Origin of the sequence: Frondihabitans sp. 4ASC-45 (assembly GCF_049472575.1) — a bacterium.
Lineage (GTDB): Bacteria > Actinomycetota > Actinomycetes > Actinomycetales > Microbacteriaceae > Frondihabitans.
On record NZ_JBCEBN010000001.1, the window covers coordinates 511,046 to 624,056 of the forward strand.

Here is a 113,011-nt window from a genome sequence, read left to right on the forward strand (position 1 = left end):
CGGCGCTGCCGTCGCCCTCAGCGACCCGTACCAGGAACTCGTCCGCTACCTGTCCGTGCATCGCGATCACGCCGAGATGGTGTGGACCACAGCCAGCTACCTCGACGGCGTCAACTTCGCGAAGCGCCTCAGCACCCCCGCGCTGTTCTCGGTCGCGCTGATGGACGAGATCGTTCCGCCCCGAACGACCTTCGCCGCGTACAACGCCCTCGCCTCGACCGATAAAACGATCGAGGTGTTCCCGTACAACGGCCACGAGGGCGGAGCAGGCCACCACTGGCTGACGCAGGTGGCCTATCTCCGCTCTCGGCTCTGATGTGCTTCTGGCTCTGACGAGCTCCCGGCTCTGACTAGCCCTGGCGCTCGACCGTCCAGGTCACGATCCGAGGATCCGCGGCGGTCACCTCGTGCACGTCGCCTGAGATCGTGAGGCGGGCGCGTTCCGTCGCCAGCCCGGCGATCTCGGTGGCGGCGACCCTGCGCTCGTTCACGATCACCCCGCCCGTCGTCTCGTCCACCGCGTCAGCAGCGCCGCCGAGCGTCTCGGTCGCCTCGGCGTGCGAACCCACCCAGATCTCGTTGTCGCCCGGCTCGACGATGCGCACGAGGCGCCGGTCGCTGAAGGCGAAGCGCGCTGACGGCACGGTGAAGACGACTCGCGCAGACTCCCCCGCGGCGAGGTCGACCCGGGCGTAGGCGAGCAGCTGCACGACGGGCCGCGTCACGGAGCCCCGCAGGTCGCGGCCGTAGAGCTGCACGATGTCGGTGCCCGCCTGGGCGCCCGTGTTCGTCACCGTCACGGCGGCATCGAAGAGCCCGCCGGCGGGCACGCTGCCGGGCACCTCGAGGTCGGCGTAGTCGAACGAGGTGTACGACAGGCCGAAACCGAACGGCCGCACCGGTGTCGAGTCGGCGGAGGTCACGTCGGATGCGCCGCCGAGCGGCGGGTGCAGGTACGTCGCCGGTTCCGCCCCGGCTGACCGCGGAAGTGAGATCGGAAGACGGCCCGACGGGTTGACCGCCCCGACGAGAACGTCGGCGAGCGCCAGCCCCCCGCCCTCCCCCGGGAAGAACGCCTGCACGACGGCCGCTGGCCGCGTTGCCGGTTCTCCGTCGAGAGCCCAGCCGATCGCGTAGGGACGACCGGTGATCAGCACGAGCACGACGGGCGTGCCGGTGGCGACGAGGGCTTCGACGAGCTGGCGCTGCACGCCGGGCAGCTCGAGCGACTCGACGTCGTTTCCTTCGCCGACGGTGCCGCGCCCGAATAGTCCCGCCTGGTCGCCGACGACGGCGACGACGACGTCGGCCTCGCGGGCCTGCGCCACAGCTTCGTCGAAGCCCGAGGTGTCGGTTCCCTCGACGTCGCAGCCGCGGGCCGACTTCACGTCGGCCTCCGAAGCCCCGGCCGCGTGAAGGGCACCCGAAAGCGCCTCCAGCAGGGTCGGCACGTCGAACCCCAGGGGCAGGTCGGGGTGGCTGGCCAGCACGTGATTGGCGAACGAATAGCAGCCCTGCAGCGCTTCGGCCCGGTCAGCGTTGGGGCCGACGACGGCGATCCGAGGCGCAGCCGATAAGGCGCCACCGACGAGCGGCAGCGTTCCGTCGTTCGAGAGCAGCACGATCGACTCGGCCGCCAGGCGCCGGGCGAGCTCCTGATGGCGAGGCGAGTCGAGGTCGACGCCGGTCGGCGGCTCGTCGTCGTAGACGTCGGGTTCGAGGAGACCGAGCTCCTCCTTCTGCACGAGCGCCCGGAGCACTGCCCGATCGACGTACGCCTCGTCGAAGGCACCGGAGCGAATCCGGTCGGCGAGGGGGCTGAGGTAGGCGTCGCCCGTCGGCAGTTCGACGTCGATGCCCGCCTCGAGCGCCAGGGCGGCTGCCTCACCACGGTCGGCGGCGACTCGGTGCATGACCTCGAGGAAGGCCACTGCGAAGTAGTCGGCGACCACGACGCCGTCGAAGCCCAGGTGGTCGCGCAGGATCCTGGTCAGGTAGTCGGCGTGAGCCGCCATCGGAACGCCGTCGATCTCGGCGTAGGAGTTCATCACGCTCCGGGCACCCCCGTCGCGCAGCGCCATCTCGAAGGGCGGCAGAAAGACGTCGGCGATCTCGCGCTGTCCAGCGTGGACCGGAGCGTGGTTGCGCCCGGACTGCGATGCCGAGTAGCCGAGGAAGTGCTTGAGCGTCGCGTGCACGCCGCTGCTCTGGAGCCCGCGGACGTAGGCCGTCCCGATCGTGCCGACCAAGTACGGATCTTCGGCGATGCACTCGTCGACGCGACCCCAGCGGGGATCGCGGATGACGTCGAGCACCGGTGCCAGCCCCTGGTGGATGCCGAGCTCGCGCATGGACTCGCCGATGACGGCGCCGACCTGCTCGACGAGCTCGGGGTCGAACGACGCACCCCAGGCCAGAGGCGTGGGGAACGTGGCGGCCTTCCAGGCGGCCAGCCCGGTGAGGCACTCTTCGTGGACGAGAGCCGGGATGCCCAGACGCGTCTCGCGCTTGAGACGCCGCTGCTCGCCCCAGAGCCAGGCGGCGCGCTCCTCGGCGTCGACAGGTCGGGTGCCGTACACCCGGGTGTAGTGCCCGATGCCGTTGCGAGTCACCTCCGCGAGGGAGGCCGCAGGAGCCTGATCGCCCGCCATCTCGCCCTGCATCGGCGCGACGACGCCGTTCTGGTCGAGCCAGTAGCCGACGATCTGCGCCAGCTTCTCTTCGAGCGTCATCGAGGCGAGGAGGTCGGCGACGCGGCTCGAGACCTTGGGCCAGGCGGGCAAGGAGGCGGCCGGGACCGCGCGGAAGTGGTCGGTGGTGGTCATCCCTTCACCGCCCCGGTGAGGCCGCCGACGATGCGGCGCTGGAAGATCGTGAAGAAGATCAGAGCCGGAATCATCGACAGCGACGTGAAGGCGAGCACCTTGGCGGTGTCGACCGAGTACTGCGAGGCGAAGGCCTGCACGCCAAGCGGCAGCGTGTAGCTGCCCTCGTCGTTCAAGATGAACAGCGGCAGGATGTAGCTGTTCCAGCTTCCGATGAAGGCGAGGATCCCGGTGGTCACGACCCCGGGAAGCGACAGCGGCACGATCATGCGGAAGAAGAAGCCGAGACGGCTCGCGCCGTCGATCGACGCCGCCTCTTCTAGTTCGTCGGGGATGGCGCGGAGGAACGGCACCAGGATGATGACGGTCGTCGGCAGCGCGAACGCGATCTGCGGCAGGATCACGCCGGCCAGGCTGTTCGTGAGGCCGAGGTCTTTGATCAGCAGGTAGAGCGGAGTGATGGCTACCGTGATCGGGAACATGAGCCCGGCGGCGAAGAGGGCGTACATCGCCCCTCGCCCGCGGAACCGGTAGCGCGCCAGGACGAAGCTCACCATCAGGCCGAGCACGACGACGCCGATGGTCGTTGCGAAACCGGCGATCGCCGAGTTGCCGAGCTGCCGCCAGAAGATCGAGCTCGACAGCACGTCGACGTAGTTGCCGATCTCCCACGGCCCGGGAAGGCCCGCGGGGTTCGTCGTGATCTGAGCATTGGTGCGGAAACCGCCGAGCACGATGTAGAGCACCGGTGCCAGGCTGACGCTGATGAACAGGAGGGCGATGAAGTAGGTCGCGGGAGTGCCGCGCCCACTCGCCTTCTGTCGACCGCGGGAGCGCTGCGCGCCGGCGCGGTAGGTCAGTGCGGTCATTTCTTCGGCCTTTCGGTGAGCGCGCCCGCCGTGTCACGGCTGAGCACGAACCGCTGGTAGATGAGGGCGATGGCGAGCGAGATCACGAACATGACGACGGCGACGGCGTTGCCGAAGCCGTAGTTGCCCGAATTGCGGCCGTTCGCGACCATGTAGGTCGCCATCGTGGAGGTGCCCGCCGTCGAGGCGATGTACTGGCCCCAGATGATGTAGACGAGGTCGAAGAGCTGCAGTGAGCCGATCACCGACAGGAAGGCCCAGATGCGGATCGTCGGCCCGAGCAGCGGGAGCGTGATGCTCCGCTGGATCTGCCAGTAGGTCGCCCCGTCGATCATGGCGGCCTCGGAGAGCTCTTCGGGAATGCTCTGTAGCCCGGCGAGGAAGAGGATCACGGCGAAGCCGATGTACTTCCACGAGATGATCACCAGGAGGCTCCAAATGGCGATCTTCGGGTCGGAGAGCCAGTCGCTCTTGAGCGCACCGAGCCCGATGTCGGCGAGAAGGTCGTTGACGGCCCCGTTCGTCTGGAGCATCAGGCTCCAGCCGGTGCCGACGATGACCTCCGAGATCACGTACGGAACGAAGATGAGCACGCGGATCAGCCCGCGACCGCGGATCTTCTGGTTCAGCAGGAGAGCCAGCACGATGGCGACCGGACCCTGCACGATCAGCGACAGAACCACGATGAAGCCGTTGTGCGACAGCACCTCGTGGAACGCGCTGTCGGTGAAGATGATCTTGTAGTTGTCGAGGCCCACGAAGTCGGTCGGCGGCCCGTAGCCCTGCCATTTGTAGAAACCGTAGAAGGCGGCCATGCCGACCGGAACGATCACGAAGGCGACGAAGACGACGATGGCCGGGCCGGAGAGGACTGCGATCTCGAAGCGTTGGCGCCAGTCGGCCGCCTTCCGCGCCCCGCGCCTCCCGGCGGGGRGCGGCGCGCGTCGCGCACCGCTCCCCGCCGTCGTCGCCTCGGCCGAGGTGGCCGGGGACGGTGTCTTGACGGTGGTGTTCATAGTGGGAGCTATCCCTTGGCCGCAGCCTGGTTGGTGTTGTCGATGATGTCCGACACCGAACCCTGACCGGCGAGCAGATCGACGACGCCGGTGTTCAGGGCGTTGCCGACGTTCTGGCCGTAGAGGGTGTCGAGGTACTGCGACACGTAGGGCGCCTTTGTGTAAGCCGCGAGAACCGACTTCAGGTAGGGCTCGGTGATGACCGACTGGGCGTCTTTGTTCACGGGAATCGTGCTGAACGCCTTGTAGTAGGCCTCCTGCGCGTCCTTGGTGACGATGTAGTTCAAGAACTCGGCGCAGGGGCCCTTGGGGGCCTTCGTCGCGCACGAGAACCCATCGAGACCACCCATGAGGGCCGCCGGGTCGCCCTGGCCACCCGAGATCGTCGGGAACGGGAAGAAGCCGAGGTCGGAGAGGGGCTTCTGGTCGGGAGTCAGCGACGAGATGACTCCGGGATCCCACGAACCCATGAGTTCCATCGCGGCCTTGTGGTTTGCCACGAGGCCGGCCGAGCTGCCCGCACCCTGCTGCGCAGCGGTGGTCAAGAAGCCATCGTTGAAAGGCTTGGTGTCGTTGAAGGCCTTGACGTCGTCACCCGCCTTGGTCCAGCACTCGTCGTCGAACTTCAGCGACTTGGCCGTCGCGTTCAGGGTGTCTTCGCTGCATTCGCGAAGGGCGAAGTTGTAGTACCAGTGCGCGGCGGGCCAGGCGTCTTTGGCGCCGACGGCGACCGGAGCGACGCCCGAGGCCTTGAGCTTCGTGATGTCGTCGTTCAACTCGTCGAGGGTGGTCGGCGTGTCGGTGATTCCCGCTGCCTTGAAGAGGTCCTGGCTGTACCAGATGCCCTCGGGGAGCACGTCGACCGGCATCGCGTAGGTCTTGCCGTCGACCTCGTAGCCCTTGAAGGTTCCGGCACTGACGGCCGCCTTGGTAGCCGAGTCGATGGATCCTGAGATGTCTTGGATCTGACCGGCCTGGATCATCGCGTTCATCTTGCCGCCGCCGCGCTGGAGGAAGACGTCGGGCCCGCCACCCGAGTTGAGGGCGGTCTGCAGCTTGCCGTCGAGGTCTTCGTTCTGAATGGCCTGGACGTTGATGGTGATCTTCGGGTGGGAAGCCTCGAAGTCTTTGACCGTCTTCTCCCAGTAGGCCTTGCCGGGGCCGGTGGTCGAGTTGTGCCAGAAGGTCATCGTGACGTTGCCGTTCGCGTCGCCCGAGCCACCGGCTCCGGACGAGCAGGCGGTGGCGAGTAGTGCTGTTCCGAGAGCGAGTCCGATCGCGCTCGCAACCCTGATTCGGTTTTTCCTCGTCATTGCGGAAGCTCCTTGGTGGTCGTCGTTGACTGGCGGCTTGGAGTGCCGCCGAAAGGAGGATGCCACTTTCGCGACGAGCTTGTCAATCGATTTCGATATCGATTTCTATCTCATTCAATCGATCCTCCGAGGGCCTGCAAACCACTACCGTGAGCAGTGTGGAAAACGATGTCGAATTCGTCGCCCCGCCGGGCCGCGTCACGATCAAAGACGTGGCACGCGCGTCGGGGGTCTCGGTGCCGACGGTCTCCAAGGTCGTCAACGGCCGCGACGGGGTGGCGTCGGCCACCTCCCAGCGCGTCCTGGCGATCATCGACGAACTCGGCTACGAGACCTCGCTCGTCGCGAGCAGCCTCCGCCGGAGCCGGACGAACGTCATCGGCATCCTGGTCACCGAGTTCGAGCCGTTCTCGGCGGAACTGCTCCAGGGCATCTCGTCGGCCGCGACCGGCACCGGCTATGAGCTCCTCGCCTACGCCGGACTCGTCGGAGCCGAGACTCAGCCCGGCTGGGAGCGCCGCTCGCTGTCACGCCTCGGCGGCACCCTGATCGACGGCGCGATCGTCGTCACGCCCACGACCCTGATGTCGAAGCTGTCGATCCCGGTCATCTCGATCGACCCGCACACCGGCCCCGAGGGCCACGCCGCCATCGACTCCGACAACGTCGGCGGCGCCAGTGCCGCGACGGAGCACCTCATCGGGCTCGGGCACCGACGGATCGCCCACGTCCGGGGCCGCACCGGCCTCGCGTCGGCCGAACTGCGCGAACGCGGCTACCGCCAGGCTCTCGACGAGGCGGGCATCCCGTTCGACCCCGCACTGGTGCAGGTCGGTGGCTACCAGACCGCCCTCACGACCGATGCCGCCTTCCGCCTGCTCACGACACGCGACCGCCCCACGGCCGTCTTCGCCGCCAACGACAGCTCGGCCATCGGGGTGCTCGAGGTGGCGCACCGGCTCGGACTGCGCGTGCCCGACGATCTCTCGATCGTGGGTTTCGACGACATCCCCCAGGCGGCGAACGCGAAGCCGCCTCTGACCACGGTGGCCCAGCCCCTGCACGACCTGGGGGCTCGGGCTCTCGAGCTGCTGCTTCAGCTGCTCGACGGCAAGGCGATTCCGCAGCACGTGCAGCTTCCGGCCTCGCTCGTCGTGCGGGCGAGCACCGGGCCGGTGCCGACGTCGCCGTCGGCGGCCGCGGCCTCGCCCGCGCGTCAGCCCAGTACCGGCGCCGGAGCGTCGTAGGTCAGGGGCCCGTCGACTCGGGGCACGTCGTGCCAGGCGCCGTCGGCGAGCGACGCCTCGGCCGCCTCCACGATGGTCGCCGTCGCCAGCCCGTCAGCCACCGAGGGCGAGAGCTGCTCAACGGTCAGCACACTCTTCACGAACTGCGCCGCCTCGATGGTCTTGAGGTCGTCGAACCCCATGCCAGTGCCGCCGCCCGGCTGGAACCGGCCGAATTCACCCTGGCCCGGCGAGAGGTAGATCGTCGTGTAGCCGTACTCGGGCGCGTCGTCGAGGCAGACCTCGAGCTCGTTCAGGCGCTGGAAGTCCCACCGGATCGACCCGGTGGTGCCGTAGACCTCGAGGGCGTACTCGGCGCGCGGACCCCGCATGATGCGGCTCGAATCCATCGTTCCGACAGCACCAGAGTCGAAGCGGAACAGCAGGGCCGCGTAGTCCTCGTTCTCGACGGCCTTCAGCGCACCCGTACCAGCGGCAGAGCGGTCGACGACGCCGGCGCCGGGGGCCGGCCGGTCGGTGATGAAGGTCTCGGCGAGCGCGGTCACGCTCGAGATGCGACCGGCGACGTACTGCGCGAGATCGAGGCCGTGCGACAACAGATCGCCGAGCACCCCGGATCCTGCTCTCTCGCGCTCGAACCGCCAGGTGAGTGGCGCCAGCGGATTCGACGAATAGTCGGCGAGCAGCGTGCCCCGCACGTTCGTGACCCGCCCGATACGGCCGTCGCGCACCAGCGCGCGCATGTGCTCGACGGCGGGGGCGTGCCGGTAGTTGAAGCCGACCGCGGTGACCACGCCTGCTGCGGTGACGGCCTCGGCGATCTCCCGCGAGTCGGAGGCGTAGCGCCCCATCGGCTTCTCAATCCAGAACGGCTTGCCCGCTTTCGCGGCGGCGACGGCCATCTCGCGGTGCAAAAAGTTGGGCGAGCAGATCGAGACGACATCGACCTCAGGATCCGCGAGCACCTCGTGGTAATCGGCGACCGCGCGCTCGAACCCCAGCCGCGACACCGCCTCGCCGCGAGCCTCGGCCACGGGGTCGGCTGCGACCACGAAGCGGGGCGCGACGTCGAGCTCGGGGAAGTGGTCGGGGAGCGCCCGATACGCCCGGGAGTGGAGGCGGCCCATCCACCCCACGCTGATGAGGCCGACGCCGAGGGTCGTGGTCATGGAGCTCCTTCGCTTGTGTGTCGACGGTATCGAGTCGGCCATGTAATAACAACCTGACACACTCTCGCCCCGCTTCTGCACCACCCACACACCGCCTTTCGGAACGGACACCGCCTTTCGACGGTGCCCCGCCCGAAACCCGGTGTCAGGATCCGCCGACACCTGCGGTTCACCTCCGCGTCACGAACCATTTTGTTCGGTCAGCGACGATGGCCGCTCCCCCACTGAAACGGACCACCATGCGCCCGCCTCTTCTCCGCGCCGGAGCCCTGACGCTCACCGGCACGCTGGCCCTCAGCGGCCTCTTCCTCCTCACGGCAGCTCCCGCCTCCGCCGCGACGAGCGACATCGTGATCAACGAGATCGAATCGTCCGGCGGCTCTCCCGACGACTGGATCGAGCTCGGCAACCCGACCGCCAGCGCGATCGACGCGAGCGGCATGATCTTGCGCGACAACAAGGACACCGACACCTTCGTGCTGCCGACGGGTTCGCTCATCGCGGCCGGCGGCTACCTCACGGTCGACACTGTGACCGCCACGACGCCCGACGGCTTCGACTTCGGGCTCGGCGGCGCCGACTCGGTGCGCCTGTTCCAGGCGGACGGCACGACGCTCGTCGACTCGTACGCCTGGACGACGGCCGCAGCGACGACCTACGGGCGCTCCCCCGACCTCACGGGCGGCTTCGCGGTGACCTCGGCGTCGACGAAGAACGCGGCGAATGCCTTCGGGACGGCCGTGCCGGATCCTGAGCCGACCGACCCCGCCGACCCAACACCCGCCGACCCCACCGACCCCGCCCCGGCCGACCCCGCCGCGAACGCCGACGGCCTCTCGATCAACGAGGTCGAGTCGAACGGCGACGACACCGACTGGGTCGAGGTCACCAACACCTCCGACACGGCGCTCGACCTCTCGGGCTACGGCTTCGTCGACAGCGATGCCAGCCACGCGAAGTACCGTCTTCCGGCCGGATCGATCGTCGACCCCGGCGACTACTTCGTGATCGACCAGGCGACGACGACCGACCCCGAGGGCTTCGACTTCGGCCTCGGAGCGGCCGACTCGGTCAGCCTGTACGACCGGGCCGACGCCCTGGCTGCGACGTATTCGTGGACCACGCACAGCCTCGTCACCTACGGCCGCTGCCCCGACGGCACCGGCGACTTCACCACCACGACGACCTCGACCAAGGGCGATGCGAACGACTGCTCGTCGCCGGTGCGCATCAACGAGGTCGAGTCGAACGGCGGCACGCCCGGCGACTGGGTCGAGCTGACGAACATCGGTGCGACGAGCGTCGACGTGTCGGGCTACGTGTTCCGCGACAACAAAGACACCGACTCGTACGCCGTCCCGGCGGGCACGAGCATCGCTCCTGGCGCTTTCGTCGTGTTCGACGAGAAGACCGACAGCACGCCGAACGGCTTCGACTTCGGTCTCGGGGGTGCCGACTCGGCGCGCCTCTTCCTCGCCGACGGCACGACCCTCGTCGACTCGTACGACTGGACCGAGCACGCCGCGACCACCTACGGCCGGAGCCCCGACGGCACGGGTGACTTCGATACCACCTCCGAGCCCAGCAAGGGCAGCGCGAACCTCTTCGACGGCGTGGCCGTGGCCGAGCAGTGGCCCGGCAGCCCCGACGAGACACCCCTCGACGACGAGTCGACCTACACCGGCGACCTGTCCGGCCTCGACTACGAGCCGTCCGGCTCGGCGGCCGACGGCACCATCTGGGGTGTCGAAAACGGCACCGGCCGGCTCTACAAGATCGTCTCGGACGGCGCCGGAGGCTGGGCTCCGGCCACGACCGCGGGCTGGGCGGGCGGCAAGGTGCTGCACTACGGCGACGGCACCGGCACGGTCGACGCCGAGGGCGTCACGGTGGCCGACGACTCCTCCGCCGGCGGCATCTATGTCTCGTCCGAGCGCAACAACGACGTCTCGGGCACCAGTCGCCCGTCGGTGCTCCGCTACGACCCGTCGACCTCGGCGACCGTGCTGAACGCGACCGCCGAGTGGAACCTCGCCGCCGACTTCCCGACGATCGGCGCGAACGCCGGGCTCGAGGGTGTCACCTGGATTCCCGACTCGTTCCTCACCGATGCAGGCTTCGCCGACGAGAGCACCGGCGCCGAGTACGACCCGGCCGACTACGCCGGTCACGGCGACGGACTCTTCTTCGTCGGCGTCGAAGGCACCGCGAGCGTCTACGCCTACGCACTGATGTCGGACGGCTCGTTCCAGCGCATCGCCTCGATCCCCACGACGTTCGGGGTCGTCGCCGACGTGCAGTTCGACGCCGATCTCGGGCAGCTGTGGGTCGTGTGCGACGACGCGTGTGCGGGCCAGACGGCGTTGTTCTCGATCGACTCCGCCGGATCCTTCGTCCAGGACACCCTCTACAACGCCCCCGCCAACGCCGACCCGGCACTCGCGAACGAGGGGTTCGCGATCGCCCCGGCAGCTACCACCGTCGACGGCGCCCGACTGACCTTCTACGCCGATGACAACGACACCGACGGGTTCTCGTTCCGCGTGGGGTCGTTCCCTTCGGAGGCGCCGACCACGCCGGGTGACGGCGCGGGCGACGGCGGCGACGGCGGGTCGGGTGACGGTTCGGGTGACGGCGACGTCGCCTCAGGGTCGGGCGGAACCGCAGGATCCGGCGGCACCGCCACTGACCCCGGCGCCGCGGCCGCAGCACCGACCGCCCTCGCCTACACCGGCTCCGAACCGGCGCCACTCGCGGCTCTCGGCGGCCTGCTGCTCGCACTCGGTGCCGCGTCGCTCGTCGCGGTGCGCCGCCGACGGGCCGCGTAGCCGCTGCCGCTGTCGCTTGCAGACTTCGTGCGGACTGTCCGACTCGCCGCGGCGAGTCCGGAAGTCCGCATGACGTCTGCCAGCCGGGCCTGGTGCGACGATAACCGCATGGACAACAGCGAACGCATGCAGCAGGGCCTCGTTTACGACCCCAACGAACCCGGGCTCACCAGTGATCAGGAAGCGGCGCTCGAGCTGCTCTACGACTTCAACGCCACGAGGCCGTCGCAGTCCGCCGAGCGTTCCGAGCTGCTGCAGCGCATGTTCGGCGCCATCGGCGACGACTGCTACATCGAGCCGCCGTTGCACGCGAACTGGGCCGGTCGCAACGCCTACTTCGGCCGCGGCATCTACGCCAACTTCAATCTCACCCTCGTCGACGACGGCGACATCCACGTCGGCGACAACGTCATGTTCGGGCCCAACGTGGTGGTGGCGACGGCCGGGCACCCGATCCTGCCCGAGCTCCGTGCCAAGGGTCTGCAGTTCAACCTCCCGGTCCGCATCGGTCGCAACGTCTGGATCGGCGGCGGCGCCCAGATCATGCCGGGCGTGACCATCGGCGACGACACCGTGATCGGTGCCGGCAGCGTCGTCACCCGCGACATCCCCTCGGGCGTCGTGGCGGTCGGCGTGCCCTGCCGCGTCGTGCGCGAGATCAACGACCACGATCGCGAGTTCTACTGGCACGATCGACGGCTCGACCTGTAGCTCGAGCGACACCGCGCAGGGCGTGACACCCCCAGGGTGTGACACCACTTTCCGCTCAAGACACCGCCGATGGGTGGTGTCCTGAGCGGAAGATGGCGTTGCGCGGAACTACGCCTCGTTCAGCTTCGCGAGCAGGCGAATCAGGTCGCTCAGCTCGCTGGCCTCCCACTGCGAGAGGCGGTCGCGGAACTCATCGCGCTCGAGCGTCTTAAGGGCCTCGACCCGGGCGACGGCGACCGGCGTTGCATGGATGATGACTGCGCGGCGGTCCGCCGGATCCTGCTCTCGGGTGACGAGCTCGAGCAATTCGAGCTGGTGCAATTGCCGGCTGAGCACGCTCTTGTCGAACCCGAGGGCGTCGGCGAGGTGCGTGGCTCCGGTCGGGCCGAGATTGATGAGCGTCACGATGGTGCGGTACCCGGACGGCTGGAGCGACGGGTCGATCTCGGTCGCCCGCTGACGCAGGCGCTGACGGTACGCGTCGAACAGAAGACCGAACTGCTGCTCGAGGCGGTCGGCCTCGGCTCCGGCCGCGCCACCCACCGGCGAACCGGCGGGCGACGGGCGATCGAGAGTCATGTCAGGAGTGTGACGCACGGGCCCCGACACGCTCCTGGGAATCCGCGCTGACCGAACCGTCGTCGGTGGTCTCGGCGGCGTGCGCCCCGTGACTCCGGTCGACGTCGTCGACGCCGGCCGACCCCTGGGCCGAGGCCCCGAGAGTGCCGCCGTCGGTGTCGCCGTCGGCATCGCGCTCGGCGACCGTCTTCGAGGTGAGCTCTTTGTTGGGCATGAAGACCACGGCGAGAACGAGCAGGATCGCGATCGGTGCGGCGATCAGGAACACATTCGCCACGGCCTGGCCGTAGGCCGACTCGATGATCTGACGCACTCCGTCGGGGAGGCTGCTGACCGCGGGAATGGTGCCGCTGGACAGCTCTTTCGCGACGGCCGCTCCCTTGTCGCCGAGGCCGGCGATGGCCTTGCCGAGCTCGGCCTGCTTGCCATCGAGGAGGGTGGTGACGCGGTTGCCGAGCACGGTGCCGAGGATCGAGACGCCGAGCGCACCACCGAGCGAGCGGAAGAACGCGACGCCGGCCGAGGCCGCACCGATGTTCTTCGGCTCGGTCGTGTTCTGCACGACGAGCACGAGGTTCTGCATGACCATTCCGACGCCGGCACCGGTGATGAACATGAAGACGGCGACCAGCGGGTAGAAGGTGTCGTACTGGATCGTGCCCATGAGGGCGAGGCCGACCACGAGTGCGATCGATCCGACGACCATGAACGGCTTCCACTTGCCGAAGCGGGTGATGAGGTTTCCGGCGACGGTCGACGAGATCAGCAGACCGCCGATCATGGGGATAGTCAGCAGACCCGACTGGGTCGGCGTTGCACCGCGAGCGAGCTGCATGTACTGCGCGAGGTAGACGGTGGCGCCGAACATCGCGATGCCGACGGCGATCGAGCCGATCACGGCGAGCGAGAAGGTGCGGTTCTGGAACAGCGTCATCGGCAGGATCGGCTCGACGGCGCGACGTTCGATGAGCACCGCGGCGACCAGGAGGATGACGGCGCCGATCACCATGACGAACGATGTCACCGAGATCCAGTCGAAGTTCTTGCCGGCGAGAGTGACCCAGATGAGCAGCAGCGAGACACCGCCGGCGATCGTGATGATGCCGGGGTAGTCGATCGAGACCTTGCGCTTCGGCATAACACGGAGCTTCAGCGTGAGCTGCAGCACGATGATCGCGGCGACGGCGAAGGGCACGCCGACGAAGAAGTTCCAGCGCCACCCGAGGGTGTCGGTGAGCACACCGCCGATGAGCGGGCCACCGACCGTGCCGACCGCGAGGACGGCCCCGAAGTAGCCCATGTAGCGGCCACGCTCACGCGGGCTGATGATGTCGGCCAGGATGATCTGGCTGAGGGCCGTGAGGCCACCGGCGCCGAGACCCTGCAGCACGCGGAACGTGATGAGCGTGCCGGGGTTCTGCGAGAAGCCGGCGAGGGCCGAGCCGAGCACGAAGACGACCAGTGCGAGCTGGATCAGCAGCTTGCGGTTGACGAGGTCGGCGAGCTTTCCCCAGACCGGGGTCGAGACCGTTGTGGCCAGCAGGGTCGAGGTGACGACCCAGGTGTAGGCGCTCTCGCCGCCCTTGAGGTCGGAGATGATCTTGGGCAGCGACGTGCTGACGACGGTCGACGCGAGGATGGCGACGAACATGCCGAGGAGGAGGCCCGAGAGGGCCTCCATCACCTGGCGGTGAGACATGGCGGCGGGTGAGTCGGAGCTGAGCGCTTCGGCCTTTTCGCTCGGTGCGTGTGACATTCGGTAACTCCAGTGGTGAGTGCGGGGGCGCGACACTGAGCCCAAATGGTTGACTTGCGTCAATCATCCGCTTGTCGTTGACCGTTGTCAACTAATCACTGCAGACCGTGCACGAATTCTCGGAGCCACGGGAGACCAGGATCCTCGGCTACCCGATCACGGGATCAGGCGCTCGGCCCGGTACCGCTCGAAGAGCTCGGCGAACGCCCGCTCGGTGCGCTTGAACGAGAGGAATCCGGCCTCGCGGCTCTTGCCCATGTCAGTGACGACCTCCATGGCGCGGCCGAGATCGGCGTCGGTGTGCCACCACGACGCGAGGCGCGAGATGTCGGCCTCGGCGAGGTCGTACTTCTCGGCAATCGCGGGCCAGGCGGACTCGTGCTCGCGCATCTGCTCCTCGAGGGGACGGGCCTCCCCCTCGAAGCCGACGACGCGCGCCGGGTCGACGCCGAGGCGAGCGGCGAGGCGCGGCCACATCCAGCGCCAGCGGAACACGTCGCCGTTGACGATGTTGAAAGCCTCATCGGCGCCGTTCGGCGAGGTGGACGCCCACACCATCTGCTCGGCGAGAACGCCCGCGTCGGTCATGTCGGTGAGGCCGTTCCACTGCGCCTCGCTGCCGGGGAACACGAAGTCGAGGCCGAGCTCGTTCGCCAGCGTCGCCTGGACGGCGATCGTCGATCCCATGTTCATGGCGTTGCCGACGGCGTAGCCGATCACGGTGTGCGAGCGGTGCACCGACCAGGTGAAGCCCTGCGTCGCGGCAGCGGCGAACAGCTCGTCCTCCTGGGCGTAGTAGAAGTTGGGGGTGTCGAGGCGAGGCTCCTCCTCATGGAAGGGAGTGTCGGGCATCTCGCCCGCGGCGTAGGCCTCGAACGGTCCGAGGTAGTGCTTGAGACCGGTGACGAGCGCGACGTGCTGCAGCGGTGCGTGCGCGAGAGCCGCCAACAGGTCGCGCACCATGCCGCCGTTGACCGCGATGTTCTCGGCCTCGGTCGCCTGGCGCTGCCACGCCGTGAAGTAGACGTGGGTGGGGCGTTCGGCGGCGAGGGCGGCGGCGAGGCTCGCGGGGTCGCGGAGGTCGGCGGCGATCCCCCGGACGCCGGGCGCGGAGGACGCGCGGCGCGACAGCGCCAGCACCTCCCAGCCCTCGGCGACGAGCTGCTCGACGAGCGCAGATCCGGTGATGCCGGAGGCGCCGACGACGAGCGCGGTGCGGGTGGACGGGACGGTCGGAGCGTTTTCGTTCGAGGCCATGCTGGTCCCAACGGCGGGCTCGCTGACGTATTCCGACGCATGTCGTCGAGGGCCGCCAAATGCAGCATTAGCGGGGCCGCGGGCGACAATCGGCGGCACTCGCGGACCGGCGCACGCATGCAGGCCCGGCGCCGGGTGCCGAGTGCCGCCTATTGCCGCGCCGCCGGGCCCGCGGCCGGCATTCGGCGGCACTCGGCAACCCGGGAGGGAGACGGGAGGGGGCGAGTGACGCCTAATGCCGCGGCGGCGCAGGGCGCGGCGGCATTTGGCGGCACTCGGCACCAGCAGCGCAGCGGTCAGGCCGGCAGCACCCGCTCGGCGATCCGCGTCGCCACCACCCGCATCTCGGGCACGGCGACCGTCTCCCACAGCGCGCCCTTCAGCCCGGCACCCACCGCGAACAACCGCGACGACACCGCACCCGCCGTCGACACCAGCGCGCCCGCCTCGTCGGCGTCGAACCCCAGACCCGTAGGATCCGGCACGATCGACCCGGCCGACAGCAACGCATCGACGAGCGGGCTCCAGCCGCGAGCCGCCACCGAGTTCGGCCCCGTGCAATTCACGGCCACGTCGAATTCCTGGCCCGACACGTCGGACACCAGGGTCAGCGTGCCGGCGTCGATCAGCCCCGAGAGCTCGACCCAGACCGACTGCGCCATCCGGTGCCGGTGCACATCCCAGCGGCGCGCGACGTGCGCGACGAACCGTTTGCGGTCGGCGACGCCGAGGCCGCGCCAAAGCGTGTGGATCTGCGGCCGCACTCCGTCGAGCACCGGCTGCCAGGGCTCACCGGCCGCCGAGGCCGCGCGCAGCTGGCGGCCGAAGTCGCGCAGGAGCTCCGGAAGCGGAGGGGTCGCGTCGCCCGCCAGCAGCGAGTCGCCCGACACCAGACCGGGCCCCGGCGGCACCGGAGCAGCGAGATGCACAGCCGGCAGCAGCAGCCGCCGACTCGTCGCCGTCATAACGATGCCCGGATGCCGCCGCGCAAGCGACGTCGCGATGTCGATCGTCGTGAGCCCGGTGCCGATCAGCAGCACGCTATCGGTCTCGCGGATGCCGTCCAGAGCGTCGCGAGCCCAGGGGTCGTCGATCGTTCGCGCGACACCGGCCGTCGGCACCGTGACGCGACCCGGGGGCGGGTTGCCGAGCGCCAGCACGACGACATCGGCGCTGAGCTCCGTGGCGTCGGCCAGAGTGACGGTCGAACGCCCCTCCGCCTCGACCACGGCGACGACGTCTCCGCGCACGAACGAGACGCCCGACGCGGAGTCGTCGAGCAACGCCTGGAACGCACTCGCCAGGTAGTGGCCGAAGACTTGTCGGGGAACAAAGGATCCTGCGCTCGCCGCTGAACCGTCGCCATCGCGCCACCCGACGTCGTCGAGGTAGGCCAGGAATCCGCCGGGCTCCGCGGGCGACAGGCTCATGGCCGAGGCGGGGCTGTTGAGCCGGTGATGCGGCTCGGCGCGACCGTAGGCGAGCCCGAGGCCGACGACGGCATCATTGCCCACCACGGTGATGGCGGGCGTCGGCAGCCCGAGGGCCGCAGCGCGCTCGCGGACGGCCACAGTCACGAAGACGGAGGCCGCCCCGCCTCCGACGACGATCACAGAGGGGGTGGAGTGCGGCACGGTGGAGCCTTTCGGTGGAGGGGCTCCCCCACGCTAAACCCCGGCCCCCAGGAGACCGCCCTGACTCGGGCGACGCGCTACGGTTCGGGGGTGACCGGCGCAGACCTTCTCTCTCTCGACCAGCTCGTGGCGCGTGCCCGGCGGCTCATCACGAACGGCGAGCGCAGGATCCTGGGCCTCACCGGCAGCCCCGGCGCCGGTAAATCGACGCTCAGCGCCGCGCTCCTCGACGCGCTCGGGCCAGACGCGGTGCTCGTCGGCATGGACGGCTTCCACCTCGGCGGCTCCGAGCTCGTGCGCCTGGGCCGGGCCGATCGGAAGGGCGCCCCCGACACCTTCGACACCGACGGCTACTGCGCTCTGCTTCGCCGCCTGAGCGAGCAACGGCCGGGCGACGCCGACATCTACGCCCCCGTCTTCGATCGCGCCCTCGAGGAGCCGATCGGATCGAGCGTCGCCGTGCCGGCCGACGCTCCGCTCGTCATCACGGAGGGCAACTACCTGCTGCTCGGCACGCACGGCTGGGCCGGCGTCCGCCCTCTGCTCGACGAGACGTGGTTCGTTGACGTCGGGGCCGACGAGCGTCATCGACGCCTCCTGGCACGGCGCCTGTCGTTCGGTCACGAGGCGACCGCCGCCGAGGCCTGGGTGACCACGGTCGACAAAGCGAACGCCGACGTCGTCGAGTCGACGCGCGATGCGGCCGACCTGATCCTCCGCCTCAATGCGCCTGCGCCCCTGCCTCGTTGACCCGCGCCGCGGCTCCGGTGACTGCCGGGCCGGCGAATGCCGGGCCCTCCACGAACGAAATCGCCCGAAAACGCCACTCGCGTGGCATTTCCGGGCGAAATCGTAGGCCGACGGCCCGCTCCACAGAGGAGAGGGTCAGCGCACGGTGACCTTCTGCTTCAGGTCGTTGACGCCGGCGCGCGCGTTCCACGTACCGACGTTCGCCGTCTGGATCGCGTAGTTCGGGTTGCCGTCGATCGTCTTCTCGGGCGCCGGCAGGGCGAGGGCGACCTGGTAGGTGCCGCGCGGCACGTGCTTCAGCGCGGCCGAAACCGTCACGGTCTTTCCGGGCTGCCAGGTGTCGGCGTCGGCCGTGATCGGCACCGTGATCGTCCGGTTCTTCGAGGTCAACACGAGCTTTACGGGTCGCGAGTTGTACGGCGCGCTCCAGCCCTCGTTCGCGACCTTCACCGAGACCTTCGGGGTGTGACCCTTGGTCGCGGCGGTGACGGTGCTCGACTTCATCACGAACCGGTAGCCGAGCTTCTTGGAGGTCTCGGTGAGACCGGCCTCACCCCAGGATGCGAGGACGTCCGGGTGGTAATCCCGGTTGAGGTAGCTGTAGTGGTACTTCGCCATCTCGGCGGCGGCGGACGGGAACTCCGAGCGCGGGGCATCGACGTTGCAGGTCTCGCCACCGACGGCGACGTACCGCGAGTCGGCCGCGAGGTAGTCCTGGTCGAGCGACAGGGGGTCGGTGAGGAAGGTGCCCCAGTCATCGGGAGCGGCCAGCAAGCAGTCGTTGTGGTGCCCGATGCGCGACTTCGCGGAACCGTCGTGCGCCTCGGCGGGCGTGAGGGCCCCCTCGGTGCCGCTCGGCACGCGCACGACCTTCTGCTTCATCTGCATGGTCCGGACCTGGATCCCACGGCTCGTCGGCAGTGCCTTCAACTCGGCCGCAGCTACCCGGTTGCGGTTGGCCCAGTCGGCGTCGGTCAGCACACCGGGGTTCGCCGGGTCGGCGGCGAAATGGTCGGTGTAGTAGCCCTCGCCCCAGAGGCCGATGAAGCCCTCCTGGAGCACCGGCAGCACGTCGGCGTTCTTGCGGAGGATCGGCGTGAGCTGCTTGATGTGGGCGAGCACGGTGTCGACGTCGGCGTCACCGTAGGGCGGGTTGTAGGGGAAGTCGCCGCCCTGCACGTACGCGAACCGGGTGATGACGGAGACTCCGGCCTTGCGGGCGGTGTCGTAATCCTTCTGCACCAGCTTCAGCCACTTCGGGTCGAGCTTCTTCTGGTCGACGAACTTCTCCATCCAGAACTCGCGAAGGATCTGTGTGACGCCCTCCTTGCGGAACGCCCGCAGCGACGCGAGGTCGAGCGGCTCGTAACCGGAGCCGTCTTTCAGATAGTGGGTCTCGGTCGAGTGGTAGAACCCGCGGGCCGGGTTCGGGATGACCGCGTCGCTGGCCGCGTAGGTGACGGTGCGACTCGTGACCGACGCCGGATGCGCGGCGGCCTGGTGAGCCGACGCCGTGGCGGGAATCGCCAGTGCGAGAGCGGCCGCGATTGCGGTCGTCGTGATGATGCGTTTCTTCATTGGAACACCCCTGTGATCGATTGGTGGAACGAGAAGCGGAACCGCAGAACTACTTGAGTCCGGAGAAGGCGAGCCCGTCGATGACCCGGCGCTGCAGCACGATGAACATGATCAGCACCGGCGCCATCGCGAGCAGACTGGCGGCCATCACGACCGGGTAATCGGTCGTCTTGTCGCCGATGAGCGTCGCGAGGCCGGCCGACAGCGGCATCGACCTCGAGTTGGTCGAGACGACGAGCGGCCACAGCAGCTCGTTCCACGACCACAGCACGGTCGTGATCGCCAGCACGTTGATCGACGGCTTCGCGAGCGGGAGCATGACCTTCCAGAACACCTGGAACGGATTGGCGCCGTCGAGCCGGGCGGCCTCCTCGAGCTCCTGCGGCATGTTGAGGAACGCGGTGCGCATGAGGAACGTTCCGAATGCGCTGAAGAGCCCCGGAAGCATCAGGCCCACGATCGTGTTCAGCAGCCCGAAGCCCTGCACGAGCTGGTACTGCGAGATCAGGTAGACCTGCGAGGGCACCATGAGGATCGACAGCACCAGGGCCAGCATGATGGCGCGGCCCTTGAAGGCCATCCGCGCGAAGGCGTAGCCCGCGAGCGTGCACAGCAGGATCTGCGCGACCGTGCGGATGACGGTGATCAGGATGCTCGTGCGCAGCTGGTCGAGAAAGGGAAGCGTCTCGAAGACGGTGGCGTAGTTCGACCACTGCAACTCTGCCGGCCAGAAGTGCGGCGTGACGCTCTGCACCTCGGCGTTCGTCGACAGCGACATGATGATCTGCCAGAGGAACGGGAAGGCCATGATGAAGCCGCCGACGCCGAGGACGACGTGGGCCACGGCGTGCGAGCCGTGACGAGCTCGACCGCGCCGTTTCGCGCGAAGGCGGGCGGCGGATCCTTCTCTTCGGCCCTTCTTGGGGCCGGTCGGAGGCGACACGGGAGCCGGCATCGACGGGTCGAGCTCGGGATCGCTGAGGGCGGCCGAGGTGCGGGCTGCGGCGACGTTGTTAGTCATTGGAGACCCACCTTTTCTGCAGACGGAACTGCACGAGAGTGACGATGCCGATCACGACGAAGATGATCATCGCGATGGCGGCGGCATACCCCTTGTCGTTCGACACGAAGCCCTGCTGGTAGAAGAAGTAGACGAGCGACATGCTGCGCGGGATGACCGGGTTGGTCGCGGGCGAGCCGAGGATCGCGTACTGCAGGTCGAACAGCTGGAAGCTGCCGATGATCGTGATGATCAGCACGAAGAAGATGCTCGGCGTGAGCAACGGCACCGTTACCGAGCGGAACTGGCGCCACGGCTTGGCACCGTCGAGTTCGGCGGCCTCGTACAGCTCGGCCGGGATGTTCTTCAGGCCCGCGCCGAGGATGATCATCGAGAAGCCGAGCGACGACCAGAGGCCGACGATCGCGACCGCGACCATCGCGAAGCCCGGCGTCGAGATCCAATAGGGGCCCTGAACGCCGATCCCCTTGAGCAGGTAGTTCAGGATCCCGAAGTCGCCGTTGAAGATGATCCGCCAGACCATGGCGATGGCTGTCGGCATCGCCACATAGGGCAGAAAGAACAGCACGCGGTAGAACGACGCGAACCGGAGCCCCGGCGTGTTCAGCAGGCTGGCGAACCAGACCGCGAGCGGAACGCCCAGCAGCACGATGGCCGTGTAGAGCAGGGTGTTGCCGAGGGCCAGGTAGAGCTGGGGGTCGGCGAACAGCCGGATGTAGTTCGCCACCCCCGTGAAGGTCGAGCCACCGAAGACGCCCCACGTCGTCAGCGAGAAGTACGCGGTCTGGATGATCGGCCACAGGAAGAACACGGCGATGCCGAGCAGCAGGGGGGACACGAACAGCCAGGGCCACGCGCCATCGCGCTTCAGGAGCTTGGGGCGGCCGGATGCGGCGGCCTTCGGCGGGTGGAGCGTCTCGGTGGTCACGGCTTATTTCTCCTTCGCGAGCAGCGCGTTCATCTGGGTGGCGAGGTCGTCCGCCACGGCCGAGACCGGCTTCGACCCGGAGAAGGCGACGGGCAGGTCGCTTCCCTCGAGCGCGTTCCACGCCGCGGTGTTCTTCGAGACGGGGAACGGCACGGCGTAGTCGACGGCGTCGAGGAAGACCTGGAGGTCCATGCCCGGCTGCGAGTCGACGAACGCCGTCTGGGTACCCGTGTAGGCGGGGATCACGGCGCCCATGTCGCCCTGCTGGGTCTGGGCTTCCTTCGAGGCGAGATACACCTGCAAGGCCTGCGCGGCGGCCTTGTTGTCGCTGCCTGCGGCGACCACGTTCGAGACGCCGTGGATGACCGTGGCCTGCTTCTCGCCGATCGGGAGCGGGTAGGCCTGGACGTCGTCGGCGATCGAGGAGTCGCCGATCTCGGTGCGGGCCCAGCTGCCACCCCAGAACATCGCGACCTTGCCGGAGGTGAACCACTGGTCGGCGGAGGTGTCGGTGAGCTGCTGGATCGAGGGCGAGGAGCCGTTGGCGATGAGGTCGCTCCAGAAGGTGAGGCCCTTCTTGGCAGCGGCCGAGTCGTAGCCCGACTTGGTGCCGTCGGCGTTGATGACGTCGCCGCCGGACTGCGCGATCGTGTTGTAGTACGTCGTCTGGCCGTCCATGCCGCCGGCCACCCCGTAGATGCCCTTGCTCTTCAGCGCGGTCGAGATGGTCTTGGCCGCCGTCTGGAAGTCGGACCAGGTCCAGTCGGCCTTCGGCAGGTCGACTCCGGCGTCTTTGAAGAGCGCCTTGTTGACCCAGACGCCGATGGTGTCGAAGTCTTTCGGCACCCCGTACTGGACGCCGTCGACCGAGTAGAGGTCGTCGAGGGCCGCCGGGTAGTTGCTCAGCGTGATGTCTTTCGACTTGACCTCGCCCGTGATGGGCTCGACCTTGCCGTTGGCGGCATAGAGCTGGAAGTTGGGGCCGTTCAGCCAGAAGAGGTCGGGCAGGGTGTTGCTCGACGCCTCGGTCTGGAGCTTCGTGAAGTAGCTGTCGTAGGGCGTGACGTTCACGTTGACCTTGATGTTCGGGTACTCCTTGTTGAAGCCCGCGAGGTTGGCCTTGATCGCCTTGACCTGCGTCTGATCCCAGACGCCGTAGGTGAGTTCGGCCTTCGTGTCTTTCGACGGGGCCTCGTAGGTACTGGAGCTGCCGGTGTTCGACGACGACGCGCTGCAGCCGGTGGCGAGCAGAGCAACACCGACCGCGGCTGCGACGCCGAGCGTGAGCCGGCGTCGAGCCGACCCGGGCCGTGAGGAGATGGGCATGACGTGTCCTTCTGTGAGGCCGTCGCTAGAGCGCGGCGGCGGGTGCAGGGGTGGTGGTGCGGGCGAAGTGGTCGAGCAGCTCGGGCGAGAGCGCGGGAACGTCGAAGGGCTGCGAGCCGGAGCGGAGAGAGCGGGCGGCCAAGGATCCTGCGGCCACGGCTGCGCGCGCAGCCACCGGTGACAGCGTGACCGGCTCGTCACGCCCGACGAACGCCAGGAACTCGTGCATCGTGAGCACGTCGGCGTCTTGGTGGCCCGTGGCCACACCCTCGATGGGGTACTCGACGTCGCCGTCGGTCTTCCACTCCGCTTCGTGGCGGCGGTTCCAGACCTTGACGACTCCGCCGGCCGTGTCGCCGACGTTCTCGAGACGACCCTCGGTGCCGATCACGGTGTAGTTGCGCCAGTAGTCGGGCGTGAAGTGGCACTGCTCGTAGCTGGCGAGCACGCCGTTCGAGAGCGTCATCATCATCATCGACACGTCTTCGACGTCGACGACCGGGTTGAGGCGGGTCTGAGTCAGGGGCGGCCAGCTGTCGTACGAGAACCAGTCGTGCACGGTCTCGCCCTCGTGGGTGTCGCGGTCGACGACGTCGCCGTAGACCACGAGGTCGCCCATGCCCACGACTCGGGTCGTGTAGGCGCCCGCGAGCAGGTGCACCACGTCGATGTCGTGGCTGGCTTTCTGCAGCAACAGGGTGTTCGTCTTGCTCCGGTCGGCGTGCCAGTCTTTGAAGTAGTAGTCGCCGCCGTTGCCGACGAAGTGCCGCACCCAGACGGTCTTGACCTCGCCGATCTCGCCGCGGGCGATGATGTCGTGCATGAGCCGGACGACGGCCGCGTGGCGGAAGTTGTGGCCCACGTAGAGCTTCGTGCCGGTCTCGTGAGCTGTACGAAGCACCTCATCGGCGTCTTCGACCGTGATGGCGAGGGGCTTCTCCAGATAGACCGCGATGCCCGCCTGGAGGAAGTCGATGGCGATCTCGGCATGCGTCCAGTCGGGCGTCGTCACGATCACGGCGTCGAGTTCAGCGTGCTCGATGAGGGCCGTGTGCGAGTCGAAGACCTCGACTTCCTGCCCGAACTCGGCCGCGATGCGGCCACGACCCTCGGGAGTCGTGTCGGCCGCCGCGACCAGGACGGCGTTCTCATCGGACGAAGCGACGTGGTGGGCGATGTAGGCGCGCTGGCCGACGCCGACGAGGCCGACGCGCAGGGCGCCGAGGCCACACGGGGCGCCCCCTGGGGCGGCCGACTCGCGACTGGTGGTTTCGTGATTGGAAGTCACATTTTCTCCGCGTCTTTGCGTGAACATGATTCAAACATAGCCAAAACGATCATGAATTGACAATAAATGTTCTCGCGACTGCACGAAAGCGAGAATTCCGTTTGATCGCGGTTGTTTACGAGACCGAAACACTCACGGGCCGGACTGCGCGCTTCTGCGGCCGTGGTTGTGGTGCTGGTGCTGGTGCTGAGCCGCTGCCAATGAGGAGCTGCCGGTCGCTGAGCCGACGCCGGTGCCGTCCGGAGGGCACATCACCCTGACGACTTTTTGCGCGGCGTCAAATTTGACCGCGCGCAAAACACCTCTCGGGAGATGCCCCGCCCGGCGCGCTCGACCTCGCGCGGATCGGCCGGGGGCCGGACGCCCGGCGAGAGTGCCCAAGTCGGGGTCGGCAATCGATTCGGGCCCCCACTTGGGCACTCTCGGCGGCCCGGGCAGGCTGGCAAGCAGGGAGACGGGCAGGGCGGCAGGCAGCCGACCTACGAGGCGATGACGATCTCGACGCCCGCCGCACCGAGACCCCGCTCGAGCTCGGCGGGCACAGGCCGGTCGGTGACCAGCACGTCGATCTGGTCGAGCGGACAGATACGCGCGAAAGTCGTCTTCTCCATCTTCGTCGAGTCGGCGACGACGACGACCTTTTTCGCGACCTTGGCGAACTGCTGGCTCACATCGGCCTCGCCCTCGTGCAGGGTCGTCGCACCGAAGCGCACACTCAGCCCGTCGACGCCGAGGATCGCCACGTCGAGCGCCATCTCGGCCAGCGAGTTCGAGACCAGCGGGCCCACGAGCTCATACGACTGGCGTCGAGACACCCCGCCGGTGACGACGATCTTGACGTGCGATCGCACCGACAGCTCGTAGGCGATGTTGAGCGCATTCGTCACGATGGTGACGCCGAAGTCGCCGTCGGAGCGGACGAGCCGATCGCTCCGGCCGAGCTCGCGGGCGACCTCGCTCGTCGTGGTGCCACCGTTCAGCCCCACCGAGTCGCTCACCGACACGAGCGCAGCAGCGGCCCGGGCAATCGTCATCTTCGCCTCGGCCTGCCGGGCGATCTTGTATTGGAGCGGCAGCTCGTAGCCACTGCCGAGCGACGACGCGCCGCCGTGGGTCCGCGTGACGAGCCGCTGCTCGGCGAGCGTCGCAAGGTCGCGTCGCGCCGTCGCGGCCGAGATGCCGAGCGCCTCGCCGATCTGGGCGATCGTCACATTGCCGCGTTCCGAGACCAGTTCGAGGAGCTCGTTCAAGCGCTGCTGCTGCGTCATGGGGCAATCCTAGGGTGGTGACGACTCGGATCCTTGATCGAATTTGACGTTTTTCTCTTGAATCACTCACAACCGATCTTCTAGGATGCTCATCAGCGCATGCCGCCGCTCAGCGTGATCGAAAGGACCCTCCATGACCGACACCTTCGTGGCCGAAGAACTGGCCTCCCAGCCCGAGACCTGGCGGAGGGCGGCCGCACTCGCCCCCGAGTTCGCCGACGCGCTGCCCCAGCCCGGAGAACGCGTCGCGGTCGTCGGCTGCGGCACGAGCTGGTTCATCGCGATGACGTATGCCGTGCTCCGGGAGCGCGCCGGCCTCGGTCTGACCGACGCCTTCGCCGGATCCGAGTATCCCGTCGGTCGCGAGTACGACCGCGTCGTCGCCATCTCGCGCTCGGGCACGACGACCGAGATCGTGCAGCTTCTCGCCGGGCTCACCACCCAGAAGACCGTGCTGCTGACCGCGGTCGGAGACTCCCCCGCCGCCGCCGAGGCCGACCAGGTCATCGCGCTGCCTTTCGCCGACGAGCGGTCGGTCGTGCAGACGCGCTTCGCCACCACCGGGCTGGCGCTCCTCCGCGCCGGGCTCGGCGACGACATCGAGATGCTGGCGCGCCAGGCCGAGATCGCGCTCGACCTGCCCATCGACGATCTGCTCTCGGCCGAGCAGGTCACCTTCATCGGCACCGGGCCGGCGGTCGGCCTCACCTTCGAGGCGGCGCTCAAGACCCGCGAGGCGGCGCAGTTCTGGGCCGAGTCGTATCCGTCGATGGACTACCGTCACGGCCCGATCGCCATCGCTCAGCCCGGCCGTCTCGTCTGGTCGCTCGACGAGGCTCCCGAGGGGCTCGTCGACGACGTCGATGCCACCGGCGCCACCTTCGTGCATCACGATCTCGACCCGCAGGCGGCCCTCGTCGTGGTGCACCGCTTCGCCGTCGCCCTCGCCGTGGCGCGCGGTCTCGACCCCGATCACCCCCGCTCGCTGACGCGCTCCGTCATACTCGCCTCGTGACTTCTGCCGACCTCGACCGCGACGCCGCCCCCGCGGTCGTCGGCGTCGACGTCGGCGGCACCACGATCAAGGCGCGCCTGTTCGACGGCTCCGCCGAGGTCGTCGGCGAGTGGCGCGTCGCCACTCCGTCGGGTGATCTCGACGCGTCGGGCACCATCCGTGCCGTGGCCGAGATCGTCGACGCCGCCCGTCGGCTCCGGCCGGTGGCGGCCGTGGGGCTCGCCGTTCCCGGCGTGGTCGACGACGAATCGGGCGTCGCGGTCGCCAGCGTCAATCTGGGCTGGCGCGACCTGCCGCTCCGCGACCTGCTCTCCTCCCAGATCGGGCTCCCGGTCGGATTCGGCCAAGACGTCCGGGCGGGGGCTCTCGCCGAGAGCACGACCGGCGCCGCCCGCGACATCCCCGGCGGTATGGCGTTCGTGGCGATCGGCACCGGGCTCGCCAGCGCGTTCGTGCAGGGCGGCACCGCCCTCGTCTCGGGCGGATGGGCCGGCGAGATCGGCCAGGTCGTGCTTCGGCACGGTGCCCTCGCGGGGCTGCGCGTCGAAGAGGTGGCCTCGGCGGGTGGCCTGGCGCGGCGGCTGGGGGCGGCGAACGCGCGCGAGGCGGCGGAGAGAGTGCGGGCCGCGGATCCTCGGGCTGTCGCGTTCTGGAACGACGCCGTCGAGGTGCTCGCCGACACTCTTTCATGGATCGCGGCCGTCGCGGCTCCCGAGATGATCGTCGTGGGTGGCGGACTCGCCGAGGCGGGCGATCTGCTGTTCGATCCGCTGCGGAGAGCGCTCGAAGAACGCCTGGCGTTCTCGCGCCGGCCGACCCTCGCGCGTGCCGCCCACGGTGACGCCGCAGCTATCGTCGGGGCCGGCGTGCTCGCGCGGACGGCGCTGCTCCCATGAGCGCCGGTCGCCTGCCCGGCGCCTCCCTCGACAGGCGGGAGCGCAGGATCCTGCGGCTCGACCGGGTCGTCACACCCACCTCGGTCTTCGCCCCCGGCTTCGTCGTCGTACTAGACGGCCTGATCGACTTCGTCGGCGCCGTCCTTCCGCCCGGGCTCGACGCCGCGGAGGTGGAGCACGTCACCGGAACCGCCCTGCCGGGCTTCGTCGACCAGCACGTGCACGGCGCCCTCGGCATCGACTTCGGCTCGGCGACCGCGGCCGAGGCGCTTCGCGTCGTCGACTATCACGCCGCCCGGGGCTCGACGAGTCTCGTGGCCTCGGTGGCCACCGCCCCGCTGCCGGCTCTGGAGCAGGCGCTCGACACGCTGGCGCCGCTCGTCGGGTTCGGCCACCTCGCCGGCATCCACCTCGAGGGGCCCTTCCTGTCAGCCGCTCGCCGTGGAGCGCACGATGCGTCGCTGCTGGTTCCGCCGACGGCCGATGCGCTTTCCCGCCTGGTCGACGCGGCGGCCGGGTCGCTCCGCATGGTCACGCTCGCGCCCGAGCTGCCCGGTGGCCTCGACGCGGTCTCGTGGCTCGTCGAGCGCGGCATCACCGTCGCCCTCGGCCACTCCGACTGCGACGCCGCGACCGCGACCGCGGCCTTCGATCGGGGTGCGACCGTCGTCACCCACCTCTTCAACGGCATGCGGCCGCTGCACCACCGTGAGCCGGGGCTCGTGGGCGCAGCTCTCGACGACGACCGGGTCAGTGTCGAGCTGATTCTCGACGGCCACCACGTCGCGGGATCGGTGGCCGCGCTGGTGCGGCGCCTCGCTCCCGATCGCCTCGTGCTGGTCTCGGACGCGATGAGTGCGACCGGTCTGGGCGACGGATCCTATGCGATTGCCGGATCAGCGGTCACGGTGACCGACGGCGTCGCCATGCTTGCCGACGGGTCGTCGCTCGCGGGGAGCACCGCCACGGTCGGCGATGCGCTGGTCCGGCTGGCCGAGCTCAGCACCGCACGCTCGGCGGTGGCAGCGTCGGCGCCATCGATCGCAGTCGAGGCTGCAGCCGTGACGTCGGGTTCAGCATCGAGGGGCCTCGGCCTGGTGCCGCCTCTCTCGCCCGGCGCTCCCGCCGACCTCGTGATCGTGGACGACCAGACGTTCGGAGTCGAGAGGGTCTTGCGCCGAGGCACCTGGCTCTCCGTGAGCTGAATGTTAATGATCTGCTGACGTCACCGGTGCCACGACGTCGTCCCGAGGAAAACCCGAGGCGGGATCAGGCCGCCTCGGGTGCTCGATTCTGAAACCACTGCACCAGCTGCCGAACAGCGGGCTGGTCGGCAGCACCGAGGGCGCCCCGACCGATGTCGTCGAAGGTCGAACGGTAGCCGGGAATCGACTCGGCGAGCTCGTCGGTCACGGCCTCGTAGCCCATCGACCACGACGGGAAGCGACGTTCGGCCACCTCGTCTTCGACGAGCACTGCCACGTCGCCGTGTCGGGGATCGGCGGTGATGATCGCCAGGCGATCCCGCACGACCTCGTCGGGCCCCTCGAGGACCTGCAGGAACAGGCCGTCGCGGTAGAGCAGAAAACCGGTTAGACCGAGCCGGCGGTTGTTCGACCGGCTGTTCATCAGCAGCGTCGCCAGATCGGAATCGTCGAAGGACCCCTTGGCGGCACTCGTGTAGACCACTGACAACATGACAGCTCCTGTTCGTTACGACCAGCCTGGACGAACCGGGCAGGGCCGGCCAGCCCCAGGACAGGGGGCGACCAGACGGGAATAGAGAGACCGGACCGGCAGGATCCCGCGCTCCCGTCAGCCCACGGGAAGCCGAGTGGCGAGATACGGCGCCGTCCGGCTCGCCGATACCGACGCGACGTCGGCGGGCGTGCCCGACGCCACGACGAGACCACCCTCGTCGCCTCCCGCGGGGCCCATGTCGATCACGTGGTCGGCCGCCGCGACGACGCCCATGGCGTGCTCGACCAGCACGACGGTGTTGCCCGCGTCGACCAGTCGGTTCAGCTGGACGACGAGCAACTCGACGTCGGCCGGGTGCAGGCCGGTGGTCGGCTCGTCGAGCAGGTACAGCGTGTGGCCGGGCCGGGCGCGCTGCAGCTCGGTCGCGAGCTTGATGCGCTGCGCCTCACCACCCGACAGCTGCGGTGCCGGCTGCCCCAGCCGGAGGTAGCCGAGCCCGACCTGGCGGAGCGTCTCGAGCCCGCGGTGGGCTGCGGGAATCGCGCTGAGAAACGGCGCCGCCTCCTCGACCGTCATCGCGAGCACGTCGGCGATCGAGGCTCCGTTCCAGAGCACCTCCAGGGTCTCGGGCGCGTAGCGGGTGCCGTGGCACTCGGGGCATGGAGCCCAGCTCCCCGGCAGGAAGAGCAGCTCGACCGAGACCGAGCCCTCACCCTGGCAGACCTCGCAGCGGCCGCCCGCCACGTTGAACGAGAAGCGCCCGGCCGACCAGCCACGCGCTCTCGCCTGGTCGGTGTCGGCGAAGGCGCCGCGCACGGCGTCGAAGAGGCCGGTGTAGGTGGCGAGGTTCGAGCGGGGCGTGCGGCCGATCGGCTTCTGGTCGACCTGCACGACGCGGTCGACGAGAGGATGCTCGGTCGCGTGCTCGGCCAGGACGTGCCCGACGAGCGTGGACTTGCCGGATCCTGAGACTCCTGTCACTGCCGTCATCACGCCGAGCGGCACGTCGACGTCGAGACCCCGCAGGTTGTTGCGCGTGACCCCGCGGAGTTCGAGTGTCGCCGCCGGCCGCCGGGTCTCGGTGTCTGCGGCCACGGGCGAAGGATCCAGGAACCGCCGCGTGACCGACGTCTCGATGCCCGCAAGCCCCTCGACCGGCCCGCTGTAGAGCACCTCGCCGCCGCCCGCCCCCGCTCCGGGGCCGACGTCGACGATCCAGTCGGCGCGGCGCACGATGTCCATGTCGTGCTCGACGACGAACACGCTGTTGCCGCTCGCGCGTAAGCCGTCCAAGACCTCGATGAGCGACTCGGAGTCGGCGGGGTGCAGCCCGGCGCTCGGCTCGTCGAGTACGTAGACGACACCGAACAGGCCGGAGCGCAGCTGGGTGGCGATGCGGAGTCGCTGCATCTCGCCCGGAGACAGGGTGGGTGTCGCCCGGTCGAGACTGAGGTAGCCGAGGCCCAGGTCGGTGAGCACCTCGACGCGGGCGAGCAGGTCGCGCGAGATCGTGACGGCCACCTCGGTGCGTTCTCCGGAGGACGCACGGGACGTGGCGGCACCGGCGTGCTCCAGCGTCGCGATGGGTCGGAGAACGTCGGCGAGAGCGGCGAGCGGAAGCCGGTTGAGCTCGGCGATCGTGGTTCCGCCGACCGTGACGAGCAGGGCGGCCCGGGTTAGGCCGCTCCCTCCGCAGAGCGAGCAGGGCCCCGACTCGACGAACTGCAGCATCTTGGTGCGCTGGGTTTCGCTCTGCGAGTCGGCGAGGGTGTGCATCACGAACTGTCGCGCGCTCCAGAAACGCCCCTTGTAGGGCTTGGCGACGCGGTCGCGCTGGGGCTGAACCTCGACGACGGGCTGCTCGTCGGTCAAGAGCAGCCAGTCGCGGTCGGCGCGGGAGAGCTCGCGCCAGGGCCGGTCAATGTCGTAGCCGAGCACGGCCGTGACATCGCGGAGGTTCTTGCCCTGCCAGGCTCCAGGCCAGGCGGCGATCGCTCCGTCGCGGATGCTGAGCGTGTCGTCGCGCACGGCCGACGCCTCGGTGACCTCGTGCGCGATGCCGAGACCGTGACAGCGGGGGCATGCACCGGCGACGGTATTGGGCGAGAACGAGTCGGACTCGAGGCGGGTCGCCCCGTCGGGGTAGCTTCCGGCGCGCGAGTAGAGCATCCGCACCGAGTTGGAGAGCGTCGTCAGAGTGCCGACGGTCGAGCGCGAACTCGGCGCGCCCCGCCGCTGCTGCAGGGCGACGGCCGGCGGCAGTCCGGTGATCGAGTCGACGTGCGGGGTCGACCCCTGCGCGATGAGCCGGCGCGCGTACGGCGCCACCGACTCGAGGAATCGGCGTTGGGCTTCGGCGAAGATCGTGCCGAATGCGAGCGACGACTTGCCGGATCCTGACACCCCCGTGAAGGCAACGAGACGGTCGCGCGGCACATCGACGTCCACGTCACGGAGGTTGTTCTCGCGGGCGCCGCGGACCCGGATGAATCCGTCGCGGGCGGATTCGTCGGGCAGGCGGGTCAGACGAGGATCCGGCGCGGCCCCGCTCGAAGTCGGGTGAGGGGCGCTGGGAGGGAGTGCAGGCATCCAGTCGATGGTAGACGCCGTGGTTCGCCTCTGCGCAGGGAGGCCCGTCGCCGCTAGTCGCGGGCTGCTGCGGCGTCGATCGCGGTGGCCGCGTGGCGGAGGCAGTCGATGAGGCCCTGGTCGAACACGCAGGGGGACGTCTTGACGACGTCTTCGATGGCCGCGTTGTAGGTGCCTGCAATCGACTCGAACGCCTCTTCGCCCCGGAAGGTGAGGGTCAGCAGCTGGCTGCGGCGATCGGTCGGGTGGGCGATTCGCTCGACGTGGCCGGCGCGGTCGAGCCGGTCAACGAGAGCAGTGATGGCGCCGGTGGAGAGGTCGAGCTCGGCGCTCAGGGCCTTGGGCGTGCACTCTTCGGTGCTGCCGATGAGGAAGATGGCCGTGAGCTCGCTCGTCGAGAACCCGAGGTCGTGGGCGAGACGGTGGCGGATGCGCCGGTGGGCCCCGTCGATCTCGGTGAGGGCGGCAGAGAGTGCTGTCACTGCCTCGACGATCTCGGCCGGATCGGTCGGAGCAGGTTTCGGTGTCTTGGCGATGGTGCTGGTGGTGCTGGTGTGTGAGGTCATCCGTGGTCTCTTTGTTGTCGTGATGGGCCATCCATGGCCGCACCTCAGGGTATGGATCCGAGTGGGTCAGACGTAAGACCCCCTAAGAGGGGACTTGGCTCACTCATCAAACTATCTCATAGTTGAGCTAACGCACCGGTGAATGTCCTGGCAATTGACTAACCAACTCTTCGAGATTGCCACTCATCGTGCAGGTGCCTCATTTTTCTACTCAGTGTCCCACCCACTTTCAGGAGCAAGCCAGTGTCGAACCCCACCCCCGTCAAAGCCAAGCGCATTCGCTTCGCCCCCATCGCCATCGCGACCGGCGTCCTCGCCGCCGTCCTCCTCTCGGTCACCATGACGGGCACCCTGTCGGGCTTCGCCGCGCAGATCACCAACTCGAACAACACCGCCGCCACCGGCGCCCTGACCATGCAGGAGCAGAACTCCGGCGCGACGGTCACCTGCACCTCCACCGACGGCGGCTCGGTCTCGAACAACACCGCCACCTGCGCCACGATCAACAAGTTCGGCGGATCGACCACGATGATCCCCGGCCAGACGGTCACCACGCCCGTCACCATCAAGAACACCGGCACCGTCGCCGCGAGCACCTTCACCCTCACCCCCGGCGCCACCTGCGCCCAGTCGAACTCGGGCGCCGCCAACGGCACCGCCACCGACCTCTGCGCGAAGCTCTCCGTCGTCATCACCAACACCACCGCCAACACGGTCGTCTACTCGGGCACGCTCGCCGCTCTCGCCGGCTCGTCGGCCTACACCCTCCCCGCCGTCGCCGCCGGTGGCACCACCGGGTTCAGCTTCGCCGTGACCCTCGCCTCCTCCGCCGGCAACACGTACCAGGGCCTGCAGGCATCGCTGCCCCTCGTCTGGAACTACGCCAGCTAGTCACACCCCCACCGAATACCGGGGGCCGCCGAATCGACCCCCACCCCGCCGCCGGGCGGGAACCCCAGCCCCCGCTGGAGTTCCCGCCCACAGCCCTGGAGATCATCGTGACCGACACCCGCGACACCACCCCGACCGAGACGCCCCTCGCGCCGGCCGCGGTCCGTGCCGACGACGTCGTCACCCTCGACGCTCAGCACATCGAGCTCGCCAGCCTCACACCGCGCCCCGGACGCACCGTGATCGCGAGCATCGCTCTGATCGTCGTCACCGCGCTCGGCGTGGCACTGATCGCAGCAGCGCTGCTGTTCCACCTCCAGGGCGGCAGCTGGTTCATCGTCAAGACCCCGTCGATGGGAACCGCGGCTCCGGTCGGCACCCTCGTCCTCACCACCCCGACGACCGCCGACGACCTCCACGTCGGCGACGTCATCGCGTTCCACCCGCCGACCTCACCCACCGAGACCTACACGCACCGCGTGATCGGGATCGGCACGACCGGGCTCATCTCGACCCGGGGCGACATCAACGGCGCCACGGATCCTTGGCAGCTGACCGACTCGAACCTCGTCGGCAAAGCGACCACCGTGCTGCCCGGGCTCGGCTGGCTCATCCGCGGGCTGCCCATCGTGCTCCTCGGCCTCATCACCGTGTGGCTGCTCACCGCCCGGGTGAAGATCGCAACCCGCAAGGTCTCGTACCGCATCACCGGCGTCTCGCTCGTCGTCTCGGTCACCGCGTTCATCCTGAAGCCGTTCACCGGAGTGGTCGTCGAGCAGGTCACCACGACCGGCGGTCACCCGGGTGCGATCGTCGTGTCGACCGGCCTGCTGCCGATCCGCGTCCAGGCAGTTCACGGCACCCATGCCGACCTAGCCACCGGCCAGGTGGGGCACCTCACCGTTCCGGCCTCGGCCCACCAAGACTTCTACAGCCTCTCGACAGCCCTGCACCTCGGCTTCTGGGGGTGGGTCGTCTTCGGTTTCATCTGCCTGCTGCCGTTACTCTGGACCATGATCGTCGGACTCCCCCCGAAGCAGGACGAGGTCGTCGCGTGACGAACCGCATCGCCCGCCGCCTTCGGGCCCTCCGGCGCATCCACGTTCTGGCCGGACTCGCAGTCATCGCCCTCGCCGCCGTCTGCATCACCGCCGAGAGCGTGCCCTCCTCGACCGCCGGGTACTTCGCCAAGGTCACGAACAGCACGAACACCTCCGCGACGGCCCCGTACTTCAAGTGCACCGACGCCGAATCGGCCGACAAGGCGAACGCGCTGTTCCAGTACTACCTCAACGAGGCATCAGGGTCGACGACCGCTGTCGACAGCGACGGCAAGGCGGCCAACGGCACTTACCAGGGGTCCATGACCTCAAGCACCGCGACGCCGATCGCGTGCTCGCGCGACACCGGCGGCGCGTACGTGCTGAACGGCACATCGAGCTTCGTCTCGACCGCCTCGTCGGTCGCCAACCCGACCACCTTCAGCGAAGAGGTCTGGTTCAAGACGACCGTCGCCGGTGGGCTCCTCATCGGATTCGGCAGCAACCAGGTCACGGCCTCCGGCCAGCACGATCGCCAGATCTACCTGAATACCTCGGGGCAGCTCGTCTTCGGCGCCTACAACAACGCCACCCAGGTCGTCACCTCGACCAAGGCCTACAACGACGGCAAGTGGCACCACGTCGCCGCGACCCTGTCAGCCGCGACCGGAATGCGCCTCTACGCCGACGGTGGGCTCGTCGCCTCGAACGCCTCGTACACCGCCGCCGAGAACTACACCGGCTACTTCCGTGTCGGCTACGACACGACAAGCGGCTGGCCGGGCTCGGCGACCAACTACTATTTCACCGGATCCATGCGTTACGCGGCCGTGTACAGCACGGTCCTCACCGCCCAGCAGGTCTCCAACCACTACGCCGCCGGTCAATAACCTCCCGTCGCGGCAGAATCCGGATCAGGACGACATGACCGACTCCGCTCCCTCCCCCACTCCCGAATCTGTCGACCCAGACCAAGCGGGGCTCATCGGGCTTCTCGGTGCCTTCCAGCACCTGCAGTCGCAGAACCTCCGAATGAGCTCGCATCTGTCTCAGGTGCTCTCGCTCGGCTCGACCGATCTGCGCGTGCTCGTCTACCTATTCAGTACCGAGAACGTCTCTCCACGCGACCTGGCGGCAGTGCTCGGCCACACCACCGGCTCGATCACAGCCCTCATCGATCGCCTCGAGAAAGCCAGCGACGTCGAGCGCCGCCCGCATCCCACGGATCGCCGGAGTCAGCTCCTTCACCTCACCGACAAGGGCCGCGCCGCCGTCAGTCAAGTGATTGACGTCTACAGCACGGCATTCGACGGCGTCTTCTCGGGCGCCGAGCTCCGCGCCGCCACACGTACGCTCACCGCTCTCGGCGACGCCCTCGTGCAGTCGCTTCCGGAGCCCACGGAGTAGCTCACCGAAGCGGGAGCGTCACCACCATCGTCAGGCCTCCTCCCGGGGTGTCCTCGACCTCGAGGGTGCCGCCCATGCCCTCGGTGAAGCCCTTCGACAGGGCCAGCCCCAGCCCGAGACCCGTCGTGTTGTCGGTGTCGCCGAGCCGCTGGAACGGCACGAAGATGTCTTCGCGGCGATCGGGGCTGACTCCGGGCCCGCGGTCGGCGATGCGGATCTGCAGGGTGCCGGCGAAGCTGCTGGCCGAGACGTGCACCCTCCCGCCCGGCGCGTCGTAGCGCAGGGCGTTGTCGAGCAGGTTGACGACGACGCGCTGCAACAGGACGGGATCGGCCACGACCGGCGGCAGGTTCTGCTCGATGCCCAGATCGACCTCGTCGGGGCCGATGCCGAGCTCGTCGAAGGCCCCGAGAATCACGTCGTCGACGTCGACGTCGACGAGCGACACCGCGAGGGCTCCGGCCTGGACCCGGCTCACGTCGAGCAGGTTCGTCACGAGGGTCGCGAGAGAGTCGAGGCTCTCCGCCGCGGTGGCGAGCAACTCTTGTCGATCGACGTCGCTGAGGGTGACGCCGGGCGTCTGCAGCCCGCCGATGGCCGCCGTCGCCGAGGCGAGCGGTCGGCGGAGGTCGTGGCCGACCGCGGCCAGGAGGGCGGAACGCACCTGGTCGACCTGGGCGAGCGGCTTGACGGCGTCGGCCGTCGCGCTGAGGGCGTTGTGCTCGAGTGCCGCGTCGACCTGGGCGGCGATCACCTTGAGCAGGCGGCGCTCGCTGGCGGCCAGGTCGGGCCCGCGCAGTTCGAGTGTGCCGTGCTCGCCGACCTCGATGCGGGTGACGTGGTCGCCGTCTTTCGGATCGCCGGTGCAGTAGAGGGTCTCGGCGCCCGAGGTGACCTGCACGCTCGTGAGGTGGAACACCTCCCGCGTGCGGGTGATCAGGGCCTGCAGGGCATCCTGTCCGCGGAGCACGCTTCCGGCGATCGTGGCGAGGAGCTCCGACTCGGCGAGCGCGCGGGCCGCCGATCGGGAGCGGCGCGCGGCCTGGTCGACGACGTAGCTGACCAGCAGGGCGTTGATCACGTAGAGGGCGAGGGCGAGCAGATGGAAAGGCCGTGCGATCGTGACGCTGTGGAACGGTTCGACGAAGAAAAAGTCGAGAGTGAAGCCCGAGAGGACGGCGGCGAAGAGCGCCGGCCAGATGCCGCCGACCAGCGCGACGACGACGACCAGCAGTTGGAAGACGAGCACGTCGCTGGTGAGGGTCTCGTCGGTGCGGAACGTGACGAGGATCCAGGTGACGAGCGGTCCGAGGGCCAGCGCCAGGGCACTGCCCACGAGGCGGCGCTTCAGCGTCAGCGCGCCGCCGACCCGGGGCAGCGTGAAGTGGCCGCCCGCCTTCGAATGGGTGACGATGTGCACGTCGATCACGCCGGATTCGCGGATGACGGTCGCGCCGATTCCGGGCCCGGTCAGGGCGGCCGCGATCCGCGAGCGGCGGCTCACGCCGAGCACCAGTTGCGTGGCATTCATCGCCTTCGCGAAGTCGACCAGGGCCCGGGGCACGTCGTCGCCGACCACCTGGTGGTAGCTGCCGCCGAGCTTCTCCGTCAGCGAGCGCTGGCTGGCGAGGGCGCCGGGGAACGTCTCGGCCAGGCCGTCCTGTCGGCTGACGTGCACCACGAGCAGGTCACCGCCGGCGGCGCGAGCGGCGATCCGAGCCCCCCTCCGAATGAGCGTCTCGCCCTCCGGCCCGCCCGTCAGAGCGACGACGACCCGCTCGCGGGCCTCCCACTTGCTGTCGATGCCGTGCTCGGACCGGTAGGCCTTCAGTGCGGAATCGACCTCGTCGGCGAGCCAGAGGAGGGCCAGTTCGCGGAGCGCGGTCAGGTTGCCGAGCCGGAAGTAGTTCGACAGCGCGGCGTCGATCCGTGCCGCCGGGTAGACGTTGCCCTCGGCCAGGCGGTCTCGGAGCGCCTGCGGGGCCAGGTCGACGACCTCGATCTGGTCGGCACCTCGGAGCACCTGGTCGGGGATCGTCTCGCGCTGCGGCGCCCCGGTGATCTGCTCCACGACGTCGCTGAGCGACTCGATGTGCTGCACGTTCACGGTGGAGATGACGTCGATGCCCGCCTCGAGGAGGGCGTCGACGTCTTGCCAGCGCTTCTCGTTGCGGCTTCCCGGAGCATTGGTGTGGGCGAGCTCATCGACGAGGGCGACCTGCGGGTGCCGCTCGAGCACGGCGTCGAGGTCCATCTCGGTCAGCTCGACACCCCGGTGCTCGGTGATGGTGCGCGGGATCACCGGCAGCCCCTCGAGCTGGGCGGCGGTGGCGGTGCGGCCGTGGGTCTCGACGACCGCCACCTCCACCGTCTTGCCCTCGTCGCGGAGGCGCGCGCCCTCTTCGAGCATCGTGTAGGTTTTGCCGACGCCGGGGGCGGCGCCGAGCAGCACTCGGAGCCGCCCGCGTTTCATCTGATCTAGCCTTTCAGCCCGGCGAGCGCGACGTTCAGCCGAAGCACGTTGACCGTCTTCTCGCCGAGGTAGCCGGCGTCGCGGTCCTGGATCATCGACTCGACAAGGGCGCGGACCTTCGTGACCGGGAGGTCACGCACCGCGGCGATCCGGTCGACCTGCAGTAGCGCGTAGGCCGGGCTGATGTGCGGGTCGAGCCCCGATCCGGAGGCCGTCACCGCGTCGGCGGGCACGCTCGAGGCGGGCACGTCGTTCTCTGTGGCGATGGCGGCCTTGCGCTCCTTGACAGCGGCGATGAGGTCGTCGTTCTCGGGGCCGTAGTTGCTGAAGCTCGACGCGGTGGCGTCGTAGCCGTCGCCGGCGGCTGAGGGGCGCGACTGGAACCACTCCGGCAGAGCGTTCCCCTTCTTATCGGTGAAGCTCTGGCCGATGAGAGCGGAGCCGACGACATCGCCGTCGACCTTCACGACGGAGCCGCCTGCCTGAGCGGGAGCGACGAGCTGCCCCACGCCGGTGATGACTGCGGTGTAGGCGACTCCGAGCACGATCGTGAAGACGATCATCGCGCGGATGGCCACCCAGTACTGGCGGGCGAGTGTGCGGGTGTTCATGATTCTTCCTTTCCAGTACGAGGGCTAGAAGCCCGGGAGGAGCGAGACGACGAGGTCGATGATCTTGATGCCGATGAACGGCGCGATGATGCCGCCGACCCCGTAGACCAGGATGTTGCGGTTCAGGATCGCCGAGGCCGAGGCGGCCCGGTACTTGACGCCGCGCAGGGCCAGGGGGATCAGGATCACGATGATGATCGCGTTGAAGACGATCGCCGACAGGATGGCCGACGCCGGCGAGTGCAGCTGCATGATGTTGAGCAGCCCGAGCCCCGGGAAGATCCCGGCGAACATCGCGGGGATGATCGCGAAGTACTTCGCGACGTCGTTCGCGATCGAGAACGTCGTGAGCGCGCCCCGCGTGATGAGCAGCTGCTTGCCGATGCGCACGATGTCGATGAGCTTCGTCGGGTCGGAGTCGAGGTCGACCATGTTGCCGGCCTCCTTCGCGGCCGAAGTGCCCGTGTTCATCGCCACTCCGACATCGGCCTGAGCGAGCGCGGGGGCGTCGTTGGTGCCGTCACCCGTCATCGCGACGAGGTTGCCGCCCTCCTGCTCGCGACGGATCAAGGCGAGCTTGTCTTCGGGCGTGGCCTCGGCGAGGAAGTCGTCGACCCCGGCCTCGGCGGCGATCGCCTTGGCGGTCAGCGGGTTGTCGCCGGTGATCATCACGGTGCGGATTCCCATGGTGCGGAGCTCGGCGAACCGCTCCGCCAGACCCGTTTTGACGACGTCCTTCAGGTAGACGACCCCGAGGATCCTTCCGCTCCCGTTCGCGGCGCGGGTCGCGACGACGAGGGGCGTGCCTCCGGCGTTGGACACGGCCTCGATCGAGGTGTCGAGTGCGTGGCGCTCCCCCACCGCGAGCGACGTGCCGTCTTCGATCCAGGCGATCACCATGCCGCCGGCGCCCTTGCGGATCTGCGAGCCGTCGGGCAGGTCGAGCCCCGACATGCGGGTCTGGGCGGTGAAGGGCACGATGTCGCCGGCGACGCTCTCGGCACGGACGTAGCCGAGCGTGACGGCGAGGTCGACGATCGACTTGCCCTCGGGTGTCGGGTCGCTGAGCGACGACGTCGCAGCGGCCTCGACCAGCTCGTTCACGGCGACGCCGTCCATCGGCAGGAACTCGGCCGCCTGGCGGTTGCCGTAGGTGATCGTTCCGGTCTTGTCGAGCAGCAGCGTCGTCACGTCGCCGGCCGCTTCGACCGCGCGCCCCGACATGGCGAGCACGTTGCGCTGCACCAGGCGGTCCATGCCGGCGATGCCGATGGCGCTCAGCAGCGCGCCGATGGTGGTCGGGATGAGGCAGACGAGCAGGGCGATCAGCACCGGGATCGACACGGCCGCGTTCGAGTACGACGCGATCGGATTGAGAGCCAGGCAGACGACGACGAAGACGATCGAGAGCGACGCAAGCAGAATGTTCAGCGCGATCTCGTTCGGGGTCTTCTGACGCGACGCGCCCTCGACAAGGCGGATCATCCGGTCGACGAAGGTCTCGCCGGGCTTCGACGTGATGGTCACGACGATGCGGTCCGACAGCACCCGGGTGCCGCCGGTGACGGCGCTGCGGTCGCCGCCCGACTCGCGGATAACGGGGGCCGACTCGCCGGTGATCGCCGACTCGTCGACGCTCGCGATCCCCCAGACGATGTCTCCGTCGCCGGGGATCAGCTCGCCGGCCGTGACCACGACGGTGTCGCCGAGCGTGAGATCGGCTGACGACACCGACGAGAGCGTCGCGCTCTCGGCTGCGGCGTCCGCGGCCGCATCGTACGAGTCGACACGGTTCGCCGTCGTGCTGGTGCGCGTCTTGCGCAGGCTCTCGGCCTGCGCCTTGCCACGGCCCTCGGCGACCGACTCGGCGAGGTTCGCGAAGACGACCGTGAGCCAGAGCCACACGGCGATGGCCCAGGTGAAGGATCCGGGCACGGTCGATCCGCCGGACGTGCCGGCCCCGCCCGTGAACGGCTGCGCGATCGCCAGGATCGTCGTGTAGGCCGCGCCGATCTCGACGAGGAACATGACCGGGTTGTGCCACATCTCGCGCGGGTCGAGCTTCTTGAAGGCGCCGGGAAGAGCCTCGACGAGTTGCGCGCCGGAGAAGGCGCCCTTCTTCGTCGCGGTGGGCGCGGGATCCTCGTCCGTGCGGTGTTCGGTGATGGTGGACATGCGTTACTTCAGCCCTTCAGCGAGCGGGCCCAGTGCAAGCACCGGGAAGTAGGTGAGTGCGGTCACGATGACGGACACCCCGATCAGGAGGCCGACGAACTGCGGCCGGTGCGTGGGCAAGGTGCCGGCGGTGGCGGGCACCTTGTCTTGGGCGGCGAGCGAGCCGGCGAGTGCCAGCACGAACACCATCGGCAAGAAGCGGCCGAGCAGCATGGCAATGCCGAGGGCCGTGTTCATCCACGGGGTGTTCGCCGTGATGCCGGCGAAGGCGGAGCCGTTGTTGTTGGCCGCGCTGGTGAAGGCGTAGAGCACCTCGGTGAAGCCGTGCAGGCCGGGGTTCCAGATCGAGACCTTCTCGACGTTGTCTCGGATCGCGGGGATCGCGAAGCTCAGGGCCGTTCCGGTGAGAACCAGGGCCGGGGTGATCAGGATGTAGATCGAGGCGAGCTTGATCTCGCGCGGCCCGATCTTCTTGCCGAGGTACTCGGGGGTGCGGCCGACCAGCAGGCCGGCGATGAACACCGTAATGATCGCGAGCACGAGCATGCCGTAGAGGCCCGACCCGGTTCCACCGGGCGAGATCTCGCCGAGCATCATGTTGAGGAGCGCCATCATGCCGCCGAGCGAGGTGAACGAGTCGTGGGCCGAGTTGACGGCTCCCGTCGAGGTCGACGTCGACGTGGTGGCGAACAGGGTGGAACCCCAGATGCCGAAGCGGTCCTCTTTGCCCTCCATCGCGCCTCCGGCGAGACGGGTCGCGGTGCCGGCGCCGTTCAGCTCGAACCAGGTCATGGCGACGAGCGAGGCGGCGAAGATCGCACCCATCACGGCGGCGATCGCGTAGCCCTGGCGGACGTCGCCGACCATCTTGCCGAAGGTGCGCGGGAGCGAGAACGGGATGATGAGCATCAGCACGATCTCGAACAGGTTGGTCCAGGCCGTCGGGTTCTCGAACGGGTGCGCCGAGTTGACGTTGTAGAAGCCGCCGCCATTCGTGCCGAGCTCCTTGATCGCCTCCTGCGAGGCGACCGGTCCTCCCGGGATTGACGCCGAACCGCCGGTGAGAGTCGTGATGCTCTCGAAGCCGTTGAAGTTCTGAATGACGCCGCCGATGATCAACACGACTGCGGCGAAGATCGCGCCGGGCAGCAGGAGGCGGGTGATACCGCGCGTCAGGTCGACCCAGAAGTTGCCGAGCGTGCCGCTCTTGATGCGGGCGAGACCGCGGATCAGGGCGACCGCGACCGCGATGCCGACGGCCGCCGACACGAAGTTCTGCACGACGAGGCCGCCGAGCTGGACGGCGTACCCGAGGGTGACGTCGGGGCTGTACGACTGCCAGTTCGTGTTCGTGACGAACGAGACGGCCGTGTTGAAGGCGAGGCCCTGCGGCACGGCGGGGAAGCCCAGCGAATAGGGCAGGATCTCTTGGATCCGCTGGATGACGTAGACGAAGAAGACGCCGACGACAGAGAAGATCAGGACCCCGCGGAGGTAGGCCCGCCACGTCTGCTCGGACGCCGAGTCGACGCCGATGAGGCGGTAGAAGCCGCGCTCGATCTTCCAGTTGTTCTTGGTCGTGTAGATCCAGGCCATGTAGTCACCGACCGGACGGTGGAGCACCGCAAGGATCACGACGAGCGTCAGGATGGTGAGGAGCCCCGAAACGGTGCTGGTCATCAGAAGCGCTCCGGTTTCACGAGCGCGTAGACCAGGTACACGAGAGCGGCCACGGCCAGGACGGCCGCAATGACGTTGAAGACGATCACAGCTTCTCCACACCCCTCGCAACGAGGGCGACGACCGCGAAGACGGCAATCACGACGGCAATGTAGACGATGTCGAGCACTACAACTCCAACCGGAGACGAACGGGCGAGACCCCGATCGGGGCCCGATGCCCCCGAGGGGCACAGCAGGTCAGTAGATACCCGCCGCGCGCTCCCGCCGGCCGTCCTAACGACATCCCTACGCCGGGGCCTCGTTCCCTAACGGACTCCTAACGCCCGCGTCGTTTCGTGCCTCACGACGCGCGAGACTCCAGTGGATGCTGATCGCGGCGCGGCGGATCAGCATCTACTGGCGTTTCGCCGGCGAGCCCGCGGTCTGCTGGCTGTAACCGCAACGGCACCGGGCGACTGCCGCGGAGGAGTCGTCAACCTCGTGACGGGCGCAGGCCACCCGAAGGGCAGCAGAGGAGAAAAGTTCGGCGCGAAATAAGGGAGCTTACGACTGCGTGCCGAAGTTCTCGGAGGAGCCGCCGGCTTGCCGCTTGCGCGGAGCCCGGACCTCCGTACGTTGCCGAAGGCTTCACGGTAAAAACACGAGGCTCCGGCAGGGGCCGACACAGCGCCGGCGCTCCGTCGCCGGCTCCCCGTTCTGGGCCTGGCTACGATCAAGCTCATGCAGTGGTTAAGGCCCGGCCCTCTCCCCCTCGGGGAGCTTTTGACCGGCGCATTCTTTGCCTTGATCGGCGTCGTCACGGGATTTCTTGCCCCGACTCCAATCCATGGAGCGCTGGACTTCGTTCCGCCCTGGGTCCCTGGCGGATTTCTACTCGTTCTGGGAGCGGTCCTCATCGTCCGCGGCCTCCGGGGCCTCATGAGCCGCAACAAGCTCTGACCGCAGAGTGCCGGCGCTCCGTCGCCGGCTCCACTAGCAATGGTGTGGGCCATTCCGGTCGGGCCATACTGTGAGGGTGACTCGAAACCAGGCCAAGTCCTACGTCGTCTGCGCACTCGTGATGCTGGCCGGAGGCCTTGGAATCGTCACCACAGGTCACCCTTCCGGCTGGGTTCTCGCCGTACTCGGAGCGGTGAACACCACCCTTGGACTCCTGAATCTTCGTAAGTCCAAGCGGCCGTTGTCGTAGCCCCGGGAGGAGCGCGAGGGGCTCCCCATCATCCCTTCACCGCCGCTGCACGCTGTCTCGACAGAACTGCAGATTTTCGATCCTTCCGACCTGCCGGTTCTGAAACGCGATGCGTCAAGAGTGCAAGCAGGCTCAGGAAGCAGCTGAATAGGGAGCGCCTGGGGCCGATACCCTCCCTGAATGAGCTTCCAGAATTGGGTCGAACTCGCCGGCCGTTGTATCGACGCTGCCGGTGTAGCCGCCGTCGTCGTAGGCACCTTTGCCGCAACCGTGTACGCGATCGTCCGCTTCATTCGTCGGCAGCGCCCCATTTACAGGCCCTACCGACAGTTTTTGGGCCGATCCATCCTCCTCGGATTAGAGCTCCTCGTGGCCGCGGACATCATCCGAACCGTCGCGGTCACCCCCACTCTGGAATCTGTTGCAGTACTAGCCGTTATCGTCCTCATCCGGACCTTCCTCAGCTTCTCCCTCGAGCTGGAAATAACCGGACGATGGCCCTGGCAGAAGCAATCTGCGGCGTCTGCCGGGGAGACCGAGCCAACTGACTCCTAGCGAGGCTGGCCGCCGATACCGCGCTGCACCCGATCCAGTTGCTCGACAATGGCGGGGAGCAGCACCGCAACGGCGGCATCCGTGACCTCGTCCACTTGGTCGGGAGCGAGTCGGCCGGTGCTGGCAAGTGAGCTGATCCCCTCGAGCGTGCCGGCGAGCAGGAACGGAAGTGGGCCAGGACGGCCCTCGCCATCTTCACCGAGCATGCCGGCGCCCCGCGCGAAGAACCTGCTTGCCGCACTAGCCGCAGGCGAGTCGGCCGCGCGTGGGCTGCCTGCGAACATCAGCTCCATCAGAGGGCCGTTGTCTAGTGCGAAGTGAACATGTGCGTGCGCATAATCGCGCAACTGAGCGGCAAAGTCGTCTTGCCCTTCCGCGGCGCTGAGTGCCACCGAGAGTTCCTCGAACCCTTCGGCCGCGATCGCGTCCAACAGTGCGTCGCGGTCAGCGAAGTGTCGAAGGGGTGCGCTGTGGCTGACCCCGGCTCGCTTGGCAAGCCCTCGGATCGTGACCGCGTTGGGCCCCTCCTCCATCAACAGCTGCCGGCCCTCAGCAAGGAGGACCTCGCGAAGCGAACCGTGGTGATAAGGCGTGGACACAGCTCGATCTTACCTCGATGTAGACGTTGACAACAATGTGTGCGGCGTCTACATTGACGGTTATGACGAACTCACCTTCCGCCGCCGATTTGGCTGGCCGCACCATCCTCATCACCGGGGCAACCAGCGGCATCGGACGAGCCACGGCGTCGGCCGTCGCCGCCCGAGGCGCCCGAGTGATCCTCGCCGTCCGGAACACCGACAAGGGTCGCCGGGTCGCAGCAGACCTTCCCGGCGTCGATGGCTCCCACCTCGTGCGCGAACTCGATCTGGCCGACCTGGCCTCGGTGCGCCGCTTCGCTGACGAGACGAGCGAGCAGCTCGACGTGCTGGTCAACAACGCCGGCGTGTCCGAATCGACGCTGCACCGCACCAAGGACGGCTTCGAAAGCCAATTCGGCACCAACCACCTCTGGCACTTCCTTCTGACCACCCGGCTCCTCCCCCAGATCACCTCCCGCGTCGTGACCGTGTCGTCCCAAGCGGAGCGAATGGGCAAGCTCAACCTGGACGACCTCAACTGGCGCCGCCGTCCGTATGCCGGCGGCCGTGCCTACGCCGATTCGAAGTTGGCCAACCTGACGTTCACCCTCGAGCTCGATCGCCAACTGCGCGCAGCCGACTCAGCCGTCAGGGCTCTAGCAGCGCACCCCGGGCTCGTCGTGACACCGATTTACGACGGCCCGGCCGACAAGAAACCGGGATTGTGGGATCGCCTGCTGCCCATTCTCGGCCAAGGCCCCGAGCAGGGCGCCCTCCCGGTGCTCTATGCCATCACAGAGGAACTGCCGGGTGGCACCTTCACCGGGCCGGAGCACCTGTTCCACATGCGCGGCGGCGCCCAGGTGATCAAGGCCTCCGCTGCCGCGAGGAGCACGACCCTTCAGGCCGGCCTGTGGTCAGCCTCCGAAGACCTGACCCGGATGGCACCAACACGATGACCGCGGGCGCCCTCCACCAGTTCACAACCTTCGCCCCGGTACTCCTTCGACTGCGGGAACAACGCTGATGCCGTCCTCCGCCTGGACGAGCGTCCTTATCCTCGACCCCGAACATGATTATGTCGCCATGGCCACGCGCTTTGAGGTGCGCAGCCGGCGCCACCTGGTCGCCATCATCGGCTCGACGCAGGAGCTCTGGCAGGCGCTGCCAACGACGGTCGGGCTGGCCGGCTACCGATTCGCGGTCTCACCGCTGCAGGGGACGCTTTCCACCCTGACAGCCTGGCGCGACCGGTCGACCCTGGAAATGTTCGTGCGAGGGCCACTGCACGCTGCCCTCGTCACTGGCACCCGCGATCTCATGAAAGCAAGTTCGTTCGCTGGCTGGGTCTCCCCTGGCGCTCATCTGCCTCCAACGTGGAAAACCGCAAATGAGCGACTCGACGCCAAGTGAAGGGCCCGCGAACCGCCACACATGCGGATCCTTCCCATTTCCGGCGAATCCTCCGAAGGGCGGCGCAACTGCGCCGGCCACACCGCATGCCCTGCCATTGAGGACAAGGATCTCGCCGAAGCGGCCGTGGGCACTGGTCACCGGAAGCAGGATGAACACGTACCCGCTGAGGCACAGGAATCGCACTCTATTTTCGGCATGCTGATGGCGACTACGTCGCTCTCCGCCTCGAGCTCACGGCAGGCCAACGAGAACGCGTTGAGGCGCCCCTACTCTCGCCGGGCTTTAGGCGCTATGTGGGCACTGCGCGTTGCGGTCTTCCGGACTCTCTACCTTGTCGAGATGGACGATAATGCGGCCTCGGGGCGATAGTCCAGGACTCTGCTGGACTATCGGCTCATCGTCCCGCCACGCCTGCGCCAAAGAACGCATGGAGAACAGGTTCGATGTCGAGAACCCCGTTATGGCGGGGATCAGAGCGGTGACTAGCGACACGAGCACAAGACATGACGTCAACACCGTTGCAACGATCGTCGTCGAACGCGGCCGGTCCGGGTGATCTCCCTGAACAGGTGCCCGTGACCGGCCGCCCCCTGGCTGGCGGCATAGATGAGCCCACTGCCCAGCAGCGCGGCCACCCCCAGCACCGCGCCGATCAATGCTGCCGTAAGCCCCGTCGCGGCGACGACGATGCCTGAAACTGCCCACGCAGAGCCACGGCGTCGACTCGACAAAGCCGACTGCTCACCCCATGCCGGGACCCGGCCCTCGCTCCCCCACGCCTGCATGAAGCATGCCCTGCCATGTGTCGCGCTCCCGGCGGAGTTGGTCGCTGTCAGGCTCCCCCGATCAGGGCCGCTATGTCGTCTTCGTGGAGGGGCGTGCGCCAGGGTGCGCGCCGATCAGCGGGAGGAGGGCGGCGATGGTCGGGGCCATGTCGTCCCGATCGTCGTGCTCGAAGATCTCGTCCAGCTGTTCGTCGAGGTCTGCGGTGCTCATCGGGCGAGTGTGGCACGGTGGGAGCGGATCCTGTGGACGCCGCCGAGAGGGAGATGCGATGAGCCAGCAGTTCGTGTTCTGGAGAACGAGCGAGCAGCTCGACGCTCGCGCCGTGTACGAGGCCCTGATGGAGGGCGAGCCGGTCGCGGGGCTCGATCTGCTCGACCTCGCCGCGGCGGAGCAGGCGCTTATCGGGGCGTTCTCGGACTGGACGGTCGAGGCCCGTCGCGCCGACGGAGGCGAACAGACCATACTCTTCTCGCCGGACCAGCGCGCCAGCATCGATGCCGGCTACTCGCCCGAGAGCGTCACCGTGAGCTGCTCATGGATGTCTGGAGAGCAGTACAACCTGGTCATCCAGGCGATGGCGACGCTGCAGCTCCCGCTCTACGACCCGCAGATCGACGAGCGGTTCGACTCCGTGCCGATCTGACCACGGCTGCCTTACAGTGACGGCATGTTCCTAGGTCTGGCCTAAATCGAGTACGACAACGACGTCCACGAGTGGCGGTTGTTCTCGCCGAACCGGGACAAGATGGCCCCTCTGCCGCGCGGGTGGCAAAGCGTTCACAACGACAAGGACGCCGAGCACGTCAACATGACGTTGATGTCGTGGGGCTATGTCCTCACTGCTGCGGACTGGGAGCAGGACCGCGCTCAGTGGGTCATGCCCGTCCAGCGGCGCGAGCGCGACTAGCTCCAAGCCGATCAGCAGTCGCGCTAGCTCACTCGATGGCGGCGTCGTCGTCCTCGCGCAGGACTTCGCGGTTCGAACTTCAGCACTCGCGCCGCCAGCTAAGTTGCCGCCGACCCCTTAGCCGGGGTCCCGTCCGGTCAGCCAAGTCAGTTGGTACGACGGCCCGCACACCAGCAAGAGCCCGACTCCGATGCACGCTACGTCGCTTCGGGCCGGGGGCGTCGCACTTGCCATATGAGGGAAACCTCGCCCGGGAATGGACCGGGCGGCGCCACGGTCAGGTCGATTCAGGGCGCCACCCAGCACCCTCATGGTGCCCAAAAACACCTGCCTAGCCCCAAGCTGGGCAGGCAGGTGTTCCGGTCAGCTAACGCGACGGCGGCGAGAGCCGATGACCACGAGCGCAGCGCCGAGGACGACGACGCCGGCAGCGATACCGACGGCGGGAGCCGAGTTCGTGCCGGTATAGGCGAGCTCGGTGTCGAGCAAACCGGAGTCAGCGGCGGCTACGGCGACAGGAGTCGCCGAGCCAGCGGCGGCGCTAACGCCGGCGACAGGAGCCGACGAGCCAGCGGGGCTGGTCTGCGGGGCGGGAGACGCCGACGGGGCCGAAGCAGCTGGAGAAACCGGGACGGCCGTGCCGGATCCTGCGCCTCCCGCGGAGGACTGCATATTTGATGCCGAGGCCGCTTTATTCGACGAGACGGAGCCGACGACCGTTGTGATGTTCGCGAGATTTTTGAACGTGGCCGGCTCGGAGGCGGATCCAGTCGCTGCAGCGAGGCTGACGGAGACGAACGCTTCAAAGTGATGGAGGTCGACCTGCGGGCCCCAGCGGACGGTCAAACTGGTCGGGGTGCAATTCTGTGAGGTCGGCGTCGCGGGAGTCTCCGAGAGGTAGTTATACGACGCGTCGGTGGCGACGTTCGCGAACCGGAGCGTCGCGCAGTCGAACGTCCACTTCTCGGCTGCGGGGACCACGTCGGTGACGACCGAGGAATCGAACGGGCCGTCGGCGGTTTTAATGTGATAGGTCAAGAAATCGGTCGGATTGGTGCGACCCTCGTCCGAGCGGGTAAAGATGCCGTACTTGTTAGCGTTCGCGCGGTTGCCAATGGCACCAGTGGGGGTGACCTCCGAGGTGAACGACCTACCGAAGCTCGTGGTCGAGGTGAAGGGCACTGTCGTACCCGCCGGCACCTCGGAGTTGTTGAAGTTTGACTTGACGAACGCGGTGCCGCAGATGTCGAGGTGCGTCGCGGCATATGAGGTCATGGTGAAGGTGATGACGGCAGGAGTTGTCTCCGACAACGCCGCGGTCGCGACGACCGCATTCGTCTTCGGATCATTGAGACTAAAGCCGGTCGGGAGGTCAGTCAGGTACTGGCTGAGCGCGAGAGTGAACTTGTCGCCATCCTGGGTTGAGTTAGGAACACAGAAGTCGATGGTGGTGGTCAGCTGGCTGTACTGAACAGGGTCAGCCGGAGTGACCGTGACATTAGTGATCGGATCAGAAACGATGGCGGCCTGAGCAGCCTGTGTTGCACCGAAAGTCAGCATTGCGGCAGCGGCGACGGTGGCGAAAATCGAAAGACTCTTTCGCCACCCGAGCACCGACGAAGACGCTCTCTTAGCGCTAGGGCGGAACGACAAAGAAGACCGAATGGCCATAGATGTTTCCATTTCAGAAAGGTGAGAATGCGACACCGGTTTCGGGTCGGTGCGGCGATACTCGAGTCTCCATTGCCAGGAGTGACAGCTTTCGGGACGGCCGGCTGGTGGGAAGATTTCGGTTTTTCCCCACCTCGGGTAATTCAGCGGCGACGCTCAACCTCAAGATAAATAAAGCCTACGCGTCCGCCATATTGCCGACACCCAAACAGGGGACACGCGTCGGCATTTGGTCTCACTTTTCTCAGATTGCCCAGCGACTAGAGGTGGTGGAGGAGATCTCGCATTTAGGTATTCCGAACATGTCCGGGTCAATCCCACGGGTGCCGGTGCCGATGTCGATGTCGATGTCGATGAGGGATCGTTTATCGAGATGGGGCAGCCGTGAGTAAGTGGGTACGCTTCGCGGGTGACGACCTTGACTGGAAGCCGTATCCTCTTGCATCCTTGGACGGCCGACGATGCTGAGTTCGTGTTTGACCTGTACTCACGGTGGGATGTTCAGCGCTACCTCGGGCACGAGCCCAAAGTCATGGAGAACATCGACGCGGCTCACGCCCTGATCGGTCGTCTCCGCGCACGGAGCGGCCCGGTACTGGGCTATTGGGCGGTCGAAGCCACTGCAACGGGTATTCCCGTGGGCACGGTTATGTTGCAACACATCAGGCTCTCCGGAACGAGCGAACCATCCGCCGAGGTCGAGATCGGCTGGCACTTCCATCCGGATGCGTGGGGCCACGGATACGCAACCGAGGCGGCACAGCTGCTGCTGCGGCACGCTTCAGCAGCCGGGCTCAACCGGATCATCGCGGTTGCCCATGTCGAGAACGCTGCGTCGCGCCGAGTCTGTCTGCGTCTCGGGATGACACACCAGGGACGAACGACTCGTTACTACGACGCGGAATACGAACTGTTCGAATCGGGCTTCATTCGCACTGACCTATCGCACTGACTGATCGGCTGGTGGGGCCGGTGGTGAGCGCAAACGAAGACGAGAAATTTCAACTCTTTGTCATCGACGGATAACCCGCCAACGACTTCGGCACTACCTTCAGGCTATGTCGAGAGAGAAGGATCCGCCCCGGTCTTACTGGCGGTCTCACCCCTGGTGGAGGCTCTCTGGAGCAGGTCTCGGCTTGGCCCTGTTCGTCGTGGCCGGCGTCATGTTTCTTCTTCACGCCCACGGCGCACACAAGGTCTTCGACGTCGGGGCCATTCTTGTTTCCGCCACATCGATCGCGTGGTTACTGTTTCGTGACCGCTACGAAGTGAGCGGCGAAGACACGGGTGAAGCGAAAGCGTCTATCGCAGACGACCGCTAAGCCCCCCTGCCACTCTCCCTTTGAACGATGGTCTACCGGGTCGTTGTGGCGGACGTTGCGTCCAACGAGGCGAGATAGTCAGCATTACCTCGCAGGGCCGGCTTGTACCTCTCAAGCTCTGCCGCATCCACGTGATCGGCCAACAGTTTGAGGAGACTTGCAAGTGCGGTGTTCGTCTTACCCGCAGCGTGGAAGGTGAGGGATTCGAAGGCTCCTAGAGCCACGGAGTCGGGGAACTCGCCACGCGCCCGAGCAAATACGTGCAGGGACTCTTCGATCCTCCCCAGATTCCGGAGCGTGCTGCCGTATTGGAGGTAGCAGCGGCGGCGAATGTCCCCCGCCAATCCCTTCTGCATGGACCGCTCGTAGAAGCCGAGCGCCGTCGCCTCCTCTCCCGCCGTGTCGTAAGCACCGCCGAGCTCGTAAAGGACTCTGGGATTCTCTGGGTGCTTCTCGTAGAGGGGCAGAAGGGCATCGATGGTTGGGCGCATGTTGTCCCGGTCCCGGGAGGCCAAGATGCTGTCGAGCTGCGTATCGAGAGTGTCAGTCATGGCATTTTCTGCTCAGGGGATCGGGCAGGCCGTGGCGGCTGCCGCCAGGATATCGACCGTGTCGATTGCCGATCGGCCACCGAACGCTGCAGCACCTCGACCACTCCCCCGGGGCTGCGCTGGTCTGGCCGTCTCGATAGAACAGTCCGAAAGGCATCCCGGTCAAGGATTCCCTGTCGCACGCTCCATTGCTCAGGAAAGCGGGCTAAGAACAATGTCGCCTGTACCCGAGTCGATGTGGAGGACCGGTGGGCCGCCTTGATCCCCCTCGGCTCGGACGATGACATCCTTGCCCAAGGCTGAACTCACTAGCCGGAATAGTCGAAGAAGCCCGTTGACGGCCTCATCGTCGACTATCTCCCGGAGGTCGAAGTCAAACTCGATGGGCGCTCCCCAGCCGAAGAAGAAGTTGACCTGGACGCCATCGATCGGCCAGACAACGAATCGTTCGGCTTCGTCACCTGCGCGTTGCTCCTCAACCCGAGTCCAGAGCGCGCCCCTGAGAGCGTCGCGCAGCGTGTCAATGTCAGCCTCGAGGGAATCGATCACTTCAACATCAGGAAGAACCAGCGGCTCCAGCCCGTTAGCTTCCTGGAAGGCCCACCGAAAGGCCGCCGCCGAGATCTCGTGGTTCACGGCTCGAACCTCTCACCTCTGCCCGCTGGGCGCAACATACCTGTGGAGGATGGCCAATCGGGATAGGTCAGGTAACGGTTTCTGCCTCATGACCGAAGTGTGTGATTGCGCCGAGGAATTCGGTGGGTTCGTCATCGTCGACGAACTCGACTACAAAGCGAGGATCGAATGGGATGCTACCGAAAGCACCCGCGTCAGTCCTGAACCGGACGACTGGAACAGGGTGCTCACCTTTTCGGACCGCGTCGATGGCGGCAGCCGAAAGATCGGGCCACGCAGCCTCTTGACTCGGAGAGACACCTAGAGAGATCCCTCCGCTAGTTCTTAAGACTCGCATCGTCCGATCTTCCTCTCACTCGCCCGCTTGTCTCCAAGGTGACGAACCCCTCTCGATAGACGATGGGCTGTCGGGTCAGGTGCCGAGCGCAGTGACAAAGCAAGAAGGAACGTGGCCTCATTACTTTCGACGTCGCCTACGGAGGATCGATCTGACGACCAGGGCTACGGCTAACGCGGGAAGAAAAACGAGCAGAAAGAACTCGATCGTCCCTAGCGCGTATTGATTGTAGAGATAGTCCTCTCGAACGGAGAGGGACAGGAATGCCATTCGATGAATGTAACCCCGAGCGTCCCGAGCACGCGATCAGCTCACACCTTCTCGATGCGCGCTCGACACCGACTCGATAGCCGATCCTCTTCCGGGCCTCTCGATTTTCGGTCACTCGCCAGCACCGAGCAGTTGCCGCCGCGGAACGATGCTCGCCGTGACGATGGCGAGCAGCCCGACGAGGGCGAGTGGGACAGCGACGTCGGCGTGGTCGATGAGGACCCCGGCCGCAGCGGAGGCGAGCGCAGCTCCGAGGTTGAGCGCGGTGTTCACCCACGTCGAAGCCTCGGTCCGTGCTGCTTCGGGCACGACGGCGTCAGCGACGAGGTAGCCGGTCACGAGGGATGGCGCGAGGAACAGGCCGAGCAGCGCGAGCCCGATACCGAACCAGACCAGGCCGTCGATCTGCGAGACGCCGGTGGCGACGACACCCATGCCGACAGAGAGCAGCAGCAGCTTCGTGCCGAGCGTCGCACGCCAGCGGACGTGCCCGTAGAGCGCACCGCCGATCGCGCTCCCGGCCGCGAACGCGGCGAGGAGCCATCCCGAGCTCGCGACGGAGCCGTGTTCTTCTGCGACTGCCGGCGCCGCGATCTCGGCGACCCCGAGCACGCACCCGACGCCGACGAGCACGAGGAGCACGCGAGGGAACCCGGGCTGTCTCAGGGGTCGCTCTGCTCGGGTGGTGTCGCTGCTGTTCGGCGTCTGTGCTCGTGACGCGGTGCTGGTGGTGATCCCGACGGTTCCGACGAGGACGACGACGGCCGTCAGCACCAGGCCGACGGGTGCCGTCGTCGTGGTGATGACGCCCGCGATAACGACCGGGCCGATCACGAAGAGCAGTTCCTCAGCCACCGCATCGAGGCTGAACGCCTGTTTGCGCTGTTCGCCCTGGTCGGTGAGCGATGCCCAGATGACGCGCATGGCAGCCCCAAGCGGCGGAGCACACACGCCGATCACGATGCTGCCGGCGAGGAGCACGGCGAGGGGAGCGTGCGCAGCGACGGCGGCGGCGAGCACGGCGAGGCCGACGGCCTGACCGGCGCCGAGTACGGTGAGGGAACGCCGTTGCCCCCATCGGTCCACTCCTCGGGCACGCCAGGGAGCAGCCACGACGTTGGCGAGGCCGAAGACGGCGGCCGCGACACCTGCGGCAGCGAACGAGCCGGTGCTCTCCTGGACTGCGAGGACGAGGCCGAGACTGGCCATCGCGAGAGCGGAACGGCCGATGAGAGCGGGGATGAAGGCGCGAAGCGCGCCGGGGACACGAAGCACGGTGAGCATAGGGAACCTCTGGTGATGCGCCTCAGCTCGCGGCTGAAGCGGTACTAACGGATAGAAGCCCAGGCGCGATCAATGCACCCTGGGGGTCAGGTTCCTGCGCGGGTGAGACGCAGGGCCGTTAGATGTAGCTCACTTCATGCACGGTGCGACGCTAGCACGGGCAGTGCGCTGTCTCAGTCGCCGATCCCCTATCGGACGATCTTGGCCCGGTGGTCCCGGCGCCAGCAGCACCATGCTGGGACATCCCGCCGCGTGCGCTTCAGCTTCCCCTGGGGACGCCGATAACCTGCGGCCATGACTACACCCCGGAAGATGACGCCACGCGAGATCGGCCTCGTGGAGGCTCTTCTCGCGGACCACCCCGACCATGCATTGTCCCGCGAACATCTCCGGGCCCTGGATGTCGAGGAGATGAACGACGGCGGCATGGGATCTCTGAGGTTCCTCAGCAGTCGACCAACGCACATGGCTCAGCAGCTGTCTGAAGTGACTTTCCACGACACCGACGGAGTGTGGGTCTCAGCAACACTGAACCTCGATCCCGAAGGCCTATTCTTCGAGCTCGACATCTTCAAAGGCGACTTTTCGCCTCTGATAGAGATTCCAGACCGCTCAGTCCTCGCCCAACCTCGAGCTGGGTCTGAGTAGACGATCGTCTTGTGAGACACCTTGGCTGCTATCGACGAGTGCCGGCGTCATCGCTACGGTCGAGGTGTGGAAACGCCCAACCTCAGCTCGATTGTCATTCGTCCCGCAAAGGCAGCCGACGTGGAAGGCATTGCTGCCGTCCATGCCACCTCCTGGCGAGAGACGTACGGGCGGTTCGTCGCGGATCCCGAGACCGATCCGTGGTTCGACGTCGATCGGCGCATCGACATGTGGCGGGCGAACCTGGAGCAAGACGCTTTCGTGATCGTCGTCGCCGAGGATGCTTCGGGCATCATCGGGTTCGCCGCGGCCCAGGAGACGTCCGAGCCTGACGCCGTCCGTCCAGAGGAACTCACGATGCTGTACGTGCTCGCGCGCGCTCATGGTGACGGGGTGGGACAAGGACTTTTGAACGCAGTGCTCGGCCAGCGCCCGGCATCTCTGTGGGTCGCTGCCGACAATCCTCGCGCGCACTCGTTTTACCGGCGGAACGGATTCAACGCCGACGGAACCACGTCGAGCTTCGGGCCGATCGAGACCACGGTGCGATTGATCCGGTGAGGGATGGGCAATGGGACGAGTCGCCGGGAGGTTTTCGTACCAGCACGGAAGCGCTCGAGGGGCTGTGGTCGGGAGCCGGGCTTCAGCAGAGGCGGGGATGCCTGGGTGAGGACCGCGCATCCCCGGCTGATGTGGCTGGGTTACTTGCGTGTCGGCTGCGCCGGCGGGTCTGCGGGCATCGGGTGCTCCGTTTGCCACAGGTTGTCGACGGCTTGGAACTCGCGTGGGTAGCACTGGGTGTCGAATGTCTCGAGGCCGTCGGACGGTGTCGAGTACAGGTACCACGGCCCAGTTCCGCCGGGCTTCCCCGTCCACACACCGCCCGAGAACCAGGAGAGCGGGACGTTCGACATGGGGTGCCCGGCTTGCGCTGAACACGCCTCGAGCCGGTTGAACGCGGCGGTGTATTCCGTAAGGGTGACGACCCCGTCCGCGGTTTCGTCCTGTTGCTGCGCGGACGGGGTGGCGATGCTGGCAGCTTTCGCCCACGACGCCCACACCGCATACCGTGCCGAGCCCTCGCTAGAAACCTCGATGGACGCCTTCCCTGAGCTCACCGGTCGCATGTTCCACTGCGAACCCGTCGAATCGGTCTGCTCACCAGACGACGGTGTGCACGAGACGGGGTCGCTGTCGGTTGTGCCGTTCACGGTCACAGTGATGGTGCCGGAATCGAGGCACTGCCAGGTGTAGGCCACCCGGTCAGCGCCCGCAGGTCGGGTTCCGAGCGAAAGCGTCGATTGCCCCTGAGTCACTTCGAAGGCCGGTATGCCAAGAAGAGCGCCGTGATTGCCGACTTCCACCTGATACCGGGTCGACGTCGCCAACGAGGTCTCGAGGAGAGTATTCGTGTCGGGGCCGGCGAACGCTGCCGCTGTCAACCCACCGGTCAGCGCTGACCCGAGAAGGAAAGCCCCAGCGACCGCAGCCGCGGTACTTCGGGATGGTTTCCGGAGACGTCGCCGGGGTGTTTCCGCAGTCCCGACAGAATCAACTTCTCCCATCAGGGCATCTCGCATCGAGGCCAGACGGGGGGAAACGGGGTTGTCGTTCATAGTGTGCCTCCTAGGGTTTCTGCGGTTGTGTAGCGCTGGTGCAGTCGCGCTTTAGCGCGGTGAAGTCGTGATTTGACGGTGCCCGGTGGCACTCCAAGGGCCACCGCGGCTTCTCGCTCACTGAGGCCCTCCAAGACGCACAACGTCAAGACCTGTTGATCGGTTCGCGAGAGAGACCGGAGAGCCGCAGAGGCGGCCCCCTCGGTGAACCGGTCAGCCGGGTCGGGTGCGGGGTCATCGACCGGGAACCGGGAAAGGAATTGCCGGTGTCGCCGCGCTGACCGAGTGAGGTTGTGGGCGGTGTTCGTCGCCGTGACCAATAACCACGGCAACAACGAGTCGTCGACAAACCGGACGCGATCGCGGTGACGCCACGCTTCCATAAAAACGATGGCGACAGCATCGTCCGCATCGGCGGACGCCGGGACAAGACCTGCGACGTGGCGCACCAGACGCGGCGCGTGACGGTCGAAGACACGACCAAACGCACGACCATCACCCGCTACGGCTAGAAGCCAATCCGCCCGGTCCCCAGTGACTTGATCCATACCCGTATTGTCCGATCACCCCAGAAAGGTTCCACAACACCAGCACGGCACGTAGACATTCGTCCGACACCACCTCAGCAGCCCCGGTTCAGGCCGATCCGTCCCATGCGACTTGGATAGATGGTTCGTCGGGCGATCTTGCCCCGAGGTCGAGACGTGGGCGTATCCGATCAGCATCCGATGACTGGAGCGTTTAAACCCCCATTACCGGGCACTTTTGCGGGACAGGCATACGCGAATCCGCAGATCAGGCGCTTCGTGATCCGCGTTCGCCGACACCAGCTCGAGCTGGTGTCCCGATGAACGACCGTCTTACGGGCGGACAGGGGTGACCGGGACTAGATTTCCGGAACGGGTACTGCAAGGTGCGTGTCGGAAACCTACAGATTGCCAGTCGTCTCACCGATTCGTAGAGCGACCATCGCTGACCCCGGTCCCCCGGAATAACCCGTGTTGACGAAAACAGGCTTGCAGCCCTTTCGTCGGTTAGAGGTGCACGAGGATCAAGGATCAACATGCGTCATCCGATGACACGTCTCATTGGACTGTAATTGGGGCCGATCAGTCCGAATCAGAGGGTGTGTACGGGTCGCTCGCCATTGTCGTTGCCGTGAGGCGGATCGTGTCCGACGGGAGTTCAGAGAATCGCCGTGAGTAAGCGGCGGCGAATCGCCCGAGGTGCACGAAGCCCCACTTGTTCGCCACGCCGGTGATCGTGACAGTGCTCGAAGGCGCGCTGAGGAGGTCCTCGCGAGCTCTCTCCAGTCGGATCCGCTGCAGATATCTCATCGGCGTGGTGTCGAGACTGTTGCGGAAGGCCAGGTGAAGGCTTCGCGCGCTCGTGGCCGCCTCGTGCGCGAGCTCGTTGATCGTCCACGAGCGGGCCGGGTCGTTCTGGAGCAGCTCGACCGCGCGGGCCACGTCTCTGTGACCCGAGCTCGGCACCGGCGCATGCAAGGCGTCGAAATAGTTGTGGGGTTGTGCGAAAAGGAGGACGTCGAGAAGGACTTGTTCCAGGTGGTGCACGGACAGTGGATGGGACAACAGGCCGCGGGTTCGTCGGGAAGCGTCGTCGATGAGCCGAAGCGTCTGAAGGAGCGTCTGGCCACCGGCCGTCTCGAGGCTCAGTTCCGTCTCGAATACGAGAGGAGGGAGATCGTGCACGTCCAGTAACTGTTCTGTCTGGCGCTGGAGTTCTCCGCGCGGAACCATGAGGGCGACTTGAGCGAAGCCTTGGTCGCAGTCCAATTCGACGGGGCGGCCCGGCATGAAGACACCGGCCGCCTTCTCTGTTCCGTACACTTGCGGGCCGTGGACGGCGCCCATGACGGTTCGCGACTGGGTGGGAATGTCGATGTGGTAGTTCTCAGGTTCTGCCGTGTGGATCCGGACGGCGTCCTGGAAGCTCATGAACCCGACGGTGACTCGCCCGACAGGCAGCGCGTTCAGATGCAGGCCGACGATTGAGGCCGCACCGGCGGACGGGAACTCCACGGGAAGGTAGACGCGTTTGAGGGCCTCGCGTGACTCGTCGACACCGCGGGCCGATACGACCCTGTGGTCGGCAAACATCTCTGTGCTTGCTCTCATGGATGGATTCTACTCAGGTCGGTGGAGCCACGACGGTCATCGCATTCGGCACCAAGCGGCTTCGCCGGTGCAGGATGCGGATAGTGCCTTGACCCCTGTCCTTCTTAGCGTGAGAGTCCGCCACAGCTAGGTGACGAGACGGTGGGCTGAGGTCCATCACGTCGCGGCGACTTTGGCGTCATCGTTGCGATTCCCCACCGGAGACCCCATGATCAGCACCAGCCTCGTTCCTGCCGTCCGCAACGTGATGCGCAAAAAGTACCGGTTTCTGTCGTCGCGAGCCGGCTCAGTGGCACGACCCGACGATTCGCCCTCGGCGAGTGTCCCGGCTCCGGTCGGCCACCGGATCCTGGTCGTGGGAAACGAGTACGCAATCTCATGGGGAGTACGCCTGCACGCTCTCGCCTTACCCGGCCAACTCGCCCGGGAGCTAGCGCTCCGGACGGGCCTCGGCGCCGATGTGGACGTCGTCGCCACCCCCGGAATGTCGATCACCGATGCGCTGACGTCTTTCGAAGGGCACGACCTCAGCGTCTATGACGCCGTGGTCGTGCTGACCGGTGTCGGAGACGCCTTTCAACTCATGCCGCCCCGCGTGTGGCGGGAACGCGTCGACCAGCTCTCGTCTACCCTCCTCGAGACCTCACCGCCCACGACAACGATCACCGTCGTGGGAATCCAGCCAGCGAGTTCGATCAACATCACGCGGACGAAGGAAAACGGCCTCGTCGATCAGTGGGCCGAGACGCTGAACGAGGTCACCAAGGCTGCCCTCTTCGGGCAGGACCGACTGCACTACCTCCCTGCACCGGCCGTCCCGGACAGCGCCCTCGACGCGGTCGACCGGCTGCGTTTCAAGAGCCCGGCCGTGTATAAGGCATGGGCGGTGACCGTGGCCCGGCACCTCGTTCCTCTTCTCGACACCGCACACGACGACCCGACGCCCAACGACCCGGACCGGAAGAAGCTGACGGGCCCTCTCGCGCTTCGCAGGCGGCTCGCGGCACTCGAAGGCCTCGCCATCATCGACAGTTCCCCGGAAGCTCGCTACACCTCGATCGTTCGCCGGGCACGTGACATCTTCGGCACGGAAGGAGCTGTGTTCTCTCTCATCACCGACACTCGCCAATGGAACAAAGCCATAATCGGCTCTGCTCCCACCGAGGTTCCGATCGAGGAATCGTTCTGCGCAACAACAATCCGATCCATCGGAGCGTTTGTGGTGGAGGACGCGTGGAAGGATTCCCGGATCAGCTTCGACACCGAGATTCGCTTCTATGCCGGCTACCCGGTCAGCGCACCCGACGGCACCCCCATCGGCGCTCTCTGCATCTTCGACGGCAAGCCCAGAGACGCCTCCACCCTCGAGACGACGTACTTGCGAGAACTCGCGCTCATGATCACCGACCAACTGGCATATCCCACTTCAGCCTAACCCCGTCGCACAGCGGTTAAAGTACGCCGCTATCTGGGGACTAACTCGACACCCCTATCGTCTCAATCACGTCAGGATCGTGATTTTCTCGACATTGCTGTAGTGAAGGGGGAACGATGACGGATCCGGAAGACAGAGACGACGACGCCAGGCTGCTCGTTCGGTTGGCACTGGGCGACAAAGCGGCGTTAGCGGTCGCCTTCGACAGATTTGCGCCGACGGTGACGAGGTACGCCTGGGCGATCGCTCCCAGCCGCATGGACGTGGAAGAGCTCGTGCAAGACACGCTCCTCACGCTCTGGCAGAAAGCGGACGCCATCGAGTTACCAACGGAGTCACTCCTGCCGTGGCTTCTCGTCGTCTGCCGTAACCATGCCCGAAACCTCCGACGCCGTCAGGCCCGGGCGGAGAGCGATTCCCTGCCGGACGATCTCGAAGCACCACCAGCGGCCGAGGAAGCTCGAGAACACCTCCGCTGGGTACGCGCCGAGATCGACGCCCTCCCGACGCTGGATCGCCGCATCTGCGAGCTGTGCCTCCTCGAGGGCCGCTCCTATTCCGAAGCTGCCACGATTCTCGGATTGAGCGTTGGCGCCGTCACCAAGCGCGTCTCCCGATCGCGGACTCGACTCAAGAAGGCTGTGATGCACGATGAACACTGAACCTCCTCTCGGCGACGACTTCCAGCGTCTGCTCGTCGGCATGAAGCGGAGCGTCCTCGACCGAGCCGACGACGTCCGCCCCCGTCCTGTTCGACACCGACACGTGTGGCCGGTCGTTGGCCTGGTCGCGCTTCTGGCCATTGGCAGCGTCAGCGGCGCCTACGCCGTCGGCCTCGTTCCCCATGATCTCTTCGAGGCGCCGACTGCGGCCCCGTCGCCGACAGTCTCCGAACCGTCGAGCCCATCGACGCCCGCAGCCGAGACCCCACCGGCAAGCTCCACCGCGACACAGTCAGCCACCCCGACGTCGACAGCCAAGCCGTTTTCGATCGACGATCCCGGCACCTGGACGACCTCCTTCTCCGAGGTCGGACCCATCGCCCTCGGAGCACCCTATGCCGGCGAAATCGACGATCTCACCTCCGCGTACACCCGCGACAACGAGTCCTGCCCCAACCCGAACGTGTCGTTCTGGCACCGCACGGGCTCAGTGGAGCTCGTCGTCGAAAACACGGACGGAGTCGTCTCCGGCGTCTCGATTGGGCTCGTGTCACCCACCGACCCGTCGTACCGCACCACCGCCCCGACGACCCCCGAAGGCGCCGGTATCGGCTCGACCCTGGCCCAGCTCAAAACCTTGTACCCGGACATCGAGAACACGGGAAACTACGGCGGCAGCGGCGCAGACGGCGGATTCGAATACTGGAGCATCCACTCCGCCGACGGCTACATCACCTTCGTACTCGGCGCCGACAACAGCCATGTCGGCCAAGTCTGGGTCGCGGCCACACCCCAACCGCCCTCCGAATTCTGCGGCTAGCAGCCGGTCAAGGATCAGACCAGCCGTCGTTCCGCAGACCGTGGAGAAAAGAGCCACAGCATCAGATCTGTACAACCTGATGGTGTCCCCAAACCAAGGCGTGCCGAAACGCATGGCTTTCAGGAGCGACGAGCGGGATGTGGCCCGACCAAGAACTTCTCCGTCCGATGCTGAACGAGTAGTTGGCGAGCGAACCGCCAGCTCGCGCGCGTACAACGGGAGTCATGAAGGCCATCGGAGTCACCGAGTTCGGAGGGCCTGACGCCCTCGCCATCCATGAGGTCGAGGAGCCGCACGCGGGTCCCGGCGAGGTTCGCATCAGGGTCAGCGCGTTCGCGGTCAGCCCAACAGATGCCGGCGTCCGCGCTGGCGGCCGTGACCTCAGCCAGGCGGGCGAGCCGCCATATGTGCCGGGCATGGACGCGGCCGGCATTGTCGACGAAGTCGGCGAAGGGGTGACCCAGTGGCAGACGGGCGACGAGGTCATGGCGATCGCCCTTCCCCTTCGCGGACACGGTGGCGCCTATGTGCAGGCGCTCGTGGCCCCGGTGGATTCCCTCGCCCAGATCCCCACTGGCACCTCGCTCGAGGAGGCCAGCACGATCCCGATGAACGGCCTCACAGCGGTGCAGATCTTGGAGAAGGCCGGCCTCTCGGCCGGGCAGACGCTCCTCGTGACAGGTGCCCCGGGACTGCTCGGAAACTACCTCGTGCAGCTCGCGGAACAGCAGGGAATCACCGTGATCGCCGACGCGGCAGACAAGGACAGGGCGCTCGTCGAGTCGCTCGGCGCCGACCACATCGTGCCGCGTGGGGACGAGTTCGTGGCTGCGGTGCAGGCGATCGCCCCGCACGGTGTCGACGCGATCGCAGACGCGGCGCTCCTCCATGAGGAGGCCGTCCCGCTGCTCCGTGCGGGTGGAGTGTTCCTCGCCGTGCGCGGCTGGCAGGGCGACGGGACCCCCGGAATCAGGTTCGAGCAGGCGATGGTATTCGACGAGTATCACTCCCAGGCCAAGCTCGACCGGCTGCGGCAGGCGGTGGAGGACGGCGTCCTCACACCCCGGGTCTCCGAGGTGCTTGCCGCGTCGGAGCCCGGGGCAGCCGCGGACGCGCACCGGCGGCTCGAAGCGGGCGGCACCCGTGGCAGGTTCGTTCTGACCTGGTAATTAAGTCCAAGCGCTCATGGACGTGGTGGTTGGCAGCCGCGAACGGCATCGCTCTCGATGACGGGAATGCCTGTCCCGTCTCTGGCTTGCAGCGTCGCTACCCCGAATCCGGCTTCAAAGTCGAGCGAGCGGGTCAGGCCTGCGAGCTGCGAGAGAGGCGACGACGACCCGCGCCGCAAAAGACCGCGCGACAGAGGCGTCGAAGACAGCAGCACCGGGCACGAGAGCGTTCGCCGTCGCGGCTCCGGCCGCCAGGGCTACGGCGGCCGGCAGGTCGGCACCCGTGTCGAGCGCCGCGAGTAGGCCGCCGAGGTAGGAGTCTCCGCTGCCGACGGGGTAGGCGCCGAAGGACCCCGCTGCGGGAGGCAGAGCGACGCGCCACAGGCCCGAAGCGTCGGCCGCGATTGAACCGTGCGCTCCGTCGGTGACGACCACGTCGGATCCTGCGGCTTCTCGCAGTGCCGACACTAGCGACGACAGCTCGACGTCGAGGGGCAGGTCGAGCGCCTCGGCTGCCTCGGCCCGGTTGACCTTCAGCAGCCCGACGCTGAACGTTCCCAGCACCGACCGAAGGGCCGGGCCGTGCGTGTCGAGGGCGAGGCGGGCTCCCTTCGCCGCGCAGAGCCGCGCGATGTCGCCGAGCACCGGTTCGGCACCTGCCGGCAGACCGCCAGAGAGCGACACCCAGGATCCGGCTCCCGCCACCCGCTCGAGCCCCTCCAGCACCTGTGAGAGCTCGTCGTCGCCGAGCGCGACGGGGCGCTCGTAGATCTCGGTGAGCGTGCCCCCGGCTGCGGAGGCGATCGACACGCACTGGCGGGTCTCGGTCGGCGACTCGACGACCTCCGCGGTGACGCCGTCGGCGTCGAGCAGCGCGGCAACGAGCCCGCCGAGGTGACCGCCGAGCACAGGGACGGCGGTCACCGCGGCCCCGAGGCGCACGGCGGCGCGGGCCGAGTTCAGCGCTTTGCCCCCGGCGACCCGGACGACCGACGTGGGCCGGTGCGGCTCGCCGAGCACCAGGTCGTCGACAACGTAGCTCACGTCGAGGGCGGGGCTGAGGGCGGCGACCGCGATCATGCGGTGGCCGCAGCAGTGGCGGACGCCGGGGCCGAGGTTGGGGCCGGGGTCGGTGTCGGCGCCGACAGGTCGAGGTGCGCCGCGATCTCGTCGCGGGTGGCGTGGGCACCGCTGCCGCCGGCAACCCGGGTCGAGAGCGACCCCGCGGCCGTCGCCCACCGCAGCCGGATCCGCTCGTCGGTCTCGCCGAAGTGGAGCGCGGCGAGGTAGCCCGCGTCAAAGCTGTCGCCGGCGCCGGTGGTGTCGACGACGTCGAGCACGAGCCCGGGCGCCGAGAGTGCGGGAGACCCCGAGCGGACCGACCAGCCTCCGTCTCGGCCGGCCTTGACGACGACGGCGAGCCCCGGCGACGCATCGACCAGGGCTGCGGCGGCCTGCTCGTCGGAGTCATGGCCTGGCGACACGGCCCGCAGCTCTTCGAGGTTGGGGAGGAACACGTCGACGTGCGGCAGGACCGCGTCGAGACCGAGCCACTCGCCCGCGGGATCCCAGTTGGTGTCGAGGCTGATCGTGAGGCCGCGTGATCGGAGCTCGGGCAGCAGGGTCGGCAACGAGGCGGCGAGGCCGGGCAGCAAGAAGAACGACGCGAAGTGCACGTGCGTGAAGGCGCCGGCATCGGCCGCCGCCAGCACGTCGGCAGCCGTGACCCGCACCATCGCCCCCTTCGCAGTCAGGATCGAGCGGTCTTCCGGTGCCGACAGGATCACGCTGAGCCCCGTCGTCTCGCCCGGGACGACGCGGACGAACGAGGTGTCGACGCCGTCGAGGGCGGCCAGCGTGAACCGGCCGAACTCGTCGTCGCCGACGCAGGCGACCAGTGCGACCGGCACGCCGAGTCGGGCGAGGCCGTGGGCGACGATGCCGGCCGACGACCCGAGCACGAGCGACGAGGCGTCGAGCAGCTGCTCCTCCTGGCCGAACCTCGGTACGACGTCGCCGGTCAGCACGAGGTCGACGTTGGCGTCTCCGACGACGAGGATCCCGGGGTCTGTCATGGGGGTCATCCTTTCAACCCGGCGAACGTCATGGTCGCCACGAACTGCTTCTGTGCCGCGAGGAAGAACAGGATGAGCGGCAGCGTCGCAATCACGTTGCCGGCCATGAGCAGCGACCACTCGGTGCGCCTGGTGCCCTGGAAATTGGTCAACCCGAGCTGCAGGGTGAAGGCGTGGTCGTTGTTGATCGCGATGAGCGGCCAGACCAGGTCGTTCCACGAGCCGAGCATGGTGAAGATCGCCAGCGTCGCAAGGGCGGGCTTCGCGAGCGGCAGCACGATGCGGAAGAACACCTGCAGGCGCGTGCAGCCGTCGATGAGACCGGCCTCCTCCAGCTCGGCGGGCAGCGAGAGGAAGAACTGCCGCATCAGGAAGATGCCGAACGCCGATGCGAGCCACGGCACGATGGCCGCGCTGAGGTGATCGACGAGGCCGAGACGGGCGAACATGATGTAGGTCGGGATCATCAGCAGCTGGGTCGGCACCATGATCGTGGCGAGGATCGCCAGAAAGCCGAACGAGCGACCCGGAAACTTCAATCGGGCGAAGCCGTAGCCGGCGAGCGAGCAGAGCACGAGGTGCGACGCGATGGCCGACGCCGAGACGATCGCGGTGTTCAGCAACCAGTGCAGGATGTCGGACTGCTCGAACACCTTCTGATAGCCGTCGAGCGTGAAGTGCGACGGGATGAAGGCGGGCGGGAACTTGTTGATCTCGGAGGCCGGCTCGACGCTCGTCAGGAACATCTCGACGAACGGCAGGAGGAAGAGGAACGCCACGGGCACGAGCAGGAAGTGCCAGCCGCTGAACGGTAGCTTGCGCCGGCGGGCCCGCGCCGAGGGGGCGGGCGGACGGACGACACCGCCCGCGTTCGCCAGCGGCGTCGACGGGAGAATGGGGGCTTCGACACTCATCAGAAGGCCTCTCGTCCGGACTTGCGCGAGTAGACGGCGACCGCGATCGTCACGAGGAGCGTGACGAAGAAGAGGCCGTAGGCGACGGCGGAGCCGTAGCCGAACTGCAGGTTCTGGAAGGCGACCTTCCACAGGTAGTACACGATCGTCTGGGTCGCCTCGAGCGGGCCGCCGCGGGTGGTCGTGTAGACGAGGTCGAACAGCTGGATCGCCTGCAGGGTCTGGTAGATGCCCACGAACACGGTGACCGGAGCGAGCTGCGGCCAGACCACGCGCCAGAAGATCTGCCACGAGTTCGCCCCGTCGATGCGGGCCGCCTCGACGACGTCGCCGGGAACATCCTGGAGGGCAGCCAGATAGATGACCGTCGTGAAGGCGGCCTGACCCCAGAGCGACATGATCGTGATGACGACCATCGCCTCGTGCCGGTCTTCCAGCCACCCCTGCTCGGGCAGGCCGACGACGCGGAGCACGTTGTTGATGAGACCGAACTGGGGGCTGAACAGGTAGGTCGTCAGGATGCCCGTGGCCGCTGCCGACGCCACGAAGGGCACGAAGATGGCCGTGCGGTACAGGCCGATGAATCGGATCCTGCGGTTGAGGGCCACCGCGAGGAACAACCCGAGCAGCACCGACGCCGGCACGAAGAGAACGGTGTAGATCGCCGTGTGCGCCACCGCTCCCTGCAGCTCGGGGTCGGCGATCATGTCACGGTAGTTGCCGGTACCGACCGAGATCGGGTCACTGAAGCCGTCCCACTTCTGGAACGAGAGCAGGAAGGCCCACACCCCGGGGAACACCGTCAAGCCGAGCACGATCACGAGGGCGGGGGCGACGAAGCCCCAGCCTTCGAGCGCTTCGCGCCACGACCGGTGCCGACGTGACGCACGGCGAGCGGTCGACGGCCGGGGTGGGGCACCCTCGGGCGGCCGCAGAGCGAATGTCGTCATGGTCGCGCCTAGTTCTCGGCGAGCGCTTTGTCGGCGGCTGTCGCGGCGGTCTTCAGGGCGTCACCCGGATTTCCCTGCCCCTGCAGCACCTGCGAGACGGCGTCGCCGACCGCACTGGAGAGCCCGACGTAGCCGGGCACGGTCGGCCGGGCCTTCTTGGCATTCGCCGCATTGGCCTGCATCACGTCGAGGCCGGGGAGCGCCTTCACCTGGGCGAGGAACGCGGCGCTGGTCGCCTCGCTCGAGCGCAGCGGCAGGTTGCCGACGGCGACGTTGAACTTCTCGTCCTGCTCTTTCGACGTGAGCCACTCGGTGAACTGCGTCGACCAGTAGGCGCGGTTGGCGTCTTTGTGGTCGAAGAGGGTCCAGAGGTCGGGGCCCGACACCGTCTGGTGGTCGCCGTTCGTTCCCGGGAGCTGCACGACGCCGTACGACGTGCCGGCGGTCTTGAGTGCCGAGAGCTCCCACGGGCCGGAGGTGATCATGCCGACGTGGTCGCTCTCGAAGAGCTGGGCGAACTTGGTGTCGGTCTGATCGAGGTAGACGCTCTTGTCGGTCACGGCGAGGTCGCGCAGGTAGGTCACCGCGTCGACCCCTGCTGTGGAGTCGAAGGCCGACTTGGTGCCGTCGGACGAGAGGATGTCGCCGCCGTTCTGCCACAGGTGCGGCCACAGCTGCCAGGTGGTCTCTTCGCTGCCCGACACCGAGTAGCCGTAGCCGTAGGTGTTCGTGCTCGAGTCGGTGAGCTTCTTCGCGGCGGTGCGGAAGTCGCTCCACGTCCAGTCTTTGGTCGGGTAGTCGACCCCGGCCTTGTCGAAGACGGTCTTGTTGTACAGCAGCGAGATGTTGTCGACGACCGCCGGGAACCCGATGGTCTTCTTACCCGTCGGCTGCGCAGTCGCGCGGGCGGCCGAGGTGAACTCGTCCCACTTGACGTCGGGCTTCGCCACCTCGTCGGTGATGTCGAGCGTGCGGTTCGACCGTTCCAGCTGGCTGGCCCAGGATCCGAAGGTGTACGACACGTCGGGATACGTGCCTCCCGCAAAGCTCGCCGACAGCTTCTGCAGCAGCTGATCGGTCGACGATGCCCCGGGCGACAGGTCGATCGAGACGTTCGGGTGCTCCTTCTCGTACTCCGAGACGAGGCCCTCGAGGATCTTCTCGGCGGCGTCGTTCTGCCCCGACCAGATGGTCAGCTTGACGTCCGCCTTCGTTTCGAGGGTCGAGGATCCGCCGCCCGACCCGGCACACCCGGTGAGGAGAGCGGCAGTGGCGACGGTGGCGAGGCCGAGGGCCAGGCCGCGGCGGATGGACGAGGGGCGTGGTGCGGAGGAACGGGACATTGGGAACTCCACTGGTCGAAGGGTGGTGATGCGGGAAGGGAGAACGGAGGGTCAGCCGAGAACGACGGAGCGCGTCAGACCCCGCGGGGCGTCGGGGTTGAGACCCTGGCTCTCGGCGAGCGCGACCGCGATCCGGTGCGCCTCGGTGAGCTGCACGAGAGGGTCGAGCCCGTTCGTGTGGACGGTTGCGCCCGTCGACTCGATGTCGGCGACGAGCGTTGGGTCGACGTCCCCGAAGACGAAGACGAGCGAGCGCTCCTTCGCAACGGCGATGGGGCCGTGCCGATAGTCGAGCAGCGGGTACGACTCCGACCACGCCTGGGCCGCCTCGCGGATCTTCAGCGCGGCCTCCTGGGCCAGGCCGTAGGTCCAGCCGCTGCCGAGGTAGACGTAGTGGTCGAAGGCCGTGACATCGACGTCGAGGGCAGCGGCGAGACTCGTCCGCGCCTCCTCGACGAGGTGGGAGGTGTCGTACCCGTAGAAGGCTCGGGCGGCGGCGAGCAGGGTGGTCGGGAACCGCGTCTGCACCACCGACTCCTCGTCGGCGTAGTCGAGCACGAGCGTGGCGTCGACCAATTCGTCGACCGGCATCCCGCCGACCGCGACAATCGCGGTGAGCGCCGGGGCTGCGTCGGAGTCGCTGTCACTGGCGGCCCGGGCCGCCACCAGTGCTTCCAATATCTCGGTCGTCGTCCCGGAGCGGGTGATGGCGACGATCCGGTCGTAGCGCCGCCCCGGCTTCCACTCCGAGCCGTAGGCCGCATCGGTCTCGCCGAGACCGGCGCGCTCGCGAAGGGAGGCCAGCGACTCGGCGACGAACGCGGAGGTTCCGCATCCGACGAAGAGCACGCGCTCACCCGGCAGGCCGAGGTACGGCCCGAAGGCGGGCGACTCGACCAGCGATCTCGCCCAGGTGTCCGGCTGGCTCTGGATCTCGGCGGTCGTCTTGCTCGACGGGGTGGTCGCGCTCGACGGCGTGGTCGCGCTCGACGGGGAACTGGTGCTCGACGGGGTGGTCGTGCTCATCGGGATGCCTTTCGAGACAGGAGCGCCGGCGAGATGACCTCGCAGAAACGCTGGACGAGGTCGGCGACGGCGTCACGGGCCGGGGCGACATACTTGCGGGGATCGGTGGCGCGGTCGTCGGCATCGAGAAAGCTGCGGACGCTGCCGGTGTAGGCGATGTTGAGGGCGGTGCCGACGTTGATCTTGCGGATCCCCGCGGCCACGGCCTCGCGGATCACGTCATCCGGCACGCCCGACGACCCGTGCAGCACGAGCGGCACCGGAACGGCGGCTGCGAGCGCCGCGATCAGCTCAAGGTCGAGGGAGGCGTCGCGGGTGGCCATGGCGTGTGACGATCCGACGGCGACGGCGAGACCGTCGACCCCGGTCGCGGCGACGAACGAGGCGGCCTCCGCAGGATCCGTGCGGACGCCGGGTGCGTGCGCGCCGTCCTTGCCGCCGATCGCCCCGAGCTCGGCTTCGACCCAGAGGCCGGCCGCGTGGGCACGACCCACGGCGTCTGCCGTGGTGCGCACGTTATCGGCGTAGTCGAGTGTCGATGCGTCGACCATGATCGACCCGATGCCGAACGCGCTTCCGAGGGCGATCCCCTCGTCGATCAGCGCGGCGTCTTCGATGTGGTCGAGGTGGATGCCGATGTCGACCGGGGCGGCCTCGGCGAGCTCCCGACAGGCGGCGATGAGCGGGCGCATCCCGCCGCCGTGGAAGCGGATGGCGTTCTCGCTGATCTGCAGGAGCACCGGGATACCCGCGCGGGACGCCCCGAGCACGATTCCCTCGGCATGCTCCAGCCCGATCACGTTGAAGCTCGGCACGGCCGTGCGACGCTCCACTGCTGCCGCGACGAGGTCGCCGACCGGTGCCCCGGTCACAGGGCGCTCGCCGGGATGAGCTCGCGGAGCGGCTCGGGCAGGAGATCGCCGTGGGCGGTGACGAGGTCGTTGCACAGCTCCCAGATCTGCTCAGGTGTGAGAGTCGAGGACGCGTTCGGGTCGACGAGCACGGCCTGGCGGAGGAGCTTCGGGTCGCCGGTGCGAGCGGCCTCGATGGTCAGCTCGTTAACCGAGAGGTACGAGCGGTTGATCGCCGCGGCCTGCACGGGCAGCGAGCCCATCGGCTGCGGGCGGATCCCGTCGGCGCCGACGAGCGTCGGCACCTCGACTACGGCACCCTGCGGCAGGTTGTCGATCAGGCCCCGGTTCACGACGTTCGCGTGGATCTCGCGCTCGGTGCCCGTGACGAGCGAGTGGATGACCTGGGGCGCGTACTCGGCGGCCCCCTCCTCGAGCTCGAGCGGGGAGCCGCTTTCGAGCGACGCCTCGGCCGCGTGGAACTCGGCGACGTTCTCCTCCGAGATGCCGATGTATTCGAGCGGTTGCAGCCGGAACTTGTCGATCTGCTCGGGCGAGCGAAGGAACCAGGGCAGGTACTCCGACGAGTGCTCGCTCGTCTCGGTCGGGTAGTAGCCCACACGGCGGAAGATCTCGACGCGGACGCGTCGTTCCAGTTCAGGATCCGCGCGAATCCGATCCCGCAGCACCGGGTAGAGGTCGCGGCCCTCGTGGCTCCACTCCAGCATCCAGGCCTGGTGGTTGACGCCGGCGGCGCGGAACCGGGTCTCGGAGACGGGCACGCCGACGAGCTCGGCCAGGTCGTGCGCCGTCCAGTAGACGCTGTGGCAGAGGCCGAGGGCGGTCAGCTCGGGGGCGACGACGCTGGTCCACCAGATGTTCATCGCCATCGGGTTCGTGTAGTTCAAGAACACGGCGTTCGGGGCGACCTCGCGGATGTCGGCCGTGAGCGCAGTGAGGAACGGGAAGGTGCGCAGCGCACGGAAGACGCCGCCGACGCCCGTCGTGTCGCCGATCGTCTGGTGCAGGCCGTACCGCTCGGGAATCTCGAGGTCTTTGCGGGTGGCGTCGATGCCGCCGATCTGCACCATGTCGATCACGAAGTCGGTGCCCTCGAGCGCGCGGCGGCGGTCGAGGGTCGCCGTGATGGTGATCGGCCGACCGAAGCGCTCGCTCACCTGCCGCGCCGTGCCCTCGGCGACGGCGAGACGCGATTCGTCGATGTCGTGCAGGCGGAGGTCGAGGGGTCCGAGGTCGTCGAACCCGAGAAGGTCGGCCAGGAGCTGACGCGTGAAAACAACGCTGCCTGCTCCGATGAAGGTCACTCGTGTCATGTGGACGATCATTCTGGTGGCTGCGCGTTTCGTGCAATGATATGCGTGAAACGATCACTATTGCTGAGCGAATAGGAAACAGGATGGCAACAATCGACCTCGACGTCTCGCCGCGAGCGGCCTCGTCGAAGCGATCCGACCGCATGGTCGCGATCATCTCCTCGCTCGGCGAGCGCGGGTCGGCGTCGTTCGCCGATCTCGCGACGGAGCTCGGCGTCTCGGCGGCGACCATCCGCCGCGACCTCGCCGACCTCGAAGACCAGGGCCTCCTCGCCCGCACCCACGGTGGCGCCCGAGCCTTCACCTCGGCGGCCGAGGTGCCGGTCGGTCTCCGCGACTCGCAGTTCCGGCTGGCAAAGCAGCTCATCGCCCGACGAGCCGCGACCCTGCTGCCCGACGGCCCCTACGCGATCGCGATCGGCGGCGGGACGACCGCTGCCGGAGTCGCCCGGGCCCTGATGTTCCGCACCGACCTCACCATCGTCACCAACTCGCTCACCACAGCCACCGAGATCGCGTCCCGCCCCAACATCAAGGTCATCATGACCGGCGGAGTGATCCGCTCCCAGTCGTTCGAACTCGTCGGCGCCCTCGCCGAGAATGCCTTCAACGCGATCAATGTCGGCACCGCGATCCTGGGGATGGACGGCATCGGCTCGGTCGGCGGCGCAACCACCCACGACGAGACGGAAGCCCGCACCAACACGGCGATGGTGCGCCACGCCCAGCGAGTGATCGTCGTCGCCGACTCGTCGAAGGTCGGCCGCGTCACGCTCGCCAAGGTCGCCGACCTCACCGAGATCCACGACCTCGTCACCGACTCCGGTGCCGACCCCGACGAGCTGGCGCGCATCCGCGACCGCGGCGTCCGCGTGCACGTCGTGGAGGTGGCGGAATGACCGCCGACGCGACACTCCGACTGCGCCTCGTCGAGAACGAACTCCGGTTCGACGACGAGACCGCGATTGCCGCGACCGCTATCGACGGCGGGTGGATTCTGCCGGCCGGGCCCGTCTCGGTCACGCACGATCTCGGATCCTGCGCTTTCTACCGGCACGGCTGGAACTCGTGGTCACCGACGGGCTGGGCGCCGCTCACCGACAGCCCGATGCGCATCTACGGCGACGCACCCCGTCTGCTGACGGCCGACGACGCCGCCACCGACCGGCCCGACCGACACGAGGGCTCGGGCCTCGGCGCACTCGAACTGCCCGACGGCCGGGTGCTGCTGCTGGGCGCGCTCGGGCTCGGTACGCCGCGCGTCGGCGCCTCGCCCGACGAGCTGTGGGCGACTCTCGAGAGCCAAGGATCCGACTGGTTCCTCGGTCTCGGAGACGAGGCTGTCGTGTTCGCCCGCTACGCCGAATTGCTGCGCGAGCGGCTCGGCACCCCGCCCGCTGAGCGCGTCGACACCCTCTGGTGCAGCTGGTACTCGTTCTTCGAAGACATCGACGAGACGCTCGTGAATAAGACGATCGACGACCTCGGCGACCTGCCCTTCGACGTCGTGCAGCTCGACGACGGCTGGGAGCGAATCGTCGGTGACTGGACGGCCAACGAGCGCTTCCCCTCCGGCATGGCGGCCATCGCGGAGCGGATCGCCGCGCGCGGCTCTCGGCCGGGTCTCTGGCTGGCGCCCTTCATCTGCCTTCCCGATTCGGCGATCGTGCGCGACCACCCCGACTGGCTCGTGCACGCCGCGTCGGGCGAGCCGCTCGTCGCCGGCTACAACTGGGATTCGCACTACTACGCCCTCGACACCACGCACCCGGCCGCCGCCGACCACCTCGATCGCGTCTTCGCCGAACTCGTCGGGTTCGGTTTCCGCTACCTCAAGCTCGACTTCCTCTACGCGGGTGCTCTGCCGGGGGTCCGCCATCTCGACCTCCCGCGCGAGCAGGTCTACCGCGATGCGCTCCTCAGGATCCGACGGGTCGTCGGCGACGACGTCTACCTTCTCGGCTGCGGGGCTCCACTCCTGCCATCGGTCGGCGTTCTCGACGGGGTCCGCGTGGGCCCCGACACCGCCTCCGACTGGGTGCGACCGGGCACCGTCGAAGATCCCAGTCACGAGGGCGGGTTGAACGGCCTCACGGCGTCGGTCGAGCGGCTCTGGATGAGCGACCTCTTTCAGGTCGACCCCGACGTGGCGTTCTTCCGGTCGGCGCACACGACGTTGACACCCGAGCAGCGCGAGGCCCTGCAGCTGATCGCCCGGGTCTCCGGGTTCCGGTCGACGTCGGATCCCATCGACTGGATGTCGGCAGACGAGGCCGATTCGCTCCGGGTGTTTCTCGAGCGCTCCGAAGAGGTCCGACGCACCGGGCGCTACCGGTACGAGGTGGGCGACGAAGTCGTCGACTTCACGCCGTTCGTCCGAGAGGTCCGCACCGGGCGGGAGCACCTGCGCGAAACGAACCTCGTCGCGCCCGGGGCGAGCGAGTAGCATCGCCCTCACGCTGATCTGCCCGGACCCCGCAGACCAGAGCCTCTCCGCTTGTCGGAGGCCGGCTGCACATCGGAGCACGATCTCGGAGGTCCCATGAATCGCATCACCCTCACAATCGATGGCAAGCGCTACCGGCTGTCGAACGAGACCGACCTCGACCTTCTGCAGAAATCGGTTCTGCGTGCGGTCCGACGAGGTGAGTTCTTGACGTTCACTCCCCTCGGTTTTCAGCGCGTCTCCGTTCTCGTCTCGCTCACCTCGTCGATCACCGTCGACACCGTCGAAGAGGTTCAGCCCGGAGTCAGCTCGCTGACCCGCGTCGACGCTCTCGACAGCGACTACGACTACTCGCCCACGCAGCTGGAGCGCCAGCGCTACGGCAGCTGACCGCGCCACGAATCCGAGGCGGCCCCGCCCACCCGGCCCTTACGGATGGTTACCGAGATAACCATCCGTAAGGGCAGGTCGAGCCGATGCTTAGCGCCGACCGGAGGGGGTTTTCGGATCCTTCGCCGTGCGACCTGCCTCGAGGCGCTCGGCCTCCAGCCGCTCCGCCTCTTCTCCACTGATCGCCTCGCCGCGCGCGACCATTCCCGAGACCTCCGAGAGCGGGATCTCTTTCAAGAAGAGAGACAGCACGAACGCGACCGCGATCAGCGGGATCAGGTACCAGAACACGGGAGCCAGCGAGTCGGCGTAGGCCGCCACGACGAGGTCGTGCAGAGCCGTCGGCAGCTTGTTGAGGGCCGCAGGATCCAGAGTGGACGTCGCCGAGGACGCATCCGACGAAGAGGCTCCCGCACCCGTGAACACGTCGGTGAGCTTCTCGGTGAGACGGCTGGTGAAGATGGCGCCGAACACCGCGACGCCCAGAGCCGAACCGACCTCGCGGAAGTAGTTGTTCGTGCTCGTCGCCGTTCCGACGTCTTTCGCGGGCACGGCGTTCTGCACGACCAAGACCACGACCTGCATGATCGAGCCGAGCCCGGCACCGAAGATGAACAGGAACACGCAGATCAGCCAGATCGGGGTGTCGGCGGTGAGCGTCGTCATCAAGAACATCGCGATGCCGACGAGCACGGTGCCGACGATCGGGAAGGCCTTGTAGCGGTTGGTCTTCGAGATGACCTGACCGGAGACGATCGACATGCCGATCAGGCCGACCATCATCGGAAGGAGCAGCAGTCCGGAGGCGGCCGCCGACGCACCCGACGCCATCTGCAGGAACGTGGGGATGAAGGCGAGCGCCGCGAACATCGCGATACCCAAGACGAAGCCGATCGCCGTCGCGATCACGAAGACGCGGTTCTTGAAGAAGGCCAGCGGGATGATCGGATCGTCTGCGCGGTTCTCGACCAGGATGAACAGGGTCACCGCGACCAGCAGGGCGGCGCCGAACAGCCAGGTCTCGGGGGCGCCCCAGCCGTGCAGCGAATTGCCGCCGAACTCGGTGAAGAAGATGAGCGACGCGGTCGCGGCCGACAGCAGGATGATGCCCGGCACGTCGATCTTCTTCGTGGCCGTCTTGCTGGGCAGGGTCAGGGTGAACCAGGCGATCGCGAACGCCGCGATGCCGACCGGGATGTTGATGTAGAAAGCCCAGTTCCAGGTCAGGTGATCGACGAAGAAGCCGCCGAGGAGAGGGCCGCCGACAGCCGCGAGACCGAAGATGCCGCCCAGCGGGCCGAGGTACTTGCCGCGCTCTGAGGCCGGGACGATATCGGCGATGATCGCCTGCGAGAGGATCATCAGACCGCCACCGCCGAGGCCCTGGAGGGCGCGGAAGACGACGAACATCCAGAAGTCCGACGCGAAAGCACAGCCAATCGAGGCGAGAGTGAACAGCGCGATCGCCGTCAGGAAGAGGTTGCGTCGCCCGAGCACGTCACCGAACTTGCCGTAGATCGGCATGACGATGGTCGTCGCGAGCAAGTACGCCGTCGTGATCCAGGCCTGGTGCTCGACGCCGCCGAGCTGCCCCACGATCGTCGGCATGGCCGTCGACACGATCGTCTGATCGAGGCTCGACAGGAGCATGCCGGCGATCAGCGCGGCGAAGATGATCCAGATACGGCGCTGCGTCAACAGCAGCGGGCCGTCGCCGCTCTTCGGAGGGGCGGTCTTCTCGGTGGTCATGGGCTGGGCACCAGTCTTTTCGTGGGGAGGGGGGCGAAGAGCTCGCGGGCCGCTTGGACCCGCTCGCGGAGGATGTCGGCGAAGGGAACGACGTCGGCCCCGTGAAGATAGGTGTCGATGCTCAGGCGGACGAGCGCCTCGAACGTGACGATGGCGACCCGGATCGGCAGGAGATCGGCGTCGCCCTGGCTCTCGGCCAGACGGGCGATGAACCGCTCCTGCTCGCTGCGGCCGGAATCGATCATGGCCGCGATCAGCTTCGGCTCGCGCTGCATCGATCCAACGAAGTCGGCGAGGTCGGATGCCGTCGGGCCCATGGCCTCGAAGTGCCCGATGGCCACCTCGACGAGGTCGTCGACGAGCGGGCGGCGCGCCTCGGGGTGCACCGCGCGAGCCGCGAGGAAGTCGTCGACGAGGGCGCTGTCGAGCCCGTTCTCGACGCCGAGCACCGCCGACTCCTTCGTCGGGAAGTAGTTGAAGAAGGTGCGACGCGAGACGCCCACCTGGTCGCAGAGCTCTTGGATCGTGAAGCCGGTGAGCCCCTCGCGGGCCGTCAGGTGCCGGGCGCGCGCGACGAGGGCCGCGCGAGTGCGCAGCTGCCGCTTGCCGGTTCCGTCGAGTGCCACCCGTAGAGGATTGCACTCTTACGCTGAGAGTGCATGGTACTGGGGTACCGGTCTCGCCCCGCCGCCGCCGAATTTGAAGGAAAAAAGCACCCCCGCCGACGGCTTTATGCCGATCGGCGGGGGTGCTGCCCGCGTTTCTCCTTCAAATTCGGAGGCGGGCCGGGTCAGACAGGTCAGACGATGGCAGCGCGCAGCTCAGCGGCAGCAGCACCAACGTCGGGCGCACCGTAGATCGCGCCACCGGCGACGGCGACCTCGGCGCCCGACTCCTGCACGGCCTTGATCGTCGAGGCGTTGATGCCACCGGCGACGGAGAACGCCACACCGGACGCCTTGCCGTCGTCGAGCAGCGTCGAGAAGGTGAAGCCCTCTTCGGCCTGCTCGTCGAGACCGGCGTGCATCTCGACGAACTGCACGCCGAGCTCAGTGACCTCCTTGGCGCGGGCGGCCTTGTCTTTCACACCGATGAGGTCGGCGACGATGCCCTTGCCGTGCTTCTTCGCAGCGGCGACGGCACCAGCGATGGTGCTGTCGCCGGCGACGCCGAGCACGGTCACGAGGTCAGCACCGGCCTTGAACGCGACGTCGGCCTCGAGCTCGCCGGCGTCCATCGTCTTGAGGTCGGCGAAGACGATCTTGTCGGGGTGAGCCTCTTTGATGGCGGTGATCGCCGAGACTCCGGCGCTCTTGATGAGCGGGGTGCCGAGCTCGAGGATGTCGACGTGCGGCGCGGCCGCGGCGGCCAGCTCGAGGGCGGCTTCGGTGGTGAGGGTGTCCATGGCGAACTGGAGCTTCATGGTGGTGCCTTTCGTTGTGTGAGCGGAGGTCATTCGAGATTGGCGTGACGCGGCCAGATGTCGTCGGCGGTGAGGCCGGACCGCTTCCAGAGCGCGTCGAAGAGGGCGTCGCCGAGCAGCACGACGGTCTGCTCGAACAGCGAACCGGCGTACTGCGCCGAGGCGGTGCCGGAGCGGTCGAGCTTCGCCGCGGCCGGCACGACGAGCACCTCTGCCGACAGTTGCCCGAGCGGCGAGTCGGTGGCGGTCGTAATGGCGACCACCAAGGATCCTGCGCTCTTTGCAGTCTCGGCGGCGCGCACGATGCTGGCCGTCGTACCGGAGCCGCTCGCGGTCAGCAGCACGTCGCCCGGGCCCGCCGCGGGTGTGGTGGTCTCGCCGACGACGTGCACCGTGAGGCCGAGGTGCATGAGCCTCATCGCGGTCATCTGCAGGGCGAGGCCCGAGCGACCGGCGCCGTAGACGAAGACCCGGTCAGCCTTCGACAGGGCGTCGGCGAACGAGTCGAGGTCGTGCTGGGCGATCGTGTCGACCGTGGCCCGCAGCTCGGACTCGATGGAGCGGAGAGATGTCGCGACAGACGTCGGCGTTTCGGTCATACCCCATGGTGCGCCGAAGGATCCGGGGGCGGCGCCACCCGACCGACCGGTTCTGCCTACCCGAACGGGTAGGGCCCGGCGGCAGGGTCAGTTGATGCAGGTGCCGGCGTACGCGGTCGACTGCTTGGTGACCGTGGGCTTCGGCGTCGCCGGTGCCGCCGGTGCCGCCGGCGCAGTGGAGGTCGATGGTTTCGGCGTCGCGGTTGCCGCCGGGTCGCGCACGGTGCGTCCGTCGGAGCCGAGCACCAGGCGGACCCCGACGATCCCCGGGGTCAGCACGGCCTCGGCCCCGGGCACCTTCGCGACCAGTGCCTTCGCGGCGCGCTCCGCCCCTTTCGCATACTGGACCGTCGTCTGCTGGGTGAGCGCGCCCGACTCCGGCGCGCCGACCGTGAACCCGAGCGCGGTCAGGCGGGTCGATGCGGTGACCGCCGCGCCCTCGACGCCGCTCGCGTTGACGACGAGTGCGCTGACGGCCGCGGGTTTCGCCGCTGTCGCCTTCGTGTAGGCCTCCGGCTGCCCGACGACGTTGGTGATGAAGCCGGGCATTCCGGCGGTGTCGACCTCGACGATCGAGAGTGGCGTGCCGTTGACGTCGATGGTGGGCGTGCCGAGCACGGGGATGGTCGCCGAGCGGATGTTCGCCGGGCGCAGGTCGCGCACACTCGTCGCGAACGACACGAGGTCGAACCCCTCATCGGTCTCGATCGACTTGCTGACGGCGTCGATGATGCGGCCCGATTTGACCGGGTTGAGCAGGGTGCCTGCGGACAGGATCCGCTTGGCCTCGACCGACAGGAAGTACTGCTGGCGCACCTCGCGGTCGAAGTCACCGCGCGGAAGACCATGCCGCTGGCGGACGAACGCCACGGCTTCTTTGGGGCTCAGGGTGGATTTGCCGGCCGGCAGGTCGATCTTCGAGAAGTCGTCCTGGACGGCGTTGTTGAGGCACACCTCGACCGGGCCGAGAGCTTTCACGACCTCGTAGAAACCGAGCAGCGAGACGCGCATGTAGTGGTCGATCGTGAGGCCGGTGAGATTCTGCACGGTCGAGATGAGCAGTTTGGCGCCGCCGGACGGCCCGCCCGTGGCGCTGCCCGCCGAGAACGCCGAGTTCAGCTTGTTCTTGCCGTGCCCGGGAATGTCGACGTACGAGTCGCGCGGCAACGAGATCATCGTCGCGCTCTTCCGGTCGCCGCTGACGTGCAGCACGATCATGGTGTCGGTGTTGCTGCTGCCGCCGTCGCTCGTCGTGCCGAGTTCGGCCAGCTGCTCCGCCGTCGCGCCGGCCGGACGGTGGTCGTCGCCGACCAGCAGGATGTTCTCGTCCTGCCCGTCGACGTCGCTCCCCCCGCTCTTGCCCGGGGCCGGGAGGGCGTCGATCTTGGTCACACCCGATTGGAACCGCTCGTAGCTGTAGGCGACATAGCCGCCGCCGAGCACGAGAACACCGACGAGGCCGAGGGCGATCCAGCGCAGCGGATGACGCCGATCGCGCCGCGCGTGGCGCGCGGGCGGGCGCCGGTACTTCGGCTCGGGCGGCGTCGGATTCTCGTCGGTCACCCCCACAGGCTAACCGGAGCCTTACTGGAACGAGGCCGCGACCCCGTTGCGGTGGTAGTCGAAGATGATGCTCGTGCGGGTCGAGGCGACGCTCGGCTGGGCCGAGAGGTGTTCGACCACGAACTCGCGCACGGCCGACGAGTCGGCCACGGCGATGTGCACCAGGAAGTCGTCGGCGCCGCCGAGAAAGAACACCTGCAGCACCTGAGGCAGGTCGCGCACCTCCTCCGAGAAGCGCACGATGCTCTCCTGGCGCGAGCCGGGCCGGAGGGTCACGCCGACGATCGCCTGGAGCCCCAGCCCGAGGGCCTTCTGATCGACGCTCGTGAGGAACCCGGTCACGACACCGCGATCCTGCAGTGACCGCAGACGCACGTGCGCGGTCGAGGGCGCGATACCCGCCCCTTCGGCGAGCGCCGCGTTCGAGATGCGCCCGTCGCTCGTCAGCAGCGCGATGAGCCGCCTGTCGATGTCGTCGAGTGGCGCAGGGCCCGAAAGATCGTTCGGCGAATCGCTCACTTCGTCTCCTCCACCGGGCTCAGACACTGGCTACTCCACAATCTACCGAATGTTCTTCGTCTGAAACACGTGTGAAACGAACCCTGTCCATCCTGGTTGGTGCGGCGCAGGAGCCGCCCCTTCGATCGGAGAACGACATGCGCGTAGGCATCCCCACCGAGATCAAGAACAACGAGAACCGCGTCGCCATCAGCGCCGCCGGGGTCGACACGCTGGTGCGTCACGGCCACGAGGTGGTCGTGCAGCAGGGCGCAGGATCCGGCTCGCGTATCTCCGACTCCGACTACTCCAAAGCCGGCGCCACGATCCTCCCCACCGCCGACGCCGTGTGGGCGAGCGCCGATCTCCTCCTCAAGGTGAAGGAGCCCATCGCCGCCGAGTACGGCTACCTTCGCCCCGACCAGACGGTGTTCACCTACCTCCACCTCGCCGCCGACCGAGCCCTCACCGAGGCCCTCATCAACTCCGGCACGACCGCGATCGCCTACGAGACGGTGCAGCTGCCCGACCGTTCACTGCCGCTGCTGTCGCCTATGAGCGAGGTCGCCGGGCGGTTGTCGATCACAGTCGGCGCGTACCAGCTGATGCGGTCGAACGGCGGGCGCGGATCCTTGTTGGGTGGTGTGCCCGGCACCCCGAAGGCCAAGGTCGTCGTGATCGGCGGCGGCGTCGCCGGCGAGCACGCGGCGGCGAACGCACTCGGGCTCGGTGCCGACGTGACGGTGATCGACGTGTCGCTCCCCCGCCTCCGCGCCCTCGAAGTGCAGTTCGGCGGGCGCATCCAGACCCGGCACTCCACACCGTTCGCGATCGCCGAGCAGCTCCGCGACGCCGACCTCGTGATCGGGTCGGTGCTGATCCCGGGGGCCGCGGCCCCAAAGCTCGTCACCGACGAGATGGTCGCCACGATGAAGCCGGGCGCTGTACTCGTCGACATCGCGATCGACCAGGGCGGCTGCTTCGAGGGATCGCACCCGACGACCCACGACGACCCGATCTTCGCCGTGCACGACGCGGTGTACTACTGCGTCGCCAACATGCCGGGCGCCGTGCCCGAGACGTCGACCCGGGCGCTGACGAACGCAACCCTGCCCTACGTGGTGGCGCTGGCCGACCGCGGTTGGAAGGCCGCGACCGAGGCCGACGAGGCGCTGGCGAAGGGGCTCAACGTCACGGCCGGCCGGGTGACCAACGCCGGGGTCGCCGCGGCGCTCGGCCTGGAGTTCGCCTCCGCGTGACGGCGCAGGCCCACCGACCCTGCGTCAGGTGTTGCAGCGCACGGGCGACAGCAGCAGCCCGGTGAGCTTGACCGACGTGGTGCTGGTCGACGTCGACGACCAGGCGGTGTTCGCGGTGATGTTCGCGCGGACCGTCAGCGTGTAGCTGGGGAACAGGCTGAGGATCGCGTTGGTCGTCACTACCGCCGAGGTCGCGGAGCCCGTCGTCGTCGAGGCCACGACCTGATTGCCATTCAGCACGTCGAAGCTGTCGGGAACAACGGTGCCGCTGTAGGTCCAGCCGATCGTGACGGTACGCCCGTCGGTGTTGTCGGCACAGGTGAGGCCTGTCGCCAGAGGCACTGTGCCCGCGGTGAATCGCGAGGTCGGGTTGACGGTCGTGCCAGTGAATCCCGCCGCCATCGCTGCCGGGGTCGGGCCGAACGAGACGAGGGAGCCCGCGACGAAGAGTGTCGCCGCGGCGGCGGCTCCCGCGCGGAAGGGCCAGGCGGGGCGCGCCCGCGGGGGTGTGTCGGGCGGGCCTGCCGCCGGATCCTGCGCCCGTGTGCGAAGACGTCTGTCGAGACCGGTCAGGCCGATCAGGAGGGTGAGCCCCGCCGAGACGAGCGCGACGAAAAGCCACTGCCCCTCGCGAATCCAGAGGATCGGGAGTCCGACCCAGGGCACCCGGAGCATGCCGACGCCCCACACGGCCGACGGGTGGACCGGAGTCGAATCGGGCTGCGCATTCGCGTCGCCCGCCGTGCGGAGCATGCCGCCGTCGCCCCACTCGACGAACCGGTGCAGACGCAGTTTGCCCGGGTGGTCGGGATCGTCGAAGAGGATCACCTTGCCCACCTGCATCGCCTCGGCGGCGACGGGAACGGACACCACCACATCGCCGGTGCGGATCCGCGGCATCATCGAGGCGGTCATCTCGGTCGTGGGATGCCAGCCGATCACAGCGGGAGCCGCTGCGTAGAACGCCAAACCGAGAACGGTCGCGAGCACGCCGCGGGCGATCGACGCAACGATCACCCGGGCCCAGTCACGGGTGTTCTGCGCGCGGCTGTTCTGCGCGCCGCCTGTCCGGACCAACGCGTGCCGGCCGTGCGGATCGACGATCTCGCGGAGGAGTTCGGCCGACACCGCCGACTGCCGGCCGAGCGCGGGCACGCTCGGCCGGATCCTCGATCGGCTCATGAGTGGGGCTCCCGACCAGGTCGGATCAGCTGTTCTGGGCCTCCCAGGTCAGGCCGAGCTGAGCGGTGCCGCCCATGACCGTACTGGGTGCCGCGGCGTTGACGGTGTAGGTGAACTGGAAGACCTTGGTCTCAGACGCGGTGCCGGTCGGCGCCCAGCTGCCGACGCCGGTCGCGAAGTTCGTGCTCGTCGAACCGAAGTTGAGGAGGGTGCCGGTGTAGACCGAGCTTCCCGTTGCCTGCGCCGTGAAACCGGTGCACGAGCCGAAGCCACCGCCGGTGCCCTGCGTCACGGTCAGGTTGATGTAGGTCGAGAGGGCGTTGGTGGTCGACGGCGAGGTGCCATACAGGGCCACGGTCGAGGGCAGGGTGCCGGTCGACGTCACCGCGATGCACTTCGTGCCGGTCGAACCGGGCTTGAGCGCCGTGGCGTTGAAGAGCGCCGTGTTCGAGTCGTCGTCGGTGAGCGCCACCGATCCGGCGCTCCAGTTGCTGGCGGGGTTCACGGTGGTGGCCGAGAACGCCGAGTACGAGGCCGTCCCGACGACGAGGCCGGAGCCGACGAGAGCCGCGGGGATGGTGATCCAGGCGGCGATCTTGGCGCGAAACGGGGTGACGAAAGGCATGGCTGAACTCCCAGGTGGGGCTGATCCGGAACACGTCGGCTGACGCGACTCTTCAGGTGCTGCGACGGGCGGAACGGCCGTTGGTGAGACGCCGAGAGACTCCATCGTCGGGGTTCGCGGTGGTGAAGTGCGAAGCCCCTATGTGCTCCTATGAAGGTACGTCGCTGAGCGCATCTCAACAAGTCCGCATTTGGCCCCACTGCGAGGGTCATCGAAGCCGGGTCGCGCGAGTCTGAACCAGGAGCCTTTCAGTCGCCCTCTGCTCGCGGCCACGTCATCGTGACCGTCGTGCCATGCCCGGGTTGCGAGGCGATCTCGGCGTGCCCTCCGACGTTGTGGACGCGCTCGATGATCGAGACGCGGACTCCGAGACGGTTCGGCGTCATGTGATCGACGTCGAACCCGACACCGTCGTCGGTCGTGGTGACTGTGAGCACCGCGTGGGCCCAGCGGATGTGAACGTGGCGCTTCACGTCGCCCGGACCGGCATGCTGGATGCTGTTGGTCAGAGCCTGCATCACGGCGGAGAACAGCGCCTCGACAACGGACCCTGGCACGGAGTAGTTCTGCAGGCCCTCCGCCGTGAACGTGGCCCTGATGCCGAGCTCGGCGCAGGTCTCGGTGAACCGGCGGCGCAGACCGTTCAGCGGGACGAGATCGTCGAGAGTCTCGGGCATCGGCCCCGCCGACGCGACCTCGGCGAGGGCGTGCTTCGCCATGGCCACGGCGAGGACGCGCTCCTCCGGCGTGTGTGATCGCGCAGCGGTGAGAAAGGTCGTGAGCACGCTGTCGTGCAGGATCGAGTCGACCTGGATCCGCTCCATCTCGGTTCGGTGGTCGCGCACCGTCTTGGCGTAACGTCCGGTCGCTGCACCGTGGGCCGAGTCGACCGAGGCGGCGGCCCTACGGAACATCGTGATCAGCAACAGCACGACCAGACCGATGATCACGCCGTACCCGGCCTCCGCGAGCGACTGCAGCAGGGGTGCGCCACCGCCGGCCGGTGTCTGGCGGACGATGATGTACACCACGTAGACGCCGCCCATGTAGACAAGCGCCCCGGCCTGCCGAAAAGCGAAAGACGCCGCGGCGAACGCGATCGTCGAGAGCGGGCTCGGCCAGGGCGCGCCCGATGCCACCACAGACGGGTCGGACGCCGCGAGCTGCCAAGTGACGAGGATCGCCAGATAGACGACGCTGAACGACGCCGCCGCGATCCGGGGATGCCACTCGAGCACTCCGGTGACGACGGTCGCGGCCAGACTGCCGAACAGGGCAACGCCGGCGATCCACGCCCAGACCTGGTTCATCAGGGGTTGACCGACGAAGGCATCCGGGATCGCCAGGCCGCCGAAGATGAGGCAGTACGCGGCCAGGCACCGGCCGACGACTTTCTCGACCAGGGCCGAGCTGATCAGGTACCGCGTGGAACGGTCGGAATCCGAGGATCCGCGGACCCCGGCCAGCAGCAGGCGGCTCGCGCGAACTCGCATGCACACCCCCGACTCCTGGCACCCTGCCATTTGCACGGGTCTGACCTTTCTACCCCCGCACGCGGCCCTGGGCCACCCTCAGTACGGGGGCCCCGGGCTCGGATTCGCCTGGGCCCGGGGAATCGGCCGACATCGCGCGCCGCGGCGCTGTGACATCGGCCGATCCGCGTCACCTCACGCGACGCCGACCCCGGCGCTAGCGGACACGGCAGCAGGCTCGGCCGCGATGACCCCGAGCGATCGGTGCCGGCGGTGGCTGAAGCGGTAGTACGCCCCGCCGACGAGCAGCGACGCGCCGATGAACAGCAGCGCCGACCACTGCAGCCACCAGGTGTGCCCCGTCAGGTCGTAGATCGCCGACCGAGGCCACGCGAGGTTGACCACCATGAGCACCTGGTAGACGACCGCCACCGCGTTGACGGGGATCGCCCAGCGCCCGAGCGAGAAGAGAGGCTTGCCCTCTTCGTCGACGCCCGACTCTTCGACGCGAGTGCGGCCCTGAATGCGCCGCACCAGTAGCGGCACCGTCACGCCGAGGTAAGCCAGGTAGAGCATGGCGATGCAGAGGCTCGACAGGGCGGTGAACAGCGCCGTCTGGCCGACGTTGGCGAGCAACACCAGAGCCGCCCCGACGCCGACGACGACCGAGGTCACGATCGGCGTGCCGGTGCGCACCGAGACCCGAGATAGCGCCGCGGAGAAGGGCAGCGCGCGCTCCCGGGCCATGGAGTACATCATCCGCGAACCGGAGGTCTGCACGGCGAGCGTGCAGGCGAACACTGCGACAGCGACGGCGCAGAGGAGCAAGCGGCCGAGTACCGGGCCGAGGCGAGCGTCGACGACACCGGCGAGACCGCCGGAGACGAGGGATCCGTCGGTGAGGCTCGGAGCAGCCACCAGCGCCGCGATGATCAGGAGCGCACCGCCGAGCCCCGAGACCGTGAGGGCCCGGATGATCGTCTTCGGTGTCGTGCGGCGCGGGGCGTGTGTCTCCTCCGAGAGCTCCCCGGCCGAGTCGAAGCCGACCATGACGTACGCCGCCATGAGCGCGGAGGCCAGCCAGACCCAGATGTAGGCGCCGCCGGGCTCCCGGCCCTCCGTGGTGAACACCACACCGGCCGAGCGCTCAGGGAGGAAGAAGAGGCACGCGATCAGCGCGATGACGCCGACGATCTCGATCACGACGCCGACGCTGGTGACGCGCGCCATGAGTCGCACCGACACCACGTTGACCACGGTGGTGACGACGAGGAGGATGCAGCCGAGCACGACCGAGTTGGCTGCACCCGTCGGCGACAGGGGTGCCGGGTCGGCGTCCGGGCCCCCGACGATCTGGAATCCGGACCAGATCGCCGGCAGCACCGCCTGCACCGCGACCGCGGCGACGGCCACGGTGAGGATCTGCCCGATGATCATGGTCCAGCCGGTGAACCAGCCGACGATCGAGCCCGCGAGCCGGCTCGACCACTGGAAGATCGCTCCGGAGATCGGCCACCAGGCGGCGAGCTGGGCGAAGTTGAGCGCCACGAGCAGCTGCCCCGCGAAGACGACCGGCCAGGCCCAGAAGAAGGCCGCGCCGCCGAACGAGAAGCCGAGGCCGAAGAGCTGGAACACCGTCGTCAAGATCGACACGAACGAGAAGCCGGCGGCGAACGACGCGAATGTGCCGACGCTGCGATGGAGATCCTGGCGGTAGCCGAAGGTGGCGAGCTCGCCCGAGTCGGTCGAGACCGCGCCGGTCGAGGCCGCGCCGGTCGAGGCCGCGCCGGTCGAGGCCGAGTCGGTCGAAGCGGGTGACGGGCGGACGGAGGTCTGTTGGGGCAGTGGGTCGAGCGGGCTCATGACGTGCCTTTCGCGATCGGACGAGACTGCGTATCTGTCGGGTGACAGGTATTTGTGAAAACAGTCTGGAGTCGCAGGTCGCGTGCCCGATTTCGGCCCTGTTACGGGTGCGTTAAACCCCGAGGTAGGCGAGCCAGCCGCCGTGCTCGGTGATGTCGAGAGCGTCGACCGCACTGGCCGCGTCGCACCCGAAACCGGTGACGAAGGATCCGGCCCGCAGCTCGATCTGCCCGAGGTTCATGGGCGCCGGGAGCTCTGCCAGAAACGTGCCCAGCGCTGCGGTCGGCACCTGCCACAGCCCGCCCGCGATCGACGCTCCGCCCTCACCGACCCGCACGAGGCCGGGCTTCGGCGGCACGGTGTCGAGCGCCACGAGGCGGTAGGCCTCGGCGGTGTGAGCCTCGCCGAGCCACCGGGCGCCGCGGGCCGTGAGCTGGGCCTCGAGCGGCTGCCCGGGAAGATGCGCGCCGACCACGAAGAGCGGGACGGAGGGGGCTCCCGCACGTGTCGGCCACGGGAGCGGGGTGCTGTGGAGCGCGGGAGCGGATCCTGGGCTCGCTACCGAGGGTGTCTCGAGCTGAACGCGGCGAGCAAGGTCGAGCGCGACGGCGTCGGCGAACGTGCGCGCGACGACGGTCACGCCGAACTGCGAAGTTCCGGTGGCGTCGGTGACGGTGCCGGACGGCACGGCGACTGCCGCGAGGTCGAACAGGTTGCAGAAGTTCGTGTAGGTACCCATCCACGAGTTGACGCCGATCGGGTCGGCGGCGACGGCCTCGACGGTCGGGTGGCCCGGGGCAGTGGGGATGAGGAGGGCGTCGAAGCCGTCGAACAGCGCGAGGCTGCGGCGGCGGAGCTTCTCGAGGCGTTCGAGGTCGGTGACCATGTCGCTCGCCCGCACAGTGCCGGCACGGCCGACGATGGCGCCGACGGTGGGGTCGACTTCGTCGGGATGCGCGTCGACGAACTCGCCGACGGCCGCGTGCCGCTCGGCGACGAGAGCGCCGTCGTAGAGGAGGCGCGCGGCCTCGAAGAACGACTCGAACGGGATCGTCTCCACCACGCAACCGTCGTCGCGGAGGCGGTCTGCAGCGGCGGCGAAAGCCGCCTCCCACTCGGGAGACATGCCGACGAGCGTCTCGGGAACGGCGATGCGAGCCACCCTAGGAGCGGCGATGGGGGCATCGGCGGGAAAGGTCCGGGCCTCGTCGCCGCCTGCCATGACACTCATCGCCGCGGCCGCCGTGTCGAGGTCGCGGGCGAAGATCGTGACGGCGTCCCACGACCGGCAGGCGGGGAGCACGCCCTCGGTCGAGACGACGCCGAGGGTCGGCTTGATGCCGACGAGGCCCTGCAGGGCGGCGGGAATCCGGCCCGACCCGGCCGTGTCGGTGCCCATGGCGATGTCGGCGAACCCCAGGGCCACGGCGACCGACGACCCCGAGCTCGAGCCACCCGAGATGTGCGTGGGTCGACGCGAGTCGCGCACTCGGCCATAGGGGCTCCGCTGGCCGACGAGGCCGGTCGCGAACTGGTCGAGGTTCGTCGCGCCGATCACGGTGGCCCCGGCTGCGCGAAGGCGCGCGACCGAGGCCGCGTCGGCGGCAGCAGGCCCGCGGCCGAATGCCGGGCACGCCGCGGTGGTCTCGATGCCCTCGACATCGACGTTGTTCTTCACTGCCAGAAGCAGCCCCGCGAGCGGCCCGACTTCCGCTTTGGTGGCCGCCTCGAACTCCCGCGCGACATCCGCTTCGGGCCGGAGCGTGATCCACACCTCGGGCCGGTCGGCCTTCTCGATGGCGGCGAAGGCCGCCCTCACCCGATCGACGGTCATGCTGCTTCTCCTTCTTGGGGAGCGAGCACGACGAGCGCGTCTCCCGGGTTGACCTGCGATCCGGGCACGGCGAGCACCTGCGTCACGACTCCGCCGTAAGGCGCCTCGATATAGCTCTCCATCTTCATGGCCTCCAGGGCGACGAGCGTCTGCCCCTTGGCGACGATGTCGCCGACAGCGACCTCGGTCTTCCAGACGTTCGCGACGAAGGGGGCATCCACGCGAATGCCACCGGGCGGAACCACGACCTCGTCGGCATCCGCCACGACGGTCGCGGCTGCCTGCTCGGCGCGGTCGAACTCTCCCGCCTCCTCCCAGGCGTGCCGCTCCGCCGCGAAGGCGATCGCCTGCTGCGCCCGGAAGCTCGCGATCCCCTCGGCGTTCGAGGCCAGGAAGCTCTCTTGCTCAGCGAGCGAGAAGCTGCCGTCGGTGATGTCGAGACTCCCCCGGCCCGCGGCGAGATCGGCGCGCAGGTCGAGGAGCTCCTCGGGCTCGACGGGGTACCAGCTGATGCGATCGAAAAACCGGAGCAGCCACGGCGACCCCTTCTCGAACGGCGCGTTCTCGCGGTACCGACTCCACACCTGCGTTGTCCGGCCGACGAACTGGTAGCCGCCAGGGCCCTCCATGCCGTAGATGCAGAGGTAGGCGCCGCCGATGCCGACGGAGTTCTCGGCGGTCCAGGTGCGCGCCGGGTTGTACTTGGTGGTGACGAGTCGGTGACGAGGATCCAACGGGGTCGCCACGGGAGCCCCGAGGTAGACGTCCCCGAGACCCAAGACGAGGTACTCCGCGTCGAAGACGGTGCGGTACACGTCGTCGACCGAGTCCAGCCCGTTGATGCGGCGGATGAACTCGATGTTCCACGGCGTCCACGGGGCATCGCTCCGCACACCCGCCATGTAGCGGGCGATCGCCTCGCGGGTCGCCGGGTCGTCCCAGCTGAGCGGCAGGCGGACTTGCCGGCTCGGAACGACGAGCTGTGCCGCCGGCGGGATCTCGCCCTCGAGCTCGCGGAGGATGCCGACGAGCCTCGCGATCGGCAGCACGTCCGGGTCGACGTGGATCTGCAGCGAGCGGATGCCCGGCGTGAGATCGACGACACCGCGCAGGTCGCGTTCGACGAGCAGCATGTGCAGGGCGTGCACGCGGGCCCGGAGCGCGAGGTCGAGAACGATCTCGCCGTATTCGACGAGCACGTTGTCGTCGCCGGAGCGTCGGTAGGTGACGTTCGGGTCGCCGTCGTTCCGGGCGAGCACACCGTCGTCGCCGTCGCGCGCCGGAGCGAACGAGGTGAAGTCGAGCGACCTCCGCGAGGGCGCGTCGGCCGCGGCAATCGGCACGAACTGCAGGGTGTCGCCGGGCCGCAGCTGGCCCAGCTTCCAGCGCTCGGCCGACACGACCGTCACCGGGCAGACGAACCCGCCGAGGCTCGGTCCGTCGGGGCCGAGCAGGATCGGGGTGTCGCCGGTGAAGTCGAGGGCGCCGATCGAATACGCGTTGTCGTGGATGTTGGAGGGGTGCAGCCCGGCCTCGCCGCCGTCCTGGCGCGCCCAGGTCGGTTTCGGCCCGATCAGGCGCACGCCCGTCCGGGCCGAGTTGAAGTGCACCCCGTAGGTCGCGGCGTAGAGGGCGTCGATGTCGTCGCGGGTGAAGAAGTCGGGGGCGGCATGTGGCCCCTCGGTCACGGCCACCCGCCAGTGCGAGGTCATCACGGGACGCTGGGCGTCGGGAACCGCAGCGGTCTTCGGAGCCGGGGCGGAAGGATCCTGCGGAACCGCCCTCAGCACATCGCCGAGCCGCAGTGCGCGACCGCCGTGCCCGCCGAACTGGCCGAGCGTGAAGGTCGAGGCACTGCCGAGGTAGTCGGGCACGTCGAGCCCGCCTGCCACCGCGACATACGTGCGGAGGCCCGCCGTCGCGTCGCCGACGTCGAGGGCACCGCCCGCCGGAACGGTGATCGGCTCCCACATCGGAACGTCGCGGTCGTCGATCTGCACGGTCGCCGGGGCCCCCGTGACGCAGACCACGGTGGCGTGGGTAAAGACGAGTCGCGGGCCGGTCGCCGTGCACTCGAGGCCGGCCGCATCGACGTCGTTGCCGAGCGCGACATTGCCGAGGCGGAGCGAGCGGTCGTCCATCGCGCCGCTCGGCGGCACTCCCACCTGCCAGAGGCCCGTCCGCCCCTGGGCGTCCTGCACGGTCGTCATCAGGCCCGGGCGCTCGACGGTGATCCGGGGCTCGGGGTCGCCGACGCCGTCAAGCGTCTGTGTCGAATGCGTGGCTTCGTGGAAGGCCTCGAGCTTCGCCACGGCGCGCAGCAGCCCGAGGTTGACCTCGATGCCGTCGATCCGGCACTCGGCCAGCGCCTCGCCGAAGCGTTCGAGCGCCTCGTCGCGGGCGGCCCCCTCGACGATCACCTTGGCGAGCAGCGGGTCGTAGGCGGTGGACACCTCGGTGCCGCGCTCGACCCAGCCGTCGACCCGCACGCCATCGCCGCCGGGCAGAGTGACGCCCGTGATGACTCCGGCGCTGGGGCGGAAGTCGGTGGCCGGATCCTCGGCGTAGACACGTGCCTCGATGGCGTGACCCGACACGGGAACAGAGCCCAGGCCGCTTTCCCGGTCGAGGTAGGGCTCGAGGATCCCGCGGTCGCCGCTCGCGAGCCGGAGCATCCAGGCGACCAGGTCGACCCCGGTGATCGCCTCCGTGACCGGGTGCTCGACCTGCAGGCGCGCGTTCACCTCGAGAAAGGAGGCCTCGTTGCGCTCGGCGTCGTAAACGAATTCGACGGTGCCCGCCGACCGGTAGTGAAGCGACGCGGCGAGACGCCGGGCCGAGTCGTGGAGGCGCTCTCGCACGTCGTCGAGCAGCGCCGGGGCGGGTGCCTCTTCGACGACCTTCTGGTTGCGGCGCTGCAGTGAACAGTCACGGTCGCCGAGTGACACGACGCCGCCGCGCCCGTCGCCGAAGACCTGCACCTCGACGTGGCGGGCCCGCTCGACGTAGCGCTCGGCGAAGACGCCGGCCGAGGCGAAGTTGGCCGCCGCCATCCGGCTGACCCGATCGTAGGCGAGACGCAGGCTCGCCTCGTCGCGGCAGACGGTCATGCCGATTCCGCCGCCACCACCGGTCGCCTTCAACATCACCGGGTAGCCGATCGGAGCGACCTGGCGTGCCGCATCGTCGGCGTCGGCGAGCAGGGTCGTGCCGGGGAAGATGGGCACGCCCGCCGCCATCGCAGCCTCGCGGGCGGTGTGCTTCGCGCCGAAGATACGGAGCTGCTGGGGAGTCGGCCCGACGAACGCGATGCCCTCGGCCTCGAGGCGCTCGGCGAAACCGGCGTCTTCGGAGAGGAACCCGTAGCCGGGATGCACGGCATCGGCCCCGGTCTCGCGGCAGGCCCGAACGACCGCGTCGACGTTGAGGTAGCTCTCGGTCGGAGCCGTCGGTCCGAGCAACACCGACTCGTCGGCGGCGTGCACGTGCGCGGCCCCGCGGTCGGCCTCCGAGAAGACGGCCACCGTGCGGAGGCCGAGCTCGCGCGCCGAGCGGATGATGCGCACCGCGATCTCGCCGCGGTTGGCGACCAGCAGCGTACGGATCGCCCTGGTCTCGAGAGGCGCCCCGACCGGCTCAAACATCGGCACCGCCGCTCCAGATGATCATCTCGGCGCGGCTCGGGTCGAAGCCGTTGCAGGGGTTGTTGATCTGCGGGCAGTTCGAGACGAGCACGAGGGTGTCTTTCTCGGCGCGCAGGCTCAGCGACAGGCCGGGTGCCGAGATGCCGTCGACGATGCCGAGGGCGCCGTCGGGGTCGACCGGCACGTTCATGTACCAGTTCACGTTCGACACGTGGTCGCGCTTGCCCATGCCGTACCGCGAGATCTCGCGCATGAAGTTCTCGGCACAGGCGTGCTGGCCGTAGGTGTGGTGGCCGTAGCGCAGCGTGTTCGACTCTTTCGAGCAGGCGCCGCCGAGGGTGTCGTGCCGGCCGACCTCGTCGGCGATGAGGGTGAGCAGCGGGTCGTACTCGTTGTCGCGGAGCACGCTCCCGACCGTGAGGTAGACCGACGACTGCCCCTGCAGCGTCGCCTGCGCACTGTAGGCGCGGCTCGTGTCGGCGGCGTCGTAGGCCAAGAAGTCGACGGCCTGATTACCGTCGACGTCGACGATCGTCAAGATCTGCCCGGCTTTCAGAGTCGCCGACCACGGCGCGCGAGCCGCAACGGTCTCGCGCGAGATCTCCACTCCGAAGTCGTTCATGCGATTCCCCGTCCCTTCAGGTAGTCGGCCGTGTTCTCGAAGGCGCGTCGCCCCTCGGGCGTCGCCGACCACCTAGGATCCGACGGGTCCGTTCTCCGATCCCGCCACGCCACGATCTCGAGCGGCGACGCGATGTACTCCTCGCGCGGATCGAGCGGGTGCGCCGCGTTGGCCACGAGCATGATCACGGGCATCTCGGTGCGCAGCGTGATCGAGCCTCCGGGGCCGGACGATCCGGTGAACGTGGGCGATCCTTCGGCGTCGATCGTCACGCCCTGAAAAAACGAGATCGACGGCGCAATGTCGCGGCGACCGAGACCGTTCTTGGCCGCAGCGACGGCGAAGAGCTCGCGGCCCGCAGGGCTCGCGCCCTCGGGAGCGCCGTCACCGTAGCGCTCGACGTTGCGAGCCTCGGCGGACGTGCCGTAGAGGATGTCGTGGTGGCCCGAAGTGTCGTCGACGACCGACGCGAGCACTCGCCCCTGGTCGCTGAGCAGCAGCTGCCCCGGCGCGGTGTACACCTGCCACTGCACCTTTGCTGTGTCGGCGACGTTGAGGCGTTCCCAAGGAGCGTCGGCGTTGTAGAGAAGCACGGAGGCGCAGGCGTCGCCGGCTATGTCGGTGAGGCGGACGCTCGATCCCGCGGCGAGGACGCGGTGCGCGTAGCTGCCGCCCGCGACCGTCTCGGCCCAGACGACGTCGCCTCGGTCGGCCGTGATCTGGCCGGTCCACGTCTCGGCCGGAACCACCGCGTCCGGTGCGCCCGAGGCCGCCGCTTCGGCCTCCTGGGCGCGGGCATGCGCTTTCGCGCCCGCTGTCGTCGAGGTGTTGGAGGCAGCTGGAATCGTCGTCATCTCACGTCTCTTTCTATTGCTTGATAGAAACGTAACCGACGTTTTTCGTGGCAGATTTCGAGCGCGTGAGACCCAGGTTGCAGGTGTGTTAATTCTGCAGGGGTGCGCCCGGATCCTGCGCTTAGACGGCTGCGACCCAGCGATCGCTCGCCACTCCGAGTGCGCGGAGAGCGGCATCCGCGATCTCGCCGGAGAGCGTCGAAGGCAAGCCTTCGGAATCCATGCGAATGCTGATGACCGTCTCGACCACACGGAATGGGAGCTCGCGTTGAACGGTCGAGAGGGCCAGGCCCTCTTCGGTCGCGACCTCGTCGACCAGGGTCGCGTAGGCGTCACGGAGGTCGCGCCGGGCCCGGGTGAAGTCGTCGAACTCACTGCCCCGCACCTCGGGCAGCAGATAGAGCGCCCCCAGGTTCCAGGTCGACGCCAGCAGCTGGGCCGAGTCGAACCGGGCGAGCGCATGGAGGCGGGCCGCGGCGTGACCTTCACTGGCGAGCAAGCCGGGCAGTGCTGCGAGGGTCGTCTCGACCGTGCTCAGCAGCAGCGTGCGGAGGATCGACTGCTTGGTGGCGAAGTAGTGATAGATCGACGCCTGCTGCAGTCCGACGCTCTCGGCGATCCGCCGGGTCGACGTCGCCGAGTATCCGCGTGTGGTGAAGAGCTCGGCGGCGGCATCGAGAATCTCGTCGGCGGCCTCCATGCTGGGCCGCTGGCTCTGCTTGAGGCGGGGCCTTCCGACCGTGTTCGACATGCGGCCATTCTCGCTCACTCGTGCGGACGCGCTTGCCGACGGCGCGAGGACGCCTGAGCGCACAGACGCCCCGGGCCGAATGTCCGGGCCGGGGCGTCTCTCGTTGTCAGGACTCCGACCGATGCGGAGGCCCGACGCTATCAGCGGTCGAAGCGCTGGCCTTCGGGCTTGCCAGCCGACGCGAACCACACGATGAGGATGATGGCGCCCACAAAGGGAATCAGAATGAGCAGGTACCAGGCCCCGCTGCGGTTGGTGTCATGGAGGCGTCGCCACGCCAGCGCCAGCGACGGGATGATCGTGGCGAGGGCCCAGATTCCGGCGATGACCGACACGACAGTTGCACCGCCCGACATCGTCATCGCTCCTGAGGCGCTCATCGTGTTTCCACCGGCAGCCTGAGAGATGATGTTCAGCACGATGCTGACGATGCCAGCGATCAAGGTCCACCACCAGAACTCGCTTCGCGAAGCGCGACCGGAGAAGGTGGCGTACTTCTTGAAGAACCGCTTGGCGGCCGCACCGATGGGTGCGCCGTAGTACGGCTGGTTGAGCGGGGGTTCGCCCGGGAGCGACTTCGACTCGCCCTGGTAGGCGGGGGGCTGGGAATACGACATCGTCTGTCCTCCTGGACTGCTTCGGCTAGTGATCGACGCCGAGCTTAGAGCAACCTGGCAGATCGTCGGTAGAGGCGGGCGGCCAAGCGGCGACTCGATCTCGAAAGATCGTCGCTTTTTCCACCAGCCTCCTGTAGAGCCGGCCTCCTACGTCTTTCTTTGGCGAGCCGGTGCCGCCGGGTCACCGCGTGGAACGCGCGAGCCGCCACCGGACATGCTCGGCGAACCCGAGCACACTGAATCGGTGACCCACGTGCGCGAGCCTGACACCAACGACCGCTTCGACCGGAAGATCGGCAGTCGCGATGTGCGGGAGTGGCGCACGAGGGCCGGGCAACGGCTGGCAGACCGCCATGGCCGGCTTGCTTCCCGCGTCGGAGCACGCCCGGCGCTGGCGGCCACCCTGGCGGTGGGCGGCGGCATCGCCGTCGCAGCAACGGTCGGTGCCTCGTGGATCTACGACGGCGTCACCAGCCGCAACGGTATCGAGAGCCTCGACGGACCCGCCCTGGCTCTGGCGAAGAAGCTCCGCTCCCCCGCCGTCGATGCCAGCGCAGCCGGGATCGCCCGGCTCTTCGGGCCCGTCGGCATGCCCGTTCTCGGGCTCGCGATGGCGGGAGCCCTGGCGGCCCGCAGCCGCGAGCTGACGCCGGTGGTGGTCGTGACGGCCGCCGGTGTCGGATCCTTGGCCATGACTCTGGCGGGCAAGAACATCATCGACCGCAACCGCCCTCATCGACGAGACGCCATCGCGCCGTTCGAGAAATCGCCCTCGTTCCCCTCCGGTCACACCCTCAACGCCACCACCGTGCTCGGCGCCGGGGCCTACCTCTTCGCTCTGTACGAGGAGCGGAACGCACCGCAGACCGTCGTCATCGCCACGGCCGCGGCGACTGCCGTCACGGTCGGCCTGTCTCGAGTGCTGCTCGGTGCCCACTGGTTCACCGACGTCGCCGTCGGCTGGACGACCGGGGCCGGCTGGCTGTCCGTGCTCATCACGAGCCACCGGCTCTTTCTGACGGCTCAGGATCCGGCGCACACGCGCTGAGCAACCAGCCCGGGGGCGCACACGCCGCCGATCGACGAGCGCCCGAGGTCAGCGGGCTGTGACGGCGCGGGCGCCGAGGTCGGACCCGAGCATCGTCTCCATCGCCGCACCGACCAGGCGATCTGCGGCAGTGCGCTCCAGCCGTCGGGACCCGACGAGCGAGGCGATCCCCTGCATCGTGGCGGCGAAGAGCATCTTGAAGTCGGATCGGGAGCCGTCGTCATCACCCTCGGGCGGAGGGCCCATCGCACTGTCGAGCAGGGCGAACAGCGCGCCCGCCGAATCGCTCACCCGGTCGGATCGGTCGGTCGTCTTGGTCTGGAACATCAGCTCCATGAGCGCAGCGTCGTCGATGGCGAAGTCGACATAGGCCCGCGCGACGCGATCAAAGCGCTTCGACACGTCGCCCTCCTCGGCCAACGCTCGGCGAACCGCGGTCGTGAGCCGTTCGAAGCCAAGCTCGGCCAGAGCGTCGAGCAGCGCTTGGCGGTCGACGAAGTGACTCCTCGGGGCACCGTGGCTGACACCGGCGCGCCGCGCGAGATCTCGCAGCGAGAGGCCCTCCACGCCCGTCTCGCGCAGAACACCCACGGCCTCGTCGAGCAGGACAGCACGGAGGTTTCCGTGATGAAAGGGCCGCTCGGTCATGACGTCAGTCTAAACCCAAACTAGTCATTGCCTATTTTCTAGACAGTGCCTATATTTGGGGCATGACAACCCAGCAAACACTTTTGATATTCGGCGGCACCGGGCAGACCGGGCAGCACTTCACCCGGCTCGCTCTCGACGCCGGCCACCGCGTCCGCGTGCTCGCACGGACACCCAGCAAGATGACCATCGCGCACGACGACCTGGAGATCGTGCAGGGTTCTATCGACGACGATCTCGATCTCGACGCGCTGCTTCAGGGTGTCGACGCGGTGGTCGCGATGCTGGGCGATGCGGCGGCGCAGCGCGAGCGCCAGGTCAATACCGCGCTTGTCCGAGCCCTCGTGCCTGCGATGCGACGCAGCGGCACTCGTCGGTTCCTTTATCAGGCGGGCGGGCTGAGCGCAGCCCCGGGCAAGCGGCTCTCGCCCGTTCTCCGAGCGGTGCGAAGCACGCTCGCTCGCGGCTACATCGGCCAGCACGAAGACAATGAGGCGGTGATGCGGTTCCTCGACGACGAGGCGCGCGATGTCGAGTGGATGGTGCACCGCGCGGGCATTGGATCGGACGGCCCGTCGAAGGGCGAACTCCGGAGGTCTTCGTCGCGAATCAGCATTGGCACGTTCGTCGACTGCGCGACGTACAACCTGCGTTTGCTCGGCGACGACTCGGCCGTTCACACCTGCGATGGGAGCGCCTACGGGCGAGGTTGACGTCGCACCTTGCGGCGGACGTCGTGGCCGTGAGGGATTACCTTATGAGCAGGCCGAAGACGCCCGAATCTTCCTCGGCCCATCACCCGAGGAGACCTCTATGTGCCGACATGCCCCTGTCAACGAGCTGCCGAAGCGATGAAGGGATTCCGCGCTCACCTCCAGGGCGCCCCTGCCGGCGTGCTCTTCGCGTGGTTCACGGGTGTGTATTTCATCGTGACCTACGGCTTCGCCCTCCTCGAAGGAACGGGGAGGCTGACTCTCTCCACCGCGCTGATTCGCTTCGTCACCGCCGCCCTCTTCGGCGGGGCCATGACTGCCGTCGTAGCCCGGCAACGGCGCCGAGACGGTGGTGTCGAGACAACCGTCCAGATCACCGCGGCCCTCAAAACGGGTTCCGTGCCGAAGGGTGCTGATGCGTCACTGTGGGTGCCTGCACTCGAGGGACGCCGGAGGCAAAATGAACGAGCCCAGTGGATGAATCCGATTGTCTTCGGCGCCTTCACCGCGCTGGGAGTGTTGTTGGCGGTCCAGGATCCGACTGCGGTCGTCCCCTGGATCTTCGTCGCCTTCTTCGTCGCTATCGCGGTGTTCTCGATTGTCGCCGCGAAGCGCTTGGTCAGGAAGATCGATGTCCTCCTGGCCCAGGTGGATTCCACGCCCGTGACACACAACTCAGCCGTGGACTCCGGAGAGATCCGTGGCTAGAGGATGGGATCCGCTGAACCGGATGGCGACCCCACCCGGGGGCCGTATCGGAGCCTGGTTCAACGTCATCGTGTGCGGTTTTCTGTGCATCGCAGCCCCGATCGCGGCCGTCACGAAAACGCACCCCTTGGGCGCTGGGATCCTCGTCGCCCTTGTCGCTCTCGGTATCGGCGCATACATGGAGACCCAGTTCGTGCGGATCCTCATTCGCCAGAATAGGGCGGCCAAGAAGTGAACCCGCAGCTCATCTTCGGCATCGGCGGTGCCATCGCCGCAGTCTGGGGCGCCATCGTCGCCATCTGGAACGACTGGGCGCTCAGCCTGATGGGCCGAAGCGTCACCGGACGCCAGTTCAGCCCGGCCTACATTCGACTGATCGGCATCGGTCTCTGCGCCGGCGGGGTCTTGATAGTGATCCTGGCCGTCACCGGGGTGCTCCCCGACCACTAGCCGCCCCTCAGGAGGCGAGCGTTCCGCGATTAGTCGTGTCGGTCGCAAGTTGTTGCGCCCGCTGCTTCGTGATCGAGAATGCGGCTGCGGCGGCATCCAGCGTGTAGCCCTGAGCCCGGAGCGAATGGACAGCCTCGCGTCGAAGAGCCGCAGCACGCTGCACAGCAGCACGAGCTTCCTCTTCGGCCTTGACGCCGTCATCCCAGAGCTCGCGGATGGCAGCAGGCACCTCCACCGTGACGTGCACTTTTACAGTGTCAGGCTCGACATCGAGCCAACCGGCCACGAGGTCTCGAGCAGCCTGGTCGAGATCTTTGACGGTGACCGCTCCGCCGATGGCCGTGATGGTTTTACCGTTCGGACCGGGCTGAGTAAGGGCTGGAATCTCGATCGTCCACCATTTGCCAACATCGCGATAGGCGCGAGCTTCGAAGAGGGCGCTATCTGCCGCGGTCGTCATACTCAGTTCCATTCCCTTGGCGCATCGTCGAACAGATGGCGCAACTGCCGAACCACACCCGGCGAGACCTCTCCCTGGTGAGCCACCACGGGAAATGTCTGTCGAGAATCTTCGGGGCCCCAGAATTCGTGACTTCCGGTCTGACGCTTGAGAATCCATCCCTTCTTGCGAAGGAACTTCGTCACGTCGCGATACTTCTGCGGCTTGGTCATCACCATAAACTAGGCCCCACTTGACTCGCAAGTCAAGACCGGGATTTACTTATGCGCATCTATCTATTTCGTACCCGTGAACCGCGCGGGGCTCGCCTAGCGAAAATACGGCCAGCCACACGAGGGGCCCGACTCAGAACGCACCAAGAGCCGACCGCTCTCGCGCACGGCAGCACCGACGCCCGTCAATGGAACAGCGGCACCACGAGGTAGATGCCATACAGCACCGCCGCACCGCCGATCCCGACACAGACGTACCCACCCAGGGTCGCGGCCGCCGGTCGAGAAGGCGGCGAGCCATGGCCGGCGATCTCACCACCGTCGTCGGGCGATCCGATCGAGAGCAGCCGGAGCCCGACCGAGAAAATGTTCACGATCGCGACCGTGGCGACCAGGGTGACGACACAGACCTCGGCGATGGACGACCAGTCGACACCGAGGAACCCGGCGGCCGACGACGATGACGCTGCGGCGAGGAGGGAGGTTGTACTCATGACTTCAACCCTTCGAGGAGTCAGACGAGGTGGAGGAACCGGTGGAGACATCGGCGAGCCGTCGACCGGTGGCGGTCGAAGAGTCGTCGTTCACGTTCTCGTGACTGACCGGGTGGCGTCTCGCGAGCAGCACGAAGGTGCCGCCACCCGCGACCGCGACGACCACGACCGCTGCGAGCCCGATCGCGCCGGTCCCGGCGAGCCAGGCCGCACCACCCCCGGCGATCCCCGCGGCCGGCAGGGTCACAACCCACCCGAGGGCGATCTTGCTGACCGTGTTCCAGTGAACCGAGGCGAGTCGCTTGCCGAGCCCGGCTCCGACGACCGCACCGGACGTGATCTGGGTGGTCGACAGGGGAAAACCGAGGTTCGACGAGATGAGCAGCGTGGCAGCCGAGCTCGTCTCGGCTGCGAACCCCTGGGGCGACTCCACGTCGGTGATGTTCTTGCCGACCGTTCGCATGATGCGCCAGCCGCCGGTGTAGGTGCCCAGGGCGATCGCCAGGCCGCAGATGAGGATCACCCAGATCTGCGGGCCCGTGTTGGAGGCCTGGTAGCCGCTCACGATCAACGTCAGGGTGACGACGCCCATCGTCTTCTGGGCGTCGTTCGTGCCGTGAGCCAGCGAAACCAGCGAAGCCGAGACGGTCTGCGCGTGCCGGAAGCCGCGCTTCGCACCATGCACCTCGGAGAGCTTTGTCACCCGGTAGGCGATGTAGGTGGCGATGAGCGCGACAGCACCCGCGATGAACGGCGAGAGCACCGCGGGAAGCACGATCTTTGACAGAACTCCCGAGAAATCGACAGCACTGACGCCGGATCCGATGATGGCCGCCCCGATGAGGCCTCCGAACAACGCGTGGGTCGAACTCGATGGCAGGCCGAGCCACCAGGTGCCGAGGTTCCAGAGCACGGCACCGACGAGGCCGGCGAAGATCAGCACGGGCGTGATGTGCGGCAGGCCCTTCGAGTCTTCGGTGAGGATGCCCGACGAGACCGTCTTGGCGACCTGAGTCGAAAGGAATGCGCCCACCAGGTTGAGCACGGCCGACAGCAGCACCGCGACTTTGGGCTTGAGCGCCCCCGTAGCGACCGACGTCGCCATGGCATTGGCAGTGTCGTGGAAACCGTTGGTGAAATCGAAGATCAGGGCAATGACGATGACCATCAGGACGATGACGAGGACGCTCATATCGATGACTCCAGACGTGGAGGCTCCGGCACGACGTCGAAGCGGTTGCCGCGAAGGTAAGCCCGACTCGTGAACGCGGGGTGAACTCGGCGAGCGACTGGAAACCGGCCTCGATGCGCCTGGGGGAACCGCGTAACGCAGGGATCCTTGGCGAAGCTCGCGTCTCTGGCAACATCGTGCTATAACGATAAAGCGCATTTCAGCGCGGACCGGAAACCCGAAATCCGGATGCTCAAAGGAGAGTCATGAAAAAGAAGAAGTCTGTAGCGATCGGAGCGATCGCCCTGCTGGCCGCTGGTGCCGGACTCACCGGGTGTTCTTCCTCGTCGTCATCGTCCGGGCCCGTCGATTTGACAGTCTGGACGGGATTCACCGGGGGCGACGCCCCGGGCTACACGCAGATCGTCAAGGACTTCAACGCCTCGCAGTCCAAGGTGAAGGTCACGATGACGGTTCAGCCGTGGGACACCATCCAGCAGAAGCTGCCGTCGGCCTGGCTCACCGGGACTGGCCCGGACATCGCGGCGCCGGCGCCCGATCCCAATGTGATCGCTCAATACGTCAAGACGAACTCGGTTCTGCCGCTCACCGCCTCGGGCTCGGGAGACACGAAGATCAACACCTCGAAGTTCGCCTCGGCGTTGACGAAGGAGTTCACCTACAACGGCAAGCTCTATGCGGTTCCGGCCAACTACGCCACGCTGAGCCTCTACTACAACAAGAAGCTGTTCAAGGCAGCTGGCATCGCCTCGGCCCCCACCACCGTCGCCGAGTTCCAGGCCGATGCAAAGAAGCTCACGACCGGCGGCACGTACGGGCTCTCCCTGGCCGACAACAACACCATTCAGATGTGGCCGATTCTGCAGTGGCTGTCCGGCGGCGAGGTCACCGACAGCAAGAACTGCAGCGCCCTCCAGACGCAGGCCAGCATCGACAGCCTGCAGCCGTGGGTCACCCTCGTCAAAGACGACAAGATCTCGCCCGTGGGCCAGTCGGGCGCCGAGGCCGACTCGTTGTTCTCCGCAGGCAAGGCGGCTATGGAGATCAACGGCCCCTGGGCCGCCCCCGGCTACAAGTCGGCGGGGATCGACCTGGGGATCGCCAAGATCCCCGTCGGCGACGACGGCACCAACGTCACTCTCGGGAGCACGGCACCGCTTGCGATCTCGGCAAAGACGAAGCACCCGACCGAGGCGCAGCAGTTCCTGGCCTACTGGACCTCGAAGAGCACCCAGCTGAAGTTCTCGAAGAGCACCGGGTTTCCGCCGCTGCGAACCGACCTGAGCGATAACGCGACCTTGAAGGCCGACCCCACCGTCTCGGTGTTCGCGAGCCAGGTACCCGATGCGCGGCTCTACCTGCCCCAGGTCCCCAGTGCCACGCAGGTCGACGCGAACGGCTACGTGCCCTTCATCCAGAAAGTCACCCGCGACGGCGATGTCTCCGCCGACGCCACGAGCGCCGCCGCGACCATCAACCAGTTGACGGGCTGCTCGAGCTGATGACCACCGGAGACACCACGTGGGGCGTCAAGGCGACGCCCCACGCCCGGACCCCGGCCCGGACGCCCCGGTGGAGGTCACGCCCCGCGTGGCTCTTCATGGCCCCGAGTCTCGCGATTCTCGGCGTGTTCGTGCTCTGGCCGATTGTTCGCTCCTTCTGGTATAGCCTGCACACCTGGACCGTCGGTGCCACCGATCAACCCTTCATCGGCTTCGACAACTACGTGCAGCTGACCCGGGATCCTCAGTTCTGGGGAGCGCTGCTCCACACGGTCGAGATCACGGCTGTCTCCGTGCTCCTCCTGCTCGTGATCGGTTTCTTCCTCGCACTGGCACTCGCTTCCGAGAACCTCATCACCCGGATCATCCGGTCGGCGTTCTTCTTTCCCTACGTGGTGTCACTGACCGCGGCAGGTCTGGTGTGGCGATTCCTTCTGGACCCCAACATCGGTCTCGTCGACGGCCTCTCCAAAGCCCTCGGCTGGGGAGCCCCGGCGTGGTTGGCCTCCACCACACTCGCACTGCCGACGATCATCTTCGTGTCGATCTGGAAGAACGTCGGCTTCGTCATGATCATCCTGGTGGCAGGCCTCAAGGGGGTTCCCGAAGACCAGTACGAAGCGGCCCGGCTCGACGGTGCCAGCCGTGCTCAGCTGGTTCGCTTCGTCACACTGCCAGCCCTCCGCCCCACGATCCTGTTCGTCAGCGTCATCCTGACCATCCAGTCGCTCCAGCTCTTCGACCTGGTCTACGTGATGACGGGCGGGGGGCCGCTCTTCACCACGGACACTCTCGTCACCCTCCTCTTCCGCGACGGATTCGTGAACTTCCAAACCGGCTACGCGTCGGCGATCTCGTGGGTGCTGTTCCTGCTCATCGTGATCGTCTCCGCTCTTCAACTGAAATTTTTCAGGTACAACGATGTCGACTGAGACTCTGACCCCCGCACCCGCGCCGCCCCAGACCGCCCCGGATCAACGCCGGCAGCCGATCCGAGGCCGGGGCAATGGCCTCGACGTCGTCAAATGGGTTGCCGTCGCCGCCGGCGTGATCGTCGCCGTCGTGCCGTTCATCTGGATGATCGGCACCTCGTTCCGCAGCGAGGCCGACCTCTTCGCACACCCCGCCAGCCTTCTCCCCACCCAGTGGACCCTGCACGGCTACAAAGGGGTCTGGGACCAGCTGCCGTTCCTGCGCCTACTCCTGAACACGGTTGTCTTCGCCGGCGTGACCACGATTCTCACCCTGCTCTTCGACTCGATGTGCGCCTACGCACTGGCTCGTCTCGACTTCCGGGGCAAGACCATCGCGTTCTGGCTCGTGCTCGTCACGTTGATGGTGCCCTTCCAGGTGACTCTCATCCCGGTCTTCATCGAGCTCTTCCACCTCGGGTGGCTGAACACCTATCACGGGCTCATCATCCCCCGTGCCACGAGCGCCTTCGGGATCTTCCTGTTCCGCCAGTTCTTCATCTCCATCCCGAGAGAACTCGACGAGGCAGCTCGCCTGGACGGCGCGAGCCACTTCAAAATCTACCGAAGCATCATCCTGCCGCTCTCGAAGCCGGCCATCGCGACCGTGGCGCTGCTGAACTTCACCGCCCTCTGGAACGACCTGCTGTGGCCCCTCGTCGTCACGAGTTCGCCCGACCTGCAGACACTGCCGGCAGGGCTCGCCCTCTTCGGCGGGCAGCACGTCACGGATCACGCGGTCCTGCTCGCCGGCGCGGTCATCTCGCTGATCCCCATTGCCATCGCCTTCTTCCTCGCGCAGCGCTTCTTCGTCGCGGGCATCTCTAACACCGGATTGAAGTAAGACCCCATGACAGACCCCTTTTTCGCCTCAGGAGAGCTCCGCTGGCTCCTCGGCATCGAAGACACCTGCGTCTATCCACCCGTCGGCTCTGCCATGGGAGCACTCGACGAGCACCGCCTCACCGGTCACGACGATCACTGGCGAGAGGACTTCGACCGCATCAAGGCGCTCGGGGCAACCGGATTCCGGTACGGGGTCAGCTGGCCACTCGTGCATACGGCCCCGGGAGAGTTCCGCTGGGAGTCACTCGACGAACGACTGGACTACGCCGTCAAGACCCTCGGTCTCGTCGTGGTAGCCGACCTGGTCCACTACGGGACGCCCACGTGGCTGACCCGGTCGTTCGCCGACGATCGCTACGCCGAGACCGTGGCCGAGTTCGCCGGCGCATTCGCGGAGCGCTACCGCGGTGTCGTCGACCACATCACCCCCCTCAACGAACCGCTCACCACCGCCTCGTTCTGCGGCCTTCGGGGTGTCTGGCCGCCGGCGCTCACCGGCTGGGACGGATGGACCGAGGTCACCGTCTCCATCGTCGACGGCATCCGACAGAGCATCAGCGCGATTCGACGCGCCAACGCGGACGCCGTGATCGTGCACGTCGAGGCGTCTGCCCTGTATTCGGCGTCAGACCCCGCATTGGAGGCCGATGTCGCGCATCACGAAGCAATCGCTCGGCTCCCCCTGGAGTTGCTCCTGGGTCGGGTCACCGAGGATCACACGTACAGGAAGTACCTCGTCGACCACGGCGCCTCTCAGTCGACTCTCGAACGACTCACTCGAGACGTTCCCACGATCGACGTCCTCGGGGTGAACTACTACCCCGATCTCACCCCGCGCATTCTTCGAGGCTCATCCGGCTCTCCCCGCCAGGTGACGGAAAACAGAGGCGCGGCGGGGCTGCAACACGTTTTGGAGGACGCCCTGCGAAGGTACGGTCTCCCGATCGTCATCACGGAGACCAGCATCGAGGGCAGCGAGCAGGAACGCCAGTCATGGCTGCAGCAATCGGCAGCCCTCGTCCGGACTCTGAACGCGGCGGGGTGCGACATCCGCGGCTACACCTGGTGGCCTCTTCTCGACTTCGTCGACTGGTCGTATGCCTCGGGCGGCCGGAACGTGGAGGAGTTCGTCCTCGACCCGAGCGGCGACCTGCCGGCGGACCAGGAGCAATTCGCCGATTCGACGGATGAGACGAGCCTCTTCTTCCGGCGAATGGGCATCGTCTCCGTCACCGACTCGCAGTCGACGCGCCAGAACACGAGTGCGGCGAGCAGCTTTCAGGAGGAAGCCGAATGGACGCCGGCGAACGGAGATGTCCGTGTCGGTTGACACCCTCTCGGCCGAGGCCCTGGCCGCGCAGGCGCATGATGCGCACTACCCCCGCCCGCAGCTCATCCGCCGAGACTGGCAGAACCTCGACGGCGTCTGGCGTTTCGCCATCGACGACGACGATCGCGGGCTCACCGAGCAATGGTGGTTGCCAGAACACGCCTTCCCCGAAACGATCATCGTCCCGTTCCCGCCGGAGTCGAAAGCCTCGGGAATAGGAGTCGACGGAATCCATGACGTCGTCTGGTACCAGCGGGAGATCTCGTGGGACGACGTCGTAACCGCCGGCTACGACGAGAACGACAGGCCCCGTCTCGTGCTCCACTTCGGTGCGGTCGACTACCGTGCCACAGTGTGGCTGGACGGAGCGCAGGTCGCCCAGCACGAGGGGGGTCACACCCCCTTTTCGCTCGTGGTGCCAATCCAGCCTGGGAACGCCGGCTATACCGTGACCGTCCGCGCCGAGGATTACGCCGCCGACGTCGGCCAACCTCGCGGCAAACAGGACTGGCAGAGCGACGCGCACGTCATCTGGTACCGCAGGACAACCGGCATCTGGCAGAGCGTGTGGCTCGAGACCACACCCGCCGTCGCCGTCGAGAAGCTGCACTGGACGGCCGATGTGCCCGGGGCACGGGTGGTCTGCGAACTGCGACTCACGGCACCGCCCCTGTCAGGCGACACTGTTCGCATCACGCTCACCCACGGTGAGGTCGCACTCGCGGAGATCACTGCCTCGCTCGTCGGGCAACGTGCCACGGTCACCCTCGACCTCCCCCGACAGGCGAACGGACAGGACTACGAGCGATTGCTCTGGTCACCCGACAATCCCTCCCTCATCACCGCCGATGTCACAGTCGGCCGCGACCGAGTCGTCAGCTACTTCGGACTGCGGACGACCTCGATAGCCAACCGTTCCTTCTTATTGAACGAACGCCCCGTCTACATCCGCTCCGTTCTCAGCCAGGGTTTCTGGCCTACTTCCCATCTGGCCGCCCCGAGCCCCGAGGCACTCCGGGACGAAGTCGCGTGGATCCTTCGACTGGGATTCAACAGCGCCCGCGTGCATCAAAAGATGGAGGATCCGAGATTCCTCTATTGGGCGGACCGCCTGGGTCTCATGCTCTGGGCAGAAGCGCCTGCCGCCTACGAGTTCTCGCCGACGGCAGTCTCGCGCACGACGCGGGAGTGGCTGGACGTCGTCGACCGTGATCGCTCGCACCCCTCGATCGTCACGTGGGTTCCGATGAACGAGAGCTGGGGCATTCAGCACATCGCCCACGACCCGCGTCAGGTCGCGTTCGCTCAGGCGCTGACGGCACTGACCAGAGCCATCGACCCCACCAGGCCTGTGATCTCCAATGATGGGTGGGAACACGTCGACTCCGACATCCTCACCGTGCACGACTACGACTCCGACCAAGCCGTCCTGACCGACCGGTACGCCGACCCCAATCTTCGCGCGAACCTCATGAACGGGCTCGGTCCTGCCGGGCGTCGAATGACAGTCACCGGGTCGATCCGAGACGACGCCCCGGTGATGGTCACGGAATTCGGCGGCATCACGTACTCGCCCGGTGCTCGGGCCGAGGACGCGTGGGGCTACTCCTCCGCCACATCCGCCGAGGATTTCCAGGCTCGTCTCCTGGCCGTCTACGAAGGGATCCGGGCTGGGCGCGCGGTCGTCGGATCCTGCTACACCCAGCTCACCGACACCATGCAGGAGGCGAACGGCCTTCTGACCGAGGATCGCGTACCCAAGCTGGATCCTGGCGTCATTCGTGCGATCGTGCAGGGCGGGCCGATGCCCGTATGAAGAAAGCGAGTCGGGTCCAGTAGGTTGGGGCCCGACTGGTCAATCGATCAAGCAGAAGGGATCTCATGGCCTCCACGAACGGGCGAAGGGTGACCCTCAAAGACGTCGCCGAGAAGGTCGGCGTGACCCCCGCCGCCGTGTCGATGGCGTTGCTCGACAACGGGCGCATCAGCGCCGAGAAGAAGATCGCGATCCGGCAGGCTGCGACCGAGTTGGGGTACGTCGGATCGTCGGCCGCGAGGGCGCTGCGCAATCAGAAGACGAACACCATCGCGCTCATCGTTCCTCTCACGGCCACGCACGTGTTCGGCCACTCCTACTTCACGCACGTCCTGCAGGGTGTCACCGAAGCCTGCAACCGACGCGACGTTCAGACCCTCCTCGCCACCAACGCCGACGAGGCCCATGGGCTCGCCGCCTACGAACGCGTGCTTCGGGGCAACATGGTCGACGGTGCCGTCGTCACGAGCGCCGCGATCACCGATTCCACGGTCCAGCGCCTCTCACAGGGAGGCGTTCCGGTCGTCCTCATCGGTAATTTTCCGTACCTCGACGAGCCGGTGACGGTGGGAATCGACGACCGTGCCGCGTCAGCTCTCGCCACCAGGCACCTCCTCGAGGTCCACGGCCGGAAGCGTCTGATCCATGTCGCCGGCCCGCGTGACCACCAGACCGGACTCGATCGCAGCCTCGGGTTCGCGGACGCCGTCCGCGAGGCGGGAGTCGACGAAGACTCCCTCATCGTCGAGTCCGATCTCACTGAGCAGGGTGGGGCGACAGTCGTCGACGAACTCGGCTCCCGTCTCGCCGACTACGACGGGATGGTCTTCGCCAATGACGACATGGCATTCGGCGCCATCACCGCACTGACTCGGCTCGATATCGCCGTGCCGACCGACATGTCGGTTGTGGGTTTCGACGACTTCGGCCTGGCCCGAGTCGTCAGCCCGGGAATCAGCACGGTGAGGGTTCCGGTGGAGGAGATGGCCCGGGACGCCACGGAGCGACTTCTCCAGATCGTCGACGGCGTGCCCGGCTGGACCAGGCGAGACTTCGACGTGCAGTTCATCGCTCGGGAGTCGTGCGGCTGCTCGGCGACCGAGACGCCAAGAGAGCTCTAGGTCGGGCCGTCCCCGCCACACATGGCCGGCAGGGCTCGCCGCTCACACGCGTGTGCCCGCAGCCGAGAGGCCACGGGCACACGTGCAGGCGATGCGCGCTCAGTTGATGACGAACACCTGAGCCTGGTTGCCGTTGCAGTCGTACAGCTGAAGTGCTGTCTGGTTGGCCGTGTTGCCCGACGGGTCGTCGAGGCAGCGACCGGACTGCGGGTTGAGGATCGATCCGTTCGCCTGGGGAATCCACTGCTGCCCGCCGACGCCATTGCACTGGTACAACTCGACGTGCGTCCCGTTGGCCGTTGCGTTGCCGTTCGCGTCCAAGCATCGTCCGAGGCTGCGAATGGTGTGGTCGGATGCCGTGACCGTCCACTGCTGATCCTGCGCGGCTGGCTGCGCAGTCTCGATGGTCAGGCAGTCGAACAGCTGCACCTGGCTGCCGTTCTGCTGAAGGTCGTCACCTGCGACATCGACGCATTTTCCGCCGTTGCCGATGATGGGCACGGCCACCGTGAACTTCTGCGGAGCGGCGCCATTGCAGTCGTAGAGCTGCAGGGCTGTACCGTTGGCGGTGTTGCCGGAGGGATCGTCGAGGCATCGTCCCGACTGGGGATTCTTGATCGAGCCGTCTCCCTGTACACGCCACTGCTGTCCGCCCGAGCCGTTGCAGTCGTAGAGCTCGAGCTTGGTGCCATTCGCGGCGGCGTTGCCGTCGGCGTCAAGGCAGCGGCCCAGGGTGCCGAGGGTGCCATTGCCGTATGCCGAACCGGACCAGTGTTGGTCGGCGGCGAGCGTCTGGCAGTCGTAGAGCTGGACAACCGCGAGGTTGCCACCCGTGTCGTCTCCGGCGACATCGACGCACTTGCCGCCCGGGCCGACGATCTGCGATCCGGGCCCGCCGCCTGTGGTCACAGCCTGGTAGTTCTGCGCGACGATGTTCTGCTGAACGGCGTTGTCCGTTGCCGTCGACGCGTATCCGCTGGTCATCACCCCTTCGTAGAAGGACTGTGTTCCGCGGTTGGAGTTGTCGCCGCCCGCACCGAGGACGATGGAGCCTTCGAGCTTCATCGGCGTGTAGTCGCCGGCCGGTTCTGCGCCTTCGTACCACGTCGACAACGAACCCGACTGCGAGTTGCCGCCCTTCAAGGCGAAGGTGTTCGTTCCGTTGTTCTTCAGGATTGCCGTCACGAACTTGCTGCCGTTGCCGGCGTTGGGGGTGTACGTGGCCGTACCGCCCTGGAAGACGCCGTTCTCCAGATCCGCTTGCACCCACGGCCCTTTACCCGTGCTACCGGGACCGTTCAGGGTCGACAGGTTCAGGGCGTCCATGTGCCCCTGCCCGGTGTCTTTCTCTTCCGTCTCGACGTTTCCGAAGTCGGAGCAGCAGCCGTTGTTGCTGTTGGTGCCACTGGCCACCTCGTACATCGACTCAGGGGAAGCGCCCCGTGCCGTGCCCGTCGTGATGGTGCTCGCTCGGCGATAGGCGACCTGCGGGGGCATGTACAGGCCGTACGCCTGGTGTCCGGCAACGGTCACGGGCAGGGCGGTCGCCGAGGCGGCGTGATTGGCCGGGCCGGCATCACCGGCGGGCGCCACCGAGAGATCGTTGTGCCGGGAGGTCTGGTCGTAGATCGCCGGAATGGTGCAGGTCGTCCCCGAGCAGAACGAATCCTGGGCGGCGGCATTGGCGTAGCCACCCGCCGCGGTGGTGGCGATGTCGGTCGTGGCGCCATCGGACGCGCGCTTCACTTGGTAGAGCCGGCCGTTGTACGCCCCAAAGAGGGCGCGAGTCGTGCTGTAGGCGGCGACGCAGGGGGTATTGCCGCTGGCATAGATGTCACAGGAGGCCGTCGTTGCGGCCTCGGCTTTCGGTGCGGCCGCGGTGCCCGCGACGAGCGAGCCCAGGATGATGGCCGCCGCACCGACGATGGCCGCTAGCCGTGGTGGTCTCGAGGTGCGTAGGCGTGGTGATCGAGTTGACATAGGGGCGGATCCTCTCAAGCGACTCTGCTGGATGGTGACCTGTGACAAACGCCTCAAAAGCGCTTTATCGATAAATCACCGCAAGCATAGCCGGAGAGGCCCCCTCACGGAAGAGGGCTTGCGACCTGACGCGAATCGGCCAACCTCACGCGCCGCGGCGCTGTGACGCTGGCCGATTCGCGCGACTTCGCCGATCTACAGCCCGCGGGTCAGCTGCCGGAGCGCTCAAGCCGCTCGATCAGGCCGGCCTTGTTGAGCCGCGAGATACCCGTCAGCCCCTTGGCCTTCGCGGTCGTGCGCAGGCTGATCATGGTCTGGGCGTGGAGGTCGTCCGACTCGGCGCTGTGCGGCAGCGGCGGCGTGTAGAGGGCGCCCGCCTTGGCCTCATCCGACTTCGGCGCCGCCGACTTGGCCGGAGTCGTCGCGAGGTCGGCCTTCGCCTTCTTCAAATCCTTCTTGAGGTCGTCGACGGGCGGGCGCTTCTTCTTCGCCACCTTCTTGGCGAGGTCGCGGGCGTCCTTGACCGCTTCCTTCGCCTTGTCGTAGGCCTTCTCGGCAGACTTCTCGAGCTTCGTGGTCTTCGCCATAGGGGTCTCCTTCGTCCGGCTTTCCGTGCAGCCCACGGAGGGTGCACACCATGTACTACCGGCCATCTTTGTGCCTGCCGCTGAGTGCGAGCGGAATCTTTCGTGCATGCAGGGGCGACTACGGCCCCCGCACTGGGTGTAACCATCGAGCCACGATATTGCGAGGCTAAAGCTTCAGGGTGCCTCGTTCGCAACCACGGGGATCCTCGTGGGCGCGACTCGGCACTGTCACGCGAGCCGTCCGAGGAGAGCTTCCATGCCCACCACTGCCGCCACCGTCGCCTCCGCTCCCACCGCCGAGGCGATCAGCACAGAGGCCCTCAGCACCGAGGCCCCCGCCGCCAAGGTGTTTCTGGTCGACAGCGATCCGAGCACTCGGCGCGAAGCCATGCAGGCCCTCCTGCCCCACGGGTTCGAGTTGTTGATCGGGGAGGGCCCTTTCGAGGCCACCACTGCGATCCTCCGCGCGGAACCCGACCTGGTGATCCTCGGCGACTCGATGACGCACGAGTTCGGGCTCGCCCTCGTCGGACGACTGTTCTCCCTTCCCACCACCGCCAACACCCCCGTCGTGGTGATCGCGAACACCCCCGAGAAGCGGCTCGCGGCGGAGAAGGCGGGCGCCACCCGCGTGCTCTCCGGGCCCCTCGGCGAAGACGCCCTGCGACGAGCGGTCGCCACCCAGCTCGGTCTTCCCGGCGGGTTGGACCACGCTCCCGTCTCACTGCTGAACGACGTCGATCGGCTTGCCGCCGTTCGCGCTCTCCGAGACAGCTCGGGAGCCGTCGACTTCGACGAGTTCACGAGACTCACTTCCGATCAGTTGCGCACCCCGGTCTCTCTCGTCACCTTGATCGAGAACGACCGACAGGTCTACGCCAGCCACGTCGGCCTCACTCCCCCCTGGTCGGCCGCCGGCAGTGCGCCGTTGGAGTACTCCTACTGCCAGTACGCCATCACCTCCCGGCAACCCCTCATCATCGACGACACCAGCACGCACCCCCTCGTCGCCTCCAGCCCGTCCGTCTCGGAGAGCGACTGGATCGCCTACGCAGGCATCCCCCTCATCACCGCCGACGGCCACGCGGTCGGCGCTCTCTGCGCCATCGATCACCGGCCCCGACAGTGGACCCCCGACGACATCCGCACGCTCGAGGATCTCGCCGGCATCCTCACGACACAACTCGACAGCGCTCTCACCGCTCCGGCGACCGGTCGGCACCGCCGGCACTAGCGCCCCGGCTCGGCGACACCCTGCACCGTCGTCTGGCGCCTGCATTCAGTCTCGCGACCGGGTCCGATACGGTCGAGGCGTGATCGATTCCCGAGGCGTCTCCCTTCCCGACTCCCGAGGCCGAACCGGCCTGGATCAAACCGGTCGTGATCTCGATCGGAACCCGGATGTCGTGGTCCGTGACGTCGAGGTCACCTCTGACGGCTGGCACGTACTCCGCCGCACGACCTTCGACATCCGCGGGCAGGACGGCGAATGGTCGACCCAGCAGCGCGAGACCTACGACCGGGGCAACGGCGCGACGATCCTGCTCTACGACCCCGCGAGGCAGACCGTCCTCCTGACCAGGCAGTTCCGGTTTCCCGCCTACGTCAACGACCACCCCGACGGCATGCTCCTCGAGACCGCCGCAGGTCTGCTCGACGACGACGACCCCGAGACCGCGATTCGGCGCGAGGCGAGCGAAGAGCTCGGTGTCGAGGTCGGAGAGTTGACCCACGTCTTCGATGCGTACATGAGCCCGGGATCGGCGACTGAACGCGTCCACTTCTACGCCGCGACGTACTCCCCCGGTGACCGGACCAGCGCGGGTGGCGGCGTCGCGGACGAGGGCGAAGACATCGAGATCGTCGAGCTCCCGTTCGATGACGCGCTCGAGATGATCGCGGACGGCAGGATCCTCGATGGCAAGACGATCATGCTGCTCCAGTGGGCGGCGCTCCAGAACGTCATCCGCCGCTAGGGAACGCGCCAGGGCACGTCGGCGGCAAGGCGCGACACCAGGATCCGACCCGGTGCGACCGGAAGGCGGTCAGCGCAGCGGGAGGGGCGCCGCCTTCACGTCATCACCGTGCGGCAGGTCGAGTTGCGACCAGGTCACGTCGTGCCAACTGTCGAGCTTCCAGCCGATGTTGGCATGAGTGCCCACCGGCTCGAAGCCGAATCGATCGTGGAGTCGGGCGCTGGCCGGGTTGGGCTGCGTCACGCCGGCGATGACGCGCCGGAACCCGCGCTCCTGCAGGGCGGGAAGCAGCGCCGCATACAGGGCGCTGCCGCCCCCCGAGCTGCGCCGGTCGCTGTCGAGATACACGCTGACCTCGCAACTCCACTGGTACGCAGCGCGAGACATGAAGGGGCCCGCGTAGGCGTAGCCGATCACGACTCCGTCTTCCTCGAGGACCAGCCACGTGTGCCGCTCCTGCGCCGCGGCGATTCGACGCGCCATGTCGTCAGCGGACGGGGGCTCGGTCTCGAAGGTGATCGCGGTGGCCCGCACATACGGCGCGTAGATGGCGGCGCAGGCGTCGGCATCCGATGCGAGGGCCGGTCGAATCAGGCGTGAGGCTGTCATGGCCATATAGTAGCCAAAAGCGGCACCATAAGAACAGGAGACACGATGGTCGACGATCTCAC

Annotated in this window: 107 protein-coding genes (2 of these 107 cut by a window edge); 43 read left to right on the forward strand and 64 right to left on the reverse strand. The window is 67.6% G+C overall.

The features are described 5' to 3' along the window. On the forward strand, positions 1-316 hold the 3' end of the coding sequence (locus VH571_RS02355; RefSeq protein WP_423263122.1) for an acetylxylan esterase. Its footprint begins 680 nt before the window's first position; the window shows 316 of its 996 coding nt (coding positions 681-996); the start codon falls outside the window, past its left edge; it ends in the stop codon at positions 314-316. A gap of 34 nt (positions 317-350) precedes the next feature. On the opposite strand, the gene VH571_RS02360 is transcribed toward VH571_RS02355, so the two are convergent. From VH571_RS02360 to VH571_RS02375, 4 genes are read right to left on the reverse strand one after another with little or no spacing between them, the layout of a single operon-like run. Next, positions 351-2,825 (reverse strand): glycoside hydrolase family 3 N-terminal domain-containing protein, encoded by a 2,475-nt coding sequence (locus VH571_RS02360; protein WP_423263123.1) that lies wholly within the window; start codon positions 2,823-2,825, stop codon positions 351-353. Next, positions 2,822-3,694 (reverse strand): carbohydrate ABC transporter permease, encoded by an 873-nt coding sequence (locus tag VH571_RS02365; protein ID WP_123941251.1) that lies wholly within the window; start codon positions 3,692-3,694, stop codon positions 2,822-2,824. Before VH571_RS02365 ends, VH571_RS02360 begins: the two co-directional genes overlap by 4 nt. Then, a complete protein-coding gene (locus tag VH571_RS02370; RefSeq protein WP_423263124.1) occupies positions 3,691-4,710 on the reverse strand; it encodes a carbohydrate ABC transporter permease in 1,020 nt (339 codons plus the stop codon). The genes VH571_RS02365 and VH571_RS02370 overlap by 4 nt, the downstream gene beginning before the upstream one ends. A gap of 8 nt (positions 4,711-4,718) precedes the next feature. Then, positions 4,719-6,023: an ABC transporter substrate-binding protein gene (locus VH571_RS02375; RefSeq protein WP_423263125.1), complete on the reverse strand. Its 1,305-nt coding sequence runs from the start codon at positions 6,021-6,023 to the stop codon at positions 4,719-4,721. 158 nt (positions 6,024-6,181) lie between these two features. On the opposite strand from VH571_RS02375, the gene VH571_RS02380 reads away from it, so the two are divergent. After that, a complete protein-coding gene (locus VH571_RS02380) occupies positions 6,182-7,270 on the forward strand; it encodes a LacI family DNA-binding transcriptional regulator (protein ID WP_423263126.1) in 1,089 nt (362 codons plus the stop codon). Here the strand turns inward: VH571_RS02380 and VH571_RS02385 are convergent. After that, positions 7,240-8,439, reverse strand: coding sequence for a Gfo/Idh/MocA family protein (locus VH571_RS02385; protein WP_423263127.1), 1,200 nt, complete (start codon positions 8,437-8,439; stop codon positions 7,240-7,242). The genes VH571_RS02380 and VH571_RS02385 overlap by 31 nt on opposite strands. 239 nt (positions 8,440-8,678) lie before the next feature. On the opposite strand from VH571_RS02385, the gene VH571_RS02390 reads away from it, so the two are divergent. Next, the gene (locus VH571_RS02390) at positions 8,679-11,267 is read left to right on the forward strand and encodes a lamin tail domain-containing protein (RefSeq protein WP_423263128.1); all 2,589 of its coding nucleotides are present in this window, start codon (positions 8,679-8,681) and stop codon (positions 11,265-11,267) included. 108 nt (positions 11,268-11,375) lie between these two features. Next, positions 11,376-11,978: a sugar O-acetyltransferase gene (locus tag VH571_RS02395; RefSeq protein ID WP_423263129.1), complete on the forward strand. Its 603-nt coding sequence runs from the start codon at positions 11,376-11,378 to the stop codon at positions 11,976-11,978. Positions 11,979-12,086: 108 nt separating this feature from the next. Here VH571_RS02395 and VH571_RS02400 read toward each other — a convergent pair whose 3' ends face one another. The 4 genes from VH571_RS02400 to VH571_RS02415 form a co-directional block, all read right to left on the reverse strand. After that, complete coding sequence (locus VH571_RS02400; RefSeq protein WP_055960534.1) at positions 12,087-12,557, reverse strand: MarR family winged helix-turn-helix transcriptional regulator; 471 nt, start codon at positions 12,555-12,557, stop codon at positions 12,087-12,089. A 1-nt stretch (position 12,558) separates the two neighbouring features. Next, the gene (locus VH571_RS02405) at positions 12,559-14,313 is read right to left on the reverse strand and encodes an MDR family MFS transporter (RefSeq protein WP_423263130.1); all 1,755 of its coding nucleotides are present in this window, start codon (positions 14,311-14,313) and stop codon (positions 12,559-12,561) included. A 156-nt stretch (positions 14,314-14,469) separates the two neighbouring features. Beyond that, the gene (locus tag VH571_RS02410) at positions 14,470-15,570 is read right to left on the reverse strand and encodes an SDR family oxidoreductase (RefSeq protein WP_423263132.1); all 1,101 of its coding nucleotides are present in this window, start codon (positions 15,568-15,570) and stop codon (positions 14,470-14,472) included. A 296-nt stretch (positions 15,571-15,866) separates the two neighbouring features. Beyond that, a complete protein-coding gene (locus VH571_RS02415; protein ID WP_423263133.1) occupies positions 15,867-17,204 on the reverse strand; it encodes an FAD/NAD(P)-binding protein in 1,338 nt (445 codons plus the stop codon). A gap of 90 nt (positions 17,205-17,294) precedes the next feature. On the opposite strand from VH571_RS02415, the gene VH571_RS02420 reads away from it, so the two are divergent. Continuing rightward, on the forward strand, positions 17,295-17,954 hold the full coding sequence (locus VH571_RS02420) for a nucleoside/nucleotide kinase family protein (RefSeq protein ID WP_423263135.1): 660 nt from the start codon (positions 17,295-17,297) through the stop codon (positions 17,952-17,954). 135 nt (positions 17,955-18,089) lie between these two features. Here VH571_RS02420 and VH571_RS02425 read toward each other — a convergent pair whose 3' ends face one another. The 6 genes from VH571_RS02425 to VH571_RS02450 all read right to left on the reverse strand — a co-directional run bounded on the left by VH571_RS02425 (position 18,090) and on the right by VH571_RS02450 (position 25,363). After that, positions 18,090-19,532 (reverse strand): DUF4832 domain-containing protein, encoded by a 1,443-nt coding sequence (locus tag VH571_RS02425; RefSeq protein ID WP_423263137.1) that lies wholly within the window; start codon positions 19,530-19,532, stop codon positions 18,090-18,092. Positions 19,533-19,581: 49 nt separating this feature from the next. Further along, on the reverse strand, positions 19,582-20,553 hold the full coding sequence (locus VH571_RS02430) for a carbohydrate ABC transporter permease (RefSeq protein WP_423263139.1): 972 nt from the start codon (positions 20,551-20,553) through the stop codon (positions 19,582-19,584). After that, the gene (locus tag VH571_RS02435) at positions 20,546-21,481 is read right to left on the reverse strand and encodes a carbohydrate ABC transporter permease (protein WP_423263140.1); all 936 of its coding nucleotides are present in this window, start codon (positions 21,479-21,481) and stop codon (positions 20,546-20,548) included. Before VH571_RS02435 ends, VH571_RS02430 begins: the two co-directional genes overlap by 8 nt. A gap of 3 nt (positions 21,482-21,484) precedes the next feature. Next, positions 21,485-22,807 (reverse strand): ABC transporter substrate-binding protein, encoded by a 1,323-nt coding sequence (locus tag VH571_RS02440; RefSeq protein WP_423263141.1) that lies wholly within the window; start codon positions 22,805-22,807, stop codon positions 21,485-21,487. Positions 22,808-22,832: 25 nt separating this feature from the next. Then, a complete protein-coding gene (locus tag VH571_RS02445; RefSeq protein ID WP_423263142.1) occupies positions 22,833-24,095 on the reverse strand; it encodes a Gfo/Idh/MocA family protein in 1,263 nt (420 codons plus the stop codon). Positions 24,096-24,574: 479 nt separating this feature from the next. Then, positions 24,575-25,363, reverse strand: a complete 789-nt coding sequence (locus VH571_RS02450; RefSeq protein WP_055960567.1) for a DeoR/GlpR family DNA-binding transcription regulator — start codon at positions 25,361-25,363, stop codon at positions 24,575-24,577. Positions 25,364-25,496: 133 nt separating this feature from the next. On the opposite strand from VH571_RS02450, the gene VH571_RS02455 reads away from it, so the two are divergent. The 3 genes from VH571_RS02455 to VH571_RS02465 are packed head-to-tail and all read left to right on the forward strand — an operon-like array spanning position 25,497 to position 28,479. Then, complete coding sequence (locus VH571_RS02455; RefSeq protein WP_055960569.1) at positions 25,497-26,378, forward strand: SIS domain-containing protein; 882 nt, start codon at positions 25,497-25,499, stop codon at positions 26,376-26,378. Next, complete coding sequence (locus VH571_RS02460) at positions 26,375-27,274, forward strand: ROK family protein (protein WP_423263144.1); 900 nt, start codon at positions 26,375-26,377, stop codon at positions 27,272-27,274. The genes VH571_RS02455 and VH571_RS02460 overlap by 4 nt, the downstream gene beginning before the upstream one ends. Then, complete coding sequence (locus tag VH571_RS02465; RefSeq protein ID WP_423263145.1) at positions 27,271-28,479, forward strand: N-acetylglucosamine-6-phosphate deacetylase; 1,209 nt, start codon at positions 27,271-27,273, stop codon at positions 28,477-28,479. The genes VH571_RS02460 and VH571_RS02465 overlap by 4 nt, the downstream gene beginning before the upstream one ends. A 64-nt stretch (positions 28,480-28,543) precedes the next feature. Here VH571_RS02465 and VH571_RS02470 read toward each other — a convergent pair whose 3' ends face one another. The 3 genes from VH571_RS02470 to VH571_RS02480 all read right to left on the reverse strand — a co-directional run bounded on the left by VH571_RS02470 (position 28,544) and on the right by VH571_RS02480 (position 32,130). Further along, positions 28,544-28,972, reverse strand: coding sequence for a BLUF domain-containing protein (locus VH571_RS02470; protein WP_123941201.1), 429 nt, complete (start codon positions 28,970-28,972; stop codon positions 28,544-28,546). 117 nt (positions 28,973-29,089) lie between these two features. Next, on the reverse strand, positions 29,090-31,564 hold the full coding sequence (locus tag VH571_RS02475; protein ID WP_423263146.1) for an ABC transporter: 2,475 nt from the start codon (positions 31,562-31,564) through the stop codon (positions 29,090-29,092). A gap of 53 nt (positions 31,565-31,617) precedes the next feature. Next, a complete protein-coding gene (locus VH571_RS02480; RefSeq protein ID WP_423263147.1) occupies positions 31,618-32,130 on the reverse strand; it encodes a MarR family winged helix-turn-helix transcriptional regulator in 513 nt (170 codons plus the stop codon). Between the two features lie 243 nt (positions 32,131-32,373). Here VH571_RS02480 and VH571_RS02485 point away from each other — a divergent pair, with 243 nt between their 5' ends. The 4 genes from VH571_RS02485 (at position 32,374) to VH571_RS02500 (ending at position 35,468) form a co-directional block, all read left to right on the forward strand. Further along, on the forward strand, positions 32,374-33,021 hold the full coding sequence (locus VH571_RS02485; protein WP_123941195.1) for a hypothetical protein: 648 nt from the start codon (positions 32,374-32,376) through the stop codon (positions 33,019-33,021). A 107-nt stretch (positions 33,022-33,128) separates the two neighbouring features. Further along, entirely contained in the window at positions 33,129-34,079 is a 951-nt protein-coding gene (locus VH571_RS02490; protein WP_423263148.1) for a signal peptidase I, read from the forward strand. Then, positions 34,076-34,951: a LamG domain-containing protein gene (locus VH571_RS02495; protein WP_423263149.1), complete on the forward strand. Its 876-nt coding sequence runs from the start codon at positions 34,076-34,078 to the stop codon at positions 34,949-34,951. Before VH571_RS02490 ends, VH571_RS02495 begins: the two co-directional genes overlap by 4 nt. A gap of 34 nt (positions 34,952-34,985) precedes the next feature. Beyond that, entirely contained in the window at positions 34,986-35,468 is a 483-nt protein-coding gene (locus tag VH571_RS02500) for a MarR family winged helix-turn-helix transcriptional regulator (RefSeq protein ID WP_423263150.1), read from the forward strand. A 1-nt stretch (position 35,469) separates the two neighbouring features. Here the strand turns inward: VH571_RS02500 and VH571_RS02505 are convergent, their stop codons facing one another. Genes VH571_RS02505 through kdpF form a run of 5 tightly spaced genes read right to left on the reverse strand, consistent with a single transcriptional unit; the run spans position 35,470 to position 42,496 of the window. After that, positions 35,470-37,941: a sensor histidine kinase gene (locus VH571_RS02505; RefSeq protein WP_055960585.1), complete on the reverse strand. Its 2,472-nt coding sequence runs from the start codon at positions 37,939-37,941 to the stop codon at positions 35,470-35,472. 5 nt (positions 37,942-37,946) lie between these two features. Beyond that, entirely contained in the window at positions 37,947-38,552 is a 606-nt protein-coding gene (gene kdpC, locus VH571_RS02510) for a potassium-transporting ATPase subunit KdpC (protein ID WP_423263151.1), read from the reverse strand. 24 nt (positions 38,553-38,576) lie between these two features. Beyond that, on the reverse strand, positions 38,577-40,727 hold the full coding sequence (gene kdpB, locus VH571_RS02515; protein WP_423263152.1) for a potassium-transporting ATPase subunit KdpB: 2,151 nt from the start codon (positions 40,725-40,727) through the stop codon (positions 38,577-38,579). Positions 40,728-40,730: 3 nt separating this feature from the next. Next, positions 40,731-42,407: a potassium-transporting ATPase subunit KdpA gene (gene kdpA / locus VH571_RS02520; protein ID WP_423263153.1), complete on the reverse strand. Its 1,677-nt coding sequence runs from the start codon at positions 42,405-42,407 to the stop codon at positions 40,731-40,733. Beyond that, positions 42,407-42,496 (reverse strand): K(+)-transporting ATPase subunit F, encoded by a 90-nt coding sequence (gene kdpF, locus VH571_RS02525; RefSeq protein ID WP_123941179.1) that lies wholly within the window; start codon positions 42,494-42,496, stop codon positions 42,407-42,409. The genes kdpA and kdpF overlap by 1 nt, the downstream gene beginning before the upstream one ends. A 1,282-nt stretch (positions 42,497-43,778) precedes the next feature. Here kdpF and VH571_RS02530 point away from each other — a divergent pair. After that, positions 43,779-44,153: a DUF1622 domain-containing protein gene (locus VH571_RS02530; RefSeq protein WP_123941177.1), complete on the forward strand. Its 375-nt coding sequence runs from the start codon at positions 43,779-43,781 to the stop codon at positions 44,151-44,153. On the opposite strand, the gene VH571_RS02535 is transcribed toward VH571_RS02530, so the two are convergent. Further along, entirely contained in the window at positions 44,150-44,752 is a 603-nt protein-coding gene (locus tag VH571_RS02535) for a TetR/AcrR family transcriptional regulator (RefSeq protein ID WP_423263154.1), read from the reverse strand. The genes VH571_RS02530 and VH571_RS02535 overlap by 4 nt on opposite strands. A gap of 62 nt (positions 44,753-44,814) precedes the next feature. On the opposite strand from VH571_RS02535, the gene VH571_RS02540 reads away from it, so the two are divergent. Both VH571_RS02540 and VH571_RS02545 read left to right on the forward strand, forming a co-directional pair. Further along, positions 44,815-45,693, forward strand: coding sequence for an oxidoreductase (locus VH571_RS02540; protein ID WP_423263155.1), 879 nt, complete (start codon positions 44,815-44,817; stop codon positions 45,691-45,693). Positions 45,694-45,760: 67 nt separating this feature from the next. Then, the gene (locus VH571_RS02545; protein WP_423263156.1) at positions 45,761-46,147 is read left to right on the forward strand and encodes a hypothetical protein; all 387 of its coding nucleotides are present in this window, start codon (positions 45,761-45,763) and stop codon (positions 46,145-46,147) included. Between the two features lie 858 nt (positions 46,148-47,005). Here VH571_RS02545 and VH571_RS02550 read toward each other — a convergent pair. Next, positions 47,006-47,146: a hypothetical protein gene (locus VH571_RS02550; RefSeq protein ID WP_423263157.1), complete on the reverse strand. Its 141-nt coding sequence runs from the start codon at positions 47,144-47,146 to the stop codon at positions 47,006-47,008. 58 nt (positions 47,147-47,204) lie between these two features. Here VH571_RS02550 and VH571_RS02555 point away from each other — a divergent pair, with 58 nt between their 5' ends. Next, entirely contained in the window at positions 47,205-47,579 is a 375-nt protein-coding gene (locus tag VH571_RS02555; RefSeq protein ID WP_123941169.1) for a hypothetical protein, read from the forward strand. 627 nt (positions 47,580-48,206) lie between these two features. Here the strand turns inward: VH571_RS02555 and VH571_RS02560 are convergent. After that, entirely contained in the window at positions 48,207-49,403 is a 1,197-nt protein-coding gene (locus VH571_RS02560) for an Ig-like domain-containing protein (protein ID WP_423263158.1), read from the reverse strand. A gap of 520 nt (positions 49,404-49,923) precedes the next feature. Between VH571_RS02560 and VH571_RS02565 the strand changes: the two genes are divergently transcribed. Then, the gene (locus VH571_RS02565; protein WP_423263159.1) at positions 49,924-50,466 is read left to right on the forward strand and encodes a GNAT family N-acetyltransferase; all 543 of its coding nucleotides are present in this window, start codon (positions 49,924-49,926) and stop codon (positions 50,464-50,466) included. Positions 50,467-50,650: 184 nt separating this feature from the next. Then, positions 50,651-50,836: a hypothetical protein gene (locus VH571_RS02570; protein ID WP_423263160.1), complete on the forward strand. Its 186-nt coding sequence runs from the start codon at positions 50,651-50,653 to the stop codon at positions 50,834-50,836. 32 nt (positions 50,837-50,868) lie between these two features. On the opposite strand, the gene VH571_RS02575 is transcribed toward VH571_RS02570, so the two are convergent. Continuing rightward, complete coding sequence (locus VH571_RS02575) at positions 50,869-51,387, reverse strand: tetratricopeptide repeat protein (RefSeq protein WP_194602044.1); 519 nt, start codon at positions 51,385-51,387, stop codon at positions 50,869-50,871. 192 nt (positions 51,388-51,579) lie between these two features. After that, positions 51,580-52,023, reverse strand: coding sequence for a hypothetical protein (locus tag VH571_RS02580; RefSeq protein ID WP_423263161.1), 444 nt, complete (start codon positions 52,021-52,023; stop codon positions 51,580-51,582). A gap of 88 nt (positions 52,024-52,111) precedes the next feature. On the opposite strand from VH571_RS02580, the gene VH571_RS02585 reads away from it, so the two are divergent. After that, entirely contained in the window at positions 52,112-52,327 is a 216-nt protein-coding gene (locus VH571_RS02585) for a hypothetical protein (RefSeq protein WP_423263162.1), read from the forward strand. 414 nt (positions 52,328-52,741) lie between these two features. On the opposite strand, the gene VH571_RS02590 is transcribed toward VH571_RS02585, so the two are convergent. After that, the gene (locus tag VH571_RS02590) at positions 52,742-53,914 is read right to left on the reverse strand and encodes an MFS transporter (RefSeq protein WP_423263163.1); all 1,173 of its coding nucleotides are present in this window, start codon (positions 53,912-53,914) and stop codon (positions 52,742-52,744) included. Positions 53,915-54,208: 294 nt separating this feature from the next. Here VH571_RS02590 and VH571_RS02595 point away from each other — a divergent pair, with 294 nt between their 5' ends. Together VH571_RS02595 and VH571_RS02600 are read left to right on the forward strand one after the other, a co-directional pair. Further along, the gene (locus VH571_RS02595) at positions 54,209-54,562 is read left to right on the forward strand and encodes a DUF6984 family protein (protein WP_423263164.1); all 354 of its coding nucleotides are present in this window, start codon (positions 54,209-54,211) and stop codon (positions 54,560-54,562) included. 21 nt (positions 54,563-54,583) lie between these two features. Continuing rightward, complete coding sequence (locus tag VH571_RS02600) at positions 54,584-55,123, forward strand: GNAT family N-acetyltransferase (RefSeq protein ID WP_423263165.1); 540 nt, start codon at positions 54,584-54,586, stop codon at positions 55,121-55,123. Positions 55,124-55,263: 140 nt separating this feature from the next. Here VH571_RS02600 and VH571_RS02605 read toward each other — a convergent pair whose 3' ends face one another. The 3 genes from VH571_RS02605 to VH571_RS02615 all read right to left on the reverse strand — a co-directional run bounded on the left by VH571_RS02605 (position 55,264) and on the right by VH571_RS02615 (position 58,316). Continuing rightward, complete coding sequence (locus tag VH571_RS02605; RefSeq protein ID WP_423263166.1) at positions 55,264-55,878, reverse strand: hypothetical protein; 615 nt, start codon at positions 55,876-55,878, stop codon at positions 55,264-55,266. 296 nt (positions 55,879-56,174) lie between these two features. Then, the gene (locus VH571_RS02610; RefSeq protein WP_423263167.1) at positions 56,175-56,726 is read right to left on the reverse strand and encodes an RNA polymerase sigma factor; all 552 of its coding nucleotides are present in this window, start codon (positions 56,724-56,726) and stop codon (positions 56,175-56,177) included. A gap of 561 nt (positions 56,727-57,287) precedes the next feature. Next, a complete protein-coding gene (locus VH571_RS02615; protein WP_423263168.1) occupies positions 57,288-58,316 on the reverse strand; it encodes an AraC family transcriptional regulator in 1,029 nt (342 codons plus the stop codon). A gap of 208 nt (positions 58,317-58,524) precedes the next feature. On the opposite strand from VH571_RS02615, the gene VH571_RS02620 reads away from it, so the two are divergent. From VH571_RS02620 to VH571_RS02635, 4 genes are all read left to right on the forward strand, one after another. Further along, the gene (locus tag VH571_RS02620; RefSeq protein WP_423263169.1) at positions 58,525-59,751 is read left to right on the forward strand and encodes a GAF domain-containing protein; all 1,227 of its coding nucleotides are present in this window, start codon (positions 58,525-58,527) and stop codon (positions 59,749-59,751) included. A gap of 116 nt (positions 59,752-59,867) precedes the next feature. Then, positions 59,868-60,413, forward strand: a complete 546-nt coding sequence (locus VH571_RS02625) for an RNA polymerase sigma factor (RefSeq protein WP_423263170.1) — start codon at positions 59,868-59,870, stop codon at positions 60,411-60,413. Beyond that, complete coding sequence (locus tag VH571_RS02630; RefSeq protein ID WP_423263171.1) at positions 60,403-61,233, forward strand: hypothetical protein; 831 nt, start codon at positions 60,403-60,405, stop codon at positions 61,231-61,233. Before VH571_RS02625 ends, VH571_RS02630 begins: the two co-directional genes overlap by 11 nt. Positions 61,234-61,457: 224 nt before the next feature. Then, complete coding sequence (locus VH571_RS02635) at positions 61,458-62,402, forward strand: NADP-dependent oxidoreductase (protein WP_423263172.1); 945 nt, start codon at positions 61,458-61,460, stop codon at positions 62,400-62,402. A 114-nt stretch (positions 62,403-62,516) separates the two neighbouring features. On the opposite strand, the gene VH571_RS02640 is transcribed toward VH571_RS02635, so the two are convergent. The 8 genes from VH571_RS02640 to melA are packed head-to-tail and all read right to left on the reverse strand — an operon-like array spanning position 62,517 to position 70,895. Beyond that, positions 62,517-63,482 (reverse strand): 1-phosphofructokinase family hexose kinase, encoded by a 966-nt coding sequence (locus VH571_RS02640; RefSeq protein WP_423263174.1) that lies wholly within the window; start codon positions 63,480-63,482, stop codon positions 62,517-62,519. Beyond that, entirely contained in the window at positions 63,479-64,477 is a 999-nt protein-coding gene (locus tag VH571_RS02645; RefSeq protein ID WP_423263176.1) for a carbohydrate kinase family protein, read from the reverse strand. The genes VH571_RS02640 and VH571_RS02645 overlap by 4 nt, the downstream gene beginning before the upstream one ends. 5 nt (positions 64,478-64,482) lie before the next feature. Continuing rightward, complete coding sequence (locus VH571_RS02650) at positions 64,483-65,391, reverse strand: carbohydrate ABC transporter permease (protein ID WP_423263178.1); 909 nt, start codon at positions 65,389-65,391, stop codon at positions 64,483-64,485. Further along, positions 65,391-66,341 carry a carbohydrate ABC transporter permease gene (locus VH571_RS02655; RefSeq protein ID WP_423263179.1) on the reverse strand — a complete coding sequence of 317 codons (951 nt, stop codon included), beginning with the start codon at positions 66,339-66,341 and terminating at the stop codon, positions 65,391-65,393. Before VH571_RS02655 ends, VH571_RS02650 begins: the two co-directional genes overlap by 1 nt. An 8-nt stretch (positions 66,342-66,349) precedes the next feature. Continuing rightward, positions 66,350-67,684: an ABC transporter substrate-binding protein gene (locus tag VH571_RS02660; RefSeq protein WP_423263180.1), complete on the reverse strand. Its 1,335-nt coding sequence runs from the start codon at positions 67,682-67,684 to the stop codon at positions 66,350-66,352. 51 nt (positions 67,685-67,735) lie between these two features. Beyond that, positions 67,736-68,710, reverse strand: a complete 975-nt coding sequence (locus VH571_RS02665) for an SIS domain-containing protein (RefSeq protein WP_423263182.1) — start codon at positions 68,708-68,710, stop codon at positions 67,736-67,738. Next, positions 68,707-69,582, reverse strand: coding sequence for a class II fructose-bisphosphate aldolase (locus VH571_RS02670; protein ID WP_423263184.1), 876 nt, complete (start codon positions 69,580-69,582; stop codon positions 68,707-68,709). Before VH571_RS02670 ends, VH571_RS02665 begins: the two co-directional genes overlap by 4 nt. Further along, positions 69,579-70,895 carry an alpha-galactosidase gene (melA, locus tag VH571_RS02675; RefSeq protein WP_423263185.1) on the reverse strand — a complete coding sequence of 439 codons (1,317 nt, stop codon included), beginning with the start codon at positions 70,893-70,895 and terminating at the stop codon, positions 69,579-69,581. The genes VH571_RS02670 and melA overlap by 4 nt, the downstream gene beginning before the upstream one ends. An 83-nt stretch (positions 70,896-70,978) precedes the next feature. Here melA and VH571_RS02680 point away from each other — a divergent pair, with 83 nt between their 5' ends. The 3 genes from VH571_RS02680 to VH571_RS02690 all read left to right on the forward strand — a co-directional run bounded on the left by VH571_RS02680 (position 70,979) and on the right by VH571_RS02690 (position 73,731). Next, complete coding sequence (locus VH571_RS02680; protein WP_194602219.1) at positions 70,979-71,794, forward strand: DeoR/GlpR family DNA-binding transcription regulator; 816 nt, start codon at positions 70,979-70,981, stop codon at positions 71,792-71,794. Then, complete coding sequence (locus VH571_RS02685; RefSeq protein WP_423263186.1) at positions 71,791-73,341, forward strand: glycoside hydrolase family 36 protein; 1,551 nt, start codon at positions 71,791-71,793, stop codon at positions 73,339-73,341. The genes VH571_RS02680 and VH571_RS02685 overlap by 4 nt, the downstream gene beginning before the upstream one ends. Positions 73,342-73,437: 96 nt before the next feature. Continuing rightward, positions 73,438-73,731: a hypothetical protein gene (locus VH571_RS02690; protein ID WP_423263187.1), complete on the forward strand. Its 294-nt coding sequence runs from the start codon at positions 73,438-73,440 to the stop codon at positions 73,729-73,731. Between the two features lie 90 nt (positions 73,732-73,821). On the opposite strand, the gene VH571_RS02695 is transcribed toward VH571_RS02690, so the two are convergent. The 6 genes from VH571_RS02695 to VH571_RS02720 all read right to left on the reverse strand — a co-directional run bounded on the left by VH571_RS02695 (position 73,822) and on the right by VH571_RS02720 (position 79,584). Continuing rightward, complete coding sequence (locus tag VH571_RS02695) at positions 73,822-75,480, reverse strand: MDR family MFS transporter (RefSeq protein WP_423263188.1); 1,659 nt, start codon at positions 75,478-75,480, stop codon at positions 73,822-73,824. Beyond that, entirely contained in the window at positions 75,477-76,106 is a 630-nt protein-coding gene (locus VH571_RS02700) for a TetR/AcrR family transcriptional regulator (protein WP_423263189.1), read from the reverse strand. The genes VH571_RS02695 and VH571_RS02700 overlap by 4 nt, the downstream gene beginning before the upstream one ends. Positions 76,107-76,279: 173 nt before the next feature. Further along, a complete protein-coding gene (gene hxlA / locus VH571_RS02705; protein ID WP_055960627.1) occupies positions 76,280-76,903 on the reverse strand; it encodes a 3-hexulose-6-phosphate synthase in 624 nt (207 codons plus the stop codon). A gap of 29 nt (positions 76,904-76,932) precedes the next feature. Next, complete coding sequence (hxlB, locus tag VH571_RS02710) at positions 76,933-77,502, reverse strand: 6-phospho-3-hexuloisomerase (RefSeq protein ID WP_423263191.1); 570 nt, start codon at positions 77,500-77,502, stop codon at positions 76,933-76,935. A gap of 87 nt (positions 77,503-77,589) precedes the next feature. After that, positions 77,590-79,065, reverse strand: coding sequence for an LCP family protein (locus VH571_RS02715; protein ID WP_423263192.1), 1,476 nt, complete (start codon positions 79,063-79,065; stop codon positions 77,590-77,592). A 21-nt stretch (positions 79,066-79,086) separates the two neighbouring features. After that, positions 79,087-79,584, reverse strand: coding sequence for an Lrp/AsnC family transcriptional regulator (locus VH571_RS02720; protein ID WP_055960634.1), 498 nt, complete (start codon positions 79,582-79,584; stop codon positions 79,087-79,089). 137 nt (positions 79,585-79,721) lie between these two features. Between VH571_RS02720 and ald the strand changes: the two genes are divergently transcribed. Next, positions 79,722-80,822, forward strand: a complete 1,101-nt coding sequence (gene ald, locus VH571_RS02725; protein WP_423263194.1) for an alanine dehydrogenase — start codon at positions 79,722-79,724, stop codon at positions 80,820-80,822. A 24-nt stretch (positions 80,823-80,846) separates the two neighbouring features. Here ald and VH571_RS02730 read toward each other — a convergent pair whose 3' ends face one another. From VH571_RS02730 to VH571_RS02775, 10 genes are all read right to left on the reverse strand, one after another. Next, positions 80,847-82,004 carry a S24/S26 family peptidase gene (locus VH571_RS02730; RefSeq protein WP_423263195.1) on the reverse strand — a complete coding sequence of 386 codons (1,158 nt, stop codon included), beginning with the start codon at positions 82,002-82,004 and terminating at the stop codon, positions 80,847-80,849. A 25-nt stretch (positions 82,005-82,029) separates the two neighbouring features. Next, entirely contained in the window at positions 82,030-82,629 is a 600-nt protein-coding gene (locus tag VH571_RS02735) for a hypothetical protein (RefSeq protein WP_123941095.1), read from the reverse strand. A gap of 248 nt (positions 82,630-82,877) precedes the next feature. After that, positions 82,878-84,122, reverse strand: a complete 1,245-nt coding sequence (locus VH571_RS02740; protein WP_423263197.1) for a sensor histidine kinase — start codon at positions 84,120-84,122, stop codon at positions 82,878-82,880. Positions 84,123-84,296: 174 nt separating this feature from the next. Continuing rightward, positions 84,297-85,964, reverse strand: a complete 1,668-nt coding sequence (locus tag VH571_RS02745; RefSeq protein ID WP_423263198.1) for an amino acid permease — start codon at positions 85,962-85,964, stop codon at positions 84,297-84,299. A gap of 112 nt (positions 85,965-86,076) precedes the next feature. Continuing rightward, on the reverse strand, positions 86,077-87,798 hold the full coding sequence (gene atzF / locus VH571_RS02750; protein WP_423263199.1) for an allophanate hydrolase: 1,722 nt from the start codon (positions 87,796-87,798) through the stop codon (positions 86,077-86,079). Beyond that, positions 87,795-91,442, reverse strand: a complete 3,648-nt coding sequence (gene uca, locus VH571_RS02755; protein WP_423263378.1) for an urea carboxylase — start codon at positions 91,440-91,442, stop codon at positions 87,795-87,797. The genes atzF and uca overlap by 4 nt, the downstream gene beginning before the upstream one ends. Beyond that, positions 91,435-92,064 carry an urea amidolyase associated protein UAAP2 gene (locus VH571_RS02760; protein WP_194602259.1) on the reverse strand — a complete coding sequence of 210 codons (630 nt, stop codon included), beginning with the start codon at positions 92,062-92,064 and terminating at the stop codon, positions 91,435-91,437. Before VH571_RS02760 ends, uca begins: the two co-directional genes overlap by 8 nt. Beyond that, complete coding sequence (locus VH571_RS02765; RefSeq protein WP_423263200.1) at positions 92,061-92,918, reverse strand: urea amidolyase associated protein UAAP1; 858 nt, start codon at positions 92,916-92,918, stop codon at positions 92,061-92,063. The genes VH571_RS02760 and VH571_RS02765 overlap by 4 nt, the downstream gene beginning before the upstream one ends. Positions 92,919-93,039: 121 nt before the next feature. Next, a complete protein-coding gene (locus tag VH571_RS02770; protein ID WP_423263201.1) occupies positions 93,040-93,669 on the reverse strand; it encodes a helix-turn-helix domain-containing protein in 630 nt (209 codons plus the stop codon). A 140-nt stretch (positions 93,670-93,809) separates the two neighbouring features. Continuing rightward, positions 93,810-94,286, reverse strand: coding sequence for a DUF805 domain-containing protein (locus VH571_RS02775; protein ID WP_055960652.1), 477 nt, complete (start codon positions 94,284-94,286; stop codon positions 93,810-93,812). A gap of 244 nt (positions 94,287-94,530) precedes the next feature. Between VH571_RS02775 and VH571_RS02780 the strand changes: the two genes are divergently transcribed. Then, complete coding sequence (locus VH571_RS02780) at positions 94,531-95,334, forward strand: phosphatase PAP2 family protein (protein WP_423263203.1); 804 nt, start codon at positions 94,531-94,533, stop codon at positions 95,332-95,334. 48 nt (positions 95,335-95,382) lie between these two features. Here VH571_RS02780 and VH571_RS02785 read toward each other — a convergent pair whose 3' ends face one another. Next, on the reverse strand, positions 95,383-95,982 hold the full coding sequence (locus tag VH571_RS02785; RefSeq protein ID WP_423263204.1) for a TetR/AcrR family transcriptional regulator: 600 nt from the start codon (positions 95,980-95,982) through the stop codon (positions 95,383-95,385). Positions 95,983-96,044: 62 nt separating this feature from the next. Between VH571_RS02785 and VH571_RS02790 the strand changes: the two genes are divergently transcribed. From VH571_RS02790 to VH571_RS02805, 4 genes are all read left to right on the forward strand, one after another. Further along, positions 96,045-96,695, forward strand: a complete 651-nt coding sequence (locus VH571_RS02790) for an NAD(P)-dependent oxidoreductase (protein WP_423263205.1) — start codon at positions 96,045-96,047, stop codon at positions 96,693-96,695. A gap of 138 nt (positions 96,696-96,833) precedes the next feature. Further along, positions 96,834-97,403, forward strand: coding sequence for a hypothetical protein (locus tag VH571_RS02795; protein ID WP_423263206.1), 570 nt, complete (start codon positions 96,834-96,836; stop codon positions 97,401-97,403). 22 nt (positions 97,404-97,425) lie between these two features. Continuing rightward, a complete protein-coding gene (locus VH571_RS02800) occupies positions 97,426-97,638 on the forward strand; it encodes a hypothetical protein (RefSeq protein ID WP_423263208.1) in 213 nt (70 codons plus the stop codon). After that, entirely contained in the window at positions 97,635-97,853 is a 219-nt protein-coding gene (locus VH571_RS02805; protein WP_423263209.1) for a hypothetical protein, read from the forward strand. The genes VH571_RS02800 and VH571_RS02805 overlap by 4 nt, the downstream gene beginning before the upstream one ends. A gap of 7 nt (positions 97,854-97,860) precedes the next feature. Here VH571_RS02805 and VH571_RS02810 read toward each other — a convergent pair whose 3' ends face one another. The 4 genes from VH571_RS02810 to VH571_RS02825 all read right to left on the reverse strand — a co-directional run bounded on the left by VH571_RS02810 (position 97,861) and on the right by VH571_RS02825 (position 100,211). Next, positions 97,861-98,313, reverse strand: coding sequence for a hypothetical protein (locus VH571_RS02810; RefSeq protein ID WP_423263210.1), 453 nt, complete (start codon positions 98,311-98,313; stop codon positions 97,861-97,863). Between the two features lie 2 nt (positions 98,314-98,315). Then, positions 98,316-98,525: a type II toxin-antitoxin system HicA family toxin gene (locus VH571_RS02815; RefSeq protein ID WP_423263212.1), complete on the reverse strand. Its 210-nt coding sequence runs from the start codon at positions 98,523-98,525 to the stop codon at positions 98,316-98,318. A 185-nt stretch (positions 98,526-98,710) separates the two neighbouring features. Next, a complete protein-coding gene (locus VH571_RS02820; protein WP_423263213.1) occupies positions 98,711-99,019 on the reverse strand; it encodes a hypothetical protein in 309 nt (102 codons plus the stop codon). A gap of 4 nt (positions 99,020-99,023) precedes the next feature. Further along, complete coding sequence (locus tag VH571_RS02825; protein ID WP_423263214.1) at positions 99,024-100,211, reverse strand: inorganic phosphate transporter; 1,188 nt, start codon at positions 100,209-100,211, stop codon at positions 99,024-99,026. 245 nt (positions 100,212-100,456) lie between these two features. On the opposite strand from VH571_RS02825, the gene VH571_RS02830 reads away from it, so the two are divergent. The 6 genes from VH571_RS02830 to VH571_RS02855 all read left to right on the forward strand — a co-directional run bounded on the left by VH571_RS02830 (position 100,457) and on the right by VH571_RS02855 (position 107,797). Further along, on the forward strand, positions 100,457-101,713 hold the full coding sequence (locus VH571_RS02830; RefSeq protein WP_423263215.1) for an ABC transporter substrate-binding protein: 1,257 nt from the start codon (positions 100,457-100,459) through the stop codon (positions 101,711-101,713). Continuing rightward, the gene (locus VH571_RS02835; protein WP_423263216.1) at positions 101,713-102,645 is read left to right on the forward strand and encodes a carbohydrate ABC transporter permease; all 933 of its coding nucleotides are present in this window, start codon (positions 101,713-101,715) and stop codon (positions 102,643-102,645) included. Before VH571_RS02830 ends, VH571_RS02835 begins: the two co-directional genes overlap by 1 nt. Continuing rightward, on the forward strand, positions 102,635-103,528 hold the full coding sequence (locus tag VH571_RS02840) for a carbohydrate ABC transporter permease (RefSeq protein ID WP_423263217.1): 894 nt from the start codon (positions 102,635-102,637) through the stop codon (positions 103,526-103,528). Before VH571_RS02835 ends, VH571_RS02840 begins: the two co-directional genes overlap by 11 nt. A 6-nt stretch (positions 103,529-103,534) precedes the next feature. Next, positions 103,535-104,860, forward strand: coding sequence for a family 1 glycosylhydrolase (locus tag VH571_RS02845; protein WP_423263218.1), 1,326 nt, complete (start codon positions 103,535-103,537; stop codon positions 104,858-104,860). Beyond that, positions 104,850-106,676: a glycoside hydrolase family 2 protein gene (locus tag VH571_RS02850; RefSeq protein WP_423263219.1), complete on the forward strand. Its 1,827-nt coding sequence runs from the start codon at positions 104,850-104,852 to the stop codon at positions 106,674-106,676. The genes VH571_RS02845 and VH571_RS02850 overlap by 11 nt, the downstream gene beginning before the upstream one ends. A gap of 65 nt (positions 106,677-106,741) precedes the next feature. Next, positions 106,742-107,797 carry a LacI family DNA-binding transcriptional regulator gene (locus tag VH571_RS02855; RefSeq protein ID WP_423263220.1) on the forward strand — a complete coding sequence of 352 codons (1,056 nt, stop codon included), beginning with the start codon at positions 106,742-106,744 and terminating at the stop codon, positions 107,795-107,797. 99 nt (positions 107,798-107,896) lie between these two features. On the opposite strand, the gene VH571_RS02860 is transcribed toward VH571_RS02855, so the two are convergent. Together VH571_RS02860 and VH571_RS02865 are read right to left on the reverse strand one after the other, a co-directional pair. Continuing rightward, entirely contained in the window at positions 107,897-109,777 is a 1,881-nt protein-coding gene (locus VH571_RS02860) for an arabinofuranosidase catalytic domain-containing protein (protein WP_423263221.1), read from the reverse strand. Between the two features lie 209 nt (positions 109,778-109,986). Beyond that, the gene (locus tag VH571_RS02865) at positions 109,987-110,364 is read right to left on the reverse strand and encodes a hypothetical protein (RefSeq protein WP_423263222.1); all 378 of its coding nucleotides are present in this window, start codon (positions 110,362-110,364) and stop codon (positions 109,987-109,989) included. A gap of 256 nt (positions 110,365-110,620) precedes the next feature. On the opposite strand from VH571_RS02865, the gene VH571_RS02870 reads away from it, so the two are divergent. Beyond that, complete coding sequence (locus VH571_RS02870; RefSeq protein WP_423263223.1) at positions 110,621-111,598, forward strand: GAF domain-containing protein; 978 nt, start codon at positions 110,621-110,623, stop codon at positions 111,596-111,598. 79 nt (positions 111,599-111,677) lie between these two features. After that, positions 111,678-112,340, forward strand: a complete 663-nt coding sequence (locus VH571_RS02875) for an NUDIX domain-containing protein (RefSeq protein WP_423263224.1) — start codon at positions 111,678-111,680, stop codon at positions 112,338-112,340. 69 nt (positions 112,341-112,409) lie between these two features. Here VH571_RS02875 and VH571_RS02880 read toward each other — a convergent pair whose 3' ends face one another. After that, positions 112,410-112,949: a GNAT family N-acetyltransferase gene (locus VH571_RS02880; RefSeq protein WP_055962301.1), complete on the reverse strand. Its 540-nt coding sequence runs from the start codon at positions 112,947-112,949 to the stop codon at positions 112,410-112,412. 45 nt (positions 112,950-112,994) lie between these two features. Here VH571_RS02880 and VH571_RS02885 point away from each other — a divergent pair, with 45 nt between their 5' ends. Next, a protein-coding gene (locus VH571_RS02885) for a helix-turn-helix domain-containing protein (RefSeq protein ID WP_423263225.1) crosses the window boundary here: on the forward strand, positions 112,995-113,011 show its start. Its footprint extends 550 nt past the window's final position; the window shows 17 of its 567 coding nt (coding positions 1-17); the start codon lies at positions 112,995-112,997; its stop codon lies off the right edge, out of view.

What these genes read in the sequence shown, in the direction of transcription:
- VH571_RS02395 (WP_423263129.1), top strand. Translation starts at nt 11,376, where the DNA reads ATGGACAACAGCGAACGCATGCAGCAGGGCCTCGTTTACGACCCCAAC.
- VH571_RS02800 (WP_423263208.1), top strand. Translation starts at nt 97,426, where the DNA reads ATGGCGACCCCACCCGGGGGCCGTATCGGAGCCTGGTTCAACGTCATC.
- ald (WP_423263194.1), top strand. Translation starts at nt 79,722, where the DNA reads ATGCGCGTAGGCATCCCCACCGAGATCAAGAACAACGAGAACCGCGTC.
- kdpB (WP_423263152.1), bottom strand. Translation starts at nt 40,727, where the DNA reads ATGTCCACCATCACCGAACACCGCACGGACGAGGATCCCGCGCCCACC.
- VH571_RS02375 (WP_423263125.1), bottom strand. Translation starts at nt 6,023, where the DNA reads ATGACGAGGAAAAACCGAATCAGGGTTGCGAGCGCGATCGGACTCGCT.
- VH571_RS02610 (WP_423263167.1), bottom strand. Translation starts at nt 56,726, where the DNA reads ATGGATCAAGTCACTGGGGACCGGGCGGATTGGCTTCTAGCCGTAGCG.
- VH571_RS02830 (WP_423263215.1), top strand. Translation starts at nt 100,457, where the DNA reads ATGAAAAAGAAGAAGTCTGTAGCGATCGGAGCGATCGCCCTGCTGGCC.
- VH571_RS02815 (WP_423263212.1), bottom strand. Translation starts at nt 98,525, where the DNA reads ATGACCAAGCCGCAGAAGTATCGCGACGTGACGAAGTTCCTTCGCAAG.
- VH571_RS02825 (WP_423263214.1), bottom strand. Translation starts at nt 100,211, where the DNA reads ATGAGCGTCCTCGTCATCGTCCTGATGGTCATCGTCATTGCCCTGATC.
- VH571_RS02865 (WP_423263222.1), bottom strand. Translation starts at nt 110,364, where the DNA reads ATGGCGAAGACCACGAAGCTCGAGAAGTCTGCCGAGAAGGCCTACGAC.
- VH571_RS02590 (WP_423263163.1), bottom strand. Translation starts at nt 53,914, where the DNA reads ATGCTCACCGTGCTTCGTGTCCCCGGCGCGCTTCGCGCCTTCATCCCC.
- VH571_RS02595 (WP_423263164.1), top strand. Translation starts at nt 54,209, where the DNA reads ATGACTACACCCCGGAAGATGACGCCACGCGAGATCGGCCTCGTGGAG.
- VH571_RS02550 (WP_423263157.1), bottom strand. Translation starts at nt 47,146, where the DNA reads ATGAGCACCGCAGACCTCGACGAACAGCTGGACGAGATCTTCGAGCAC.
- VH571_RS02545 (WP_423263156.1), top strand. Translation starts at nt 45,761, where the DNA reads ATGCCGTCCTCCGCCTGGACGAGCGTCCTTATCCTCGACCCCGAACAT.
- VH571_RS02735 (WP_123941095.1), bottom strand. Translation starts at nt 82,629, where the DNA reads ATGCCTTTCGTCACCCCGTTTCGCGCCAAGATCGCCGCCTGGATCACC.
- VH571_RS02855 (WP_423263220.1), top strand. Translation starts at nt 106,742, where the DNA reads ATGGCCTCCACGAACGGGCGAAGGGTGACCCTCAAAGACGTCGCCGAG.
- hxlA (WP_055960627.1), bottom strand. Translation starts at nt 76,903, where the DNA reads ATGAAGCTCCAGTTCGCCATGGACACCCTCACCACCGAAGCCGCCCTC.
- VH571_RS02475 (WP_423263146.1), bottom strand. Translation starts at nt 31,564, where the DNA reads ATGCCTGCACTCCCTCCCAGCGCCCCTCACCCGACTTCGAGCGGGGCC.
- VH571_RS02560 (WP_423263158.1), bottom strand. Translation starts at nt 49,403, where the DNA reads ATGCTGACTTTCGGTGCAACACAGGCTGCTCAGGCCGCCATCGTTTCT.
- VH571_RS02410 (WP_423263132.1), bottom strand. Translation starts at nt 15,570, where the DNA reads ATGGCCTCGAACGAAAACGCTCCGACCGTCCCGTCCACCCGCACCGCG.
- VH571_RS02455 (WP_055960569.1), top strand. Translation starts at nt 25,497, where the DNA reads ATGACCGACACCTTCGTGGCCGAAGAACTGGCCTCCCAGCCCGAGACC.
- VH571_RS02635 (WP_423263172.1), top strand. Translation starts at nt 61,458, where the DNA reads ATGAAGGCCATCGGAGTCACCGAGTTCGGAGGGCCTGACGCCCTCGCC.
- VH571_RS02785 (WP_423263204.1), bottom strand. Translation starts at nt 95,982, where the DNA reads ATGACCGAGCGGCCCTTTCATCACGGAAACCTCCGTGCTGTCCTGCTC.
- VH571_RS02400 (WP_055960534.1), bottom strand. Translation starts at nt 12,557, where the DNA reads ATGACTCTCGATCGCCCGTCGCCCGCCGGTTCGCCGGTGGGTGGCGCG.
- VH571_RS02470 (WP_123941201.1), bottom strand. Translation starts at nt 28,972, where the DNA reads ATGTTGTCAGTGGTCTACACGAGTGCCGCCAAGGGGTCCTTCGACGAT.
- VH571_RS02500 (WP_423263150.1), top strand. Translation starts at nt 34,986, where the DNA reads ATGACCGACTCCGCTCCCTCCCCCACTCCCGAATCTGTCGACCCAGAC.
- VH571_RS02365 (WP_123941251.1), bottom strand. Translation starts at nt 3,694, where the DNA reads ATGACCGCACTGACCTACCGCGCCGGCGCGCAGCGCTCCCGCGGTCGA.
- VH571_RS02760 (WP_194602259.1), bottom strand. Translation starts at nt 92,064, where the DNA reads ATGAACGACTTCGGAGTGGAGATCTCGCGCGAGACCGTTGCGGCTCGC.
- VH571_RS02835 (WP_423263216.1), top strand. Translation starts at nt 101,713, where the DNA reads ATGACCACCGGAGACACCACGTGGGGCGTCAAGGCGACGCCCCACGCC.
- VH571_RS02480 (WP_423263147.1), bottom strand. Translation starts at nt 32,130, where the DNA reads ATGACCTCACACACCAGCACCACCAGCACCATCGCCAAGACACCGAAA.
- VH571_RS02360 (WP_423263123.1), bottom strand. Translation starts at nt 2,825, where the DNA reads ATGACCACCACCGACCACTTCCGCGCGGTCCCGGCCGCCTCCTTGCCC.
- hxlB (WP_423263191.1), bottom strand. Translation starts at nt 77,502, where the DNA reads ATGACCGAAACGCCGACGTCTGTCGCGACATCTCTCCGCTCCATCGAG.
- VH571_RS02645 (WP_423263176.1), bottom strand. Translation starts at nt 64,477, where the DNA reads ATGACAGACCCCGGGATCCTCGTCGTCGGAGACGCCAACGTCGACCTC.
- VH571_RS02795 (WP_423263206.1), top strand. Translation starts at nt 96,834, where the DNA reads ATGAAGGGATTCCGCGCTCACCTCCAGGGCGCCCCTGCCGGCGTGCTC.
- atzF (WP_423263199.1), bottom strand. Translation starts at nt 87,798, where the DNA reads ATGACCGTCGATCGGGTGAGGGCGGCCTTCGCCGCCATCGAGAAGGCC.
- VH571_RS02625 (WP_423263170.1), top strand. Translation starts at nt 59,868, where the DNA reads ATGACGGATCCGGAAGACAGAGACGACGACGCCAGGCTGCTCGTTCGG.
- VH571_RS02845 (WP_423263218.1), top strand. Translation starts at nt 103,535, where the DNA reads ATGACAGACCCCTTTTTCGCCTCAGGAGAGCTCCGCTGGCTCCTCGGC.
- VH571_RS02440 (WP_423263141.1), bottom strand. Translation starts at nt 22,807, where the DNA reads ATGCCCATCTCCTCACGGCCCGGGTCGGCTCGACGCCGGCTCACGCTC.
- VH571_RS02680 (WP_194602219.1), top strand. Translation starts at nt 70,979, where the DNA reads ATGGCAACAATCGACCTCGACGTCTCGCCGCGAGCGGCCTCGTCGAAG.
- VH571_RS02740 (WP_423263197.1), bottom strand. Translation starts at nt 84,122, where the DNA reads ATGCGAGTTCGCGCGAGCCGCCTGCTGCTGGCCGGGGTCCGCGGATCC.
- VH571_RS02405 (WP_423263130.1), bottom strand. Translation starts at nt 14,313, where the DNA reads ATGTCACACGCACCGAGCGAAAAGGCCGAAGCGCTCAGCTCCGACTCA.
- VH571_RS02690 (WP_423263187.1), top strand. Translation starts at nt 73,438, where the DNA reads ATGAATCGCATCACCCTCACAATCGATGGCAAGCGCTACCGGCTGTCG.
- VH571_RS02530 (WP_123941177.1), top strand. Translation starts at nt 43,779, where the DNA reads ATGAGCTTCCAGAATTGGGTCGAACTCGCCGGCCGTTGTATCGACGCT.
- VH571_RS02730 (WP_423263195.1), bottom strand. Translation starts at nt 82,004, where the DNA reads ATGAGCCGATCGAGGATCCGGCCGAGCGTGCCCGCGCTCGGCCGGCAG.
- VH571_RS02640 (WP_423263174.1), bottom strand. Translation starts at nt 63,482, where the DNA reads ATGATCGCGGTCGCCGCCCTCAGCCCCGCCCTCGACGTGAGCTACGTT.
- VH571_RS02820 (WP_423263213.1), bottom strand. Translation starts at nt 99,019, where the DNA reads ATGAGTACAACCTCCCTCCTCGCCGCAGCGTCATCGTCGTCGGCCGCC.
- VH571_RS02540 (WP_423263155.1), top strand. Translation starts at nt 44,815, where the DNA reads ATGACGAACTCACCTTCCGCCGCCGATTTGGCTGGCCGCACCATCCTC.
- VH571_RS02650 (WP_423263178.1), bottom strand. Translation starts at nt 65,391, where the DNA reads ATGAGTGTCGAAGCCCCCATTCTCCCGTCGACGCCGCTGGCGAACGCG.
- VH571_RS02575 (WP_194602044.1), bottom strand. Translation starts at nt 51,387, where the DNA reads ATGACTGACACTCTCGATACGCAGCTCGACAGCATCTTGGCCTCCCGG.
- VH571_RS02615 (WP_423263168.1), bottom strand. Translation starts at nt 58,316, where the DNA reads ATGAGAGCAAGCACAGAGATGTTTGCCGACCACAGGGTCGTATCGGCC.
- kdpC (WP_423263151.1), bottom strand. Translation starts at nt 38,552, where the DNA reads ATGAACACCCGCACACTCGCCCGCCAGTACTGGGTGGCCATCCGCGCG.
- kdpA (WP_423263153.1), bottom strand. Translation starts at nt 42,407, where the DNA reads ATGACCAGCACCGTTTCGGGGCTCCTCACCATCCTGACGCTCGTCGTG.
- VH571_RS02425 (WP_423263137.1), bottom strand. Translation starts at nt 19,532, where the DNA reads ATGAAGAAACGCATCATCACGACGACCGCAATCGCGGCCGCTCTCGCA.
- VH571_RS02430 (WP_423263139.1), bottom strand. Translation starts at nt 20,553, where the DNA reads ATGACTAACAACGTCGCCGCAGCCCGCACCTCGGCCGCCCTCAGCGAT.
- VH571_RS02620 (WP_423263169.1), top strand. Translation starts at nt 58,525, where the DNA reads ATGATCAGCACCAGCCTCGTTCCTGCCGTCCGCAACGTGATGCGCAAA.
- VH571_RS02450 (WP_055960567.1), bottom strand. Translation starts at nt 25,363, where the DNA reads ATGACGCAGCAGCAGCGCTTGAACGAGCTCCTCGAACTGGTCTCGGAA.
- VH571_RS02585 (WP_423263162.1), top strand. Translation starts at nt 52,112, where the DNA reads ATGACCGAAGTGTGTGATTGCGCCGAGGAATTCGGTGGGTTCGTCATC.
- uca (WP_423263378.1), bottom strand. Translation starts at nt 91,442, where the DNA reads ATGTTTGAGCCGGTCGGGGCGCCTCTCGAGACCAGGGCGATCCGTACG.
- VH571_RS02655 (WP_423263179.1), bottom strand. Translation starts at nt 66,341, where the DNA reads ATGACGACATTCGCTCTGCGGCCGCCCGAGGGTGCCCCACCCCGGCCG.
- VH571_RS02775 (WP_055960652.1), bottom strand. Translation starts at nt 94,286, where the DNA reads ATGTCGTATTCCCAGCCCCCCGCCTACCAGGGCGAGTCGAAGTCGCTC.
- VH571_RS02385 (WP_423263127.1), bottom strand. Translation starts at nt 8,439, where the DNA reads ATGACCACGACCCTCGGCGTCGGCCTCATCAGCGTGGGGTGGATGGGC.
- VH571_RS02390 (WP_423263128.1), top strand. Translation starts at nt 8,679, where the DNA reads ATGCGCCCGCCTCTTCTCCGCGCCGGAGCCCTGACGCTCACCGGCACG.
- VH571_RS02685 (WP_423263186.1), top strand. Translation starts at nt 71,791, where the DNA reads ATGACCGCCGACGCGACACTCCGACTGCGCCTCGTCGAGAACGAACTC.
- VH571_RS02790 (WP_423263205.1), top strand. Translation starts at nt 96,045, where the DNA reads ATGACAACCCAGCAAACACTTTTGATATTCGGCGGCACCGGGCAGACC.
- VH571_RS02870 (WP_423263223.1), top strand. Translation starts at nt 110,621, where the DNA reads ATGCCCACCACTGCCGCCACCGTCGCCTCCGCTCCCACCGCCGAGGCG.
- VH571_RS02555 (WP_123941169.1), top strand. Translation starts at nt 47,205, where the DNA reads ATGAGCCAGCAGTTCGTGTTCTGGAGAACGAGCGAGCAGCTCGACGCT.
- VH571_RS02695 (WP_423263188.1), bottom strand. Translation starts at nt 75,480, where the DNA reads ATGACCACCGAGAAGACCGCCCCTCCGAAGAGCGGCGACGGCCCGCTG.
- VH571_RS02745 (WP_423263198.1), bottom strand. Translation starts at nt 85,964, where the DNA reads ATGAGCCCGCTCGACCCACTGCCCCAACAGACCTCCGTCCGCCCGTCA.
- VH571_RS02810 (WP_423263210.1), bottom strand. Translation starts at nt 98,313, where the DNA reads ATGACGACCGCGGCAGATAGCGCCCTCTTCGAAGCTCGCGCCTATCGC.
- VH571_RS02770 (WP_423263201.1), bottom strand. Translation starts at nt 93,669, where the DNA reads ATGTCGAACACGGTCGGAAGGCCCCGCCTCAAGCAGAGCCAGCGGCCC.
- VH571_RS02840 (WP_423263217.1), top strand. Translation starts at nt 102,635, where the DNA reads ATGTCGACTGAGACTCTGACCCCCGCACCCGCGCCGCCCCAGACCGCC.
- VH571_RS02465 (WP_423263145.1), top strand. Translation starts at nt 27,271, where the DNA reads ATGAGCGCCGGTCGCCTGCCCGGCGCCTCCCTCGACAGGCGGGAGCGC.
- VH571_RS02665 (WP_423263182.1), bottom strand. Translation starts at nt 68,710, where the DNA reads ATGAGCACGACCACCCCGTCGAGCACCAGTTCCCCGTCGAGCGCGACC.
- melA (WP_423263185.1), bottom strand. Translation starts at nt 70,895, where the DNA reads ATGACACGAGTGACCTTCATCGGAGCAGGCAGCGTTGTTTTCACGCGT.
- VH571_RS02880 (WP_055962301.1), bottom strand. Translation starts at nt 112,949, where the DNA reads ATGACAGCCTCACGCCTGATTCGACCGGCCCTCGCATCGGATGCCGAC.
- VH571_RS02505 (WP_055960585.1), bottom strand. Translation starts at nt 37,941, where the DNA reads ATGAAACGCGGGCGGCTCCGAGTGCTGCTCGGCGCCGCCCCCGGCGTC.
- VH571_RS02630 (WP_423263171.1), top strand. Translation starts at nt 60,403, where the DNA reads ATGAACACTGAACCTCCTCTCGGCGACGACTTCCAGCGTCTGCTCGTC.
- VH571_RS02660 (WP_423263180.1), bottom strand. Translation starts at nt 67,684, where the DNA reads ATGTCCCGTTCCTCCGCACCACGCCCCTCGTCCATCCGCCGCGGCCTG.
- VH571_RS02765 (WP_423263200.1), bottom strand. Translation starts at nt 92,918, where the DNA reads ATGACGACGATTCCAGCTGCCTCCAACACCTCGACGACAGCGGGCGCG.
- VH571_RS02860 (WP_423263221.1), bottom strand. Translation starts at nt 109,777, where the DNA reads ATGTCAACTCGATCACCACGCCTACGCACCTCGAGACCACCACGGCTA.